This window comes from Paenibacillus xylanivorans (assembly GCF_001280595.1).
In the GTDB taxonomy this organism is placed as follows: domain Bacteria; phylum Bacillota; class Bacilli; order Paenibacillales; family Paenibacillaceae; genus Paenibacillus; species Paenibacillus xylanivorans.
Window position 1 is genome coordinate 392092 of the sequence record NZ_LITU01000053.1, and the last position, 85730, is coordinate 477821.

Genomic DNA, 85730 nt, shown 5'->3' on the forward strand with positions numbered 1-85730 from the left:
GAAAATTACCTTTCGGAACCAGTGATCTAATCTTATTCTTGAACATGTTTGTCTTTATTGTTGTTTCAACCGTATTTGGTCTTCAAGGCGCGATCCTGTCCGCACTTGCTTATTACATTGCTTCCAAAGTGATTCATATTGTTGAAGAAGGTTTGAGCGGGTCCAAAACCTTTAAAATTATCACAAATCAACCTGAGATCATGGTCGAAACGATTCGTGACCGTTTAGGTCGTGGAGCAACCTATACCGATGCTTACGGCGGTTACTCCAATGAACAATTCAAAGAAATCACCTGTGTAATCAACCGTATGGAAGAAAGCAAGATCAAAGATATCATTCATGAAATTGATCCCAATGCTTTTATTGTAGTTTATGATGTAGCCGAAGTTAAGGGTGGCAATTTTAAAAAGAAAGATATTCACTAATCACTAAAATGAGCTGGAGCTACTGTCTGAGAGAAGAGGACAAATATCACACATAGAAGTCGCTAATATAGCGGCTTTTTTGTTTTGGGAATAGAAGCTATTGTCTCAAGCCGAATCCAATAACTTCTACCCTGTGGAGTTCTTTATTCTTCAGCAATCCGCAACTGTATTTCGGTCAGAAATTGGTCAGTAATGATCGTATCACGATTATCAATTTCATAAATCTCAAAAGGGTCTCCTATTACACGGAGCCCTTTTTCGTTAGCATGTGAAACCAGCTCAAGCATCTTTTCATGACTTTGGCGGTAGTTCCCCCGATAAAATAACGACAGATAATTGCCAGCCGGCAGGATGTAATCATAGTCGATCCTTCCGGTTTCATCAGGATTAAAGATAAAGAAAACGGAGTTGAAAACATCCCGTACGCCATGCTTTAATTCCTCAAGGGACACGGATGCACCATATAATTGGTTGCCGAAGTCAGGAATGTGACTTTTATGCTTTTGATGCAGCTTTTTAATGGCATAATCCATTTCCTCATCCCGAGTTATACGTGTATTGAGTTGCAGACAAGGCCGGTCAGGATACGTTTTAATGGAGAAAAGTCCTGTCTGAATTTTACTTGCGTCAGTCAATACCTTGATTCTGCCCTGAATAATACGCTGCGTAGTTTTGAGCTTTGCGATTTGTTCCTTAATCAGTTCCTGTTCAGTGAATAACAATTCAAGCGTATTTTCGACACTTTGCTGATCCAAATACGTTTTGATCTGTTGCATAGTAAAATCCAACTGGCGCAGGTCCCGGATGATATTCAATTTATACATATCCTGAAGGCTATACAGACGATACCCGTTTCCGTCTCGCCGGGGCTCTACCAGCCCTAATTTTTCGTAATACCGCAGTGCGTCAACACCTATTCCGTAAAGCTTTGAAATTTCATTAATTTTATAATCATTTTTCATCGATTTTCTTCCTCATTAGCACTTAGCTATTATATGTGTGCGCGTATACTGAAGGAGCGCCATACACTTCCTTATACAGTAATTTTCTCACCATTTCAAATTCTGTCGTGGTCAATTTTGCTGGATAACTCATGATCTGTAATGACAAGGTTTGCTGCCTTACAGCACGAAGAGGTGGCTGAATATAAGAATGATCTCCCAAACAGAATCCTAGGCGCTCGTAAAATCCGATCCTTCTCCGCTTCATCTCATCTTCTGGCAATTCGACTTCCAATATTACCGGTTTGGCGGACTGCTTCATGAAACGATCCATTAACCGCTTGCCTATCCCGCCTCCACGAATGTTCGGGGAAACAGCCAAATGCTCAACGTATCTGAACGACTCCAACTCCCAGCCTGCGAGAAAGCCAATCACTTCATTCTGCTCGTTCTCCTCTGTGAGAAGAAGATAGCGCGAACTAGACATTAACTTCTTCTGTTCTGAATATTCCCGATATTCAGCTTCGGGAAACGATTGCTTCATAATTTCAAACACTTGGTCAAACCGTTTTTGCAACATCAACTTAACCACTCCTAATTTGTAAAGCCATATTTGCGATATATTTACGATAAACCCTGGTACGATACCAGAGTCAAGCAATATGGTGGAGATCACAATTCCTGAATTAAGTTTACTTATTACAACTTTTTTTGGCCGGTATCAAACTTTTTCGTCGTTCAGACATTGTTTTACTTGGTTCAAAACGTTTCTCTAGACCCACACAATATCGTGATGATACCATCGTAAAGTGCTAGAAAACAGGTTGGAAGCAGGGGGACTATATTAGTGGAGCAAATAAAGTACGACAATTTAAAAATGGGAGAAAAGGGAGCAATCATCAGTATTATTGCTTATATTTGTCTGACTGCAATTAAAATGGTCATCGGTTATATGTCTAACTCCGAAGCTTTGAAAGCCGATGGGTTAAACAATGCTACCGATATTATAGCTTCAATCGCGGTTCTGATTGGTCTGAGACTTGCTCAACGTCCGGCTGATAAAGATCATACATACGGACATTGGAAAGCAGAGACCGTTGCCTCACTGGTTGCTTCTTTTATCATGATGGCAGTAGGACTACAAGTGTTATACGAAGCTATTACTTCCGTATTCCAGGGGAAAAGCGAATCTCCGGGCATCATTGCAGCATGGACAGGCATTTTCTGTGCCGCAGTGATGTATCTGGTTTACCGATATAATAAAAGACTTGCTTTAAAGATCAAGAGCCAAGCGGTTATGGCAGCTGCAAAAGACAATATTTCGGATGCCTGGGTTAGTATAGGGACAGTTATCGGCATCATAGGTTCCCAATTTGGCCTGCCATGGCTCGACCCATTAACAGCTGTAGCGGTGGGCTTTCTAATATGTAAAACCGCTTGGGACATTTTTCGGGAAGCTACACACCATCTTACAGATGGATTTGACGAAGAGCTAATCAAGGAATACAGAAATACAATTGCCAATGTAGATGGCGTAGAGGCAGTTAAAGATTTAAGAGCTCGGAATTACGGCAATAATGCCGTTGTCGATGTGGTAATTCTTGTACGATCAGATTTGGATCTTCAGAAGGCTCATGATATTTCAACAAATGTAGAAGACGAATTGTTAAGAGAACATGATGTGTACACTGTTCATGTTCACGTTGAACCAGACGAAGCCCCTAACAAAGCGCTTCAATTATAAAACATGAGCGGCAAATATAATAACTTGCGAGTAAACATGAACATAGTCTCTTCTTGACATATGACAGAACAGGTAGCCCTCCGGCTACCTGTTTTTTAGCTGGAAGTGTCTCCGAACATGTCCTTTTGATTTTTTTTACGGAAACTTCTCGGAGACTCACCAACCGTTTTGGTGAAAAGAATCGTAAAGTAGTTTGGGTTCTCGTACCCAACCAACTTTGAGATTTCCCATATTTTTTTCTTGGTTGAAACCAACAAGCGGGTCGCTTCTCCCATTCTTCGTTGAATGAGGTAATGATAGGGGGAGGTACCGTAGCAATTTTTATACATATGGATTAAGTAGTAGAAGTCGATGTGGAATTGATCGGCCAAGTCCTTCAGCTTTATATTTTGCCTGTAGTTCGTATCCAAATAGTCTTTGATGCTTTCGGCGAGGGTATTGCTCGGAACGATTTCGCTTGCTGTGCGCTGATGACGAGACATGCGATCGATAAGTAGCAAAATGGCATTCAGCAGATGCTGGGAGATAGAGTCGTATCCTTCTTCCCGGATTGAAAATTCATTGAACATAGTCTGCATCAATGAACGGATCTCTTCCGAATAACGGTTGGCACGAACGACTGGCTCACTGCCGGGAGGAACAACCCAATCGCTGTTGGCGCGGGTACCCTCTTTGAAACGAAAGCCACAATAGAAGGTGGATAAAGGGAATTCGGGATCTGATTTTTCCTCGTGGAGTGTTCCTTTGTTATATACAAGAAGATCTCCCTTTTGGGCTGAGTGCTTGATCCCATCAATCGTGAACGAGCCACGGCCGTCATTCACGTAAATAATCTCATGCACATCGTCATGCTTATGGGTTGGAAAACTCCAATGGGGGTTGTCTGCCAACTTCCCAACATAAATAATAATGCAATCTTGATCTTCATACATTGGTTCGGATTCATGGCGTGTATTCATTAATGTCTTCCCTTCAAGATTCTGTGGTGAAATGACAACATACATAATGTTTTGAAAGAAGTCCACAACAACCTTGATTGTCGCCTGGCATGTCTGACAGTACAATTTCACTATTCAATAATATGTACTATATATCGAACTGAAGGGATGTGGAAGCAAAATTTGATAGGAATCGATTCTAGTTTAAGAAAATGAAACGCTTGCAACATTAGAGAGAATTGTGAGGGCTTATGCATGACTAGAAAAAGAGAGAATTTACTTATTTTAACACTTACATTAGTTAGCTTTGTATTGGGAACAACCGAATACGTGATTGTGGGCGTATTGAAGGAAATTGAAACCTATATGAAAGTATCGCTGGCTGCCGCAGGTGCGCTCGTATCCGGCTTCGCCATTGCCTATGCGATTGGAACACCGTTTGCCGTTGCATTCTTGGCCAAAATTCCCCGAAGAAACTCCATTTTAATTGGATTTGCAGTCGTGCTTGCCTTAAATGTATTAACCATCTTCTCAACAACATTCTTTTCCCTGATGATTATTCGGATCGTCTCGGCTGTCGCTTGCGGACTTACGATATCGCTTTCGATTTCAATTGCAAGTGACGCAGTCAACCGGGAGCGGAGAGGTGAAGCCATCGCCTGGATATTGGGTGGGTTTTCCATCGCCAATGTGCTTGGCGTCCCGCTCGGCACCTTCATCGGACAGCATCTGAACTGGTCCATGACGTTTGTTGTTACGGCCTGCATCGGTGTGGTGCCATTCGCGTTCATGTTCCGTATTCTTCCGCGACAGACGATGACCATTGCCGGTTCATTCAGCGACCAGATGGCTCTATTCATGAAGCCACGCATATTACTGGCCTGCTTGATTCCCGTCCTTGGAAACAGTTGTATTTTCGTGATCTTTACGTATATCACCCCGTTGCTGGGACAGTCCATGGGTATACCCGCAGGTTGGATTAGCGTCGTACTCCTCATCTACGGTGCCTGCAGTATACTGAGCAACTGGATCGGGGCCAAAATAGCCAAAGGAGATTTCTTACCCAAGCTCAAGTGGCTTTTCGTTATTCAAGCTGCTATCTTTTTGGGGCTTAGTTTCACCGTATCCCAGCTGTGGTTGGGCTTGGTGTTCCTGTTCCTGATCGGTTGCCTATCATCATCAATGAGCGCGGCGTCCCAGCTTTATCTATTCGACGTCTCTGGAGAGATCGCGCCGAATTCCAGACCGTTCGCGTCCACGTTGCTACCCGTGGCGGCAAACGTTGGGATAGCGCTCGGTTCCGGAGTTGGAGGGCTTGCTGTCAATTTAGGTGGTGTAAATTGGGTGCCACCGGTAGCTGTGATACTAGCTCTCATGGCTTTTGTGATCACATCGATCTGCCAGCGATCCATTCAATTAAAGCCGGAAGGAGCCACATCCCCTAAAGTGGATTACTCGATTCCAAGTACCAATTAGTAGATCCTTTTTAGGGGAATTGAGCCACCATAATTATACATGTTCGAGCACAGAAAGCCGCTATTTTAGCGGCTTTTTTTGTTTTTACGGATACAGTTCATGCGCGAGGTGAAAATGATGAATTCAAAAAAACGATTGACGAAGGAAATTATCCTGTATAAAATGAAGCCGAGATTTAGTAATTTAGTAAATTACTAAATTACTAAATGTAAAGTTGGAGGATAGGAGGGAAAAAATGAAAGAAAAAGTTGCTTTAGAAACACAAACCTGTTGTTGTGGGGGAGCACTATGAAAAGTGGACGGCCGACTGGCTGCATCCTGAGCGCAAAAGGTCTTCGCTGGGCTTGGCCAATGGGACGATAAATGGTAGTAACGGCTGCGCATGTTAGCAAAAATTTTAAAGGATATGGGGTATTAAAATGTTTGCCAATCCATATGTTCGAACAATTATTCTCTCCCGGGTGCTCTTGCAACTCGGAATCTGGATCCGGAATTATGCCGTTCTTCTTTATGTTTCCGAATTGACGCATAATAATCCTGTTGATATATCACTGATTTCGGTAGCGGAATTTTCACCGATCTTTATATTTGGCCTGATTGGCGGTACCTTTGCCGATCGATGGCGGCCGAAAAAAACAATGGTATGGAGCGATTTGTTATCAGGCTTGTCCGTTGGTGTTGTGCTGCTTGCGGTCATGGATGGCGGGTGGATTGCACTTCTGATTGGATCTTTCGTTTCTGCCAGCTTATCACAGTTTTCTCAGCCTTCGGCGATGAAACTGTACAAACGGCATGTACCAGCCGAGCAATTGCAGGGCGTTATGGCGATGTCCCAAACGCTTGTTGCTGTCTTTATGGTTTTAGGGCCGGTCATCGGTACGTTTATTTTCATTAAATTTGGCATTAGCGTATCCCTCATCCTGACAGCAGTTATGTTTCTGGGCTCTTCGCTCGTATTATCATGGCTTCCTAGGGATGTAGAAGAAGCAAAACCAGGAAGTACCGGTGGCTTCGTCAAAGAGCTGACGGATGGCCTGCGTTATATCGGGGCGAATAAATCTTTGAGAACACTTGGATTAACCTTCTCGGCAGTCGGTTTGGCATCAGGACTGACTCAGCCACTTCAGCTCTTTCTTGTCATTGAAAATTTGGGTCAGGACAAAGAGTTCTTACAATGGTTGGTGATGGCGAATGGGGCGGCCATGTTGATAGGAGGTGCTGTGATCATCGCGACTGCTAAAAAAGTGAAACCACAGTTATTGCTTTTAGTCGGTTTACTTGTTAATGCCATCTGTACGGTCGGAATGGGCGCATCAACACAAATTTGGTTAACCATTATTCTGCTCGTAATCAGCGGTTTGTTCTTCCCTTGTATCCAAGGTGGAATTCAGACGCTTCTTGTTCGGAATACGGAAGGGGCATTTATGGGTCGGGTATCCGGAGCGATCATGCCGATTTTTATGGGAATGATGGTGATTGGTATGCTTACCTCCGGGTATCTCAAGGATACGTTTTCCCTGCTTAGTGTATTTATAGCGAGTGGTGTTTTTGTGATTATCGGTGCGATGTTATTGCTCCCCATTGTCATTGAAAGAAGAAATAAAGCCGAGGAAACTCCATCATTATGACAGAAAGGGGTTCGAAGGTTCATTAACAAGGATAAGGAGAGAGAGACATGGATATGAATAAGCGCAAGGAGCTGCTGGAGGAATATAAGCAGATCAAGACTTATATGGGAATAGCCCAAATTAAAAACAAAGTAAACGGAAAAATCTATATCGATAGCTATTCCAATTTGAAAAATAAATGGTTTACTCTGCAGATGCAACTGAATCAAGGAAGATTTGCAAATGCCCAGTTACAAAAAGAATGGAGAGAATTCGGAGAAGATGCATTCACTTATGAGGTTCTGGAGCAGAAGGAAATCGATAAGGTGACGGATATTCGTTGGGAACAAAAACAAATCCTGAAACCGTGGCTTCAGAAGTTACAACCCTACGGAGACAAAGGCTATAACAGACCTCCTAAGGATTAAATATTGTCACTGAAAACGGATTTGACTAACGGTGAAAATCAAGATAAGATGAAACCGTCGTTTAGTAAATTAGTAAAAGGTAAACGGAATGAGGGAATGAAATTGAAAATACCTACAACGTTAAAACATAAACCTGTTGTTGTATCAGATAATTATGAAAAGGTTGACGGACGAATGGCAGGGAACACGGACGCAAAGGGCCTTTCCCTGGGATTGGCTCAGTGGAACGATAGAGGCAAGGTTGATATTTCAGCCAAGGTATGGAGATACACCGGAGAAAAGTGGTCCAGACAATCCGAGGAGCTTCCTCTCCATCGCGTGCTTGATTTGTCCATTCTGATCTGTCGGTCTTTGGAACATTTTCGCGAGGCCTATAGATATGATCATTTATATGACCCAGAGCAGCCTGTCATTGATCGGGTTGGCCTGCAAGGGGATGCGATGTCCGTGGAGATCTGTACGGACAATGAGAGAATTAATGAAGACATTAAGCTGTTCAGCCAAGCTTTGAGTGATGACGACGAAATGATCGGTGAGCGTTTGCGCACATTATCCAAAATATTAAAGGATATGGGCTATTAAACGAAGATGTTACGCTAAAGTGGATTGAGCAACAAAAAGAGCCTACACGCTATAGACGTGTAGGCTCTTTGTTGTACGTTGAATATAACCTAATTAGTTGGCAATGAAATTCCCGATTCTATTATGTTTATGAATCTCTTCCGTTCCAGCATCGAGAGCAGTCCTGTAGTAGGCACGCTTATGTTCAATGACTTCCATGGTCTTTCTAAGTTCTTCCATTTGCGCTTCCACACTAGCCTTGCGTTCCGTGAACATGTCATATCGCTCCTGCAAGGTGGAATCTCCCTCGGAGCACCATGCAATAAAATCCTTGATATCCTTAATCGGCATCCCGGTAGATTTCAGACATTGAATGATCTTTAAAAAATCAATGTCTGATTCTTTAAAGTTTCGTGCTCCGCCAGGAGTACGTTCAACAAAAGGCATGAGACCTTCCTTGTCGTAGTAACGCAAGGTATATACGGTTAGATTCAATTCTTTAGCAACTTCGCTAATCGAATATGTCATTTATTTTCCCCTTTTCTTACTGATATAGACTTCGAGCTAACTCTAGGTTATTTCAGAAATTCTATCATGCCGTATGTAGGATGTCAAAGTTTCAAACGAGAATTGACCTAGAGTTAACTAGAGGGATTAAGATAGTTTTGCAGGAGAAAAAGCAGGGTTGAATTCAATGAAATTTAAGCCAAGTCATGACTTGTACCTTATGAGCGTGACTCTCTTGGAAGAATGACAATCTTAGGAGGTTTTATTATGATAACTGCTAAAGCACGAGCTGTTGACGGTCCGGACCAATCGTTCCGGGCAGCTGAGATTAAACGACGCGATCTTGATTTGCATGATGTCCTGATCGAAATTAAATATGCCGGCATATGCCACTCTGATATTCATACTGCCCACGGCGAATGGGGCCCAGTAAACTACCCGCTCGTACCTGGACATGAGATCGCAGGAATTGTCACAGATGTAGGAGCCGAAGTCTCAAAGTATAAAGTTGGTGACCGAGTAGGGGTCGGATGTATGGTTGACTCTTGTGGCGAATGTGAAAACTGCCGCCAAGGAGAAGAGCAGTACTGTCTCAAAGGAAACGTTCCTACCTACGCGGGCGTTGACAAGTACGGCGAACCCACACAAGGCGGGTACTCCACTCATATTGTTGTAACAGAGGACTTCATCGTCCGGATTCCTGACAATATTGAGCTTGATGTCGCTGCACCACTACTCTGCGCAGGTATTACAACATACTCCCCGCTAAATCATTGGGGAGCTGGACCAGGTAAAAAAGTAGCGGTTGTGGGTATGGGCGGTCTTGGTCACATGGCTGTCAAAATTGCACATGCTATGGGTGCAGAGGTAACTGTTCTGTCACAATCATTGAAGAAAAAAGAGGATGGTTTGCAATTCGGGGCAGACCATTATTTCGCCACAAACGAACCGGAAACTTTTCAAAAACTTGCCGGGAATTTCGACCTGATTATTAACACAGTAAGTGCGAATATCGATATCAATGCTTATTTCTCACTGCTCACGCTAGATGGCACGCTGGTTAATGTGGGTGCTCCTGGGGAGCCATTGTCAGTCAATGTGATGTCTCTCATCGGTCATCGTCGTTCATTTGCAGGTTCAATGATCGGGGGCATTCGTGAGACTCAGGAAATGCTGGATTTCTGTGCAGAACATAGTATCGTTCCTATGATTGAAGTCATTTCAGCTGACCAAATTGACGAAGCATACCAACGTGTATTAGCTTCAGATGTGAAGTACAGATTCGTAATTGACACTAGCACAATTTAAGTTATTTTAAAATAGTCGGTAATGACCTATATCATTTGAATCATTACCATAAATCAGAAAATCCAATCGCTCATAACATTGCGATTGGATTTTCTTTTTTTATGATGAAGGAGACTGAAAGAAAGAACTATTGGAACGAGCTATTTTATTAATCTGAAACGACGAATCCATCAAAGTTCTCAGGACCTACACGGATCGTACCCAGCAAGTTGGAGCTTACGAATGCAGTGTATGTCAGTTGAGGGGTAATTGGTGGATTGAAATCATCCGCAGAGAATGTAATAACCTGAGGCGCTAAAAGACTCAAACTAAATGTGGAAGTTGCTGAGTATATTACAGGGTCAGTCGACAAGGTACCTCTTACAATAGTAATCGTAATTCCGACAAGAGCTATTGGTAATTGAACAGAAATTGTTCCTTTAAATTGAGCTCTAGGGTTAGCACCTGCACCTGCGGTCTGAAGACCAATTTGTCCAAACAATTGCGGCGTGTTGATTACCAGGATGGGAATAGCAATCGAGTTAGCCAAACTTGCGTTTTGCGATGTTCTCGCATCAAGAAATGTTGTCATTGAATCTACCTCCTAATCAGTGGAATAGAATAGTATATTCAAGGGTTACTAGTATGCTTGGACTTCTTGATATAATCCAAAAAAAGGCATCTTACTAAACTAACGGGCAGAATGAAATTTCAGAAGACTACCATCTTATATTTGCTGATTGGAATCAATCCATTTTACAGCAAGCGGAGATTCTCGACAGAGTCATCCAATCCAAGTTGACTTATTCTACTACCCATGCCGTTTCACTTTTGGACTGGCAGATTTTCGCTCGTTGGATACAGATGTATCGGAAGCTTTTGGTATCGTTCTATCCGCAGACAATGCTATTCCACATCTACTTACAGACGGAGATTTACATAAGGCCTTTCAAAATATATATTCAAAGATGAATCTGAATGGCTTGTTCTTAGCTACCATAAGAGATTGCGATGCATTGGTAAAAGAGAAACCATCAACCACGCAGCCGCGTGTTTTAGATGAGGGAAAGAGGCACAGTACAGAGCATTATTGCGAGAAGAAATGAACAACCTATTAAGCGCGACTGGTTTTATGGATATAGAGTGGCATTTCCCTGCGGACTCGGGCTATTACCAGCCTATGGTGACCGCTCGAAAATTGTAGTCTTATTTTATCTATGAAAAAAGGAACGAAGCAGCTTGAAAATAAGCTTGCAATCGTTCCTTTTTTCATAAAATACATATTCTTTCTGCCTCAAAGCGCGTTGTACCACTCATCATTCACAGGTTCTAACCATTTGGTTTGTCCAGGTGTCATAGCAAGATGAACAAACCAACTATCCACAGTTGCCCCATGCCAGTGTTTAACGTTTGGAGGAATATTTACAACATCTCCGGTTTTAAGCAATTGTGCGGGTTTACCTTCTTCCTGGAACCAGCCTTCACCGCCTGTCACGAGCAGCACCTGACCTACAGCGTGTGAGTGCCAATTATTGCGGGCTCCTGGCGCGAAAGTGACATTTCCAATGCTAGTATTAAGTGGAGTTTCATCTGTAAATATCATCTCCAGATATGCATCTCCAATGAAATTGGATTCTACCTTCTTTCCGAGTGGGAAGATGGTGCTGTTACTCAAATGTTCGTTTGTCATAATGGTTCCCTTCTTTCTATTTTATTTATAAATATCTTTTGCAATATTGAACGCAGACCATGCCTTTGGCCAGCCCACGTAGAAGGAAAGGTGAGTAATCATTTCAGCCACTTCATTATGGGTTACTCCATTTTCCTTTGCTTTATGAAGGTGTGGGGTTAATTGTTCGAAATTTCCACCGGCAATAAGTGCAGAGACAGTAATCATACTGCGATCACGACTAGATAATTCTTCTACTCTTGACCAAACCTCGCCAAACAGAATATCATCATTCAGCTCTGCAAATTTCGGGGCAAATTCACCTAATATATCTCTTCCAGCAGTTTGTTTTTTTTCCATAGCTATTGTGATTCCTCCATTCGTATTCGGTTGAGAGTTATTTAGAATTTCCTTCTACTCGATAAGTCATCCACAATCCGTTACGTTCCATTTGTTCGACTCTTATCAATTCAAAATGAACGGGGAAGGTTTCTTTGGAACTTGAACCCTTCTCAAAGATGGTCAAAGCCGGAGAGCTTGCCTCTGCAAAAGGAACGAATACGAGACTTAACTCATCGATCAAACCTTCATTCAGGAAAGAAGCGTTTAAGACACCGCCGCCTTCAAGCAATAATCGATCGATGGAGAACAATGCTTTCAGTTTTTTTACAACCGTCACAACGTTAAGCTCTTTCGTTCCACCAAAGATATAAGAGATGCCCAATTCTTGTAGATATGCGAGATAAGCATCGGGCACTTGTTCAGTCAGCACCTCAATGATGTGATCCTTTGCTCTGTTGCCACTCTCTTCGGATATATAGTTATGGGTCCAAGCCAATTTGCCGTGTGGATCTACGGCGATGGCATAAGTTCCAATGTCTTGCTGCGCAACATAATCCGTTCGAGGAATCGGGGACTGCTTCTCTTGATTAGGTGGAGGAATATATTCATGTGCAAAATGTTCTTGCATCGTGACTCGTCCGCACATCCAAGCATCATATCCGTAGCGGTCATGGATACGTTCATACTCATTAATGAAGTAGGTTGACCGATCATCTTCCAGAAAATCGCCGATAATTTTGCCATCTATTGAACTAAGCATATGACAAATCGTATAGGGTCTGTCCATCGTAGCATCTCCTTTCGACATGAATGGATTGCAGGGGGAAAAGTGAATATTATTCATTACTGTAGTATTACTTGATGTGTAATATAAATCTACATTAATACAATAATGAACATCTATCTATTATTATATAAGAGAGGATCACAGAATCAATTGTTAGATTCATTAAATTTGTTCATTAATAAGCATAGAGGTGTGTATTGTAAATAAACGTCAAGAGAGCATGAACAAAAAACGCTTTTGGGAGTTGATTCCCCAAAGCGTCTTTAATTTTCATTTTTATATAATTTCAATGATCACCCTTTAACTGCTCCCGCAGTAAGTCCGCTAACGATATATTTCTGTCCAAACAAGTAGAGGATAAAAACAGGAAGTGAGGTCAGTACAAGGTTAGCGAAAATCAAATTCCAATCTCGGCTGTATTTGCCGTAAAAATTATAGATAGAAAGCGGCATCGTCCATGTTGAACTATTGGTTAGGAAGTATACCGGAATCGTAATATCATTCCATACCGACATAAACACCATGATTGCTACCGTTGCGTTAACGGGCAGGATGAGCGGTGTAACAATACGGAAAAATACGCCGAATACGCTGGCACCTTCCAGAAATGCAACTTCGTCCAGTGCTTTCGGAATGGTTTTGATAAATCCGCTGTACAAAAATACGCTAAAAGCGGTATTAAGCGCAGCGTAAATCAGGATGACGCTTGATATGCTGCCGTAAAACCCCAACCCCTGCACGACCCGGATCGTCGTAATGATCGACATCGGTGTAATCAGTCCCATGAAGAAATACATATATATTGTGTTTGAAAGTTTTGTGTCCCGGCGTGCTAGAATGAAGGACGCTGCTGAAGAAGCCACAATGTTGATGATGGACGATATTCCCGTAATCCAGATGCTGTTCAGGAATGCTCGGGACAGACCGCCTTCTTCAAATACCCGGACATAGTTTGAAAATTGCCATTTATCCGGCAGACTTAAGGAAAAGCTGAGCACTTCAGCGCTCGTTTTGAACGAACCCAGAATTAGAATCACCAGAGGCAACAGAATGAGCAGAGAGGCGAGGAGTAGAAATCCTTCAACAACATAGTTGCGAATAGCGAGTTTGCGTGTATATCCCATGTTATTCCGTAACCTCCTTGCGCCGCATGAAAATCAATAGCGGTATAGCAATAATCGTGACAACCACAAACAGAAGTGTGTTGACTGCGGTACCAAGTCCCCAGTTTCCTTCGCCGAAGGAGCGGAGAATGATTGTTCCAACAACTTGTGAAGCGTTGCCTGGACCTCCGCCGGTCATGACATACACTTCCGAGAATACTTTAAGCCCGCCAATCAGTGTCAACATCAGATTAATATTGATAGCTGGCAGTAAAAGGGGCAGAGTGATTTTGAAAAAACTTTTCCAGGAGCTTGCTCCGTCAATCGTAGCGGCTTCATAATATTCTTGAGAAATGGATTGTAAACCAGCCAGATAGATGGCCATTTGGAATCCCGCGCTTTGCCAGATGGATACTATCGCAATCGTCCAGATGACAAGGGAAGGATTGGTCAACCAAGCCTGGCTCAATGAATGTAATCCGACGGCTTCTAATACGCGATTGATCGTACCCTCCGTACGCAGCATTGGTGTGAACAGGATGCTAATGACCAGAATGCTCAGTATGGAAGGGGAGTAGAAAATAGCGCGCAACAGGTTCTTCGTTTTTAATCTCATATTTAGGGCCACGGCTAATAGCAGACCAATAATATTTTTGCCAGCAACCGTAACAAGGGCAAAAATCGCCGTATTTTTAAGCGCCAAAATGAGCGTTTTGTCTGAGAAAATTTTCTCGAAATTGTCCCATCCAATAAACTTCAGATCAATACGATCCAGACGCCAATCCGTGAAGGAGTAGTAGAAAGCAGCAAGTGCCGGAATAACAAAAAAGATAGAGTAGATGAGTAGTGCCGGAAATACCATGTAATACGAATATAAATTTTTAGCCCTTTTCATGTCTCACACTCCGTTATGGCTAGGCAGCACATCATACAGGAATGACATGCTGCCCTGTATTTCACTTCTTAGAAACCGGAAACGCCTTTATCTTGCATCAATTGACTGAACTTCTCATCCCAAGATTTCAGCACTTCCTCCGGAGTCAAACCGCCAGCGAATTGATCCTGTAACAGTCTGTATAGCTCACTGCGATCTACCAGCATGTAAGCATCCGTGGTCAACACAGTTTTCTTGGGCAGGATGTAATTGTCGACGATATCCTGTTTGTAAGCAGGTAACTCTGGTGTAGTAACATCGCTAAAATTGGATACATAGCCCTTGGAATCGACGATCTGTTGCGCAATTTCCTTGGAGGCGATAAAGTCCAGGAACTGTTTGGCTTCCTCTAAATGCTTCGCTTTCTTCGGAATAAACAGTTGTCCTCCAAGCGGACTTGCACCGAGCTTGGCATTATCAGAAGACGGAATCGGGAATACGCCGAGTTCCATGCTTGGATCCTGTTCTGCTACGCCTTCAATTAACCAATCTCCCATAAACATCATGGCGACTTCCTTGTTCAGGAATTTGCCAACCGCCATGTCATAGCTGTCGCTCAGCACATCCGTATTGGTATACCCCTTGGTGTAGACTTCGTATTGCTGCTGTAAAAATGTTTTGAACTCGGGAATATCGGCCCATTTTCTTTTGTTGCTGTTGAGCTCATCGAAAAAAGACGGATCATTTTTGGCTACAAAATCGGCAAATGCTGCCGCAGGCCAGATGTTCGCAGCCCATGCATCTTTATAGGGCATGAATACTGGAGTGATGCCGCCAGCTTTAATTTTTTCACAGATCGCCAAAAATTGTTCGTAACTTGTAGGGATGGACAGGCCTAGGTCAGCAAAAATCTGTTTGTTGTATACGACTCCCTGCATACCCGTGTCCTGGCTGACATGGAAGCTGTAGATATGACCGGCAGCGGAGAGCACATCTTTGTTTACAATTCTGCCCGCCCAGGACTCGTTATCCAGAATTTCAAAATTGCGTTCAAGATTCAGATCCGTAATCGCGCTCGCCAGATTGTATTGAATGATGTCGGGTGTTTCGTCTACAGCCAGCTTCGTTTGCAGTACGGTTGTTGTTTGTTCAGCCGGAATGAGCTGCAGATTAACCGATATATTGGTTTGTTTTTCAAACTCATCGAGAATGTCCTGCTGGATAAAGGCGGAATCCTGTGAGCTCTTGGAAATGGCCAATTCCAGTGTGACCTTGCTGTTCTTGTTGCCATTGCTTGCAGACGTACCAGAATCATTACCTCCTGATCCGCAAGCGGTCAGCGAAATGGACAACAGACTTGCCAATACAATGGATGCTGCTTTTTTTCTTTTATGCAGTTTCAATGCAAATCCCCCTATGAGACAATTGATGAATCCGTTTACAAATCCAATTATAGAATCCTCTTTTACTTCGGTACATGTCTGTACTTGAATATTTATGTGTAAAATACTGAACTTGAAATCGCTATCATTTCATTCAAACGCATGCTACAGTAAGACATGATGCAGATGACTTACACAGCATGACGGAACAGGAGGCTTCTCGAAGCATGGCTAAACTTATACATAGAGCCACACAATTCAGCTTGCAGACCAAAGTGTTTTTGACATTTCTCGCCCTTCTTTTGTTCGTGCTGGGATGTTTTATCGTTTATGTGAACCTTGTCGTTATCCGCCCGCTTACACAAAAAACGGAGGAGGATACACTGGTCACTGCCACTAAGGTACGAGAACAGGTTGACCTATACGTAGAGCAGCAAAATCAGATGTCCCAGCGCATATTGTCCAATAAGGACATCTTCGCAACGATGGACAAGAGCTCTTCAGCACCAAGCAATTATGAAAGACTGAAGCAGATTCGGAAACTAAAAGATATCATGTTTCAGGCTATTGGCCCTAGCATGAACATCAAGGACATGTCCATTTATGATAAACAAGGTGTGCTGCTCACATCGTATCTGGGTTCAGGACATCCTCCAACAATTCTAAGTGCCTTAACAGAAAAAAGCAGGAGTGGACGAGAGTGGACAGGGAACGGTTTTATTCTGCTTCGAGATGCAGACACTATCTCCTTTGTCCGTACGGTCAACGATCAGAATGGCAAGCTATACGGATATCTTAGTATTCAAATGGATCAAGCTTACATTCAAAACCTTACGGAAGGAATTACAGCAGGAGATGTATTCATTTTGAACAAACAAGGTGAGCAAATGACTGGCTCGGAAGTGAGAAAGAACGCATTGGTGTGGAAAGAGCCACTATCCGACGAAGGACTGGTAGTTGATGAACAAAATAATTACGTTACGCATTCCACATCTCACCAGACGGGTTGGATAACTTTTATAATAACGCCGAAAGATTCGGTTTTAGGCTCGATCCGCTCCGTACAAAGCATGTCCATTTTGCTGATTACAGCCTTAATGCTCATTTCTTTCGTGTACATTTTCTTCTCCACACGCAGCCTGTTGCTTCCCATTCGCAAGCTTCGCAGCCAGATTTGGCGCATTAACTACAGCAATATGAAGCTAAAAGTTGATGATCGACCTAAAAATAACGACCTGCTGCTGTTGAATGAAGCTTTTCAGGACTTAATGGAACGTTTACAGCAGTCCATTGACCGTGAGAAGAAGGCGTTACATGAAGAAGTTACCGCGCGTAATTCCGCATTACAAGCTCAGATCGCTCCCCATTTCCTTCATAACGCCCTTTATTTGATCAGCATTGCTGCTCAAGAGGGGAGAACCCAGGTCGTGTCCGATATGTGCAAACATCTGTCAGACAGTTTACGTTATATTGTTTCATCTCCTTATGCACATGTGACGATGACGGATGAGCTTGAGCATACAAGACATTATTTGTCGTTGGTACAACAAAAGTATGAAGAAGATTTGGAGTGGAACATCGATGCTGATGAGCTGACGAGTGAAATCCGGCTGCCACGGCTGGTCATTCAGCCTTTCGTGGAAAACTGTATTGAGCACGCTTTTTTTAATACCACACCTCCCTGGCGTATCCAAATTACCGTGAAGCAGTATAACGGATTATGGGCATTGGAGATCAAAGATAACGGAGAGGGCTTCCAGCCAAACAAAATAGAAGAGATTTTGTCCAATATTCAGAAGTCCGGCTCCGGAATGAATCAAACCCCCGATCGTCAGACAGTTTTTGGCAACATGGGGATCGTCAATAGCGTCAATCGGCTTAAACTGATGTATAGCAATCGGCTTTTATTTAACATTTACAACAATCATTCAGACAATGAAAAAGGAGCAACCATTCAAATCATCGGATCGATGATTAGGGATTTTTACTGAGCACAGGAGGGATAGACCATGTACAATATCATGATCGTTGAGGATAGCAAACCTATATTGCGCAATATTAAAATGCTGTTGGATAAGCTGGATTTCCCCATTCACGTGGCAGTTACGGCCACCAATGGGGAAGAGGCGTTAGAAGCACTTCAGAAGCAGCCAATCGATCTCCTGTTGACAGACATACGGATGCCCAAGATGGATGGCTTATCACTAATTGAGAAGGCGAAGCTTGCCAAGCCTGAGTTGAGGGTCATTCTAATTAGCGGGTATAGCGATTTTGAATATACACGAAAAGCATTGAATTTGCAGGTGTTCGACTATTTGCTGAAGCCCGTCGAGCCTGAGGCACTGGAGGAAGTCATGGGCAGAGTTATTAAACAGCTTGATCAATCGAGGTCCAGGAACTTTCATGAGTTGCAGGAGATCGTTGATCCCCATAGTTATGCTGAACTTAAGCCAGGAGAACATGCTGCTTTTTTGGCCCAAATGATAATCATTCTGCGCAGACAGCCCTTCACCTCGGAACGGGAACGCTGGGGACAAAAGACGTTACAGGCTTCTTTAGAAGATTTTTTTGCTCCTCGTCCATGTAAAGTGTTTCTAAGTCAAACTCCGCAGCAATTCATCGTTTTTGTAAACAGAGGAATTCTTGATTTGTATTCTTCTGTACATGAATGTCTCGAATCGTTGCGGCGTCATTTAGTTGCACAAGGTATGGACACTACAATTGCTGGGCAGCTCGTATGGTCGGAATCCGTTAATCTGTCGGAGCTTTATCACCAAATATCGTCTATCTTATCGATGCACCAGCGATTGAACAATGGATGTGTACTGGATAGCGGAAATCCCGTCTCCATAACAAGAACTGAAGCGGGTTGTCTGAATTCCACACTGGAATTGGCTTTTGTCCACATGATACAAGCTCGTCAGAAGGAGCAGTTTGCCCTTAAGCTGTCCGAGTTGATGAATCGATGGACGGAGGATAACGTGCATCAGAAAGAATTGGAACGATTTATCAATTTAGTGGTGGATACATTCGCACATTTGGTTGAAGAGCAAGGTACGGGAATTAGGCTTGGTCTGGAGCTTAGAGCAAAAAAACTATTTGATGAAGAAACATATGGTGATTTCTGCCGTGAATTAACGGAATGGATTGGACAATGTTTTGATATGCTTCAATCCCATGGTCGGAAAAGCAGAGAAGATCTGTTTGTGCAAATGGATGAGTACATCAAACGGAACAAGTATACCCCAATAACCATCAATGACATTGCAATGAAGTTTCATGTCAGCCCCTCGTACGTTAGCAGAGTCATTAAAAACGTAACGCAAGTCACATTTGTTCAATATTATACAAAGCTTAGAATTAAGGAAGCATGTAGACTAATAGAATGTCAACCGGAGATGAAGTTTAAGGAGTTATCGGATCTGTTATCGTTCAGTGATCAGCATTATTTCTCCAAGGTGTTTAAGGAATATACGGGACTTAGTCCGACAGAATATAAAGAAATACTGCTTAAATAGTCTGACCGAGGAAAACTTATGGAAAATTCCGAAAACGTTTGCTATTTATTTTAATCTGCCTGTTCTTACTTTTTTATGTTGCAAACTATACAAATTTGGAGTAGATTAAGAACATAATATTTGTTGTATTTGCAACAAAAAAGAGCCGTTTTAAATAAGTAATTGATTCATAGAAGGAGAGATATATCAGAATGACAGTGGAAATTAGAGCATGCAGTCCCGAGGATTTACTAAAACTACAAGAAATAAGTATAGAAACTTTCAACGATACATTTAAAGATCAGAATTCCCCTGACAATATGAGTGCCTATCTCGAAAGAGCATTTAGCGCTAAACAGTTGGAAGTCGAATTATCTAATAGCTGTTCAGACATCTTTTTCGTCTACTACAATGATGAACTTGCCGGATATCTAAAAGTGAACAGAGATGGTGCCCAATCCGAACAAATGAGTGATGCTTCACTTGAAATTGAGAGAATTTATATCAGGAAAAAATTCCAAAAGCATGGACTGGGTAAATATTTGCTAAATAAAGCGATGGAGACCGCATTAGAGCATAAAAAGAAGGAAGTCTGGCTTGGAGTATGGGAAAAGAATGACAATGCCATTGCTTTTTACAAGAAGATGGGATTTGTTCAAACGGGTTCACACTCTTTTTATATGGGGGACGAGGAACAAGTCGATTTTATCATGGTGAAGACACTCTAGTAATCGTACCGATCCTAAAAAATGGTGCAGATTGTTTAAAGTTGCTTTTCATTAGATATGGTCAATGCATGTGAATGGTCGTATATTAATACTATGTGGGTCATGTGGATGAACACAGATCCACTTTGTGCAATGATAAACGATTCTACATAGAAGGACGGGGAAGTATGGATTTTAAACCGCTTGCTTCATTTATTGACCGTATCACATCATGGAGAATTCCGTGGGCAGAGGTGCTTGTGATGCATCAAAATGATACCGTTTTCCGTTACCGCAACGGTTACGCCAACCTGGAGCAGCAGACGCCCATAGGTGACGGTGCGATCTTTAATCTCTACTCCATGACGAAAATTATGACCTGTGTGGCAGCGCTTCAACTTGTAGAGAGAGGGCAGATGCTGCTGAGCGATCCGGTGTCCGACTATCTGCCGGAATATGCCGAGATGACGGTGAAGAAAACATTATCGAGCGGGGAGGTCAGATTGGAAGAAGCGACAAAGGCGATTACAGTACGCGATTTGTTTACGATGACTGCCGGGTTCTCCTATGACATTGGCTCGCCAAGCATTCAGGAAGCTGTGCAGAGCACCAACGGAACATTACCGACAAGAGAATTTGCGAAAGCGCTCGCCAAGGAACCACTTCTGTTTGAGCCAGGTACTCATTGGAACTATAGCATGTGTCACGATGTGCTGGGAGCTTTGGTGGAGGTTGTGAGTGGCAGACGTTTTGGTAAATATCTGCAAGAAGAAATTATCGGACCGCTAGGTATGAACGATACGGCATTCGACCTGAACGAGGAACAGCAGACCCGCCTGATTCCGCAGTATGCTTACAATGATGAGCTTGACAAAGCCATACGAATGGACGGAAACGGATTCCGGGTAGGCACGGATTTGGAGAGCGGCGGTGCCGGACTATTGTCCACCGTTAGCGACTATGCACTGTTCCTTAGTGCGCTGACGGGAAAAGGAACCAGTCCGGAAGGCGTGCGCATTCTGTCACCGGCTTCAGTGGAACTGATGCGCACAGACCATCTGAACGATCTGACCCGTGGCGATTACTCCTGGGATCATATGGGAGGGTATGGTTATGGGTTGGGGGTACGTACGCATATCTCCAAAGCGGGCAGCGGTTCATTAAGCCCACTTGGTGAATTTGGATGGAGTGGTGCTGCCGGCTGCGTGGCCATCATTGATCCAGACTCCGAACTCACGGTCATGTATGCGCAGCACCTGTTGAACAATCAGGAGCCTTATGTTCATCGCCGCTTGCGCAATGTTGTTTATTCCTGCTTGTAATGCGGAAGTGGAATCTGACGATGCATTTTGTTTAATTCACTGACATGATGTTGAGTATTCGTACAATTGGAAACAAACAGGGACGCGAGTAATGTCGCGCCCCTGTTATTATTTTTTTCTTTTCTTTTTTAACTAAGGTTCGAGGGTATTTGAGAACTTTCGGGAGGTTACGCGATTAACCATATAAATACCGATCGACACGAACAGCAATGCGATCAGATTTTTTAGTTCCATAATCGTTTCTCCCAAAAACAACGCCGAGAGCAGTGTTCCAAACACAGGGATAAGGAAGTTATAAACGGATACTTTCCCCACTTTGTTGTATTTCAGCAGCAGATTCCACAAGCAAAATGCGGCTGACGAAAGTAAAACTAAATAAATCAAGATACCCGTTGATTCAAATGTAAAATGCGTAACCCTGCCGCCAAGCAGGAGGCCCAGTAGGGTGAGTGCCAGTCCGCCGACAAACAGGCTAACACCGGTAATAACCAGAACGTCGATCGAGCCAGTTAAGTGTTTTGCATAAATGGCCGTAATGGAAAAAATAAGAGCCGCAATAATAACGAAACCTTCACCTGTGAGAGAGAAGGAGAACTCCAGCAGATCAGAGTGGAAATTAACAATAATTACGCCAATAAATCCTAGCAAACAGCCGACTACTTTATTTTTGCTCAGTTTATCATTTTTGTATAGAAAATGAGCTAGAACAACACTGAAAAAGGTCGTTGTCGCATTCATAATCGAACCTTTGACACCTGTTATATTGGCTACACCTACATAAAAAAACATATACTGCAGACCCGTTTGGAACACGCCAAGCAATATTAAGCTTGAAAATTGTCGTCCAGACAGCTCAAATTTTCGTTTAGTAATGACACGAAACAAGAACAGGAGCAGTAATCCAGCTAAAACAAATCGATAACCCGCAAATACAAATTTTGATGGAATATCTTCTGGCAGGATGTCAAAAGCAATATATCCAAGCTTAATAAAAGGGTAGGCACTTCCCCATAACAAGCAACATATACTTGCAACTAGCGTTACAAATAAAGGGTCGCTAAATTTGATCGGTTTCTCCATTGCTTTTATTTCATTCACTTTCAATCTTCTCCTCGCATGATATGTAAATGTGTACGGGCTGATAGCACCTCACTGACCATATCACAAACTGCCAGTAGCTGTAACAAAAAAAATGAAATTCCATTTCATAACAAGAGAAGATCAGAGAGGGCATCAAATGAACGGATGTTTACCTGAATCTATTTTTTTGTATACCATGGTACATTTACCAACGAAATAAAAACAGAGCCAACCTAAAGGTTAGCTCTGCCATATTATGAGCAATGATCCTACAAGTACTACTTTCTTTCCAAGGTGAAGCCTTCTTTCTCCAGTAATGGAACGACACCTTGGTCGCCAAGCATATGCAGCATGCCAAGGACCACTATATACGTTTCTTTTTTATCGCTGTTCAGATAGCCTTTAATCTTCTCAGCCATGTCCACATTGCGGTCAGTCAGAAGGGCTTTGTGATATTCAGCATCCCAATCAGAAGAATTAGTATATTCATTTAATGCGTTATCATCGCCCTCAATCCACATTTTGGAAAGGTCATCGATTCCTCCATTTGGAGCAAGGGTGACCGGAGCAGAAGGGTCAACGGTTTGCAGCAACAGCTTTTCCTGCAGAGCGTCGGAGTAGTTGTTATTCGTTTGGAACTGGGAATCAATAGTTTCCAGCGAAACAACCGGTTTGTTTGCTTGATTGGCTTTATCGATCAGATACTGGTCAATCCCTATCTCTGATTGATATCCTTCATTTCCAACGATAATGCCCAGAATGTTTTGTTGAACGAACCATGGTTTAAAGCTATCGAAGCTGTTTTCCGGCAATCCGTTAGCTTTCAGTAATGCCGTAACCTTGTCATACGTATCTGGGGATATATGATCTTTCAGCGTCGTGCCGTCTTTATATATACCAAGGTCCAATATATGTTTTTGCAATTCTTCAGGAGCAATCTTGGACAAGTCAACTTCCACACCCAAGTAATCCGCAGCTTTCAACGCATTTTCAATCTCTGGACGAAGAGGGTACAGGCCTTCCTGTACATAATGAATGGAGCCAAGTAGATATACTGTGTTGCCTTTATGCTCTACTTTCCACAGGAAGCCTTGGCTTTCATCGGATTGATGCTTGGAAGTAAGGGATACCTGGCGCAGCGTTTGATTCCAGGCCACTTGATATCCTGCAGTTTCAGCGACAAAGCGTAGAGGCACATACGTTACATTCCGAATTTGCTTTGGCGCAGCATCCAAATCGACTGCTTGGCCATTTGCAATTGCATTCGTGCTGCCCACCTTGAGAGATAAGGAACGACCATCTTTGATACCCGTGACAGTACGTGTTGCTTTATCCCACTTTACATTGACATTCAGCTTCTCCAGTAAGAGACGAACGGGGACGAAAGTCACCCCTTGTTCTACGACCGCTGGGGACTGATTGAACTGGATTGCCTCACCATTTAGCGATATGGATAACGCTTTTTCTGCTGCATGAACGGAAGAAAGTCCAGAGGTAAGTAAACATAGGGACAGGATTGAAGCCGTGATTTTTTTCATCTGCATGTAAGCTCCTTATAGTGAATTAATAATAACTGCCGTTCCGCTGACAGCGACCATGAGCATTCCTTGACGCACAACTTCGTAATTCAGGTTGACACCGATTACGGCATTGGCACCCATCTGTGAGGCTTGCTGTGTCATTTCTTCAAATGCAGCATCTCTTGCTTCTTTTAGCTTGTTTTCATAGGTTCGAGAACGCCCGCCTACAAGATCTCTAAATGAAGCGAGAAAGTCTCTCCCCACATTCGCAGCGATGATGACTTCACCAGTTGCAACGCCGATATACTGCCTTACTGGGGAACCTTCAACAATTGCTGTTGTTGTAATAATCAAATCGTTTCCTCCTAAAACAAAATAGATTTGTCGCGGTTTCTCACTTCCAATGCTAACAGCGTTACTGAAACAGAGCCTAAACGCGTTGATGAACAATCGCTTAAGTTTGCTCAAGCTGTTTAGGTTCTGTTAATGTGAGTATGCTACTATGAAATGGGTGAAAACGATGACCAATCAAAATGATATTAAAATCGCAATTGTCGACGACGAACCCTCGATTGTCACCATGCTGCAAATGGTGCTTCGCAGGGCAGGGTTTCATCAGCTGTACGATGCTTCCACCTGTGCGGAAGCTCTCCATCTGGTACAGCGCGTTGCCCCGGATATCGTCCTGCTCGATATTACGCTCCCAGACGGGAGCGGTCTGGAGCTCTGCTCCAAGCTCCGTGAATACGGAAATCCGCATATTTTGTTTCTGACAGCTAAGGCATCCGATCTAGATGTGCTGAGGGGATTCGCCATGGGCGGGGATGATTATATTACCAAGCCCTTCAATCCTTTGGAGGTAGCTGCGAGAATACAGGCACGTATACGCCGTTTGGAGTCAGAAGCTCCAACTGCAAATCAGGTGAAACGTCCTGAACCGGGGATATACCGATTCGGTCGCTTCATCATCAACGAGGCGGAAGGGGAGTTACTCGTGGAGGGACAGCCCGTTCCTTGCCCTGCACAAGTCTTCCATCTGCTGCTGCACTTCTGCAAGTTTCCGGGGGTCGTATTTTCCAAAACACAGCTCTACGATCAGGTGTGGGGGATCAACGGACAGGGAGATGACTCGACGGTAATGGTACACATTCGGCGCATACGAGAGAAGATCGAGATCGATCCAGGGAATCCAAAGCTGCTGCTGACTGTACGTGGGCTCGGCTACAAGCTGTCAAAGGAGTTTCAGGAGCTATGAAGATACAACAGCGCATATCTTTCCACTTCACGTATCAATTGATCTTTTATGCCCTGATTATTCTGGCCATTACTCTCGTTGCTTGCATTATATTTTTTCAAAACACGACAAATAGTGAGCTGCGCCGGAACTTTCCGGTTGGCGCCTTGCAACTGATTGCTCAGGAAGCTTCTTCTAAGGACGGGACGATTCAGATTTCCCCCAAGTGGAATAAGCTCATTGAGGAAAAAGGAATGTGGATGCAGGTTGTAAATGCCGAAGGAGAGGTCATCTACAAAGTAAATACAAACTCGCATGATGAACTGTCGGCTTCGTATTCTGTTGCCCAACTTCTTGATATTCAGGAGACAAGGACACTTGGGACGTATGCCGTTCAAACTCATCTGAATTTTGCTTTTAATGTGCCGGTTCTGTACATCCTTGGATACCAAAATCCTGACCTTGACCAGCTCATGACCTGGTTTGACGCTTACGGGCAGCAGGGGATGGTATCTGGCGAAAAGGTTTCCTTTCTGGATCAGCAACTGCGTGAAACGGGCAGCTATCTGCAGGTAATCAACTCCGCGGGTCATACCGAGCAAGCTATCGGCGATGGAACATACTTGCAGAAGGGGTACCGTCCACTGGACATTTTGGCGATTCAGCAATCGCCGAGCAACTATGATACGAATATTGTCGCCCATCGTGACGAGCTCAGCGGAATGACCTGGATCCTTTATACGCCCAATCCAACGGGAGATCCTTTGAAACATCCGGCGATGGATACGGCAACGCGCGGACTCATATGGTTTGCAGGCCTAGCTCTGCTCTTGGCAGTACCCTTATCGATCTGGCATGGCTATCGTTACGGTCAGCCGCTTATTTTGTTCGCAGGCTGGTTTGAACGGATGGGTCGTGGGCAGTACGATCAGGTTCTCACCGCCAAGGACAAGCGCAAGATTTTCCGCCCCAATGGCACGATGCGAAACCGCTACAGGCTCTATAAGGAGGTCATTGAATCCTTCTATCGAATGGCTGATCAATTGGCCCAAACCGAGAAGGAGCGTGAGAGGCTGGAGAAAGAGCAAAGGGAGTGGATGTCAGGAATTTCGCATGATCTGCGCACGCCTCTGTCCACCATACAAGGTTATGGATATATGCTGGAGAGCTTACCGGAACAATGGAGCCAAGAGGAGATGCGAACCATGGGATCGACGATCCGGGAAAAGGGGGATTATATGCTTGAGCTGATCTCTGACTTTTCCATGATCCATCAACTCAAGCAAGGCGACTCAATGATGCAGCTTCGGAAGATCGATTTGGTAGAGTTGGTGCGCTGCTCCGTATTGAAGTACGTTAACGACGTTACCCTGTCTGAGTACCAGTTTCATTACGTCGGAGAGGATCGTCCTCTATGGGTTCAGGCTGATGAAACCTGGCTGCTGCGGTTAATGGATAACTTGCTTTCCAACGCAGTGAAGCATAACCCGTCAGGCGTGAATGTTACCGTCTCCATCGGCAGAATGAACGATAAGGCATGCATACGTGTATTGGATAATGGCAAAGGCATGGACGAGGAAACGTTGCAGCATTTGTTCAATCGCTATTATCGGGGAACGAATACAGAAGAATCAACGGCTGGCTCTGGACTCGGGATGAGCATCGCCAAAACGATCGTGGAAGCGCACGGCGGAGAAATCCATGTACAATCCAAAGTGTGGCAAGGTACAAAAATTGAGATTTTGTTACCCTGTTGAAATTTTAACCGTCCTGGGAAAATGCCATTACAGAAAAAGCAGCCCAACCTCATTTGAGGGCAGGTTGCTTTTTTGTTGGCTTCTACATCTGTGATACATAACATGCTGCACGACAGTAATCTGGTTGAGGAGAGCCATGTTTCTAAAGGATTAATATTATTTGAAATCAAAAAAGAACCTGGGTAATTATCCCAGGTTCTTCGATATTGTATATAAACAAACACAATGATATAATCAGATTACATTTCTTTTGATGTAGAAGACATAAATATCTTATCTTATATTTAAATCTTATCATGGCGGTAAACTCTTTGTCAAATGTTTTTTTTCTCAATTTATTGGTTAGGGGAGATACGGAATGAGTTCTTTGGTTATCGGATTTCAGGAAATGGAAAAATTGCAGCTTGCGCTCGTTGGTGGAAAAGGGTTAAATCTAGCGAAGTTATCAAAGATTGAAGGAGTACTGGTCCCCGAAGGATTTTGTGTTACAACCGTTGGATATCAAAAAGCCATTGAACAAAACGAAACGTATCATGAGTTGCTAGATCAATTAGCCTTGTTGAAAGTAGATGAACGAGAGCAAATTGGTGAAATCAGCAGAAAGATCAGGGAACTTATTATGGGCGTAGACATTCCTGCCGATGTTGAACAAGAAGTTGCTCACTATCTCTCCAAGTTTGGAGAAGGGCATGCGTATGCAGTGCGTTCCAGTGCGACCGCTGAAGATTTACCACATGCCTCTTTTGCTGGTCAACAAGACACGTACTTAAATATCATAGGGAAAGAAGAAATCATGCAGCATATTAGCAAATGCTGGGCTTCCCTGTTTACGGATCGCGCGGTAATCTATCGTATGCAAAATGGATTTGACCATGGTCAGGTGCATTTATCCGTTATCATTCAAAAGATGGTTTTCCCAACGGCTTCAGGAATTTTATTTACAGCTGATCCGGTTACGTCCAACCGGAAAGTGCTATCCATCGACGCCAGTTTTGGACTTGGTGAGGCGCTGGTGTCCGGCTTGGTATCGGCCGATTGTTATAAAGTACGGGATGGTGAAATTGTCGATAAGAGGATAGCCAGCAAAACGTTAGCCATCTATGGACGGAAAGATGGTGGGACGTATACACATCAGATCGATCCCGTTCTGCAGCAGACGCAAACACTTACTGAACAACAAATTTTAGAACTGGCAAGCATGGGAAGACAGATTGAAGCACATTTTGGTTTTCCACAGGATATCGAATGGTGTTTGGTGAATGATACGTTTTACATTGTTCAGAGTCGTCCAATCACTACTTTGTACCCGATTCCTGAAGCGAGTGACCAGGAAAATCATGTGTACCTGTCTGTGGGGCATCAACAAATGATGACTGATCCCATGAAACCCTTGGGCTTATCTTTCTTTCTATTAACGACTCCGGCACCCATGCGTATAGCTGGCGGAAGATTGTTTGTTGATGTTACGCCTAGGCTGGCTTCGCCTGTCATGAGAGAAACCATGGTAAATACCCTGGGGCAATCCGATCCGCTCATTAAGGACGCACTTACAACCATACTCAAGCGAGAGAATTTCATAAAATTGTTACCTGCTAATGAGTCAGCACCAAGTCCCCATACTAACAATAAAGGGAGCGCGTCTGCAGGTTTTCAAGCACATATTGAAAATGAATCGACTATCGTCACTGATTTGATTAAGAGCAATCAAGCCTCAATAGAAGAGTTAAAACGTAGCATCCAAAGGAAATCTGGATTGGATTTGTTTGATTTTATCCTTGAAGATCTCCAAGAATTGAAGAAATTTCTATCTGACCCACGAAGTTCAAATGTGTTTATGACTGCCATGAAGGCTTCAGCATGGATCAATGAAAATATAAAAGAGTGGTTGGGTGAGAAAAATGCAGCAGATACGCTCTCTCAATCTGTACCTAACAATATCACTTCGGAAATGGGTCTGGCGTTACTCGATGTTGCAGACGTGATTCGTCCGTATCCGGAAGTCATCGCTTATTTACAGCATGTGAAAGAGGATAACTTTTTGGATGAGCTGGTTAAGGTGGAGGGCGGACAGGAAACCCGAGACGCCATCCAGGATTATCTGGACAAATACGGAATGCGATGTGCCGGAGAGATTGATCTTACCAGAACCCGTTGGAGTGAAAAACCCATTACACTTGTGCCAATGATTCTGGGTAACATCAAGAACTTTAAACCTAATGCAAGCAAACGGAAATTTGAGCAAGGGCGACAGGAAGCGTTGAAGAAAGAACAGGAATTATTGGATCGATTGAAGCTATTGCCTGACGGTGAACAAAAAGTCCAGGAAACGAAACGAATGATCGACCTGGTTCGCAACTTCATCGGTTATCGGGAATATCCCAAATACGGCATGATCAATCGCTACTTCGTATACAAACAGGCTTTATTGAAAGAAGCCGAACGACTCGTACAAGCGGGCGTTATTAATGAAAAAGAGGATATATTCTATCTCACTTTTGAAGAACTTCGTGAAGTCGTACGCACCAATAAATTGGATGAAAAGATCATCACCAAACGGAAAGAAGATTACAGATTCTATGAAAAACTAACTCCACCTCGTGTGCTCACGTCTGATGGTGAAATCATTTCAGGGCAGTACCAACGTGAAAATCTGCCAGCCAATGCTATTGTAGGCCTGCCTGTTTCTGCCGGAGTCGTAGAGGGACGAGCACGTGTCATCTTCAATATTGAAGATGCTGATCTGGAAGATGGAGATATACTAGTCACCCCCTATACGGATCCCAGCTGGACACCCTTATTTGTATCTATTAAAGGTCTGGTCACTGAAGTGGGTGGATTGATGACCCATGGTGCAGTGATTGCACGTGAATATGGGTTGCCAGCCATTGTCGGAGTGGGGAATGCGACCCAACGAATAAAAGATGGGCAGCAAATTCGAGTACATGGAACAGAAGGGTACATCGAAATTTTGTAATGGTGCATGGATTAAAATTGTATAGTAAACGACCGTACATCAGACCTGATGTGCGGTCGTTTTTATTTTCAAAGCAACAACGGTTACTTATCGTACCCATCTAATTACTAATCAGAGCACTTAATTCTGCCGTAAAGACCTTTTCATTATTTTGATTAAAAGTAGTGAGTAATACGGTGACGATTCCACCATAATTCCTTTTTGGAGCTAAATCAATTACTTCTGCTAGAACACTGATCTTATCGTCTGGGAACACAGGTTTTATAAACTTTATGTTATTCATACCGGTTCCTGCTACAATGTCTTCTCCGTATTTCCCGAGTTCGACCCATAGTTTGAAGGACATACTCATCGTCTGCATACCTGAAGCAATGAGGCTGCCGAAGCGGCCTTCTTTGGCTTTTGCTTCATCTACATGCATATATTGCGGATCATAAGTTTTCGCAAAATCAATAATATCCTTCTTTGACAATTGGATAGAATCTGTTCTGTAGTACTCACCTATAACATAATCGTTAAATTTCATAGATGTACACCTCCAACTATACACTCTAACGGATAAGCCAAATTCTAGGCAAGCAGTGTCACCTGAAATATGTATCTTAATGTACTATTATAATCAATCGAGGTTGCATAAAACTATTCAATTTTTTAGTGCCAAATCAAGTATTTAGAAGGATCAGCATTAACCGACTGAGTAAAAATTTGATTATAATTCATATTGAATAGTATTGTGAATATAGAATTTTCAAAGATAATTTATATCCTATTTATATAAATTAGATAATCCTACATATGTTATTCGGGATTTGTGTATTTTCATTTTTGATAGTCCTTGCTACACTATTTTTATCGATAATGATAATCATTATTAGAGTATTGGAGATTATTTTATGGAGAAGGGTGGGCAGGGGATGCACCACAGAACAGAACTAAAGGAGTGGAAATAATGCAAGCTTCAACAGCTACATCTGGCGCTGAATTTAAGGCAGCCAAGAAAGATATTAAAGTATTTCCCATTGTTCTAGCTTTTTTGATGAGTGGGTTCATTGGCCTGTTCGGTGAAACGGCGTTAAACGTAGCGCTTACTGATTTGATGCAGATATTCAACATTGGGTCGGCGACCATTCAATGGTTGACAACAGGCTATTTGCTGACAATGGGGGTTCTCGTTCCGTTATCAGGCTTATTAATGCAACGTTTTACAACAAGACAGCTGTTCATGACATCACTTATATTTTCATGTCTCGGTGCTTTAATTGGAGCAGTTGCTTCAAGCTTCGGCGTGTTGATGGTATCGCGCATTATTCAAGCAGTCGGTACTGCGTTATTACTACCGCTTATGTTCAATACGATATTGCTTATTTTCCCGGTCGAGAAGCGTGGTGCAGCCATGGGTCTGGTTGGGCTCGTTATCATGTTCGCTCCTGCGGTCGGGCCGACAATTGCCGGACTGCTCATTGAAGCACTGAACTGGCATTATATTTTTTGGCTTTCATTCGTTTTTCTTGCCATCGCTCTTATCATTGGGATTTTCACGATGCAAAACGTTTCCGAAACGACCAAGCCGCGCATTGATTTACTGTCCATGCTACTGTCGACCCTCGGCTTCGGAGGTATCGTTTATGGTTTCAGTAGCGCTGGTGAAGGAGATGGGGGGTGGACCAGTTCTACTGTAGTCATATCTCTTGCAATCGGTCTTGTTGCTCTTATAATTTTCACGATTCGCCAGTTGAAAATATCCAATCCGTTGCTTGATCTGCGCGCTTTCAAGTACCCGATGTTTGCACTCGGAGCTCTTATGGTCGCACTTTGCATGATGGTCATATTGTCTTCGATGCTTGTACTGCCAATGTACTTGCAAGTAGGCCTTGCTTTCTCCACACTTAGTGCAGGTCTGATCCTGCTGCCAGCAAGTGCGTTGAACGGACTTTTGGCCCCCATTATGGGCAAGCTGTTCGACAAATATGGACCCAAATGGATCGTCCTTCCAGGGATTGTCTTGATAGCTGTGGCACTCTGGTTGTTCTCTGGAGTTACGATTGCTTCCTCGGTTGCCTTTATTATCACGGTTCATATTATTATGATGATCGGCGTTTCAATGATCATGATGCCTGCCCAGACGAATGGCCTCAACCAGCTCCCACCGCAGCTTTATCCGCACGGGACAGCAATCATTAATACGATGCAGCAAGTATTTGGCGCGATTGGTACGGCTGTTGCGGTCAGCGTGATGAGTAATGGACAAGCGAAATATATGAGTCAAGCCACCAATCCAAACGATCCTTCACTTATCCCGCTTTCCCTGACTGCCGGTGTACAGGACGCGTTCGTATTTGGCATGATCATTGCCATGGTTGGATTTGTACTTTCCCTTTTCATCAAAAGAGTAGTGGTCAATCGCCTGCATTAACAGGACAAAACATTGTCCACTAGAAAGTCGCTAATTTAGCGGCTTTTTTGTTTTTAAGTTAAGGTCCAGCATCGAAAAGAATAACTCGGTTCAATTTTCGCCCTTAAAAGGAGAATCCCCTACAATCCGTTTACTTATTCTAGGTGGGCAACTTCTCTAGAGGAAGGAATTCACCCCAATATATCGGAGTATCTCCTTAAAACAGATGATTTTAGTCCATGATTCTGAGTGCCATCGAATGTAGACCGTTTGATTTGCTTTTGTATACATAGACTCATTTAGAAAGAAGATATATCTTGATGATGAAACTTAAATTCACGGCTCTTTCTGACAACTTGGATAAATTCCCAGTAATAAAAGCATTGTCAAATTAAAAAAAATATGATATTTTCATATCTGTAACCGGTTACACATAGGAGTGAACGTTCATGACAACCATTAAAGATGTAGCTAATCTGGCTGGCGTTTCGGTAGCCACTGTATCAAGGGTCATTAATGAAAGAGGTTATGTTCATGCGGACACTCGCAAGAAAGTGGAGGAAGCGGTCAAGCAGCTTAACTTTTCTCCCAATGAAGTGGCACGCTCTTTATACAAACGCAAGTCCAAACTGATTGGCCTGCTGCTACCGGATATTGCAAACCCTTACTTTCCGCAGCTTGCACGCGGCGTTGAGGACCGGATGCAGGAACAGGAATTCAGACTGATTTTCGGAAATAGTGATGAGGACGAACAGAAGGAAAAGGATTACATCCAGACTTTTATCCAGAATAATGTGGTGGGCGTAATCTCTTCAACGAATTACCCTCATTCTTCAATATATGAAAACTTGAAGATCCCCGTGGTGTTTCTGGACAGGACGCCGCTGGACAGTCCCTCCGTATTTGCGGATGGCAGAGAGGGTGGGCGCCTGGCTGCGCGAGAGATCATCAAACGCGGAAGCCGCCGAATCACGGTCATGCAGGGACCGGCACATATCAAACCTGCGCAAGATCGTTTTGAAGGTGCAATCGAGAGCATACGTCAGGCCGGTCTGGATTACCGCGTAATCCAAACGACATCCTTTTCCTTTAACGATGTTGGCTTATGGGCGGATGAGCTTTTTAGCAAGTACGGTGATACGGATGGAGTCATTGCCAGTAATGACATCGCGGCTATGGCGGTACTGCACGAGGCATTGCGAATTGGAAAAAAAGTTCCGGAGGATATGCAGATTATCGGCTTCGACGATATTCCGATGAGCAGCCTGCTATCTCCCGGATTGTCGACCATTCGCCAACCGGCTTACGAGATGGGAAGGGAAGCTGCCGGGTTGCTTATCAAACTTGTGGAACAAGCTCCAATCGAAAATAAACACATACAGCTACCGGTCAGTTTCATTGAACGGGGCACAACAAGAAAGGTGAATTCAGATGGCTAAAATATGCGTAATTGGTAGCAGCTCCATGGATCTGGTTGTCACTTCCTCAAGACGGCCGGGGGCGGGTGAAACCGTCCTTGGCGACAGCTTCAAAACAGTGCCGGGTGGCAAAGGAGCAAATCAGGCAGTCGCTGCGGCAAGGCTGGGGGCCGATGTTACGATGATCGGTCGGGTAGGCGATGATGCTTTCGGTACGGCCATTTTAAATAATTTCAAAGCAAACGCTGTAAATACGCAGAATGTGAAACCGGTTACACATATGGAAAGCGGCACGGCTCATATCGTGCTGGCAGAAGGTGATAATAGTATTGTGGTCGTTGAAGCGGCAAATCGCGAAGTTACACCAGCCTATGTGGATGAGGCAGCAGAAGTGATCCAACGTGCTGATATCGTGCTAATTCAGCAGGAGATTCCGGAGGAAACCGTTGTTCGTGTCAGCGAGATTTGCGCCCAAAGCGGAACGCCCCTGTTGTTGAATCCAGCTCCAGCCAGAAAAGTACCAGATGAGGTCATTGACAAAGCCGCTTATATCACGCCGAATGAGCATGAGGCCGAGATATTGTTTCAGGGCATGACTCCGGCAGAGGCGCTGCGTAAATATCCAAACAAGTTGTTTATTACGGAGGGCAGCAACGGAGTTCGATACTTTGACGGAGAGCGGGAAATCGTTGTACCTACTTACAAAGTTGAGCCAGTGGATACAACGGGAGCGGGTGATACGTTTAACGCCGCATTCGCAGTGGCTCTGGCAGAAGGTAAACCGCTACAAGAGAGTATTCGATTCGCTAACCGGGCTGCTTCGCTATCGGTTACTAAGTTTGGGGCGCAAGGCGGCATGCCGATGCGGAGTGAAGTGGAGGAAAGTTTGAAATGAAGAAGCAGGGAATATTGAACAGTCATATCTCGAAAGTGCTGTCTGATCTGGGTCATACAGACAGGATTGTCGTTGCGGATGCTGGCCTTCCAGTTCCGGAAGGAGTACTCAAAATCGATTTGTCCCTGAAACTGGGGACACCGAGTTTTCAAGAGGTTGTGGAGCTTATTGCGGACGATATGGTTGTCGAGAAAGTGATTTTGGCAGCAGAGATCAAGGCAGGGAATCCAGAGGCTTTGCAGTTTATTACCGAGAAATTTGGCGATGAAGCCGTTGACGTTTCCATTAGTCATGAACAATTCAAGGCAATGACTCGGAATGCCAAAGTGGTCATTCGTACTGGCGAAGCAACGCCGTATGCCAATTGCATTTTACAATCGGGCGTCATTTTCGGTTAAAAGGAGGACGGCATTATGCATATTCAGATGCAAGACATATATAAAGCGTTTGGCACCAACCAAGTGCTGAGCGGGGTGGATTTCGAACTGAAGGAAGGCGAGGTTCATGCCCTGATGGGAGAGAACGGGGCTGGCAAATCCACGCTAATGAACATTTTGATCGGTCTTCATGGGCGGGATCAGGGAACCATCACCATTGACGGCAAAGAAACCTATTTTGTTAATCCGAAGGAAGCAGAGAAGATGGGACTTGCGTTTATCCACCAAGAGTTGAACGTTTGGCCGGAAATGACGGTGCTTGATAATCTCTTCATAGGTAAAGAAATAACTTCGTCTTTTGGGTTGCTGAACACAAGACAAATGAAAGCGCTTGCCGAAGAGCAGTTTGCCAAGCTATCCGTGCAAATTCCACTGGATCGTTCTGCTGGGGAATGCTCTGTCGGTCAGCAGCAAATGATTGAAATTGCCAAAGCACTGATGACTGACGCCAAAGTCATCATTATGGATGAGCCGACAGCGGCGCTTACGGAACGGGAGATACAGAAGTTGTTTGGCGTGATCGCTTCGCTCAAGAAAAACGGTGTGTCCATCGTATATATTTCACACCGGATGGAGGAAATTTTCACGATTTGTGACCGAATTACGATCATGCGTGACGGCAAAACGGTAGATACGAAGTCGATCCCGGAGACGAGTTTTGACGAAGTGGTGCGGAAGATGGTCGGACGTGAGCTTACGGAGCGGTACCCTGCACGAAATCCTTCGTATGGTGAAGTAGTTCTGGAGGTACGGGACGCAAGCAGCAAAGGGTTGTTCCAGAATATTAGCTTTACGGTGAGAGCAGGCGAAATCCTCGGGTTCTCCGGGTTGATGGGTTCTGGACGTACAGAGATCATGCGGGCTATCTTCGGTTTGGAACCTCTGGACGGTGGAGAAGTTATGATTCGAGGCAAAAAGGTTCACATTCGGAAACCAGCCGATGCGGTTAAACATGGAATTGGATTTATTACCGAAGACCGGAAGGATGAAGGCTTGGTATTAGATTTCTCCATTCGTGAGAACATGGCTTTACCAAATCTGTTCAGTTTCTCAAGTAAAGGATTCATCTTGACTCAGAAAGAACAGGAATTCGTCGATACGCTCATCAAACGTTTGCAAATCAAGACACAATCATCCGAAACAGCGGTACGAAACCTGTCAGGGGGTAACCAACAGAAGGTGGTTATCGCAAAATGGGTTGGCATTGGCCCAAGTGTGCTTATCCTGGATGAGCCGACACGTGGCGTGGATGTTGGAGCCAAACGGGAGATTTATCAGTTGATGAACGAGCTGACGGACCGCGGAGTTGCAATCATTATGGTATCTTCCGAGCTGCCTGAAGTGCTCGGCATGAGTGATCGAATCGCGGTTGTGCATGAGGGACGCATTAGCGGTGAACTGACAAAAGAAGAGGCAACACAGGAAAACATTATGACAATGGCTACAGGGGGACAATGATATGACAACTTTGCAGGAAAACCAATCCGCCAAAAGCGGCTTCCGCTTGACGAATCTGACACAGAAATTAGGTCCGCTGCTCGGGCTGATCATTCTGATTATCATCGTATCGGTATTGAATCCAAGCTTTTTGGAACCGCTTAATATTCTGAATTTATTGCGTCAGGTTTCGATTAACGCGCTGATTGCTTTTGGCATGACATTTGTCATTCTGACTGGCGGCATCGACTTGTCGGTGGGCTCTATACTGGCTCTATCCAGCGCCTTTGTAGCCAATATGATGCTGTCCGGTCTGGATCCGATTCTGTCGATCATTATCGGGGTTGCGCTCGGCGGTGTCATGGGTATGGTGAACGGGTTGATGATTACGAAGGGTAAGATGGCTCCGTTTATTGCTACATTGGCAACGATGACGGTGTTCCGGGGATTGACGCTGGTGTATACGAATGGTAACCCAATTACCGGGTTGGGCGACAGCCTGCTGTTCCAACTGTTCGGTCGTGGTTATCTGCTTGGCATCCCGGTGCCAGCGATCACAATGCTGATTACCTTTGTAATTCTGTGGATGATATTGCACAAAACGTCCTTCGGTCGTAAAACGTACGCGCTTGGTGGCAATGAGAAAGCATCCATTATCTCAGGTATTAAAGTTCACCGCGTAAAAATCATGATTTACTCCCTGGTAGGTATGCTTTCAGCGCTGGCAGGCGCAATTCTAACCTCCCGTCTGAATTCCGCGCAGCCAACAGCAGGTACTTCATATGAGCTGGATGCCATTGCTGCTGTAGTTCTCGGCGGAACAAGCCTATCAGGTGGTAGAGGACGGATCGTCGGTACATTGATCGGGGTCTTGATAATCGGCGTGTTGAACAATGGTTTGAACCTGCTCGGAGTGAACTCGTTTTATCAAATGGTTGTAAAAGGCGTCGTTATTGCCATCGCTGTCCTGTTGGACCGCAAGAAAACGGCTTAAGGAGAGAAGCGAACATGAAAAAACTAACCATATTGCTTGTAAGCGTAATGATGATCGTTCTGGCAGGATGTTCTCTGGAGCCTCCGGGCTGGGCCAAGCCTGACTCTGCCGGAAGCAATGGACAGAAAAAAATCGGCCTGTCGGTTTCCACGTTGAATAATCCCTTCTTTGTTTCCCTCAAAGACGGGGTTGTTGCAGAAGCCAAAAAACAAGGAATTCAAGTTATCGTGGTTGACGCTCAAAATGATTCGGCCAAACAAACCAATGATGTGGACGACCTGATTCAACAAGGTGTGGATGCCCTTCTGATTAACCCAGCGGATTCCGCGGCAATCTCTACGGCCGTTCAGTCTGCCAATAGCGTGGGCATTCCCGTGATTACACTGGACCGTTCAGCAGACAAAGGCGACGTGGCAGCATTGGTTGCATCCGATAACGTCAAGGGTGGACAAATGGCAGCGGAGTATTTCGTAGAACACCTTGGCGAGGGAGCGAAAGTGATTGAGCTTGAGGGTGTACCTGGAGCTTCTGCAACAAGAGAGCGGGGGAAAGGTTTCCACGAGGTTGCCGACCAAAAACTCGATGTCATTGCCAAGCAGTCTGCCGATTTCGATCGCTCCAAAGGGTTGAATGTAATGGAGAATCTGCTGCAGGGCAATCCTGACGTGCAGGCGGTATTTGCCCATAACGATGAAATGGCACTGGGCGCGATCGAAGCGATCCAAAGCTCTGGTAAAAACATCCCCGTGATTGGATTTGATGGCAACGATGATGCGATCAAATCCATTCAGGACGGCAAGCTGACGGCCACCGTCGCTCAGCAGCCGGTACTCATTGGCCAGCTTGCGGTACAAGCCGCTCTGGATGTGCTGGACGGCAAGCAGGTAGAGAAATCAATCCCGGCTGAATTGAAGCTGGTGACCAAGGAAAATGCAAACAACTAAATATCCTTGTAAATCCCGTTCTGGACAAAGCGCCAGAGCGGGATTTCCGCTTTTTATTCACTCGCTTCGGACGGGACCACAGTTACAGAATGACAACTTTACATTGCTGACTTTCACACATATTATGTAACAGAGCGAAAGAGTGAGCGGAATAAGAATCTCAGATATAAAGAGAGGTCTGCAAACATGGAAAACGTATCAACTGAAGTTAAAATGGAATCATTTCAAGCCTTTCAATCGACAATCCGCAAATCGGAAAACGCCCTGGCTAATATGTCTCAGAAAGGTAGTAACACTACCTTATTAGATAAACGCCTCAACGCTTTGTACATCGGCCTAGCCATGCTAGAAACTGCTTGGAATCATAAACCTGGTCACTACACCGAGGAAGATTTAACTGAAGCTCGCAATGTTTTGGCTGGTTTATTACCATTACTAGATAACATGTATGGTAAGTCAAAAACCGGTAGCCCTCAAAAAACGCTTATAGAAAGAAGAATTAAAGCATTTGAACTGGCGGTTCAGGCCATGGATGACGTTGTGAAAAAATAAATTGCCCAACAGTTGATGAGACCTTTCAAGCCGAACAACGAGGATGTGATGTAATTGTTGCTCAAGGAACGGAAGCAGGAGGGCATCGGGGTACTTTTGATGTATTCTCACGCCCGATGGGAGCTAATATTGTGACGATGGTCTTGTTCCTCAAACTTTAGATCGGGTTAGAATTCCTGTTATTGCAGATGGTGGAATTATGGATGGCAGCGGTCTTGTAGCTGCGCTTTCCTATGCCTACCCAGAATACTCTGATGCGCAGACCAGAAATGCTTCCTCTCGTTTAAACAATTCTGATTATATGACTCTTTGGGCAGGCTACAAGAATGCTGAAGCTAATCAAGAGGTACACGTTTGACCATACTTGCACTTCTTCAAGAACGTGAATGGTACGTGTGTGAGTTTTTAAAAAGATCCCAAAAAACCATCTCAATAATTGAGATGGTTTAATTTATTTTCATAATATGGTTTAAACATATTGACTCAATCATCAGAATAAACGGTTGCATTGAAACTTTCAGGCCCCAAGCGTACGTTACTCACATTGTAAATTGGATTATAGGAGAATGTGGCGTACGCTGAGTAGACAAGCTGCCCATTTCCAGGGGGGGGCACATTGAAATCCGAACCGGTAAAGCTCAATACGCAAGGACTGAAAAAGGGGTTGTCCAATACATTTGTAGTGGCCTTATAAACAAGCTGTTGGGAAATGCCTAATCCTCGGTATACTTCTATGACAAGATTCCCGTTAACAGGTAACTGATTTGCCGTAACTTCGATTATTCCCGAAAAAAAAGTCCGGACCCACATACCCGGGTTGCTGATCTGCAATCCAACCTGGGCAAACAATAGCGGGACACCATTCGTGAAGCTGGGAGTTAAAACATGCTGCCCATTGGAGCCTTGGGAAGTCCGTGCATCTAACGTTTTAACCATGAGATTTCCTCCTTCCGTATTTTCATAGAGTCCTATTAGCAATGAGTTAATCGTCGCTGTATGCAACCGCATTGAAGCATTCTGGCCCAACGCGGCTGGCTTGCTCTGATGGGGATGCCGGAACAAATGTCACAAAACAAGAATAGATAAGCTGCCCGGTAGGAGGAGGAGGCACATTGTAATCAGAACCATCGAAGCTTGCCAGTATGCTTCCCACAGAAGGAAATATGGGTTGGGAAACGACATAAATCGGCGTGCCTGTATAGGTCGATCCTCTGAAAATTTCAAACCGAACGGAAGATGGCTGTGAGGACAAATTTGCTACCGAAATCCGATAGGTTCCGTTGAACTGAGTGCGAATAATTAATCCTGGATTGACAATGTTCAGACCAAGAATACCCACCAAGGTAGGCGTATTTGGAGCGAGGGGGACATTAAGCGGACTAACACCGTTAGACCCGAGCGAAGTACGGGCGTCATGCGTACGAACCATAGCAATTCCTCCAATCTATAATTTTGTTATATCTTATGTAGCTAGTTTCAAAGAGTTGTCAGCTAAATGGTAATGATTTTCTATGATTTTGAAAACAACCCAACTATTATGGCTATTGGAAAAATACGAATCGAGGGACATGATACTATTGTTCCTTCAAAATTAACCTTATAGCTCTGCAACAAGGCGAGTTTCCCAATCGTGCACTTAAATGTATAATAATTATTCGAGGTGATGATGATGGCAAGATCCAAAGAATTTGAAGTTAATGAAGTATTAGATAAAGCAATACAATTGTTCTGGGCCCAAGGATATGAGAAAACTTCGATGCAGGATTTGGTTGAATATATGGGCATTCATCGAAGAAGTATCTATGATACCTTTGGGGATAAGCATGCTCTGTTTATGAAAGCTCTTGAACGATATGAAACGAAGCAGACCAACAAAATGAGCTTTTTGATCGATACACAAAAACCAATCAAAGAGATTATTCGGGCTTTGTTTGAGTCAACAATAAGAAATGAAGGACAACCTATAGGCTGTTTTCTTGTAAACTCAGGCGTGGAACTGGGCGTATTGGATCCTGAAGTTGCATCCTTGGTTAATGAGAGTTATTTGCGAACGGAGGAATTGTTGAGAAACCTTGTTCTGGAAGGCCAGCAAAAGGGTGAAATCAAGGCTGACGTTGACCCTGAAGTTATTTCACATTATTTAATGAATGCTTGGGTGGGGATACGAACGTTGGTTAAGACCACAACGGATCAGCAAAAATTAAAAAATATTATGGAAATGACACTATCCGTTTTAGATTGAAAGTGGAGTTATAATATGGCAGGCAAAGAGGGAGTTGTCTCCATGAAGGCTGGTTTGTTTTAGTGATACAGGTTCTTGTCCTCTTAACGTTATGGAGAACTTGTATCGCATGTCTGGAAAAACTCAAAGCCCCCGTTTCAACAACATTATCTATAAGGTAGAAAATAATTATTTACTGTTCGTTCTAGAAATGCTATTCTAAATAGCAAGTTAGATCTAACTGTTTTTTTTACATTATTAAGAACGATCGTTCTAAATTAATTTTGAAAGCTTATCTACACTAAAATTCATGTTAAGAAGGAGAAAATAGGATGAAATATACAGTTATTACGGGTGCAAGTTCAGGGATTGGATATGAGACAGCATTGGCGTTTGCTGCACGAGGCAAAAACTTAATCTTGGTCGCTAGAAGATTGGACAAATTAGAAGAACTTAAATCAGCAATTCAGAATATTGATGCTACTGTAAATGTTATTGTTCATACAAGTGATCTATCGGATACAAGTCAAGCATACACACTGTATAACACGCTTAAGGAATACCAAATTGAGACTTGGATTAACAATGCGGGGCTGGGTGAAGGATCTTTTGTAGCTGAACAGAATCTGGAAAAAGTTGAAACTATGCTGCGTGTGAACATCGAATCCTTGACGATCCTTTCCACACTATATGTGCGGGATTATGCAGACGTAGAGGGAACTCAGTTAATTAACGTTGCATCCGCACTCGGATATGCCATTGCTGTGGGAAGTGTTGCTTATTCGGCATCGAAATATTACGTTAGTGCCTTTACAGAAGGGCTTGCCAAAGAACTTGAAATAAAAGGTGCAAAACTAAAAGCAAAAGTCCTGGCTCCAGCTATAACGGAAACGGAATTCTTGAAGAAATCATTAGATACAGAAGAATTTGATTACAAAGCAAACATGTCTAAATACCACACCGCCAAAGAAATGGCAGGCTTCATGTTAGATCTATATGATAACAGCGAAGTCGTAGGGATTGTAGACCTGAACTACAATTTCAATCTGAGAAGTCCCATCTATCCAATCATTTCAGAATTGCATTAATATTTCACAAAACATGGCGTACAACTAAACCTTGTGCGCCATGTTTTTAATTTTTAAATTGATTTGGCTAGCAATGATAATCTTAGTGATACTGAAAAATAAGTAAGTTTTGCAAAATACTTTAAACTAATAGGTGGTAGTCACGATTATAATTTCCTTTCTGGTATCGCTGGTTCATGATTTGTTGTCTAATTATATAAGGTAGGTGGAGAGAACAATGAATTCAGGCATTGAATGGCTGAAATGGGTTAAGAGAATTCAAGCCATTGCACAAACAGGGTTGGCTTATTCCAAAGATGTATATGATCTTGAGCGATATGAAGAATTAAGAGCGCTTAGTATCGAAATACTCGAAAATTATACTAGTGTGAGTGCAGATGAAATTAAATTACACTTTGGAAGCGAAACGGGGTATGCTACGCCGAAAGTAGATATACGTGGTGTTGTTTTTCAGGATGATAAGATACTCTTGGTAAGAGAAAAGGCTGACAATGCATGGGCTTTACCAGGTGGATGGGCTGACATTGGTTATTCTCCTTCAGAAGTAGTCGTAAAAGAAATAGAGGAAGAATCGGGGTACATTACCACTCCAAAACGATTACTCGCTGTACTGGATAAGAAATTTCATAATCATCCACCAGAACAATATCATGTGTATAAAGTGTTTATTCAATGTGAGATTGCAGCAGGTGAACCTAAAGGGGGCGTGGAGACCCTAGAGGTAGGCTTCTTTAATAGAGAAGAAATCCCCACACTCTCCCTGGAAAGGAATACACCTGCTCAGATCCAAACGATGTTTCAATTTTTAGATAACCCACAGAAAACAACTATTATTGATTAATTTTTCCCAGCGATGTGTACCATTCGTTCACCTCTTCAGTTATCTTATCGCCGCCTAGCTCGTGCCATCTAGTGACGACGAGATCGAAGCTGGACAGTGGCTCCTGCCCGTATACGATCTTGAGCATCGCGTCATGCAATAACTCGTCAAGAGCATCGCCGATTTTTTCCATCGTCGGCGTCGGCGCTCCGGTGAAGGCGTCTGTCTTGTAGACGGAGGGATTGCTTTCAACGATTTGCCAACCCTTTAGCTCCTGCGGTGTGCGCAGCAGCTTATTTTTGATATCATATGACGTCTGGTCGGATGCGCCGCTGTTGATGCGAGCAATCGATTCACTGAGCAAGTTAGGGACTGAGGGGAGCGACAGGCTCAGGAGATACTTTTGGGGGTCCGCAAATCCGCCCGGGACCTGGCTTTCCAGGAATGTCACCTTGCCGTCTTCATTACCGTAGTCGTAGCCTTCAGCGATACCCCAACGATAGGGCGAGCCAGAAGGAGGATCAACGAAGTTGTCATAAACAAAGTTCATATAGTTGAAAAAAATTTCAGGATTCACCATATCGGCGTTGATGGCAATTGCGCCATACTCCGGCGGCGTGCCGCGGGTACCGGATAAGCCGCTCGGCCCGACGGGGATTGGGTAGGCCTCGAACCGGGCGCCCGGCACGTTCGCGGTCACGTCCCCTAGCGGCCATCCTGCGGCCCACAGCGGGGCCAAAATCATGCCTGCCTTGCCGAGCTTCCATGATTCCGTCGCTTGAACCTCATCGAGAATCTCAGCATCCTTTGGCACGTAGCCTCGCTCCATCCAGCGCTTCAATGTCGTTAGACCTTGCCGAATACTTGGCTGGACCGATCCGTATGACAGAATTCCATCATCGTCTGTGCTCCAAATGTCTGGCATCTCCCCGTAAGCACCAAACACGAAGCCCGCATCCGACATCCAGGTGAAAAACGAATTTTTGAGGCTGATGCTAAGCCCATACGTGTCGTCTTTACCATTGCCGTCCGGGTCAAGATGAACGAATGCATCCATGACGGTCTCCATCTCATCAATAGTGGAGGGGGCCGCCAAACCAAGTTTGTCGAGCCAATCCTGACGGATGTACAATACCTCATTCGAGTTCATCTTGCCATCGAGGATCGGTATTGCCATTTTTTTGCCGTTGATTACATACCGGTCCCACGATTCGGGCGCCTGTGCCATGGCTGCCTTCCACTTGGGTGAAGCATACTGCTCGAACAGCTGTCCTACGTCGCGGAAAGCACCGGAGCGCAGCAGCGGATACATATTTTGTCCACCCTTGAATGTGACGATGTCGGGAAGTGACTGACCGGTCGCAATCAGGGTGTTCAGTTTATTGATGTAGACATCCTCATCACCAGTCGTCGTCCAGAGGTAATTCACCTTGATGCCAAGCTTGTCCTCAAACAGCCGGCTCAGTACGTTGTTTTGCAGATCTTCACCGTTTTTGAAATCGATGTCCGGATACAGATGCCCAACAGTCGTCAAGATCACAGGAGACTCATATTTTCCACCGATGAACGAAGGGGCAGGTCCTGCAGGCGTGTTCTTTTTCTCCTGAAGTTGGGAGGGTACTGTTGGATCTTCCCAAAAGATGAATGAAAAAATCATGACGACGAGGAACAAGATGATCGCGAGGCCAAACAGTCCTGTTTGTTTCAACCATTTCAAGCTTCTCATATCTCTGATCCCTCCTGTTCACGGACGTATTTCCAGCGCAATGTCACCTGGAGGCCGCCCAGATCTCCGTTAGCCAGCTCCATATCGGCTTCCGAGCCAAGCAATGCTCTCATCCGCTCATAAACATTGTGAAGCGCCCACGCAGTATTGGCGTCCGCGCCATAGTAGATAGCATTACGGAGCGTGTCGATTCGACCGGGCTCGACACCACAGCCGTTATCCGCCACAATCAGCTCACAGTATTCTCCGTTGGAATGACCTGTAATCCGGATGTCTCCGACCATGCGCAGCGACTCAATGCCATGTAGAATGGCATTTTCCGCGAGTGGTTGCAGCAGCAGCCGCGGTACCTGTAAATCAAGAAGCTGCTCCTCGACGTCAATGGTGAAAACAAAGCGGTCCATCTGAAGACTCTGGATCGTCAGGTATAACCGGACAAGCTCAAGCTCGTCCCGCACCGTTGTATACGTGTTCTCGAACTTGATCGTTTGCCGGAAATAACGGCTTAAACTTATGGACATGTCAATGACTGCCTGCTTCTCGTCAAGCTCGGTCATACTTTTGATAAAGGCAAGCGAGTTGTACAGGAAGTGCGGCTGGATCTGGGAGTGGAGCTGCCGCAGTTTCGCCTCCTTGGAGCGGATCTGTTCCATGTAAACCCTTTCAATTAATTCTTTGATTTCTTTGGACATCTCGTTGAAGCGGTCAAACAAATACATGAATTCGTCATTACTCTCCTGGCGAAGTGTGATGGAATATTGGCCGGATGTGATTTTCCTGACGCCCCAGAGCAGTTTACGTATCGGAATCTGCACGTCCCGGTACAACAACAGGGCGAGCAGAATGCTGAACAGAAGTAGGAAAACGCTAGAGAAATAGTAGAGCCGCTGATTGGCATAGATCGGATTGAGCACCTCACTGATCGGGGTATAATCCACGATGTACCAATCTTTAAAGTTACTCAGAGCAGAGAAATTAACGAGGTATTGCTCACCGTCCAATTTAATAAGTCGGTTACCACTCATCTCTTGGCCAACCTCAAGCCGCCTTGTCAATTCATGGATGAAAGGAAGCTTCTCTGTGTCGCTTGCCAGCACATCCCCAGCCGCAGACAACAAGATTGCGCTGTTGTCGTTCGTTCCCTTGGCACGGCCCAAGTAGGCGAGTATATTTTTGGTATCGATCTTGGCCCTGACGACATAAGACACTTCCTCCGGATCAAAGCGGAAGGTGTACGGATGCGCCAAATAATATGTCAAATACGCGCCGTCGCCTGTCTGCTCATACTGCCAGAACGGGCGGAAGTGCGTCTCCAGGTACAGTTCGCTCAATTTCGAGGAAGAGGACGTCGAGGAGAAAGCTGAACTGTCCTCATCGTAGATCACCATAAATTCGGCGTTCCAGTTGTTCAGGGCGTGCAAAAGGTTCAACTTGTCCGACACCCGCAGCTTCAACTTATTCAGCTCAAAGTCTCCTTCCAGAAAGGAAGGAGTCGCAAGCAGTCGAACATCTTTGTCGAGTACGAGAAAATCGCTAAAGGACGATACTTTGGACAGATTATTGTCGATGTCTCCGGCTAGGAAAGTGAGCTCATTCAGCTTTACGCGTTGAATTTCTTGCTTGATTAGCCGTACGCTGGAACGATTGGTCAGGTAGTACAGAAGCAAGGTAGAGACGAGCAGTAGAAAGATGACAAGTACAATTTTTGTGAAAATGGTTAGTTTCATTAGAGTGTCCCCGTTCGGTCAGGAGGATTGATGACGGAAGTCTTGCGGTGTCAGTCCAAAATGCTCTTTGAACAACTTGATGAAGTACTGCGGCTTATGATAGCCAATCGCCGTCGCAACGTCGCTAACCTTGAGCTCTGGTTGCTCGATAAGTATTTCCCGCGCCCGCTGCATGCGCACTTTGTACAAATATTCGCTAATATTCTCGCTTGCCTTGCTTTTGAACAGAGCGGACAGGTAGGCGGGATGCAGGCCGACGTGATCCGCTGCCGTCTGCAGCGTGGCGTCCGCGAGATGCGCGGTGATAAACTGCTGGACCTTACGGATAAGTGCTACTTGCTCGTTGTTCCATTCACTTTTGGTCATCTCCCGCAATTGCTCCAGCGTGAGCACTATCCAATGCTGAAGCTGGTGCATATGGCGGAATCGGTTGGTTTCAGTAGCCTTGTCCAGCTCCGGGGGGATGATCTCAAGCAGGCTGAGTCCGTTTTTGTGGGCAAAAAAACTGAAGGCGCCCATCGCGTGATAATAGAGCTCAAGTAGCGTCTCACGTGAATCCATTCGCTTGTTTGTCACCTCAAGGAAAATGGCGTCCCACTTGGCAGAGATAGCCTCCCACTGGTAAATTTCGAACAACTGAATCATCGTGGGCGACTCGTAAAGGCTATGGACGCGGTAGGGCTTTTCGGGCACTAAGGCGTCCTGCAGGCGAATTAAGAGGTCCGTCTCACCGCCAAGATGGCGAGTGAGTATAGCCAGTGAGTCCTGGTAAGTCTCACGCAGGCCGTGAGCCATTACCTGCCAGTGGCTCACGACAATTGAGATGCTGCTTTTGAGAAAGTGTCTGACGTGTTGCTGCAGCCTGGCAGCCAAATGTTCGAGGGACCGCTGTCGATTAACCTCCGATTCCTTCTCCCGCGCTAACCACGACTCTTCCCGCACCTTGAGAACGAAGACTTCATGCTCGTACGCATCACGTCCGTGCCAGACATGGAACAATTCCGAAAATGTTTCCTCAGCGATATTTGCGACGGCCGAGGAGAGCAGGGACTGGTCCATCCAGTTCAACTCCTCAGCAGACGATTCAATGCGGAGGAGGCATATTGCAGTTTCATCGCTCGAACAGAACGGCAACCGATAATAAGCCATTTTTTCTTCGAACAGCTTGGGAGGCAGTTTCCTTCCTTGAAGCAGATCAATGAGCAGCTTTTCTCGAAACAATGGCATATGTTCGCTGAGCATGCTCATTGCCTTCTCCTGCTTGCCCCGTTCATCCCATTCAAGACGGAGCGCTTCCGTGAGTTTGTGCAACATGTCGGCCAGCTCCCTTTGGTCGACCGGTTTGAGCAGGTAACCATCCACCTGCTGTCTGATGGCCTCCTGCGCGTAGTCCCATTCTCCGTAGCCGGATAGCAGGATGCTTTTGAAGTGTTTATCGTATTTTTTTATATACTCAATCAGCTCCAAGCCGGAGATTCCGGGCATTCGAATATCGGTGATGATAATATCGACGGGATAGCTCTTGCAATGTTCGAGTGCCTCTTCACCAGAGAAAGCCTTGTGAACCTTGCCTATGCCGAGTTCTTCCCACGGCATGGTGCGTTCGAGACTGTCCACGAGATGAGCATGATCATCAACGATTAATAGCTCATACATGCTTAAATCCCCCAGTCAGTTTTCGGTTGTTACGGTTGGCGTATCTTCAATCTTTTTATTATCTGAGCATAACTGTTCCTTTGTCAATTGGAAGTAGAAGAGAAGCAGCTCTCGGGGCCCCTGCGCCAATCAGGGCAAGCTTTATTTTTTATGAGATGTACCTCCTATTGAATTTTGCGATACCAAGGCAGCCGCGAGAGGGGAGCATCAACTTGCAGTTCGGTTGGCCCGTTGATAATGTTCCCATCCTCGCCCTGCCATTGGCCCTCAGGGAAAACTACGGTTCTGGACGTCAGTCCCTTGACGACGACTGGCGCAACGAGCAGATTCTGACCGAGAAGAAACTGGTCATTTACGAGCTCATAGCCGCAGTCGGGATATTCGAACTCCAGGCTGCGCAGTATCGGCAGGCCGTCTGCAGCGGCCTGGCTAGCAAGTGCGAGCAGTTCGGGGCCAAGCTCAGATCTTAGCCGTACGGCGTCAAGACACCAGGTTAGCTCCTCACCGTTCAGTACGCGCCAGGGTGCCATGGAAAACTGCATAACAGGGAACAGCGCGGCACACTGGGTGTACCGTACGAACAACTCGCTGTCAAAGTGAAATTCCGGGGAGTTGATATCGCCGTCCATACCGCCGCCGATCATATCGGGGCAGTTAAATGCGTAGCCAAGCAGTCCCTGAACGATCGCGTTCGGAATGAGTCCGCTGAGCCCAGTGGCGTCCCACGTATGTGTCTTGTCCCGTTGGCGCTGGATAAGTCCCTTGCCACCGAGTTTCCAACACATCCGCAGCTCAACCAGCGAGTAGCCAACTCCGAGGTTGGCGTAAGCTTCGCAGTCCTCAAGCAGACGTAGGGGACGAGTCCATGCAACGGGCTGGGTCGTGTCCGCTCCGCCTGATAAGATCGGCTCACCAGCGTCAAGCTTAAAACCATCAACGCCGTAATCCGTGATCAGACGATCCATCTGCCGCTTGAACCAGGCCGCACCTTCCTCCTTCGTATAATCCACAACTGCACTGTAACCATTCCACCAATGTCGGATTAATGGTGCGTTGTCCACACCTTTTAGAAGCAGATCTCCCGCCCGCAATTCCTTAAACATCGTGCAGTCCGGACTCACGTATGGGCACATCCAGAGCATCACCTTGAAGCCCATGCCGTGAAGCGTATCAATCATCTCCCGGGGATTCGGGAACCTGTGCTTGTCAAAGTCCCACATGCCATAATCCTTCATCCAGTTGTCGTCGATAATGAGGACGCCGGGCGGTAGCCCGTTCGCTAGAATCGATTCTGCATAACGGATAATTCTGTCCTGCGTGGGGTTATAGAACATCTCGACCCAGGTACAGTACTGCGGAGCTGTGAATACAAGGGCATCGGGCACCTGCTCGGAAGGCGGAAAATGTGTGCCGGCAGCATGACGGTATGCGCCCTGTAGTGTGCTAAGTTCCTCTTCCACGACGACCTCACCAGCGATATCAAAGATGGAAAGCCCATTCTCGTCCACATGGAAAGCAAACGGCTCCTCGCTCCAAATATATCTGCCCTTATTAGAGAGTAGCAAAGGCGAGGCCTGATTGTCGTCTGTCACGCGCAAATCCCTCGTATATGCTGTCTGGCCAAACGGCATGAAGCTGCCATCGTTGATCACGCCGCCCCACCAGTATTCACCGGGAAGACGGGTAATTGAGATATTATTCATGGGAGAATTCTCCTTTGGAATTGCGGACAAAATCTTGTGGAATATTTGCCCCAATCGCTTGAATTTTATGCAGAGATCATCAGCCCTTGGGAAGGGGATCTTAAAAATGTGGTTTGAATCTTAAAATCTAGGCATTTAAACCGGATTTTCCCTGATTTATGATGAGAACGTCAAGAGCTCACGACGAACGATTGGCGGAAAAAAGCGCAATTTTTCCGTCCTCCAGCTTTTAAGCATGATTGCTGAAGTAAAAGTACAATCTTCATTTTTCAAGAAAAGTCGAGGGGAGTATTACGATGAAAATAAGAAAAAAATGGGCTGCAGGGCTCGCCAGCTTACTGCTCGTCTCGTTGATGGCCGGCTGCAATAATTCTAACGACGGAGGCGGTGCTACCGACAGTGGTTCCCTGAAGAAGGTTACGATCTCTTATACGATCTGGGACAAAAACCAGCAGCCGGCAATGGAGGCGATCGCTGATGCATTCACGGAGCAGCACCCGAACATCGAGGTGAAGGTTGATGCTATTCCGTGGGGCGAATATTGGACGAAGATGTCCGCCGCAGCACCAGCAGGAATGCTGCCCGATGTATTCTGGATGCATGGTGGTCAGTTTATGAAGTACGCAGAAGGCCAGTTCCTCGAGCCGATCACGGACAAGGTGCAGGCTAACGAAATCGATCTGAACAACTACGCGTCCAACCTCGTCTCTATCTATACGCTGGACGGGAAAAACTACGGTATTCCAAAGGACTTCGATACCATTGGTCTCGCCTACAACAAGGAGCTGTTCGATCAGGCGAACATTGCGTACCCAGACGACACGTGGGATTATGCCAAGCTTGCTGAAGTCGCCAAACAGCTAAGCCAGCCAGACAAGGGCATTTACGGTTTTGGAGCAAAGCTGGACACCCAAGCGGGTTACTGGAACGACATGTTAGCGAACGGTGGCTTCATTTTAAATGAAGACATGACGAAATCCGGCTACGACGAGCAGGCATCGATTGAGGCACTAAAGGCCCGTTACCAGATGATTCTTGATAAGGCTTCGCCGACGCACCAGCAGATGACCGACACGGATTCGGTCGAAATGTTCAAGTCCGGCAAGCTCGCGATGATTTTCGACGGATCTTGGGACAACGGCAATCTGGCGAGTAGTGAGATTATCAAAGGAAAGTACGATTGGGCACCACTGCCGAAGGGTAAGGTCAAGCGCGGCAATATCATTAATGGCATCGGCAACGTCATGTCTACTAAGGGGAAGCACAAGGATGAAGCATGGCAGTTCCTGAAATTCCTCGGCTCCAAGGAGGCCGCTGAGATCACGGCCGAGATGGGTGCGGCGATTCCGGCGTTCAATAATACGCAAGACGCATGGGTGAAGAACAATCCTGATTTGAACCTGCAGGTATTCATTGATCAGGCGGCGGACGCTACTCCGTACCCGAGTGGTTCAAAATCATACCCAGTCTGGTTCTCGAAAGAAGCAGAAATTATGTCACAGGCATGGGGCGGCGCCATATCAATTGAAGAAGGCGCTAAGAAAGTGGCGGAAATGATGAATCAGGCGATTGAGGACGCAAAGTAAGCTCCCTAAGCCAGGCAAAATTGTCGATGGTATTCCGGTTAACGGAATACCTATGGCACAAATGAGGTGAAGGCAATGCATTCGAAAAGCAGATATATATGGGCTTATATGATGATCGCTCCGACGTTGATCGGAACGCTCGTTTTTTGGAGTTGGCCAGCCGTCTATTCCATCTATCTGAGCTTCCTGAAGTCCGAAAACTTCGGTCTTGTCAACCATTGGGTCGGTTGGGCCAACTACGAGAGATTATTTATGGACGAGGAGTTCTGGCAAAATCTGCGCAATACGATACTTTATGTCGTACTGTTCGTGCCTACGACGATTATACTTTCCACGTTTTTTGCCGTACTGCTGAACGCGAAGATTAAGGGACAGTCCGTCTATCGGGTCATTTATTTTCTACCACAGGTTACGATGGCAGCCGCAGCTGCTATGGTGTGGGTCATTATTTTTGCGCAGGATTACGGACTACTAAACTCCGTTCTCGGCACTCACATCGCGTGGATCTCTGACAAGCGGTTTGCCATGTATGCTCTTGTCATGGTCGGTGTTTGGGGCGCGATCGGCTTTAACATGCTGCTGATTCTGGCCGGGCTTCAAGGAATTCCACGCATTCTGTATGAGGCTGCTGAGATTGATGGCGCTGTTGGCTTTCGCAAGTTTCGTTCCATTACGCTCCCGCTATTAACACCGACATTATTTTTTACGTCGATCGTACTCGTGATCGGTGCTACACAAATTTTTGACAGTATCTATCTGATTATCGGTAAAACGAACGTTGCGCTACCCGCGGTGCGTTCTCTCGTATACGCTTATTACCAAAATTCGTTTATCTACTACGATCAGAACTACGGAGCTGCCATCGTCAACATCTTACTAGTGATCAACCTGGTTTTGACGGGTATCCAGTTCATGCTGCAAAAAAAATGGGTGATTTACGATTGAGGAGGTACGAAAGTGAGCAGAGTTGTCTCTTCGAAGCATAGAAACAACCTTATTATTCATTTGGTTCTGATCGCTGGTGCAGCCGTCATGGTGCTTCCATTTCTCTGGATGATCCTTACGTCGCTAAAGACGACGACGGAGGCGACGCAGATTCCGATCACCATATTCCCTGCGGAGCCAAGCTTCAGAGGCTATGTGGACGCCCTCAGGCAATCGGCCTTCCTGCATTACTATGCGAACACGCTGATGGCTGCGTTCATGAAGACGTTGTTCCCTGTCGTCTTCAGTGCGATGGCGGCCTTTGCGTTCGCGCGCATTCGCTTTCCGGGTAGAGGTCTGTGTTTTTTTCTGATCATTTCGGTCATGATGATTCCCAACCCGGTGTTCTATACACCGCAATATTTGATGATGAGCAAACTTGGATTGGTGAATACGACGACTGCACTTTGGATCACTTCGCTCGTCAGCCCATTTGCGACATTTTTGCTGCGTCAATTTTTCCTCGGCATCTCCAAAGAGTTGGAGGAAGCAGCAGTGCTCGACGGGTGCAACCCGTTTCAAATCTTTCGCTATATCATGCTGCCGCTAGTGAAGTCAGCACTGGTTGCAGTTGTTATCATCCAACTGCTCTGGTCATGGAATGAACTACAGTGGCCACTAATCATTAACAGTTCACCGGAAAAATTGACGCTGTCGGCAGGCCTCGCCACGCTTGTCTCCATGTTCGGTACGGATTATCCTGTATTGATGGCTGGTGCGTTCATGGCCGTCGTTCCGATGCTCATACTGTTTTTCATTTTCCAACGGCGGTTTATCGAGGGCGTCGCCTTCAGTGCCAGTAAGGGATGACCTTTTGGAACATGTCCATGCAGTCTGTGGAAATTGACTTGGCGCGTACCACCAGGTTACTTAGCTATTTGCATCAAGTAGAAACAAGATGTGTCCTTTTTAATGCGTAGATTCCGGGCTGGAAAGGGGGTGAGTATGGCTGGGGAGCAGGTACGTTGCCCTTTTTAATAGATAATCCCATACGAATAGGAGTGAACGATGCAATGTCGAATGTAAGACTTGCAAGGCTAGGGTTGATGATGGCCGTCTTTTGTCTACTTGGCTCGATCGTGTTTATGAACTTCAAGCCTACACATGCTTATGCGTCCGGAGAGTGGCAGGCCCAAACCTATGACCCGAACAAAGCGGGGCTGGAGTTAAACCCGCTGAAGGGCTTTTTACCCTTCTCCAAGCTTCCCTCGGACAGTATTGATCCGAACAACAGTTTCCCGCACAGCATGGAATGGTTCTACGTTTCGCTTCGTGACCTGATGACGGACTGGAACACGTACAACTGGGCACCGCTGGATGCCTATCTGAATGACATCGCTAGTCGGGGCAACCAAGCGGCTTTCCGCGTCTACGTGGACTATCCGGGTCGTACGAGCGGTATTCCGCAATTTCTAATCAACGGGGGGCTTATGACCCGGGATTATGACCAGAATGGCAACCACGATACATCTACGCACAGTTTGGCCCCCGATTGGAACGACGCTAATCTGAATCAGGCGTTGCGACAGTTCGTCGCCGCACTTGGGGCCCGCTATGATGGCGATCCTCGGATCGGCTTCTTGACGACAGGATTATACGGCTTCTGGGGAGAGTGGCATACATGGCCCTACAATACCGATCCAACAAATTGGGAGATGAACCAGAGTAACCGTGACGGGCTGCTTTCCGCATTCAAGGGTGCATTTCAGAAGACCCAGGTATTGGCCAGGTACCCTTATTCGGCGAGTACAGCAGATTTGAAAAACGCTTTTGGCTACCATGATGATTCATTTTCGTACGAAACGCTGTTCGAAAATGACTGGGGATTCTGGAATTTGATTACGCAAAACGGTCTGCAGAACATCTGGAAGACTCATCCGATTGGTGGTGAACTCTATCCACCGCTCCAGCAGGATGCGAGTTTTTGGCAGCACTGGCCCAACCAGAACGGTGAGGACTTCCAGACCTCAGTAGAAACGACTCACGCCTCTTGGCTAATGTATGATCGTGTGTACAAAAACTCTCTACCGGATGAGACGGCTAAGCTTAATGCGCTGCGAGCTCATAAAATGCTTGGCTACACTCTGTACAATTCTTCTGTACAGTTGAGCGATTCATCGGCATCTTCACTACAAGTCAACGTCAAACTTCAGAATAAGGGCGTCGCTCCGTTTTACTACAATTGGAAGGTTGAGTTTGGCGTACTGAATGCTGCTGATACATGGGTTAAGTCACTCGGCACGGAATCATGGAATCTGAAAAGCATTTTGCCTGGAAACACGGACTATTCCTTCTCATTTAATGCGAATCACAACCTTCCCGCCGGGGACTACAGGCTGGTCATGCGAGTTGTCAACCCACTCTCCGGCGGCAAGACCATTCGTTTTGCGAACACGCGCCAGGACTCGAACCGAGATGGCTGGCTGACACTGTCCGGTTTCCATGTTTCTGCTAGCGCTACGACTTCTACGTTACTGGCTGACCCACCCGTGACACCAGTCACGCCTCCGACTTCTGGTGTTAGCGCCTATGAGGCAGAGGCAGTAGGGAACACACTAGGAGGTTCTGCGGTCATTGCGAACTGCACGACTTGCTCAGGTGGGGCAAAGGTGGGTTATCTAGGCAACGGTAGCGGCACGCTGAAGTTCAATGGTGTAACAGTGCCGTCCGCAGGCAACTACAAATTGACAATCCAGTACTTGAATGGCGAGGCTTCCCGTATCGCCATATTAAGTGTGAATGGAGCGGCAGGCACGTCACTCAATTTCCCAAGCTCCGGTGGCTGGACAACAGTTGCCTCTCAGGAGACGACAGTGCATCTGCAAGCGGGGACCAATACGCTGTTATTCTCCCAGCCGTCGGGTTACGCGCCGGATATCGACCGCATCTTAGTGAGTGTGAATCCTACGGGTACGGGAGGGTAAAAAAGGACCTGCGATCCCTTTCCAGTTAGACAGGTAAGAGAAAGACTCTTAATGTTGAGTGAAGTGCACCCCTTAGAATAGACATTGGAAACCCCCTGGGTTTAGCCGATGAAATTCTAGGGGGTGCATTTTTGTATGGCTATGAAGGGACAAAAGTTTAAAACGTATACGGAGAAAAATAAAAAAAGAGGCAATTCGTCTACACCCTATTGAGGGGAGGACTTACCGTTTGTATGGACGTCTTCAGATGTAAGCGTGTACACTATGTAAATATATATCATTCCGTTTAAAAAAATGGGGGCTGAATATGAGGAAAACGTTATTTAATCGATTGCTGTTTTCTTATATGCCGATTTTTATTGTCGTGATCACGTTTACGTTTTTTGTTTTTTTTCAGATACTAAGCGAACAAAGCCGTAAGGAGGCGCTTAACGCCAACAAAATGCTGTCATTACAGGCGATGCGTCTGATCGATACTTCCCTGAAGGCGATAGACAATATGGTAATGTCGGAAACTATAAATAATAAGCAGCTGATTGATTTCTTCAATAATGAAGAGAAGAATAATATTTTCATCAACATAAGCGCAGTTAAAAAAATGCAGGATATGATTTCCTATTACCCCATGATTGATTCGATCTATTTTGTGCGTTTTGAAGACAATTTCGTGCTCAGCAATGCGACAAGTGATCAACTTAGCAACTACAGAGACGAGCCATTTATTAAAAAGGCTATGGATCCGCTCGCATCCAAGCAATGGTCGGGCGTAAGAAGCTTCGAGCAGTTTTCTGCAATAGGGAGTAAGCCTGTCGTTAGTTTGGTGCGGGGAGCGCCATTTATCACAGGCGAGAAAGGCATGATCGTCGTCAATGTGGCAACTGATTCGTTGCAGAACAGTATTGCTGACCTATACGATTCAAAAACAAGCTTTATCGGGATTCGGGACGCCGCAGGCAACGATTTGTTTAGTGACTTGCATTCTAAAGAACAAACAAAGATTTTCTCCAACTACATATCGAGCTATACCGGATGGTCCTACCAAAGCGGACTTATAAACGGCAAGTTATTCCATGTGATCTCTTCATTATATAATGTCTGGTTTATAATCGGTATTGCGACGATCGGGGGTGGTTTTGTATGGCTGCTCTATGTTACTAGGCGGAATTCAAGACCGCTGGAACAGATTGTGGCGCGTATTCGCGGTTATCGTCTCCCTTTGTCCAAGGAGTTGGGAGATGAATTTTCCTTCATCGAATCGGCCTTGTCCAATATTATTGAGCAATCCAATCAGTATCAGCAAAAGCACCATGAAGATCAGCATCTGCGAAAGAAATACCTGTTCCACCAACTCATTGAAGGTGACATGGGTTTAACCCACGAGGAATGGATAGGAGAAACAAACAGTCTTCAGCTTCCATACTCTTTTGATAAACAAGTAGTACTTGTTATTGAAATGGATAAATATAGTGATTTTTGTTGCCAATACTCCCGCAGAGACCAAAACCTTCTTAAATTCGCGCTACGTAGTGTTATTCAGGAGCTCGCTCCGAAATATGAGCTCGTGCTTTGGTCAGAGTGGACTTCGGCATTTCAACTAAGCGTCATGGTATTTGTGGACAGCGAGGAGGAAGCAAGTACTTCCATAACACACAAACTTTTCGAGAGCGTTCGTGTGTGGGTGCAGGAAAATCTGAAGTTTACGGTAACGGTAGGTATCGGTGAGCAGGTCGCAGAGCTTTCAAGCGTCGCAAATTCTTATAAAGAGGCACTTAGGGCGCTTAAATATAAAATAGTGCTAGGAGAAAACAGGCTCATTACTAGCGAACACATCGCAAATCACGGTCAGGTTGAGGTGTTCTCACAATTAAACGTAATTCGATCCATCATCCAGTCGTTCAGACTTCTTGAGGACGAATGGAAGACGAAGTACGATAAGCTCATTAATGAAATGAAGCTAGGATTGTTGACAAAGGATGAAATAACAAATCTGATGAATTATTTAATATACTTTTTGGGATTGGAAATATCCGGTATGACGAAAGAGGTCCAAGAAATATGGATGCGAGACGGGTTACCGAGGCTCAGTAAAATCATAGATGAGTGCCATTCACTCGAGCAAATGCGGGAAGAATCTTTGACCGTGTTGAACAGCTTTTTCACAGGTTTGAAGGAAGCGCAAAACAGGCGTCTGCATGCAGCTACCATTCGAGATATGCGGAAAATGATCGAAGAGGAGTATGCCAATCCGAATATGTCGCTTGAATATCTCAGTTCAACCTTTAACATTAATGGAAAATATGTAAGTAAGCTGTTCAGGGAAGAGACTGGTCAGAAATTCGTCGACTTCCTGATTGACATTCGCCTGCAGGCCGCGAAGCGCTTGCTCACGGAAACGCAAGGTTCCATGCAGGAGGTGGCAGAGCAGGTAGGTTACACAAGTGCGATCTCGTTCAGCCGAGTGTTTAAGAAAGTGGTAGGCTACTCCCCAAGCGAATTCCGCGAAGAAGCAGCACGCAGACAGATAGGTTGAATTTGGTTAACTGGTTGAAAATAGTTTGCTACGCCTGCTTACCCAGCAGTTTCATCATTTTTATCAAGCAGCAGCTCTGGCGATTAGCCAGAGCTGCTGCTTATTTTCAGGTCATGCGAAGACGGTTAAGCTAGCGATTATTGTTTCTTGCTGGAGCTTAATATCGTACTTTACTATGAATAATGTAAGCGCAGACAGTTAGATCGAACGAAAGGAGAAGGAGCATATGTCAAGCATGCAAAAGAGAATCAGGAAACCCAAAACTTCAATGCAAGGCCATCCACATGAACCTGCATTGCCTGACAGCAAATTATCATTACGCTTCATTGGGAAAAAGATGAAGCGTCACTGGCAGTTATACTTGGTAGTATTTCTGCCGCTGCTGTATTTGGTCATTTTCAAGTATATACCTATGTCTGGCGTCGTCATTGCTTTTAAAGAGTACAACGTCATCCAAGGTATTTGGGGTAGCCCATGGGTCGGACTGAAATATTTCGAACAATTTTTTGAATCACCAAACTTTTGGCTGTATTTGAAGAACACGCTTGGCATTAATATGTACGGTTTGCTTGTTGGTTTTCCTGCTCCGATTCTATTGGCACTTGCATTAAATGAAATTCGTAACGGTTTTTTCAAAAGCAGTGTACAAATGATCACCTACGCGCCTTACTTTATTTCAACGGTTATCATGGTTTCTATTCTCATCGTAACTTTGTCGCCAAGTGTTGGGATTATTAGCAAGTTCACACAAGTACTCGGCATTGAGAATACAAATTTCATGGGAATTCCCAGCTTGTTCAAATCGATTTATGTCTGGTCGGATGTATGGCAATTTTCAGGTTATGGTGCCATTATCTACATTGCAGCTTTGGCAGGAGTCAACCCTGAACTGTATGAATCGGCAAAAGTGGATGGTGCGTCCCGGATGCAGAAAATTATAAATATTGATTTACCAAGCCTTATCCCGGTGTCCGTCATTTTGCTCATATTGAATTTAGGGAATTTCATGAAGGTTGGTTTTGAAAAAATATATTTGATGCAAAATCCACTAAACATCAGCACCTCTGAGGTCATTTCTACCTATGTGTATAAGGTGGGGCTGCTCAGCTCCAGCTTCAGCTTTTCGACAGCGATCGGTTTTTTCAACTCTATCATCAATCTGATTCTTCTTGTGAGCGTTAACTACATTGCCAAGAAGTTATCCAGTTCGAGTTTATGGTAACAGCAAATCAGCAGAAAGGAGGAACAAATATGTTCAAAACGTCAAGGATTCGGGAATCGTATGGTGACCGTTTGTTTCTGCTCGGTGTCTATACTTTTTTGATCGTGGTGACGATTGTTGTCCTTTTTCCGCTCATTTTCATCATTTCATCATCGTTTAGCTCACCGCAAGCCGTCGTATCTGGCAAGGTGTGGCTGTTGCCCGTCGACTTTACGCTGGAAGGCTATAAAGCGGTGTTCCGAAATCCACAAATCGTATTCGGTTACTTGAATTCGCTCTATTATACTGTCATTGGTACAGCAGTCAATGTTGCTTTGACCGTTATGCTTGCTTATCCGCTCGCCAGAAAAACGTTCTACGGTCGTAATTTCATTATGGTCCTTCTAGTCGTAACGATGATGTTCGAAGGAGGGCTTATCCCCTTATATCTAGTAGTAAAAAACCTTCATATCCTCGATACACGTTGGGCGATGATTTTGCCAGGAGCCATGGCGGTGTTTCAAGTGATTGTCGCCAGGACCTTTTTCCAGACCACGATTCCCGAGGAGATTGCGGAAGCTGCCGAACTCGATGGGTGTAGTGACATCCGGTTCATTACCAGTATGGTAATTCCGCTCTCCAAACCCATATTGGCTGTGCTGACGCTGATGTATGCTGTAGGCCACTGGAACGCTTACTTTGATGCATTGATTTTCTTGAAATCTCCAGAATTGTTCCCGTTACAGATCGTGTTGCGTAACATTCTTATTCTGAACTCAATCGATCCCACCATGGTGACCAATGTCGATCAGATGTTGGCGCAGCAAGGGTTGAAGGACTTGCTTAAATATTCACTTATCGTTGTCGCAAGCGCACCTGTCCTGATCATTTATCCGTTCGTGCAGAAGCACTTTGTTAAAGGTGTCATGATCGGTTCATTAAAAGGATAGTGACGGGAGGTAGCTCAATCAGCATTTAAGGAGGTGAGGGGTTGAAGACCAGATAGGATGCTTCCGTAATTGAAATTGTAATATTCGATAAATGGGAGGGGTCATAACTATGAAAACATGGAAAAAGTCATTCTCGTGCGTCCTCGGAGCTGCACTCTGTTTATCACTCGTCTTGAGTGCCTGTAGCGGGGATTCGAGCAAAACTACGGAAAATACAAACTCTGCCAGTGCACCGGAAGCAAGCGACGTGTTTACGCCCGTTGGAGAATATCCGATTGTCAATACGCCCATGACGATCAAAATGTTTGCTCCGCAGTACGCCGTCATAGAGAATATGGAAACCAATACATTCACGAAATACCTCCAGGACAAGACGAATATTCAAATAAAATGGGATCTCGTACCTGAAAAATCGCTAAACGACCGCAAACAATTGATGCTGGCAAGCGGCGATTATCCTGAAGTGATTTTGCATGGGAGCTTAACCAAAGAAGAGCAGATGAAGTACGGTAAAGAGGGTGTGTTTATTCCGCTGAACGACTTGATTGATAAATATGCGCCTAACTTCAAAAAAGCAATGGCTGAACTGCCGTACCTGGAAAGCTCTATCACTTCACCGGACGGCAACATTTATGCACTTCCGCAAGTGAACGAGTGCTATCACTGCAACTATGCTCAGAAGCTATGGATCAATCAGTCTTGGCTGGATAAGCTTGGGTTGAAAATGCCGTCAACAACGGACGAGTTTTATGAAGTGCTAAAAGCTTTTAAAGAAAATGATCCGAACGGTAATGGTATAAAAGACGAAATTCCGCTTACCGGCGCTGACGACATGTGGGCAGGGAACGTAGCTTCCTTCTTAATGAATTCGTTCATCATCGACGATCAAGTGGACAAAGACAACGGGACTTTTCTCCAGGTAAAGGAAGGAAAAGTGGATTTCGTCGCCAATAAGGAAGAATGGAAGCAGGGATTATTGTACCTGAACAAGCTCTATACGGAAGGCCTGATCGATCCAGCATCTTTCACACAAAACTCCGATGCCATCCAGCAGTTGGGCAACCGTCAAGACGCGAATGTGATTGGCAGCATTACAACTGCTTTAATCAGTTACGCCCACAGCCCAGATGACAAACACCCGCGTCATAAAGAGTATGTCACCGTGCCTCCCCTCAAAGGACCGAACGGTGTGCAGCAAGCAGGGTACTTTGCGGGAGTAAGTGTGTCGCAAATGGCTATTACGAACAAAGCGACCGATGAACAGAAAATCGCCGCGATCCGTTTGGCCGACTACTTATATACAGAAGAAGCCATTGTGAATCAAGAGCGCGGTCCGGAAGGTGAAGGATGGCGCAAAGCGGAGGATGGCGAGCTGGGTATGGACGGCAAACCGGCAACTTATGCCATTATTTCTGATGGGGAAATCAAAATTACCTATAACGACCGCTGGGATCAGCTTGGGCCGTCCCTCCGCACATACCAATATCGCGACTCATGGGCAGCTCTGCAGGATCCGCTTGCTGAAGGCGCTTACGAGGTTCGTCTGAAGCGTGAATCAGCAAAATATGAGCCGTTCCAATCGAAGCAGAATTATCCGTCCAGCGTATTTATCGCATTGGAAGACACGCAGGTTGCTGCTCAACTGAAAACATCAATCCGAGATTACGTCAAGTCGAATATGGCTCAGTTCATTACGGGCAGCAAGGACATCGAGAAAGAATGGGATTCTTATGTAAAAGGTCTGGATGGCCTGCAGCTTGGTCAGTATATAGAAATTTACCAGAAGGCAATTGATACGAAATAATTCGAAAATCCCTACCTAATTCCACCTTCTAGATTGAACTGGAGGCGGAATTAGGCGGTTTCAGATTAGACTCGGAGGTGAAGCTTGGAATGAACTGTGGTTTGCAAAAGATGTTCTATAAGTATGTGTGGTCGTCCAATTGGTGGAATCAGGGACGTGAAGACACGCAGGTGAAACACTTGGAACTTCGCTGTTGTAAAAATGACAGCGCCGCCTTTCAGGCGTTAATCAGCTCAGATCAAGAGGATATGCTCGTTACGATTAACCGGGATGCATTGTTATGGAAGGGCGGCCCGATCAAAATCGTGCGCTGCGAGGTGGAAACCGATGCTCCCTGCAAGATCGATCTTCAGCTTATCGGGTTAATTGAGGATGATAATCGCGTTATGACTTCAGATGTTCTGCTGGATGAACCCTATCAATTGCTTAGGAAGCGCCAGATTCAACCTTTGTGGGTGGAGCTTTATGCTGATGATTCCGTTGTAAGCGGTCAATATGAAGGCAAGCTGAAATTCTACACGCATACGATGTTCGAGGATGAGGTTTTGGAGAAAGAACTGACGTTTCGTTTAACGATCAGTGAACAAGTACTGCCGGAGCCTCAAAATTATACTTTCGTTTTGGACTTGTGGCAGCATAACTGTAATATTGCAAGAAAATATGATGTTTCCTATTGGTCCGAGGAACATTTCACGCTTCTTGATTCGTATCTTCACAGCTTGTCTCAGCTTGGACAAAAGGCGTTGACGCTTGTTGTTTCAGAGGAGCCATGGAGCGGACAACGATCATTTATCGATGCTGAGCCATCGGACTTGAATGAATACAGTATCGTTCAAATCGTGAGACGGAGCGACGGTCGATTTGACTATGATTTTACGCACTTGGATCGGTATGTTGAGATAGGAGAGAAGCACGGAATATGCAAAGAAATAGAAGTATTCGGCTTGATCAATATTTTGAAGCATGAGGATGAAGGGTTCGGGGGAGTTGTGGACGATTACCCCGATGCCATTCGCGTCCGCTATTATGATGAAGAAACCGGGAGCTATAAGTTTATCCGGAATAAATCAGATCTTAGCGCTTATATAGTGGCACTAGAGCAGCACTTTATCTCAAAAAATTGGATTGACCGTGTTCGCGTTGTTGCCGATGAACCGGCTGATATCTGCTTATTTGAGGAAAGTTTAGCATGCTTGCGCGACATGGCGCCATCATTCCGCTATAAAGCAGCGATCAATCATACCGAGTTCATTCGTAAACATATCAAAGGAATCGTTGATTATGTGCCTGTTCTTGACTGTGCGGCGGAGGAGTTTGAACAGCTAAAACAGCTTAGAGAGGACGTGAAGGGGACATTTACGTTTTACGTTTGCTGCTCGCCGGAGAAACCGAACACTTTTCTCAGTTCACCGTCGATTGAGTCTAGGGTGATCCCTTGGCTCGCAGAGAAGCTGAAATTGGATGGCTTTTTACGTTGGAATTATACGGTGTGGCCCGACAAGCCTCTGGAGAGACTTTCCTATCGTCCTTTGATTTGGAAAGCTGGCGATACGAATTTTGTCTACCCGGGAAAAAGGGGAAAACCGCTGCTTTCGCTGCGTTATAAGTGGCTGCAACGAGGCATCCGCGATTACGAATATATGCAGATAGCAAAGCAGAATGGACAGGAAGAGCAGGTTGAAAAGATTCTCCAGCAAGTATTCCGATTCGATCATCCGAGAGAGCTTGCACCCTCCTCTGGCAAAACGGCCATGCAGTTATACAGTTTTAATATCGAGGACTACGATCGATTATATGAGATTGAGAACGGACAAACAGAATGAACAGCTGTATTAAACAATGGGATGAGAAAGGTGTGATCATATGAATCTTGTTCAAAAATTAACACCATCAGCCAAACAACTTGCTTTTCAAAAATGGGAATTTGGATTGTTTCTTCATTTCGGACTTCGCACCTTTTATGAAGGATATGTCGATTTCGATGAAAGGCAGATGGATCCGGCTGCTTTCAATCCTGTTGACTTAGACTGTGAGCAGTGGATCCGGTCGGCCAAAGAAGCCGGAATGAACTATGCTGTGTTAACTGCGAAGCACCATGACGGCTTTTCCAATTGGCCTTCCGACTACAGTCGATTTAGTGTGGCGGCTTCTCAATGGAAGGGTGGACAAGGGGATGTCATACGCGAATTTGTTGATGCTTGCCGAAAATATGATATGAAACCAGGCTTGTACTATTCACCGTATGATGGTTCAGCTGACTTTTACACCCAAGATGCGAAGGCCTACGACGATTATTTCGTCAATCAAATAACAGAGTTGCTCACGCAATATGGTTACATCGATATTCTGTGGTTTGACGGTTGTGGCTCTGAGGGACATTCATATGATTGGAAACGTATTATTGATGAAATTCGCCGCTTGCAGCCTCATATTTTAATTTTTAATATGGGTGACCCCGACTTTCGGTGGGTTGGGAACGAGGATGGTATTGCACCTATTCCATGCTGGAATGAAGTGGACTCAACGGAATTTTCAATTTTAACGGAAAAGAAAGAGCAATTGGGTGAGCACCTATGGCTGCCAGCGGAATGTGACGTCCAAATAAGGGGAGATTGGTTTTATAGCGATAGCAATGAACTTACCCTGAAAAGTACAGAAGAACTTATGGGCATTTATTATCATTCCGTTGGCCGGGGTGCAAACCTGCTCCTGAATATTGGACCGGATCGCAACGGTCTGCTTCCGGAGAAAGATGTAGAGAGAGTGTTAGAATTCGGTTCGGAAATTCGCCGTTTCGAACGTCCATTTGCAACAATTGAGCAATGTAGAAGAATTGAAAAATCGTGGGTTTACGAGACGGAGGTGCCCCAGTTGCTCGACCACGTTATCATCCAAGAGGATCTTACAGATGGTGAAAATATACGAAGCTTCAAGATTGACATCATCACTCAAAAGTCAAGACGACCTGTAACCATTTATGAGGGGCAACATATAGGTCATAAGGCAATTATTCGAATCCCTGCGATCAAAATCCAGGGTGTTATTGTTGAAATCACCGAAAGTGACCAAGAGGCAGTACTTCAGGAACTAAGCTTCCATCATGTTGGGAGCGGGAAATGAGGTCGTGTATTAGTTACGTGGGGGGAGACTAAGAATGGTTCCATTAAAAGCCGCTATTAGCGGCTTTTAATGTTTTAAAGTATCAAGTTCTTGTCCCCATCTTATCATCTGTTATATGTTAGAAACTTCAAGAATTTTATGTCAGGCAGGAGTAATGAATAGGAGTGTAGAAAGCAGAAAGGAATGGCTCGAATGAATCAAATAACGCTTAGTAAAGCTCGAAACTAATTTCTTCATGAAACCGCTTTACGAGATTGCTTTTCGAACAATACACACAGGTTAATTGCTATGAAGTTGTAATTTGATAAGGACTGCTCTGATAATTAATGAAATGAGGTGTGGTAATGGAGTACGTTAGGGATTACGCCATGTATGCATCCGTATTTGGTCTGTTTAGTTTTATCTGGTTCGGTTGGGCACAAGAAAGGCCCAGGCCAAGTTGGCGATTATATATTGGCATAGCATCCTGTATTGCCCTTTTAGTATGCTTAATGGGTGTCTATCTAAGCGTAACGAACTGGAATGCACCATCGGCTTTGATGGAGGCTTCCGCCTTCCGAGATTATTTAATTTCCTTTTATGCCGAATTTGTTTTGGCTGGTGCTGGTGCTTTTGTACTAATCAGATTGAAGCGCAAAGATTATATCGCCCCTTGGATCGCTTTTATCGTTGGAATTCATTTTATTAGCCTCAAAAGTGTATTTGATGATCCTAGCTTATGGATTCTGGCAGCCCTTTTGGTTGCCGTCGTAATTGTTTCCATATTTTTATCCCCTAAGCTCCAAGTGGCGAACAGCGCAATTACGGGTATTGGTGCCGGCACGGTTTTATTCGGCTTTGCCCTGTTAGGTTTGCTACGGTTTATCACAGTTTAGTGACGATGGTGGGTTAGCTAAATACCATTTAAAACACGACATAGGTGGAGGTTTGCTATAATGCTATAAAAATATGCTAAAGAAATATGACAAAAGACAAGAAACAGCAGTCAGTAAGTAGCTGCTGTTTCTCCTTTTCTGTTGCTTACATGTGTTTTGTTGTGATATTGAAAACTAAAATTGTTAACTTTCGTGGAGTGATCATTCCTCAGGACTATCTTAATTTTAATTTGCCCATTGTGTAAATTTACTCAAGAGGCAAATTTGTTCATATGGATTTTTTTGTCCATATATTTGCAAAAATTGATATATATGCTATCTTTACAATGAAATCGCCATCATGAGTGGACAGAGGAATCATTCTTTATCATATTTTAAAATGGGAAGGAAGATGATAATGAAGATTTTGCTCAAAAAGACAGGCGTATTAATGCTGGCATTGACTCTGCTTCTTGGATTGATGACGGTACCCGTTCATGCAGATTCACCACTTTTTACGATCGAGAGCGAAAACGCTTTACTTTCCTCCGATCTTCAAGTGACGACAGAAATTTACGGACAACCCAAGCCCGGATTTTCTGGAAGTGGATTTGTCTGGATGCAGAATTCCGGCACGATATCCTTCACTGTGACTGTTCCGGAAACGGGCATGTATGCCATCTCCACCCGATACATGCAGGAGTTAAGTGCTGACGGCAGACTTCAATATCTATCGGTTAATGGTGTTACCAAGGGCTCGTATATGCTGCCTTACACAACCACATGGTCCGATTTCAATTTTGGTTTTCAGAAGCTGAATCAGGGAAGTAACACGATTCAATTGAAGGCTGGCTGGGGATTTGCTTATTTCGACATCTTCACTGTGGATTATGCCAATTTGGATCCTTTGGAGGTTCAGCCTGTTCTTACCGATTCCCAAGCCACACCTGAGACTCAACTTCTGATGAATTATTTAACCGAGGTTTATGGCAATCACATTATCTCCGGCCAGCAGGAGATTTACGGAGGTGGAAATGATGGCAATACGGAGTTGGAGTTTGATTGGATTCATAATTTAACAGGGAAGTATCCGGCTATCCGCGGCTTTGATTTTATGAACTATAATCCGCTCTACGGATGGGAAGATGGTACAACGGATCGAATGATCGATTGGGTGAATAACCGGGATGGAATCGCGACAGCTTCCTGGCATATCAATGTGCCCCGAAATTTCACGACCTACCAGCTTGGGGATCATGTGGATTGGAAGGAGGCGACCTACAAGCCAACAGAAACCAATTTTAATACAGCAAATGCCGTAATTCCTGGTACGAAAGAATATCAATACGTAATGAGTACTATTGATGATCTGGCGGAACAACTGTTGATTCTGCAAGATAACAATGTGCCCGTTCTTTTCCGGCCATATCATGAGGCAGAGGGCAATGGTGGGTTAAATGGGGAAGGCGCGTGGTTCTGGTGGGCTTCCGCAGGTGCGGATGTATACAAACAACTATGGGATCTGCTCTATACTGAACTTACAGAAACGTACGATTTGCACAACTTGATTTGGACTTACAACAGCTACGTGTATAACACTTCTCCTGCATGGTATCCTGGAGACGATCAGGTAGATATTGTCGGTTATGATAAATACAATACGATATACAACCGCAATGACGGTCTGTCGGGTGTACCGAATGAGGATGCTATTACCTCGATCTTCTATCAGCTGGTTGATTTAACTGACGGCAAGAAAATGGTGGCCATGACGGAGAACGACACCGTCCCAAGTGTACAGAATCTGACTGAGGAAAAATCAGGGTGGCTCTACTTCTGTCCATGATATGGCGAGCATCTCATGAGTTCTGCCTTTAATTATCCGGCAACTCTGAAAACGCTTTATCAAAGTGATTATGTGATTACGCTGGATGAACTGCCTAATTTGAAGGTTAACAATCCATCAACAAATGCGTCCCTCACACCTACAACCGTCGAATTTGATAAATACACACCCAATTCAAGCGACAAAGCCATAACCGTGAATTTTAACGGTAATACGTTAACCGCTCTCCGGGTAGGTACTACTGCATTGACTGCAAATCAGGATTATACGTTAAGCGGAAGTACGTTGCTGTTAAAAAAAGAATTCTTGGCCGGGCTGCCGGTTGGTGATCATTCGATCGTTTTTGATTTTAATCAAGGACAAGATCCTGTATTAAAAGTTAAAATTGTCGATTCAACACCAAGCGCAAGCGCTGTAATTTCGCCCGTGAATACGACATTTGATAAAGCAGCGAATCTAGCGCAGGATGTTTCCTTGTCCCTTACCTTAAACGGAAAACAGCTCACGAGCATAACGAATGGAAATTATACGCTTGTATCGGACCAGGATTATCCGGCATCAAGTACGGCTATCGTTTTGCGCAAATCTTATCTTTCCACGCTGCCGCTAGGCCAGAATGCGATAACCTTTCATTTCAGCGGAGGGAATAACGCTGTTCTTACAGTAAATGTAGTGGACAGCAGTGTTTCAGTACCCTCTGGGGACTTGACGATCCAATCCTTTAACGGTAATAAAAGTGTGTCCACTAACGGAATTTCACCTAAATTCAAAGTAGTCAACAATGGTAATTCGGCGATTCAATTGAGTGATGTGAAAATAAGGTATTACTATACGATTGACGGGGAAGAAGCACAGAGCTTCTGGTCTGACTGGGCAAGTATCGGGAGTGCAAATGTAACCAGCAAATTCGTTAAATTGGCAACTCCAGTTGCCGGAGCGGATTATGTTTTGGAAGTTGGTTTTTCGAGTTCCGCCGGAACGCTTAATACCGGACAAAGTGCAGAAATTCAAGCACGGTTCTCTAAAAACAACTGGTCCAATTACAACCAGGCTAACGATTACTCGTTTAAGGCATCCAGTACTCAGTTCGCAAACAATGAACAGGTTACCGGGTATATCAACGGTCAACTGGTTTGGGGGATCGAGCCGTAAGCAGGCAAGAATAATAAAGGTTGGAGCGGGGTTATCCCCTGCTCCAGCCTTTTATTTTTGGGATGGCCGAAAGTCGAGAGAAAAGAATATAAAGAGGAGTCTACGAAAGGAACATGTTATGATGGGTAGGATGCTAATTTTTCAGAAGGAGATCAAAATCAATGTTTGTAAAAAAATGGTTAGGTGCTTTACTTTTTATTCTGGCTACTATCCTGTTTACAGGATGCGCACTCGAACCGGTTTCATTAAATGGCTCATCTCAAGAGAGTGCAGCTCTAACGCAATTTGATGAAGTGGCCAAGTATATTTCGGAGCATAATGAACTTCCGGAAAATTATATAACCAAGAAAGAGGCTAGAGAATTAGGATGGGAGCCTAGCAATGGTAATTTGGAAAAAGTGGCACCAGGCAAAAGCATTGGCGGCGACGTATTTCAAAATCGGGAAGGGCTGTTGCCCAAGAAAAAAGGAAGAACCTGGTACGAAGCAGACATTAACTATTCGGGAGGAACGCGGGGGAGCGATCGGATTTTATACTCCAATGATGGTTTGATCTATAAAACAACCGACCACTATCGTACGTTTGAGCAGATCGAATAGGGAGAGGGTGATATCATGAAAACCGTAGTCATCAATGGAAGGGACATTCATGGAAAGGAAGAATTACATGACGTCCTTCAGGCCAGACTTGAATTAGATCCAACGTATGGTCGGAATTTGGATGCATTGTGGGATTGCTTGACTGGCTTCATCCCAATGCCACTTACCATTCAGTGGCTTGATTTTGATGCAACCAGGAGGTCCCTTGGAGAATACGCAGATCGTTTATTGGACCTGATGCGTGAAGCTGAAGAAGAATTGGAAGGATTCAATTTTGAATTAAAATGATATAAAAGTTAAAACATGAGAATTTGAAGCGAGCCGATTTTGGCTCGCTTTTTTACTGTACATTTTATCTGTGTTATTCAATTGAAAGCTGTCATTTAACTGTGGGCGTGCTTCGGATTTTAGATGAAAGAGCAACTGTTTACTTTTATTAGCTATGCCTTGGGTATGGAGGTCCTGTAGTTTAGGGGCCTCTTTAAAAAACAATAAAAATGACTGACAATCATTCATTCATTGTTGTCATAAAGGACTAAATAGGTCACAGCTAGCATTATTCTGAAGCAATTGGTAAATAATATAATTTAAAACTAAGGGAGAATAACTGGCATGCATCGTAAGCAAAATTTAAAAATGAAGAAAGTAGATTTATCACATTTAGAACAATATAGCCAACTGTTACGTTATGTATTTCAGGTCACTCATAATGATCTTCACAAACATGGATGGAAAGAAAGCGAAATCCTCCATGAGAAGTCACCTGTTTTACAACAAGCAGATGTACTTGGATGGTTTGACGGAGAAAAATTGATTTCTCAGGTATCCATATATCCATTTGAGGTTCGGATATTTAACCAAACTTACGCTATGGGTGGCGTAACAGGTGTAGGTACTTTTCCTGAATATTCCGGTCAAGGCTTAATGAACAAACTGCTGCTGCAAGCTCTCACCAATATGCGTGAAAAGAAACAATCCATTTCTTATTTGTATCCGTATTCCATACCGTATTATCGACGTAAAGGATGGGAAATCATTTCTGATAAAATTGTATTCGAGGTTCAAGACTTCCAATTACCCAAAAACAAACCCGTTCCAGGAGATGTGGCACGTGTAGAACCCGAAAGCGAAGATGTGAGGACGGCTTATGAACGTTTCTCCATGCAAACTCATGGGGCCATGCTGCGAAAAGAACTTGCGTGGAGTGAGTACTGGCGATGGGATTCAGATGACTTAACTGCAGCTGTCTATTATGGGGAAGACGGTCAACCTGATGGCTACATATTATATTGGATTGAAGAAGAAGTATTTCACGTCAAAGATATGATTTTCATTCATGAAGAGGCGCGAAGTGGGCTATGGAATTTCATTAGTGCGCATTTTTCAATGATTTCCAAGGTAGTTGGCAATATTCATACGGATGAACAGCTTGCCTTTCTGCTGGAAGATGCTGATATTAAGGAAACGATTTCCCCTTACTTTATGGCACGGATCGTGGACATAGAGCAATTTATTTCAAAATATCCGTTCAAACCCGCAGCGATGGAGAGAGAATGGACCTTTACATTGCAGGACCCTTTGCTGTCCTGGAATCAAGGCACATTTACACTACACATTGAACCGAGTGGAAGCGGAAGAGTGATTCGAAGTCAAAGCAGACGCAGTGAAGACAGCATAAACATCCAAACCATGACAACCATGTTGTTAGGCTATAAGCGTCCTGAGTATTTGCATAAGATTGGCCGCATTAAATGTGATCCAGAAACGCTTGATTTGTTAGAAGATGCTATCGAGCAGCAGGCGCCTTACTTTTCTGATTACTTTTAATATTCAAAGTAGTGAACAGCATTCCCTTATGAATGGTGAATTAGCATGATCTCGTTCTCCGTCTGGAGATCTGTGGTTAAAGTTAAAACAACCCGTATTGAGTTTTATCAATACGGGTTGTTTTTTATTTCCAAACCAATCTGACTTACTATATCAGACTGAATGTATTCATAGGTCATAGCAAGATATGCTTTTGTTTAAGTAGGTACGACCATATTTGCGAGTGTATCCAAGAGCCTTTGTTTTGCTATCTCGGATGCGCCAGTCAGCGGCAAACGCAATTTTGCAGAGGCGATCAGCTGTTGCTGAGCAAGCCACCATTTGATCGAGGCTGGAGCAGGTTCTGCAAATACATCACTAATCAGCGGTTGCAGTTCCTTAAAGCTGTCTCTAGATGCATTCACTTCACCAGATGCAAATCGCTGATATACCTCCACATACCGTTGGGTATGAATATTGGCAGAGGCCACCATCCCGCCTGCGGCGCCTTGACACAGCATCGCATGGAAATACGCATCCTCACCGCATAGTACAGGTTTCGTCTTATATTGGGTTAGACCCAGCAGCAGATCCAAACCGCCAGTGCTGTCCTTCAGGCCAATAACCCCGTCCAGATCCAAGACTTTTCTCATCGTATCCAAGGTCATTCGACTACCGGTTCGAGCCGGAATCTCATAGACCAGAATCGGTAATCCTGTCCGGGAGGCGCTGGAGAAATGCTCCAGAATACCTTCTTGCGTGGGCCTGTTGTAATAGGGAGTGACTACCAGAGCTGCATCTGCTCCTAATTCTGCGGCCATTTCGGTCCGATGAACCGTCGAATAGGTATCATTTGTTCCTGTCCCCACAACGATGGGGATGGTTTTGTTCAGACTTATCAAAATCTCTTTGGTAACCTCAACCATCTGCTTTACTTCATCCCAGGAGACGGTCGGAGATTCTCCTGTCGTGCCGTTTACGACCAAACCCTGAATGTCATGTTTGGCAAGATGGGTAACATACTTCCGATAAGATTCAATGTCCAACTTGTTGTCATCCGAAAAAGGGGCAATTACCGGTATATAAATTCCTTGAACATGTTGTTCGTTCATCATAATCAACTACCTCTTCCCGTTATATTGAAACTAATGTATCATAGGAACCAGCATCACAGTTACCTATAACAAATGATAGTTGTCATCAATATTTTCGATGAGGTGAGCAAGTTGGACTTGATCTATCTTCAGACGTTCAGAGAAGTCGCAATTCGCGAGAGCTTCACCAGAGCCGCAGAGGTGCTGGGTTATGCACAATCCAGCGTTACTACGCAAATTCAGAAGCTGGAAAAAGCATATCAAGTCAAACTGTTTGAACGCTACAGCAATAACAAAATTCGTCTGACTTCTGCCGGGGAAGAGCTGTTCAAGCTTGCCGGACAAATGTTGGAATTGTTTGAGCAGTCCAAGGAAAAAATGGCGAAGCAGGGCGGTGGCTCCTTAACGATCGGTACGATGGATTCCATCGCTTCTTACTTTTTACCTCCATATATGCAAGCTACCCGTAAGGAATACCCGGATCTCAACATACGATTGCATACGAATCGTGAGGGGTTGATTTTGCATCAGGTCAGGGAGGGTGAAGCCGATATCGGGCTTATTCTCGCAGATGATTCGAGTGATCCAGCTTTGCAGTGGATTACCATTCGTCAAGAACCGCTATTGCTGATCGTCCATCCGCAACATCCGCTGATCGCCAAAGCGCAGATTGAATTGAATGATCTAAAGGACATGGAATGGATCATGCCTGAAGATACCTGTAATTACAGGCAGCTGCTTGAACGGGTGCTTCGTGCAAATTCAATCCCCTATCGGATTGGTCTGGAACTTGGTAATCCGGAAGCAATCAAAAGAAGTATTAAGTCAGGAGAGGGCATCTCGATTCTGCCGCAAATGGCTGTAATGGAGGAAATCGAGCGGGGGGAACTGAAGGTATTGCCCCTAGAACATGCAGAACTTCAACTCGAAATTCAGCTCGTTCTTCATCCAAAGAAGTGGATGTCCAACGCACTGCACTATTTTATGGAAAGCTTGAAGAAATAAAGCACTATAAGCTCAGTTGAATCATTTTTTAAAAGCCGGAAGATAAACAAAACAAAAGCCCATTGACCGAACTGGTCAATGGGCTTTTTTGTACTATCATCGAATACTTGACGATGTTGAATCCAAGCGAAGTCAATTAATAACATTCCATATCAAGACTTAGAATTGGAATGATCTTCAGCATTAAGTGTAGCAATCAGCTTCTCGCCCTCAACGTCCAGATTCGGTAGAATGCGATCCAGCCATTTTGGAAGTGACCAAGCCTTGTCACCGAAAATAGCCATGATGGCAGGAACCAATCCCATCCGAATAATGAAAGCATCAATCAGAATTCCTACAGCTAATGTGAAACCAATCTGTTTGATCATGACGTCATCTGTGAAGATGAACCCAGCAAATACCGAGACCATGATCACCGCTGCGGCAACAACCACGCGACTTACCTGGCTATAACCATGAACAACAGACTCTGTTCCTCTGTGACCGTGTACATATGATTCCCGCATCGAGCTGACAAGGAAGACCTGATAGTCCATTGCCAAGCCATACAGGATACCTGTCACGATGATCGGCATAAAGCTCAGCAGCGGGCCGCCAGTGTCGAAACCAAAGAGCGAATGGAGCCAGCCCCACTGGAATACAGCAGTAGTGATCCCGAATGTAGCCAGAATGCTAAGAAGGAAGCCGATAGTTGCTTTAATTGGAACGATAATCGAACGAAATACCAGGAGCAGAATGATAAGCGACAGCAGGATAATAATTCCTACATAGATAGGGAATACCTGCGCCAATTTGGCTGACATATCAATGTTAACAGCAGTGAGTCCGGTGACACCAATCTTAACGTCATTCGTCTGTGCAACGCTCGATTCAGTAGATCGTAGTTCATTCACCAGATCTTTGGTGATTTTATCGTTGGGACCCGTTTCGGGAATAAGACTAAAGATAGCCATATCTTCTGTCATGCCTAGTGGTGTAACCTGTGCAACGTTATTTTGGCTTTGGAGTTCCTTCATGAGATTGCCCAACAGTTCCGGAGTCACCTGAGAGGAAGAATTATTAGGCTCTGCGACCAGAATAAGTGGTCCGTTAAATCCTTCTCCAAAGCCTTCGGATATTGCGTCATAACTTTGTCTTGCTGGCGTGTCCAGATTGGCTGAAGAAGCTCCCGGGATACCCATCTCCATTTTTGTTATAGGAGTGGCCGCCGCCCCAAGAAGCACGACGATGGCAATAATTGTGATCCAACGATACTTGATAACGAATTTCACCCATCTGTGAGCGATCCCGCGGCCAGCCGCTTTAGGATGTTTTGTGCTTTTCTCGCGTGCTTTAGGGGAACAGATGCGTTCACCCACCAATCCAAGTAAAGCGGGCAATAGAGTAAGGGCAACAAATACGTTAATAAGAACGGTAGCTGCGGCAACTAAAGCCATCGTAGATAAGAATGTGAGACCGATGACAAGCATACCGCACAGTGCAATAATGACAGTTAATCCGGCAAAAAATACAGCGCTACCTGATGTGCCAATGGCTCTTGCTGTGGCCTCTTGTGCGCTCAAACGTTGATCAATAATCATTCGCCGCTGGCGATTGACAATGAAAAGAGCATAATCGATTCCGACGGCCAGACCAACCATGAGAGCTAGGACGGAAGTGACACTCGGCATTTCAATAAATTTGGAGATTGAGAACGCTCCACCTACTCCAATGGCTACGCCGAGGAGTGCAGTGACAAGAGGCAGACCTGCTGCAACGACGGAACCTAGGGTGATTAGCAAAACTATGATAGCAATGATCAGTCCGATAATCTCTGCCGATCCCACACCGATCGCTACCGTTTTGAGTGTTTCGCCCGGTAGCACCGTGATGTTGGTTCCTTGCTGGGCAGTCATAACGGAGTCAATTACAGAATCAAATACATCTTGAGTAATTGCAGACTGCTCAATGGTAAACTGAAATTGAAACAGAGCAACTTTGCCGTCAGAAGAGAGAAGGACACCAGGTACAGGAATGCCATCCACCATTAGAGGACCATAGGGAGGAGGAGAGGTTGTAGCTGATTGCTGCATATTGGCAGCCTGAGCCATGTCTGCGGATGCACCCGAACTGCTAGCTTCAGCTGCATAATCCGCAGGATTAATCACATCCTTCAACCCATAAACTTCACTAACAGCTTTCATCATTGCAGCCAAACGTTCAGGTGTATCCAAACGCTCGTTGTCAGGTGCTTTGAACACAACACTTCCTTGGCCGCCGGAGGCCGCTGGCAATTCTTTAGCTAATTGATCCAAGACCTTCTGTGATTCTGTGCCTTCAATTTTCATTTCAGAACTGATATGAATACCATTGATACTGATCATAGAAATGACAATACCCAGAATCAATACCCAACCGATGATGAAATACCCCGGTTTGCGAAAAGCGGTTTTCCCCACTCTGTATAATAATGTAGACATATATCTCTTTTACACTCCTTCTATGGTGAATATGAATTGCTAGCGCATCAGAATCCTTTGCGCAAATAACCAAACATGGTTTCTAAAAACTCATCGAACGCTACAGCTTTAGTGCTTGGATGGTCATTCTTCTTTTGTCCCGGGAGCAGCACATTAAGTCTTCCGTCAATTAAAGGAAGAATGATCCCGTAAACTGCGTTTATAAGAAGATAAGTATATACCTCGTCATCATTTCCGTTAGACAAGTCTAACAATGTTTCTTGCGCAGTCGTCTGCATCTGGTGCAATACCCCAAGGAAATGCGGTTCTAACACCGGATATTTTTTCGAAAGTAACAAAAGTTCACGCAATCTTCCTATGAGATCCGCTGTTAGCTGCATCTGGATGAGTTGATACAGAACGTCAAGCAAGGAGGTATTTGGGGGAATCTGGGTGAGCAAATTCTCGAACTCAGTAGTGTTATGAACAGCTGTAGCTCCCATCGCAACAGCCTCTTCCTTGCATGTGAAATAGTTTGCGAAAGTTCTTCTGGAGTAACCGACTTTTTGCACGATATCTTCAACAACGAACCCGTCCAGACCATGTTCAAGTGCAAGTTCGAATGCCGCAATCGCTAGCGATTGCTCTGTCGCTTCTTTTTTTATGTGCCGTAATGTTTGTTTTGTCATCATTTTCCGCTTATGCGTACACCTCCAACATGGCTGTTTCAGGGGGAAAGCAATCGTAAGTTGTTGACTTCATTTGGGGTTCATACTACTCCTTTCTCAGGATCATTTTAGCTTAAACTTTCCCTTTAGGCAAATTTGCTCAAAGGGAAAGTTTATACCTGTGCGATAAACGTAAAACTTCGTCCTTTGTCATGGTTTCCGACATCTGACTAACATGTTGAAGGCCCTAGTTTCGAATTGTATTATAGAATGGCAGAGCATTAAATCAGCGAGCCGCATCAAACAGGCTCGCTGATTTATATTAGAGTTCCAAATAGAGGAGGTTCCACATGAGTTCCATTCTAAACGTTATAGAAAAGCTAAAGTTGAATGTTTTGAATATTGAAGATGTTCCTGAATCATTTAGTTCGGATGTATATAAACTTACTCTTGCTAGTGGAGAAGACGTTTATGTAAAGATTCCATTTAACAAGGATAAGCTTTTTCGTGAACTTCAGATGCTTGAAACATTGAAGGGCGTATTACCTGTTCCTAAGGTATTGGACATTTGGTATGGGGATGAAAGTACTACGGGGGCGTTGCTTCTTTCAGCAATACAAGGTGTGCCTTGTACAGAAAATATTGATGAAAAGCTATCTTTTCAAATGGGTGTGTATCATGCAATGCTCCATGAGGTAGCAATGCCAGGATACGGTTATCATTCAACCGACGGGTTTAATTTTTTTGACCAAAATAATTGGCGTCTACACATCAAAAGTGATTTTGAAAAGTGGAAAGAGCCCTGTAAATGATATCGATACCAGTAAAGTTAAGTTAATTAAATATATCCATAGGAACGACTAACTTTTAATCTTGAGATGGTCCGAAGTGATTATATTTATGCTATACTGGCTAACGTAGAAGGGGGGGTGCTTTACTGATGGAGAATCTGTTAAGATTGTCTGTGACTTTCTTCACTTGTGCAAAGCCAATATTGGAGAAGCGTTACTTTGCATGGGGCTAAATCTTTTCTAACGCTAAATAAGCTTTTCTAATGTTTTGGCTTTGCACCTTATTTTCAAAAATAAGGAGTGAAGCAGAGTGAAATATACAAACGCTAAAAAAATATTGCCCGAAAAGCTAATTATAATGATTCAAGAGTATGTCCAGGGAGAGACGATTTACATTCCGAAACAAGAAAAAGAATATAATCATTGGGGAAGTTTGAGTGGCGGGAGGCAATGGTTAGATCTCCGAAATACCACTATCAGACAAGCCTTTAAGAATAAAAGCAGTATTGAGCAGCTTGCTAAGGACTACTTTCTCTCTGTTGAAACCATTAAGAAAATTGTTTATTCCAAAAATAAGTAGTCAACGGCACTGATGAATTTCTTCATCAGTGTTTTTTTATGTCAAAAACGATTCTAACTTATTGTTTTCATTTGAATCGTTTATTGCGTTCTTTACAATATGAATAGGCAGTAGAGAAGTCGATACAGCGAGAAAAAAAGGTAACTTTTGATTTTGATTCAAATCGGGAATACTGCTCCATTGGAGAGAGCAGCACTTCATTGGAAATGATTAAGAGAGCGAGGAAATGGTAACTATGAATGAACAAAAAAGCAGAAGCAGACATCTGATCGATCAGGAGATAGTGAGTGTGATTGATTTAATACCAAACACCGATCTTTCTGCTGCCACACTAATGGAAGCACGGGAAAGTCAAACAAAAATGATGCCGCAAATCGATGTAACGCAGTTGTTTCCTGTCACATTCGAAGAAAGGGCGGTGCCAAGTTATTTTGGCGGACCTGATATTCGTATAGAAATTATCAAACCCCGCCAACCAAAGCACAGTAAGATGCCGTTATATTATTCCATTCACGGTGGGGGCATGGTTATGGGCAGTACGGTCGGTGATCGCCAAGGCAATGCGGCACTGGCTGTGCAACATGGTTTTTGCTGTGTATCTGTTTACTATCGGCTAGCGCCGGAACATATTCAGCCAAGTCAATTGCAGGATTGTTATTCGGGTCTGAAATGGTGCATCAAGCATGCCGAGGAATTAGGAATAGATACTGAGAAAGTCGCTCTTGCGGGCAGCAGTGCTGGCGGTGGATTGGCGGCGGGGTTAGCCCTGTACGTTCGCGACCAGAAGGAATTCGACATCCATCATCTAAGACTGCGCAGCCCAATGCTCGATGACCGTACGAGTATTTTGCCAGACCATCCATATGCCGGCGAGTTTGTTTGGACCAAAAAAAGCAATTATTTCGGCTGGAAATCAGTATTAGGTCACGAACCGGGACAAGAGGGAACAACCGAGTATTACGTACCAGCACGTGCAGAATCTCTGGCTGGTTTACCGTCCACTTATATGAGCATAGGAAGCATTGATTTGTTCATAGATGAAACCTTATTATTTGCCAAACAACTTGCCTTTGACGGTGTCTTAATCGAATTGCAAGTACTCCCCGGATATCATCATTTGGCTCCAATGTTTCCGAATGCACATTTTTCTCAAATAGGTGCCACCTCTAGTGAGTACGCTTTGTTGAAAGCTCTGGAGTTACTTTGATTATAGGACTGATCTAGAAGAGGAAGTGGAATCGGAGCCGGAACCGGAACCGAGACAACAGGGCGGCAAACAGTATAGATGACACAAGTTAAAGCGTTGAAAGATACAAGCCGCATTGATGCGGCTTTTTTCGTTTTGTCAGGGTACAAGGACTTGGAGCTTTTGCCACTCAACCATAATTTAGATAATTGTGCATATTGAATTTGTAACCTGTGTATTCAAATTTGTTTAAATACTTGCTAAACTTTGTTTTGATAATGAGAATCATTATTATTAAATGGAGGCTGAATTTGACCGAGGGCTTTCTAGGAGCAAATCAATGATAAGAAAGGTTGGTAGAAATGAGTTCAAACAGACAACTATGTATTGGATTGTCCCTAAATGCAACGTGGAATAAAGGTGACGGTTGGCGACACCCGGATAGCGGAGTGGAGCAAACAGGAGCCATTGACTATTATATTCATTGGGCAAAAATAGCAGAGAACTCAAAGCTCGATTTTCTTTTCAGAGCGGATTATCTATATATTAGCCCGCAGATGTTAGGCGATTCTTCTAATTTCGGCAGCCCGGACCCTACTTTGTTTTTTGCAGCTATAGCTCGTGAAACCGATCGGATCGGACTGGTTACGACCATTTCCACCACGTTTAATCCACCGTACATTGTTGCCCGACAGCTTCAATCCTTGAATTGGCTAAGCAATGGACGTGCTGGCTGGAATATTGTCACTTCTATTGAGGGAGCCGATAATTTCGGTAATTCACCAATGCCATCCCCGGAAGAAAGGTATTCCAAGGCAATAGAGTTTACGGATGTGGTATGCAAGCTTTGGGATAGTTTTCCGAGTGAAGCCATTGTTATTGACCGTGAGTCAGGCATGTTTTCTGATAAGGAAAAAGTGAATGCAATTCATCATTCTGGTGAATTTTTCAGTGTAAAAGGGCCTCTAACTTTACCTTCTCATCCATCGGGAAGCATTCCTTTGTTTCAAGCCGGAGCTTCGGAAATTGGACGGAATTTTGCCTCTTCCGTAGCGGATGCTATTTTTGCGGCAATGCCGGATCTTGAATCGGGTGTGGAATTGCGAAGTGATTTGAGAAAAAGAGCTGTAGAACATGGGCGCGATCCGAACACGATTAAAGTTTTGCCGGGTTTATATTTCTTCCTGGCCGATACGCACGAAGGAGCGCTTGAATTACATAAGGCTGCTCATGCCCATTTAAGTCTTGAGCGTAGACATGCCTCTCTCCAATCGTTGATGGGCCTTGATTTAAGCGGTTTTTCCTTGGATCAACGCGTAACTGAAGATATGCTTCCAGCTCCTGATCAGGCTGTCCGCAGCCGCACACATGCCGAGCTGTTGCGCCGATTTATTACAAAATATCAACCTACAGTGAAAGAGATCCTGGACCGGCCAGAGGTTGTCGGATCTGCCCATTGGGTATCTGTGGGGACAGTCGAGACCGTAATGAATGATATTATTGAGCGGGTTGAGGCAGGTGCGATTGATGGATTCATCGCGCTGCCAGGCGGTTCAGAAAAATCGATGGAAATATTCTTTGAAAAGCTGATTCCGAAGTTGGTTGAAAGAGGCTTGTTCAGAAGTGAATATATGGGACAAACGTTGCGTGATCATTTGGAGGGTTCATAGGTCATTACTGTTTTTTTATTTTAAAGCGAGAGCATGTGTACACACAATATGGATTACGTATCGTATGGGGAGGACATATGAACAGATTAATAGGATGGATTGCATCGATAATTATACTTGCAGGAGTACTGGCTGGATGTTCTGAAACGCCAGTCGCAGTTACTCCTGAAGCCAGCAAAATCGAGGGTGAAGGATGGCCAAGAACCATTAAGGATGCCAGCGACAATGGAGTGGTGCTTGAGAAACGACCAGAGCGTATAGCGGTGCTACATCCTTTGTATTTAGATTACTTTTTTGCTTTGGATACACCTCCCATTGCATCAACAAGCGCGGCGGAAGCATTGGAAAAGTTTGCTACTTTACAGCCTTACGCCGAATCTGCTGATATTATTGATTTGGGGAGCGACTCAGCGAATTTGGAAAAGATTATTGCGGCTCAGCCTGATGTAATTGTAACCTTCAAGGGGTCTGTGGATACCATTTATGATGAGTTGAACAAGATTGCTCCAGTCATCTTAATCGACTATACTGACACCTGGGAAAAAACGACGATGCTTCTCGCTGAGGTTGTTGGAAAAGAGAAGTTGGCGGAAGAAACCATCAAGGAAACCCAAGAAATGATAGTGAAAACGAAAGAACAGTTAAGTACTCTTGAGAATAAAACCTTTGCCTTGCTACGAGTTGACAGCAAAGCCAATTTTAATGCTCAAGGATCTAAGAATACAATGTACTACAATCAAACTTCAGGCTTTGGGTTATCGGCACCGAAGGGATATCCAGAGGGGGGAGAGTCGCTGTCGCTGGAGGGGCTATCTGACATGAATCCCGATTATATTATTATCCAGCATGATATTGACGTAGCAAAGGCAGCGTTAAAGGAAAAGGAATCTTCGAAGGTATGGAACTCACTGGAGGCAGTAAAAAACAACCATGTTCTTATATTTGATAATTCCCTCAATAGTGCGAGTATCCTGGCTGTCCGTTTGGCCTCAGAGTATTTTCTGAAATTGGCTGAACAATAATTGTTATACAAAAGATCCGATTGCTGATTCTGAGCGCAATCGGATCTTTTAATGTAAGAAGACAAGAACATTGTCGTATTGAGTCCGCCTTAATATTAGAATTAAAGGGAAATTATAGAGTGCAAAAAGTGGTGAACGGCCGCACCGCCCGGAGTAACCAGGCAAGCGAAGACGATGACATATGTGTCAACGTTCCACAGCAGCTCCGACGAACTCGGATGCAGCCCGCTGAGCGAGAGCATTGGAACCGCCAGATTGATGGCGGCAACAAGGCCAACGACCAGGATGATGCACGCGCAAACGCAGGGCAGAATCAGCCCCGGTTGTCGTGACGTTTTCACGGCAACCGGGGAAACTATCCTTGGAGCACTTATGGTTTTCCGACATGCTTGTACGCACCAGCCTTGATGTCATCCATCAGAGTTGGTGAAGCTGGCGTCCATCCGAGAAGTTCGCGAGTACGTTCGCTGGAGCCGGTCATGGATAGTTTAAAGAAGCTGCCGACCAATCCGAAGTGCGCATCGGCGTCTTCTGATGCAATCGAGGCTACCGGGATGTCGAGGGTGCGCCCGATTGCTTCGGCAATCGATCGAGTGGTGATGGCTTCCTCTGCGATCGCATGTAGACGCGATCCAGCCGGCGCCTTTTCGAGTCCCAGCCGGAGGAGCCGGGCTGCGTCGGAACGGTGCACTGCAGACCAAGCGTTGGAACCGTCACCGATGTACCCGGACACGCCCTGCCTGCGGGCCGCGGATATTAGGAAATTAATGAATCCCCAATCTCCAGTCCCGTGGACCGTCGGAGCGAAACGGGTGATGATGGTCCGTACTCCACGACCGACGTAGTCGAGAGCAAGATTTTCGGAGCCCCCCCTGTCAGAGCCCGGGCCCACAGCTGGGGACGGGTCAGCCTCCAACACCGGACGCCCTTGAACCAGACCGGAGATGGCATTAGCGACTATGAAAGGCCGGTCAGTACCGATCAGTGTCTCGGCGAGAGTTTCGACTGCAGCCCGTTCAGCACGATCCGACTCCGTAGGATTCGCCCAGTCATGCTTGTTCGCCAGGTGGATGACAGCCTCAGCTTCGGACGCCCCCCGGCGGAGGGCGTCGAGGTCATCGAGATCCCCGCGCAGTGCAGTCGCGCCTTTCTCTTCAAGCGAAGCCGCAGAGACGTCCGACCGAGCCAGTCCGACGACCTTGTAGCCTGCTCTCAGCAACTCATCTACGGTGGCCGATCCAATCCATCCCGTTGCTCCAGTAATAAATACATTCATCTGTGTTACCTCCTTGTAGCCCTTCCACAGGCTACACTTCATATTTTTTTACGGTTACTCGCATTGTCAGGATTCACGAAAATGTCCGCTTCTGACAATTACGAGACATTGTGTAACTTAATATAACAGTTACAGTACAATGTGTCTAGTAATTATTTTGGAGTAGGGACAAGACGCGTGGGAAGACCCATGGATGCATGACGTGAGCGAATGTCGGCTTAGTGACGAGCGGGTTTGGAGAGTCATCAATCAGTGTTGCGTGAGCGCCAATGGGCAAGTTTGTTTTAGAAGGCATTCCCACCATAGTCCGTGTTCTTGTCGCGCCACACAGCGTGTGGATGTGGGTCTGAAAGGATTATACCGCTGTGCATAGAAAACTCGATCCACACCGAAGGACCGTCGATACGGATATAGTCCTTCGGTTTACTCAGGGAGGTTGAGCCCGAATAAGCGACGTACGTGAAATCGAGCTCGTCCTCATAGCCAGCGAGGATTCTCGCAGCGTTCTCGTCGTCGATGCTGCTGACATAGGTTTCGATCGCTGCTAGCAGCAGGGCTCTCTGGTCTTCGCGTAATTCGAAGCCCCGAATGCCCTCAGCCGTCGTAGGGAACGCCCAATCCTTGCCTGGGCCCAGCAAGAGATCCCGGTACTTGTCGCGGAGTCTGGATAAGGATAACTGGTCATTGTCAAATGAGGCGAGCGGAGCTACGAAGGTTCTCTGTGCCTGCTGCTGGGGTTGATTGCTTATGCCGTTGTACTCGAAGGTCGAGAACGGTTCAGTACCACGGAACGAGGGGGTTGCTCCAACGAGGTTACCACCAGTGTAAGTGTTGGCGACTGCGAGGTGGTGTCCGCCGAATTGCAGCTCCCACGTCCCCGAATCTGATGGCGTACCAAGGAAGGCAACGTAGAAGTTCTCCCGCCCGTAGTCCCGGGCCACACCGTAATCACGAAGATAGTCGTCGGCATTAAGGATCTGTTGGATCTCGTCATAGCCCTTGTTCTTGCCTGAACCGGTAGCCGCCGCGAGTAAGACATTCAGCGATGTCCATTGTTCTTCCGAGAGCCTGCCGATCCGGAGACCGCTTCGGCCGCGGTGACCCATCGTTGCCTGGGGATAGTTCGACCAGTTCACTACATTTTTCAGCGAATAGTCCTGGTTCAAATCGCGGAGCTGGTCATAGGAGAGCGTAGCCGCGAACGACTTCGCGAGCTCGACGACTTTGCCATTCAAGGTTGTTGGGCAGTTGTACGTATGTGCCACTCTAGCCGTAGATATGCGCATAATAATTGTTATCTCCTTCATAGCCCTCTTCGGGCATCAATTGAAATGATCGACACAGTTTCGAGTCACCGTGCACCGAAAATATAGCATATACGAGACACGGTGTCCACATATATGGTTTGGAATTGGACAAAGAGGACTGTCTCCGTGTATAGTTGAGACATGAAAAAAGAACATTATCATGGCGGTCGTCCCCGAAGTGAGCAAGCGAGGGCGGCTATTTTGGATGCGGTTGATGACCTCTTGGTCGAGGTCGGATATGCGGCAATGACGATGAAGGGCATCTCCGAGAAAGCAGGAGTGTCCCGGCAGACTTTGTACCGTTGGTGGTCACACAAAGCGGAAATCCTGTTCGAGGCCAGTGTAGCCGATGCCGAGGAAGAATTGGAGATTAGTCCCACAGGGGCTCCGTTGGATGATCTAAGAGCGTACCTGGAAGCACTCGTTCGCTTCCTTACGCACTCACCGGCAGGCGCTGCCTATCGGGCTCTCCTGGGTGAAGCACAACACGACTCTGCCGTGGGGGAACTACTCTCTGCGAAGGACCTGCTCGGCGACAGCGCCCGGGTCGTGATTGAGCGCGCGCTCGGGAAGGACACACTTCCAATTCCAATCGATCAGGCAACAGCCTTGTTGATTGGACCGACATTCTTCTGGATTCTGAGCGGACGCAATTCCGAACAACTTGTCCCACTTAAACTTGCCGAAGACTTCATGAGCGACCTTCGTGCAAGACAATTGCGCTGAAGGGTCGCTTAATTGCAAAGACCGACTGGACAAGATGAAGAATGGAATCCACTTACTCATTGCTCACGTGGTTACACTGCATAGGGCTTAGCGTAAACGAGGTACTATTAATAGCAAGATAGCGACTTGAAGGTCGGTATCTTGCTATTAATATGTGTTACTTGATCGTTGGAGATTGACAGTCGCGCTTTTCAGCAAATGGATACTCAATTCCTTTTTAACGTTTTCTTATTGTGTAAAATGATGGGGATCAAAAGGGCGGTACACAAGTACAAATTCTTGTTCACCGTCAATAGATTCGTAGATTATAGAGATGGATTAAAATGGTATTTCGCGGGGCAAGAACATGATACCAGAAGAAGTCGCTAATTTAGCGGCTTTTTTTATTTTAGCCTTTACTTCATCTAAGTCAAATAAAATGTACCCTATAAGATGGACA

Annotated in this window: 73 protein-coding genes and 2 pseudogenes; 48 read left to right on the plus strand and 27 right to left on the minus strand. The window is 44.9% G+C overall.

What is annotated here, in order from left to right:
• Positions 1-425 (plus strand): YitT family protein (locus AMS66_RS33680; RefSeq protein WP_236703347.1); only part of this gene is annotated, 425 nt, incomplete at its 5' end.
• A 143-nt stretch (positions 426-568) separates the two neighbouring features.
• Here AMS66_RS33680 and AMS66_RS11790 read toward each other — a convergent pair.
• Together AMS66_RS11790 and AMS66_RS11795 are read right to left on the minus strand one after the other, a co-directional pair.
• Positions 569-1387 (minus strand): MerR family transcriptional regulator, encoded by an 819-nt coding sequence (locus AMS66_RS11790; protein WP_053780962.1) that lies wholly within the window; start codon positions 1385-1387, stop codon positions 569-571.
• Positions 1388-1409: 22 nt separating this feature from the next.
• Complete coding sequence (locus tag AMS66_RS11795) at positions 1410-1946, minus strand: GNAT family N-acetyltransferase (protein ID WP_181014111.1); 537 nt, start codon at positions 1944-1946, stop codon at positions 1410-1412.
• Positions 1947-2213: 267 nt separating this feature from the next.
• On the opposite strand from AMS66_RS11795, the gene AMS66_RS11800 reads away from it, so the two are divergent.
• Complete coding sequence (locus AMS66_RS11800) at positions 2214-3110, plus strand: cation diffusion facilitator family transporter (RefSeq protein WP_053780964.1); 897 nt, start codon at positions 2214-2216, stop codon at positions 3108-3110.
• A gap of 95 nt (positions 3111-3205) precedes the next feature.
• Here the strand turns inward: AMS66_RS11800 and AMS66_RS11805 are convergent, their stop codons facing one another.
• On the minus strand, positions 3206-4069 hold the full coding sequence (locus tag AMS66_RS11805) for an AraC family transcriptional regulator (RefSeq protein WP_053780965.1): 864 nt from the start codon (positions 4067-4069) through the stop codon (positions 3206-3208).
• A gap of 234 nt (positions 4070-4303) precedes the next feature.
• Between AMS66_RS11805 and AMS66_RS11810 the strand changes: the two genes are divergently transcribed.
• The 4 genes from AMS66_RS11810 to AMS66_RS11825 all read left to right on the plus strand — a co-directional run bounded on the left by AMS66_RS11810 (position 4304) and on the right by AMS66_RS11825 (position 8141).
• Positions 4304-5524, plus strand: coding sequence for an MFS transporter (locus tag AMS66_RS11810; RefSeq protein ID WP_053780966.1), 1221 nt, complete (start codon positions 4304-4306; stop codon positions 5522-5524).
• Positions 5525-5943: 419 nt separating this feature from the next.
• Positions 5944-7152: an MFS transporter gene (locus AMS66_RS11815; RefSeq protein ID WP_053780967.1), complete on the plus strand. Its 1209-nt coding sequence runs from the start codon at positions 5944-5946 to the stop codon at positions 7150-7152.
• Between the two features lie 47 nt (positions 7153-7199).
• On the plus strand, positions 7200-7559 hold the full coding sequence (locus tag AMS66_RS11820) for a GIY-YIG nuclease family protein (protein WP_053780968.1): 360 nt from the start codon (positions 7200-7202) through the stop codon (positions 7557-7559).
• Positions 7560-7661: 102 nt separating this feature from the next.
• Positions 7662-8141, plus strand: a complete 480-nt coding sequence (locus AMS66_RS11825; RefSeq protein WP_053781050.1) for a DUF6530 family protein — start codon at positions 7662-7664, stop codon at positions 8139-8141.
• A 93-nt stretch (positions 8142-8234) separates the two neighbouring features.
• Here AMS66_RS11825 and AMS66_RS11830 read toward each other — a convergent pair whose 3' ends face one another.
• Entirely contained in the window at positions 8235-8648 is a 414-nt protein-coding gene (locus AMS66_RS11830) for a MerR family transcriptional regulator (RefSeq protein WP_053780969.1), read from the minus strand.
• 246 nt (positions 8649-8894) lie between these two features.
• Here AMS66_RS11830 and AMS66_RS11835 point away from each other — a divergent pair, with 246 nt between their 5' ends.
• Positions 8895-9935, plus strand: coding sequence for an NAD(P)-dependent alcohol dehydrogenase (locus tag AMS66_RS11835; RefSeq protein WP_053780970.1), 1041 nt, complete (start codon positions 8895-8897; stop codon positions 9933-9935).
• Positions 9936-10083: 148 nt separating this feature from the next.
• On the opposite strand, the gene AMS66_RS11840 is transcribed toward AMS66_RS11835, so the two are convergent.
• From AMS66_RS11840 to AMS66_RS11870, 7 genes are all read right to left on the minus strand, one after another.
• On the minus strand, positions 10084-10506 hold the full coding sequence (locus AMS66_RS11840; protein WP_053780971.1) for a hypothetical protein: 423 nt from the start codon (positions 10504-10506) through the stop codon (positions 10084-10086).
• A gap of 702 nt (positions 10507-11208) precedes the next feature.
• Positions 11209-11604, minus strand: coding sequence for a cupin domain-containing protein (locus AMS66_RS11845; RefSeq protein ID WP_053780972.1), 396 nt, complete (start codon positions 11602-11604; stop codon positions 11209-11211).
• Between the two features lie 21 nt (positions 11605-11625).
• On the minus strand, positions 11626-11943 hold the full coding sequence (locus AMS66_RS11850; RefSeq protein ID WP_053780973.1) for a carboxymuconolactone decarboxylase family protein: 318 nt from the start codon (positions 11941-11943) through the stop codon (positions 11626-11628).
• 37 nt (positions 11944-11980) lie between these two features.
• Positions 11981-12712, minus strand: a complete 732-nt coding sequence (locus AMS66_RS11855) for a dihydrofolate reductase family protein (RefSeq protein WP_053780974.1) — start codon at positions 12710-12712, stop codon at positions 11981-11983.
• A gap of 293 nt (positions 12713-13005) precedes the next feature.
• Positions 13006-13836 carry a carbohydrate ABC transporter permease gene (locus AMS66_RS11860; protein WP_053780975.1) on the minus strand — a complete coding sequence of 277 codons (831 nt, stop codon included), beginning with the start codon at positions 13834-13836 and terminating at the stop codon, positions 13006-13008.
• A gap of 1 nt (position 13837) precedes the next feature.
• Positions 13838-14710, minus strand: a complete 873-nt coding sequence (locus AMS66_RS11865; RefSeq protein WP_053780976.1) for a carbohydrate ABC transporter permease — start codon at positions 14708-14710, stop codon at positions 13838-13840.
• Positions 14711-14778: 68 nt separating this feature from the next.
• The gene (locus AMS66_RS11870) at positions 14779-16092 is read right to left on the minus strand and encodes an ABC transporter substrate-binding protein (RefSeq protein ID WP_053780977.1); all 1314 of its coding nucleotides are present in this window, start codon (positions 16090-16092) and stop codon (positions 14779-14781) included.
• 206 nt (positions 16093-16298) lie between these two features.
• Here AMS66_RS11870 and AMS66_RS11875 point away from each other — a divergent pair, with 206 nt between their 5' ends.
• The 4 genes from AMS66_RS11875 (at position 16299) to AMS66_RS11890 (ending at position 21597) form a co-directional block, all read left to right on the plus strand.
• Positions 16299-18062 carry a cache domain-containing sensor histidine kinase gene (locus tag AMS66_RS11875; RefSeq protein ID WP_053780978.1) on the plus strand — a complete coding sequence of 588 codons (1764 nt, stop codon included), beginning with the start codon at positions 16299-16301 and terminating at the stop codon, positions 18060-18062.
• Positions 18063-18080: 18 nt separating this feature from the next.
• Entirely contained in the window at positions 18081-19589 is a 1509-nt protein-coding gene (locus tag AMS66_RS11880) for a response regulator transcription factor (protein ID WP_053780979.1), read from the plus strand.
• Between the two features lie 191 nt (positions 19590-19780).
• Complete coding sequence (locus AMS66_RS11885; protein WP_053780980.1) at positions 19781-20296, plus strand: GNAT family N-acetyltransferase; 516 nt, start codon at positions 19781-19783, stop codon at positions 20294-20296.
• Between the two features lie 167 nt (positions 20297-20463).
• Positions 20464-21597, plus strand: coding sequence for a serine hydrolase domain-containing protein (locus AMS66_RS11890; protein WP_053780981.1), 1134 nt, complete (start codon positions 20464-20466; stop codon positions 21595-21597).
• 132 nt (positions 21598-21729) lie between these two features.
• Here the strand turns inward: AMS66_RS11890 and AMS66_RS11895 are convergent, their stop codons facing one another.
• The 3 genes from AMS66_RS11895 to AMS66_RS11905 form a co-directional block, all read right to left on the minus strand.
• Positions 21730-22695, minus strand: coding sequence for a DMT family transporter (locus AMS66_RS11895; RefSeq protein WP_236703348.1), 966 nt, complete (start codon positions 22693-22695; stop codon positions 21730-21732).
• A gap of 260 nt (positions 22696-22955) precedes the next feature.
• On the minus strand, positions 22956-24215 hold the full coding sequence (locus AMS66_RS11900; RefSeq protein WP_053780982.1) for a TraB/GumN family protein: 1260 nt from the start codon (positions 24213-24215) through the stop codon (positions 22956-22958).
• Between the two features lie 15 nt (positions 24216-24230).
• A complete protein-coding gene (locus AMS66_RS11905; RefSeq protein ID WP_053780983.1) occupies positions 24231-24551 on the minus strand; it encodes a YbjQ family protein in 321 nt (106 codons plus the stop codon).
• 148 nt (positions 24552-24699) lie between these two features.
• Between AMS66_RS11905 and AMS66_RS11910 the strand changes: the two genes are divergently transcribed.
• The 3 genes from AMS66_RS11910 (at position 24700) to ppsA (ending at position 30162) form a co-directional block, all read left to right on the plus strand.
• On the plus strand, positions 24700-25452 hold the full coding sequence (locus AMS66_RS11910; RefSeq protein ID WP_236703349.1) for a response regulator transcription factor: 753 nt from the start codon (positions 24700-24702) through the stop codon (positions 25450-25452).
• Positions 25449-27188 carry a sensor histidine kinase gene (locus AMS66_RS11915; RefSeq protein WP_053780984.1) on the plus strand — a complete coding sequence of 580 codons (1740 nt, stop codon included), beginning with the start codon at positions 25449-25451 and terminating at the stop codon, positions 27186-27188. The genes AMS66_RS11910 and AMS66_RS11915 overlap by 4 nt, the downstream gene beginning before the upstream one ends.
• Before the next feature lie 358 nt (positions 27189-27546).
• On the plus strand, positions 27547-30162 hold the full coding sequence (ppsA, locus tag AMS66_RS11920) for a phosphoenolpyruvate synthase (RefSeq protein ID WP_053780985.1): 2616 nt from the start codon (positions 27547-27549) through the stop codon (positions 30160-30162).
• A gap of 100 nt (positions 30163-30262) precedes the next feature.
• Here the strand turns inward: ppsA and AMS66_RS11925 are convergent, their stop codons facing one another.
• Positions 30263-30688 (minus strand): MaoC family dehydratase, encoded by a 426-nt coding sequence (locus AMS66_RS11925; protein ID WP_053780986.1) that lies wholly within the window; start codon positions 30686-30688, stop codon positions 30263-30265.
• A 423-nt stretch (positions 30689-31111) separates the two neighbouring features.
• Here AMS66_RS11925 and AMS66_RS11930 point away from each other — a divergent pair, with 423 nt between their 5' ends.
• From AMS66_RS11930 to AMS66_RS33685, 9 genes and pseudogenes are all read left to right on the plus strand, one after another.
• Entirely contained in the window at positions 31112-32575 is a 1464-nt protein-coding gene (locus AMS66_RS11930) for a DHA2 family efflux MFS transporter permease subunit (RefSeq protein WP_053780987.1), read from the plus strand.
• A 428-nt stretch (positions 32576-33003) separates the two neighbouring features.
• On the plus strand, positions 33004-33993 hold the full coding sequence (locus tag AMS66_RS11935) for a LacI family DNA-binding transcriptional regulator (protein WP_053780988.1): 990 nt from the start codon (positions 33004-33006) through the stop codon (positions 33991-33993).
• On the plus strand, positions 33986-34867 hold the full coding sequence (rbsK, locus tag AMS66_RS11940) for a ribokinase (RefSeq protein WP_053780989.1): 882 nt from the start codon (positions 33986-33988) through the stop codon (positions 34865-34867). The genes AMS66_RS11935 and rbsK overlap by 8 nt, the downstream gene beginning before the upstream one ends.
• The gene (gene rbsD, locus AMS66_RS11945; protein WP_053780990.1) at positions 34864-35265 is read left to right on the plus strand and encodes a D-ribose pyranase; all 402 of its coding nucleotides are present in this window, start codon (positions 34864-34866) and stop codon (positions 35263-35265) included. The genes rbsK and rbsD overlap by 4 nt, the downstream gene beginning before the upstream one ends.
• 15 nt (positions 35266-35280) lie before the next feature.
• Positions 35281-36762 carry a sugar ABC transporter ATP-binding protein gene (locus AMS66_RS11950; RefSeq protein ID WP_053780991.1) on the plus strand — a complete coding sequence of 494 codons (1482 nt, stop codon included), beginning with the start codon at positions 35281-35283 and terminating at the stop codon, positions 36760-36762.
• Between the two features lies 1 nt (position 36763).
• Positions 36764-37735 (plus strand): ABC transporter permease subunit, encoded by a 972-nt coding sequence (locus tag AMS66_RS11955; RefSeq protein ID WP_053780992.1) that lies wholly within the window; start codon positions 36764-36766, stop codon positions 37733-37735.
• Between the two features lie 14 nt (positions 37736-37749).
• The gene (gene rbsB / locus AMS66_RS11960; protein WP_053780993.1) at positions 37750-38679 is read left to right on the plus strand and encodes a ribose ABC transporter substrate-binding protein RbsB; all 930 of its coding nucleotides are present in this window, start codon (positions 37750-37752) and stop codon (positions 38677-38679) included.
• A 186-nt stretch (positions 38680-38865) separates the two neighbouring features.
• Positions 38866-39231, plus strand: coding sequence for a hypothetical protein (locus AMS66_RS11965; RefSeq protein WP_053780994.1), 366 nt, complete (start codon positions 38866-38868; stop codon positions 39229-39231).
• An 8-nt stretch (positions 39232-39239) separates the two neighbouring features.
• Positions 39240-39463, plus strand: a pseudogene (locus tag AMS66_RS33685) (nitronate monooxygenase); the annotation flags it as partial.
• Between the two features lie 251 nt (positions 39464-39714).
• On the opposite strand, the gene AMS66_RS11970 reads toward AMS66_RS33685, so the two are convergent.
• Both AMS66_RS11970 and AMS66_RS11975 read right to left on the minus strand, forming a co-directional pair.
• On the minus strand, positions 39715-40167 hold the full coding sequence (locus tag AMS66_RS11970) for a hypothetical protein (RefSeq protein ID WP_053780995.1): 453 nt from the start codon (positions 40165-40167) through the stop codon (positions 39715-39717).
• A 46-nt stretch (positions 40168-40213) separates the two neighbouring features.
• Positions 40214-40660: a hypothetical protein gene (locus tag AMS66_RS11975; protein WP_053780996.1), complete on the minus strand. Its 447-nt coding sequence runs from the start codon at positions 40658-40660 to the stop codon at positions 40214-40216.
• A gap of 240 nt (positions 40661-40900) precedes the next feature.
• Between AMS66_RS11975 and AMS66_RS11980 the strand changes: the two genes are divergently transcribed.
• The 3 genes from AMS66_RS11980 (at position 40901) to AMS66_RS11990 (ending at position 43381) form a co-directional block, all read left to right on the plus strand.
• Positions 40901-41473, plus strand: a complete 573-nt coding sequence (locus AMS66_RS11980) for a TetR/AcrR family transcriptional regulator (RefSeq protein ID WP_053780997.1) — start codon at positions 40901-40903, stop codon at positions 41471-41473.
• Positions 41474-41784: 311 nt separating this feature from the next.
• A complete protein-coding gene (locus AMS66_RS11985; protein WP_053780998.1) occupies positions 41785-42540 on the plus strand; it encodes an SDR family NAD(P)-dependent oxidoreductase in 756 nt (251 codons plus the stop codon).
• A 217-nt stretch (positions 42541-42757) separates the two neighbouring features.
• On the plus strand, positions 42758-43381 hold the full coding sequence (locus AMS66_RS11990) for an NUDIX hydrolase (protein ID WP_053780999.1): 624 nt from the start codon (positions 42758-42760) through the stop codon (positions 43379-43381).
• Here the strand turns inward: AMS66_RS11990 and AMS66_RS11995 are convergent.
• The 4 genes from AMS66_RS11995 to AMS66_RS12010 form a co-directional block, all read right to left on the minus strand.
• Complete coding sequence (locus tag AMS66_RS11995) at positions 43371-45086, minus strand: extracellular solute-binding protein (RefSeq protein ID WP_053781000.1); 1716 nt, start codon at positions 45084-45086, stop codon at positions 43371-43373. The genes AMS66_RS11990 and AMS66_RS11995 overlap by 11 nt on opposite strands.
• Positions 45083-46813, minus strand: coding sequence for a sensor histidine kinase (locus AMS66_RS12000; RefSeq protein ID WP_053781001.1), 1731 nt, complete (start codon positions 46811-46813; stop codon positions 45083-45085). Before AMS66_RS12000 ends, AMS66_RS11995 begins: the two co-directional genes overlap by 4 nt.
• Positions 46814-46831: 18 nt before the next feature.
• Positions 46832-48469 carry a response regulator gene (locus tag AMS66_RS12005; protein ID WP_053781002.1) on the minus strand — a complete coding sequence of 546 codons (1638 nt, stop codon included), beginning with the start codon at positions 48467-48469 and terminating at the stop codon, positions 46832-46834.
• 164 nt (positions 48470-48633) lie between these two features.
• Positions 48634-50172 carry a glycoside hydrolase family 31 protein gene (locus tag AMS66_RS12010; protein ID WP_053781003.1) on the minus strand — a complete coding sequence of 513 codons (1539 nt, stop codon included), beginning with the start codon at positions 50170-50172 and terminating at the stop codon, positions 48634-48636.
• A 296-nt stretch (positions 50173-50468) separates the two neighbouring features.
• On the opposite strand from AMS66_RS12010, the gene AMS66_RS12015 reads away from it, so the two are divergent.
• The 15 genes and pseudogenes from AMS66_RS12015 to AMS66_RS12085 all read left to right on the plus strand — a co-directional run bounded on the left by AMS66_RS12015 (position 50469) and on the right by AMS66_RS12085 (position 71549).
• Positions 50469-51758: an ABC transporter substrate-binding protein gene (locus tag AMS66_RS12015; protein ID WP_053781004.1), complete on the plus strand. Its 1290-nt coding sequence runs from the start codon at positions 50469-50471 to the stop codon at positions 51756-51758.
• A gap of 108 nt (positions 51759-51866) precedes the next feature.
• Positions 51867-52703, plus strand: coding sequence for a carbohydrate ABC transporter permease (locus tag AMS66_RS12020; protein WP_236703350.1), 837 nt, complete (start codon positions 51867-51869; stop codon positions 52701-52703).
• A gap of 12 nt (positions 52704-52715) precedes the next feature.
• Positions 52716-53552: a carbohydrate ABC transporter permease gene (locus AMS66_RS12025; protein WP_053781006.1), complete on the plus strand. Its 837-nt coding sequence runs from the start codon at positions 52716-52718 to the stop codon at positions 53550-53552.
• Between the two features lie 203 nt (positions 53553-53755).
• Positions 53756-55666, plus strand: coding sequence for a DUF4832 domain-containing protein (locus tag AMS66_RS12030; protein WP_053781007.1), 1911 nt, complete (start codon positions 53756-53758; stop codon positions 55664-55666).
• 307 nt (positions 55667-55973) lie between these two features.
• On the plus strand, positions 55974-58196 hold the full coding sequence (locus AMS66_RS12035; RefSeq protein WP_053781008.1) for a helix-turn-helix domain-containing protein: 2223 nt from the start codon (positions 55974-55976) through the stop codon (positions 58194-58196).
• A gap of 337 nt (positions 58197-58533) precedes the next feature.
• Positions 58534-59418 (plus strand): ABC transporter permease, encoded by an 885-nt coding sequence (locus tag AMS66_RS12040; RefSeq protein ID WP_236703358.1) that lies wholly within the window; start codon positions 58534-58536, stop codon positions 59416-59418.
• 29 nt (positions 59419-59447) lie between these two features.
• A complete protein-coding gene (locus tag AMS66_RS12045; protein ID WP_053781009.1) occupies positions 59448-60347 on the plus strand; it encodes a carbohydrate ABC transporter permease in 900 nt (299 codons plus the stop codon).
• Positions 60348-60456: 109 nt separating this feature from the next.
• Positions 60457-62151 carry an ABC transporter substrate-binding protein gene (locus tag AMS66_RS12050; protein ID WP_181014110.1) on the plus strand — a complete coding sequence of 565 codons (1695 nt, stop codon included), beginning with the start codon at positions 60457-60459 and terminating at the stop codon, positions 62149-62151.
• Between the two features lie 89 nt (positions 62152-62240).
• Entirely contained in the window at positions 62241-63974 is a 1734-nt protein-coding gene (locus AMS66_RS12055) for a DUF4091 domain-containing protein (protein ID WP_053781011.1), read from the plus strand.
• Positions 63975-64014: 40 nt separating this feature from the next.
• Positions 64015-65271, plus strand: coding sequence for an alpha-L-fucosidase (locus AMS66_RS12060; RefSeq protein ID WP_053781012.1), 1257 nt, complete (start codon positions 64015-64017; stop codon positions 65269-65271).
• Positions 65272-65615: 344 nt separating this feature from the next.
• Positions 65616-66146 carry a hypothetical protein gene (locus tag AMS66_RS12065; RefSeq protein ID WP_053781013.1) on the plus strand — a complete coding sequence of 177 codons (531 nt, stop codon included), beginning with the start codon at positions 65616-65618 and terminating at the stop codon, positions 66144-66146.
• 397 nt (positions 66147-66543) lie between these two features.
• Positions 66544-69123 (plus strand): annotated as a pseudogene (locus tag AMS66_RS12070) (glycosyl hydrolase).
• Between the two features lie 161 nt (positions 69124-69284).
• Entirely contained in the window at positions 69285-69722 is a 438-nt protein-coding gene (locus AMS66_RS12075; RefSeq protein ID WP_053781014.1) for a ribonuclease, read from the plus strand.
• A gap of 15 nt (positions 69723-69737) precedes the next feature.
• Entirely contained in the window at positions 69738-70010 is a 273-nt protein-coding gene (locus AMS66_RS12080) for a barstar family protein (RefSeq protein WP_053781015.1), read from the plus strand.
• A 324-nt stretch (positions 70011-70334) separates the two neighbouring features.
• Positions 70335-71549, plus strand: a complete 1215-nt coding sequence (locus AMS66_RS12085; RefSeq protein WP_053781016.1) for a GNAT family N-acetyltransferase — start codon at positions 70335-70337, stop codon at positions 71547-71549.
• A gap of 197 nt (positions 71550-71746) precedes the next feature.
• On the opposite strand, the gene dapA is transcribed toward AMS66_RS12085, so the two are convergent.
• Positions 71747-72643 (minus strand): 4-hydroxy-tetrahydrodipicolinate synthase, encoded by an 897-nt coding sequence (gene dapA, locus AMS66_RS12090; RefSeq protein WP_053781017.1) that lies wholly within the window; start codon positions 72641-72643, stop codon positions 71747-71749.
• A gap of 111 nt (positions 72644-72754) precedes the next feature.
• Between dapA and AMS66_RS12095 the strand changes: the two genes are divergently transcribed.
• Positions 72755-73627: a LysR family transcriptional regulator gene (locus AMS66_RS12095; protein WP_053781018.1), complete on the plus strand. Its 873-nt coding sequence runs from the start codon at positions 72755-72757 to the stop codon at positions 73625-73627.
• A 152-nt stretch (positions 73628-73779) separates the two neighbouring features.
• Here the strand turns inward: AMS66_RS12095 and AMS66_RS12100 are convergent, their stop codons facing one another.
• Together AMS66_RS12100 and AMS66_RS12105 are read right to left on the minus strand one after the other, a co-directional pair.
• Positions 73780-76086: an MMPL family transporter gene (locus AMS66_RS12100; RefSeq protein ID WP_053781019.1), complete on the minus strand. Its 2307-nt coding sequence runs from the start codon at positions 76084-76086 to the stop codon at positions 73780-73782.
• A gap of 47 nt (positions 76087-76133) precedes the next feature.
• Positions 76134-76757 carry a TetR/AcrR family transcriptional regulator gene (locus AMS66_RS12105; protein WP_082350657.1) on the minus strand — a complete coding sequence of 208 codons (624 nt, stop codon included), beginning with the start codon at positions 76755-76757 and terminating at the stop codon, positions 76134-76136.
• Between the two features lie 326 nt (positions 76758-77083).
• Between AMS66_RS12105 and AMS66_RS12110 the strand changes: the two genes are divergently transcribed.
• The 5 genes from AMS66_RS12110 (at position 77084) to AMS66_RS12130 (ending at position 81982) form a co-directional block, all read left to right on the plus strand.
• Positions 77084-77545 (plus strand): protein kinase family protein, encoded by a 462-nt coding sequence (locus AMS66_RS12110; RefSeq protein ID WP_053781020.1) that lies wholly within the window; start codon positions 77084-77086, stop codon positions 77543-77545.
• Between the two features lie 289 nt (positions 77546-77834).
• Positions 77835-78104, plus strand: a complete 270-nt coding sequence (locus tag AMS66_RS12115; RefSeq protein ID WP_053781021.1) for a CD3324 family protein — start codon at positions 77835-77837, stop codon at positions 78102-78104.
• Between the two features lie 235 nt (positions 78105-78339).
• Positions 78340-79311, plus strand: coding sequence for an alpha/beta hydrolase fold domain-containing protein (locus AMS66_RS12120; protein WP_053781022.1), 972 nt, complete (start codon positions 78340-78342; stop codon positions 79309-79311).
• 341 nt (positions 79312-79652) lie between these two features.
• Positions 79653-80960 (plus strand): NtaA/DmoA family FMN-dependent monooxygenase, encoded by a 1308-nt coding sequence (locus AMS66_RS12125; RefSeq protein WP_053781023.1) that lies wholly within the window; start codon positions 79653-79655, stop codon positions 80958-80960.
• 77 nt (positions 80961-81037) lie between these two features.
• A complete protein-coding gene (locus tag AMS66_RS12130; RefSeq protein WP_053781024.1) occupies positions 81038-81982 on the plus strand; it encodes an ABC transporter substrate-binding protein in 945 nt (314 codons plus the stop codon).
• Between the two features lie 186 nt (positions 81983-82168).
• On the opposite strand, the gene AMS66_RS31720 is transcribed toward AMS66_RS12130, so the two are convergent.
• The 3 genes from AMS66_RS31720 to AMS66_RS12145 form a co-directional block, all read right to left on the minus strand.
• On the minus strand, positions 82169-82369 hold the full coding sequence (locus tag AMS66_RS31720) for a hypothetical protein (RefSeq protein ID WP_160319686.1): 201 nt from the start codon (positions 82367-82369) through the stop codon (positions 82169-82171).
• Positions 82353-83258 carry an SDR family oxidoreductase gene (locus tag AMS66_RS12140; protein WP_053781026.1) on the minus strand — a complete coding sequence of 302 codons (906 nt, stop codon included), beginning with the start codon at positions 83256-83258 and terminating at the stop codon, positions 82353-82355. Before AMS66_RS12140 ends, AMS66_RS31720 begins: the two co-directional genes overlap by 17 nt.
• A 284-nt stretch (positions 83259-83542) precedes the next feature.
• Positions 83543-84493, minus strand: coding sequence for a DUF3500 domain-containing protein (locus tag AMS66_RS12145; protein ID WP_201782165.1), 951 nt, complete (start codon positions 84491-84493; stop codon positions 83543-83545).
• A 213-nt stretch (positions 84494-84706) separates the two neighbouring features.
• On the opposite strand from AMS66_RS12145, the gene AMS66_RS12150 reads away from it, so the two are divergent.
• A complete protein-coding gene (locus AMS66_RS12150) occupies positions 84707-85291 on the plus strand; it encodes a TetR/AcrR family transcriptional regulator (protein ID WP_053781028.1) in 585 nt (194 codons plus the stop codon).
• Positions 85292-85730 lie beyond the last annotated feature (439 nt).

What these genes read in the sequence shown, in the direction of transcription:
- AMS66_RS11790 (WP_053780962.1), bottom strand. Translation starts at nt 1,387, where the DNA reads ATGAAAAATGATTATAAAATTAATGAAATTTCAAAGCTTTACGGAATA.
- AMS66_RS11795 (WP_181014111.1), bottom strand. Translation starts at nt 1,946, where the DNA reads ATGTTGCAAAAACGGTTTGACCAAGTGTTTGAAATTATGAAGCAATCG.
- AMS66_RS11805 (WP_053780965.1), bottom strand. Translation starts at nt 4,069, where the DNA reads ATGAATACACGCCATGAATCCGAACCAATGTATGAAGATCAAGATTGC.
- AMS66_RS11810 (WP_053780966.1), top strand. Translation starts at nt 4,304, where the DNA reads ATGACTAGAAAAAGAGAGAATTTACTTATTTTAACACTTACATTAGTT.
- AMS66_RS11815 (WP_053780967.1), top strand. Translation starts at nt 5,944, where the DNA reads ATGTTTGCCAATCCATATGTTCGAACAATTATTCTCTCCCGGGTGCTC.
- AMS66_RS11820 (WP_053780968.1), top strand. Translation starts at nt 7,200, where the DNA reads ATGGATATGAATAAGCGCAAGGAGCTGCTGGAGGAATATAAGCAGATC.
- AMS66_RS11830 (WP_053780969.1), bottom strand. Translation starts at nt 8,648, where the DNA reads ATGACATATTCGATTAGCGAAGTTGCTAAAGAATTGAATCTAACCGTA.
- AMS66_RS11835 (WP_053780970.1), top strand. Translation starts at nt 8,895, where the DNA reads ATGATAACTGCTAAAGCACGAGCTGTTGACGGTCCGGACCAATCGTTC.
- AMS66_RS11840 (WP_053780971.1), bottom strand. Translation starts at nt 10,506, where the DNA reads ATGACAACATTTCTTGATGCGAGAACATCGCAAAACGCAAGTTTGGCT.
- AMS66_RS11845 (WP_053780972.1), bottom strand. Translation starts at nt 11,604, where the DNA reads ATGACAAACGAACATTTGAGTAACAGCACCATCTTCCCACTCGGAAAG.
- AMS66_RS11850 (WP_053780973.1), bottom strand. Translation starts at nt 11,943, where the DNA reads ATGGAAAAAAAACAAACTGCTGGAAGAGATATATTAGGTGAATTTGCC.
- AMS66_RS11855 (WP_053780974.1), bottom strand. Translation starts at nt 12,712, where the DNA reads ATGGACAGACCCTATACGATTTGTCATATGCTTAGTTCAATAGATGGC.
- AMS66_RS11860 (WP_053780975.1), bottom strand. Translation starts at nt 13,836, where the DNA reads ATGGGATATACACGCAAACTCGCTATTCGCAACTATGTTGTTGAAGGA.
- AMS66_RS11865 (WP_053780976.1), bottom strand. Translation starts at nt 14,710, where the DNA reads ATGAAAAGGGCTAAAAATTTATATTCGTATTACATGGTATTTCCGGCA.
- AMS66_RS11875 (WP_053780978.1), top strand. Translation starts at nt 16,299, where the DNA reads ATGGCTAAACTTATACATAGAGCCACACAATTCAGCTTGCAGACCAAA.
- AMS66_RS11880 (WP_053780979.1), top strand. Translation starts at nt 18,081, where the DNA reads ATGTACAATATCATGATCGTTGAGGATAGCAAACCTATATTGCGCAAT.
- AMS66_RS11885 (WP_053780980.1), top strand. Translation starts at nt 19,781, where the DNA reads ATGACAGTGGAAATTAGAGCATGCAGTCCCGAGGATTTACTAAAACTA.
- AMS66_RS11890 (WP_053780981.1), top strand. Translation starts at nt 20,464, where the DNA reads ATGGATTTTAAACCGCTTGCTTCATTTATTGACCGTATCACATCATGG.
- AMS66_RS11900 (WP_053780982.1), bottom strand. Translation starts at nt 24,215, where the DNA reads ATGAAAAAAATCACGGCTTCAATCCTGTCCCTATGTTTACTTACCTCT.
- AMS66_RS11910 (WP_236703349.1), top strand. Translation starts at nt 24,700, where the DNA reads ATGAAATGGGTGAAAACGATGACCAATCAAAATGATATTAAAATCGCA.
- AMS66_RS11915 (WP_053780984.1), top strand. Translation starts at nt 25,449, where the DNA reads ATGAAGATACAACAGCGCATATCTTTCCACTTCACGTATCAATTGATC.
- ppsA (WP_053780985.1), top strand. Translation starts at nt 27,547, where the DNA reads ATGAGTTCTTTGGTTATCGGATTTCAGGAAATGGAAAAATTGCAGCTT.
- AMS66_RS11925 (WP_053780986.1), bottom strand. Translation starts at nt 30,688, where the DNA reads ATGAAATTTAACGATTATGTTATAGGTGAGTACTACAGAACAGATTCT.
- AMS66_RS11930 (WP_053780987.1), top strand. Translation starts at nt 31,112, where the DNA reads ATGCAAGCTTCAACAGCTACATCTGGCGCTGAATTTAAGGCAGCCAAG.
- AMS66_RS11935 (WP_053780988.1), top strand. Translation starts at nt 33,004, where the DNA reads ATGACAACCATTAAAGATGTAGCTAATCTGGCTGGCGTTTCGGTAGCC.
- rbsK (WP_053780989.1), top strand. Translation starts at nt 33,986, where the DNA reads ATGGCTAAAATATGCGTAATTGGTAGCAGCTCCATGGATCTGGTTGTC.
- rbsD (WP_053780990.1), top strand. Translation starts at nt 34,864, where the DNA reads ATGAAGAAGCAGGGAATATTGAACAGTCATATCTCGAAAGTGCTGTCT.
- AMS66_RS11950 (WP_053780991.1), top strand. Translation starts at nt 35,281, where the DNA reads ATGCATATTCAGATGCAAGACATATATAAAGCGTTTGGCACCAACCAA.
- AMS66_RS11955 (WP_053780992.1), top strand. Translation starts at nt 36,764, where the DNA reads ATGACAACTTTGCAGGAAAACCAATCCGCCAAAAGCGGCTTCCGCTTG.
- rbsB (WP_053780993.1), top strand. Translation starts at nt 37,750, where the DNA reads ATGAAAAAACTAACCATATTGCTTGTAAGCGTAATGATGATCGTTCTG.
- AMS66_RS11965 (WP_053780994.1), top strand. Translation starts at nt 38,866, where the DNA reads ATGGAAAACGTATCAACTGAAGTTAAAATGGAATCATTTCAAGCCTTT.
- AMS66_RS11970 (WP_053780995.1), bottom strand. Translation starts at nt 40,167, where the DNA reads ATGGTTAAAACGTTAGATGCACGGACTTCCCAAGGCTCCAATGGGCAG.
- AMS66_RS11975 (WP_053780996.1), bottom strand. Translation starts at nt 40,660, where the DNA reads ATGGTTCGTACGCATGACGCCCGTACTTCGCTCGGGTCTAACGGTGTT.
- AMS66_RS11980 (WP_053780997.1), top strand. Translation starts at nt 40,901, where the DNA reads ATGGCAAGATCCAAAGAATTTGAAGTTAATGAAGTATTAGATAAAGCA.
- AMS66_RS11985 (WP_053780998.1), top strand. Translation starts at nt 41,785, where the DNA reads ATGAAATATACAGTTATTACGGGTGCAAGTTCAGGGATTGGATATGAG.
- AMS66_RS11990 (WP_053780999.1), top strand. Translation starts at nt 42,758, where the DNA reads ATGAATTCAGGCATTGAATGGCTGAAATGGGTTAAGAGAATTCAAGCC.
- AMS66_RS11995 (WP_053781000.1), bottom strand. Translation starts at nt 45,086, where the DNA reads ATGAGAAGCTTGAAATGGTTGAAACAAACAGGACTGTTTGGCCTCGCG.
- AMS66_RS12000 (WP_053781001.1), bottom strand. Translation starts at nt 46,813, where the DNA reads ATGAAACTAACCATTTTCACAAAAATTGTACTTGTCATCTTTCTACTG.
- AMS66_RS12005 (WP_053781002.1), bottom strand. Translation starts at nt 48,469, where the DNA reads ATGTATGAGCTATTAATCGTTGATGATCATGCTCATCTCGTGGACAGT.
- AMS66_RS12010 (WP_053781003.1), bottom strand. Translation starts at nt 50,172, where the DNA reads ATGAATAATATCTCAATTACCCGTCTTCCCGGTGAATACTGGTGGGGC.
- AMS66_RS12015 (WP_053781004.1), top strand. Translation starts at nt 50,469, where the DNA reads ATGAAAATAAGAAAAAAATGGGCTGCAGGGCTCGCCAGCTTACTGCTC.
- AMS66_RS12020 (WP_236703350.1), top strand. Translation starts at nt 51,867, where the DNA reads ATGATGATCGCTCCGACGTTGATCGGAACGCTCGTTTTTTGGAGTTGG.
- AMS66_RS12030 (WP_053781007.1), top strand. Translation starts at nt 53,756, where the DNA reads ATGTCGAATGTAAGACTTGCAAGGCTAGGGTTGATGATGGCCGTCTTT.
- AMS66_RS12035 (WP_053781008.1), top strand. Translation starts at nt 55,974, where the DNA reads ATGAGGAAAACGTTATTTAATCGATTGCTGTTTTCTTATATGCCGATT.
- AMS66_RS12040 (WP_236703358.1), top strand. Translation starts at nt 58,534, where the DNA reads ATGAAGCGTCACTGGCAGTTATACTTGGTAGTATTTCTGCCGCTGCTG.
- AMS66_RS12045 (WP_053781009.1), top strand. Translation starts at nt 59,448, where the DNA reads ATGTTCAAAACGTCAAGGATTCGGGAATCGTATGGTGACCGTTTGTTT.
- AMS66_RS12050 (WP_181014110.1), top strand. Translation starts at nt 60,457, where the DNA reads ATGAAAACATGGAAAAAGTCATTCTCGTGCGTCCTCGGAGCTGCACTC.
- AMS66_RS12055 (WP_053781011.1), top strand. Translation starts at nt 62,241, where the DNA reads ATGAACTGTGGTTTGCAAAAGATGTTCTATAAGTATGTGTGGTCGTCC.
- AMS66_RS12060 (WP_053781012.1), top strand. Translation starts at nt 64,015, where the DNA reads ATGAATCTTGTTCAAAAATTAACACCATCAGCCAAACAACTTGCTTTT.
- AMS66_RS12065 (WP_053781013.1), top strand. Translation starts at nt 65,616, where the DNA reads ATGGAGTACGTTAGGGATTACGCCATGTATGCATCCGTATTTGGTCTG.
- AMS66_RS12075 (WP_053781014.1), top strand. Translation starts at nt 69,285, where the DNA reads ATGTTTGTAAAAAAATGGTTAGGTGCTTTACTTTTTATTCTGGCTACT.
- AMS66_RS12080 (WP_053781015.1), top strand. Translation starts at nt 69,738, where the DNA reads ATGAAAACCGTAGTCATCAATGGAAGGGACATTCATGGAAAGGAAGAA.
- AMS66_RS12085 (WP_053781016.1), top strand. Translation starts at nt 70,335, where the DNA reads ATGCATCGTAAGCAAAATTTAAAAATGAAGAAAGTAGATTTATCACAT.
- dapA (WP_053781017.1), bottom strand. Translation starts at nt 72,643, where the DNA reads ATGATGAACGAACAACATGTTCAAGGAATTTATATACCGGTAATTGCC.
- AMS66_RS12100 (WP_053781019.1), bottom strand. Translation starts at nt 76,086, where the DNA reads ATGTCTACATTATTATACAGAGTGGGGAAAACCGCTTTTCGCAAACCG.
- AMS66_RS12105 (WP_082350657.1), bottom strand. Translation starts at nt 76,757, where the DNA reads ATGATGACAAAACAAACATTACGGCACATAAAAAAAGAAGCGACAGAG.
- AMS66_RS12110 (WP_053781020.1), top strand. Translation starts at nt 77,084, where the DNA reads ATGAGTTCCATTCTAAACGTTATAGAAAAGCTAAAGTTGAATGTTTTG.
- AMS66_RS12120 (WP_053781022.1), top strand. Translation starts at nt 78,340, where the DNA reads ATGAATGAACAAAAAAGCAGAAGCAGACATCTGATCGATCAGGAGATA.
- AMS66_RS12125 (WP_053781023.1), top strand. Translation starts at nt 79,653, where the DNA reads ATGAGTTCAAACAGACAACTATGTATTGGATTGTCCCTAAATGCAACG.
- AMS66_RS12130 (WP_053781024.1), top strand. Translation starts at nt 81,038, where the DNA reads ATGAACAGATTAATAGGATGGATTGCATCGATAATTATACTTGCAGGA.
- AMS66_RS31720 (WP_160319686.1), bottom strand. Translation starts at nt 82,369, where the DNA reads ATGTCGGAAAACCATAAGTGCTCCAAGGATAGTTTCCCCGGTTGCCGT.
- AMS66_RS12140 (WP_053781026.1), bottom strand. Translation starts at nt 83,258, where the DNA reads ATGAATGTATTTATTACTGGAGCAACGGGATGGATTGGATCGGCCACC.
- AMS66_RS12150 (WP_053781028.1), top strand. Translation starts at nt 84,707, where the DNA reads ATGAAAAAAGAACATTATCATGGCGGTCGTCCCCGAAGTGAGCAAGCG.